Annotated in this window: 98 protein-coding genes, 1 tRNA gene and 1 pseudogene (2 of these 100 running past the window's edge); 56 read left to right on the top strand and 44 right to left on the bottom strand. The window is 56.5% G+C overall.

Going from position 1 to position 115,343, the window contains the following annotated elements; all coding sequences use genetic code 11:
- A protein-coding gene (gene glpA, locus BWI76_RS19965; protein WP_049087157.1) for an anaerobic glycerol-3-phosphate dehydrogenase subunit A crosses the window boundary here: on the bottom strand, window positions 1-644 show its start. It extends 979 nt beyond the left edge of the window; only the first 644 of its 1,623 coding nucleotides appear in the window; it begins with the start codon at window positions 642-644; the stop codon falls past the left edge of the window.
- Between the two features lie 271 nt (window positions 645-915).
- Here glpA and glpT point away from each other — a divergent pair, with 271 nt between their 5' ends.
- Both glpT and glpQ read left to right on the top strand, forming a co-directional pair.
- Window positions 916-2,262: a glycerol-3-phosphate transporter gene (glpT, locus tag BWI76_RS19960; protein ID WP_004123062.1), complete on the top strand. Its 1,347-nt coding sequence runs from the start codon at window positions 916-918 to the stop codon at window positions 2,260-2,262.
- Window positions 2,263-2,271: 9 nt separating this feature from the next.
- Entirely contained in the window at window positions 2,272-3,342 is a 1,071-nt protein-coding gene (gene glpQ, locus BWI76_RS19955; protein ID WP_004134020.1) for a glycerophosphodiester phosphodiesterase, read from the top strand.
- Between the two features lie 71 nt (window positions 3,343-3,413).
- Here glpQ and yfaE read toward each other — a convergent pair whose 3' ends face one another.
- The 4 genes from yfaE to ubiG form a co-directional block, all read right to left on the bottom strand.
- Window positions 3,414-3,668 (bottom strand): class I ribonucleotide reductase maintenance protein YfaE, encoded by a 255-nt coding sequence (gene yfaE, locus BWI76_RS19950; protein ID WP_004104002.1) that lies wholly within the window; start codon window positions 3,666-3,668, stop codon window positions 3,414-3,416.
- Window positions 3,668-4,798 carry a class Ia ribonucleoside-diphosphate reductase subunit beta gene (gene nrdB, locus BWI76_RS19945; protein WP_004123058.1) on the bottom strand — a complete coding sequence of 377 codons (1,131 nt, stop codon included), beginning with the start codon at window positions 4,796-4,798 and terminating at the stop codon, window positions 3,668-3,670. The genes yfaE and nrdB overlap by 1 nt, the downstream gene beginning before the upstream one ends.
- Before the next feature lie 103 nt (window positions 4,799-4,901).
- Entirely contained in the window at window positions 4,902-7,187 is a 2,286-nt protein-coding gene (gene nrdA / locus BWI76_RS19940; RefSeq protein ID WP_004123055.1) for a class 1a ribonucleoside-diphosphate reductase subunit alpha, read from the bottom strand.
- A gap of 344 nt (window positions 7,188-7,531) precedes the next feature.
- Window positions 7,532-8,260, bottom strand: coding sequence for a bifunctional 2-polyprenyl-6-hydroxyphenol methylase/3-demethylubiquinol 3-O-methyltransferase UbiG (gene ubiG / locus BWI76_RS19930; RefSeq protein ID WP_004134034.1), 729 nt, complete (start codon window positions 8,258-8,260; stop codon window positions 7,532-7,534).
- A gap of 185 nt (window positions 8,261-8,445) precedes the next feature.
- Here ubiG and gyrA point away from each other — a divergent pair, with 185 nt between their 5' ends.
- Together gyrA and rcsC are read left to right on the top strand one after the other, a co-directional pair.
- On the top strand, window positions 8,446-11,079 hold the full coding sequence (gyrA, locus tag BWI76_RS19925) for a DNA topoisomerase (ATP-hydrolyzing) subunit A (protein ID WP_004123050.1): 2,634 nt from the start codon (window positions 8,446-8,448) through the stop codon (window positions 11,077-11,079).
- Between the two features lie 131 nt (window positions 11,080-11,210).
- On the top strand, window positions 11,211-14,057 hold the full coding sequence (rcsC, locus tag BWI76_RS19920) for a two-component system sensor histidine kinase RcsC (protein ID WP_049087162.1): 2,847 nt from the start codon (window positions 11,211-11,213) through the stop codon (window positions 14,055-14,057).
- A 43-nt stretch (window positions 14,058-14,100) separates the two neighbouring features.
- Here the strand turns inward: rcsC and rcsB are convergent, their stop codons facing one another.
- On the bottom strand, window positions 14,101-14,751 hold the full coding sequence (rcsB, locus tag BWI76_RS19915) for a response regulator transcription factor RcsB (RefSeq protein WP_004103995.1): 651 nt from the start codon (window positions 14,749-14,751) through the stop codon (window positions 14,101-14,103).
- Window positions 14,752-14,767: 16 nt separating this feature from the next.
- Window positions 14,768-17,428, bottom strand: a complete 2,661-nt coding sequence (gene rcsD, locus BWI76_RS19910; RefSeq protein WP_064371602.1) for a phosphotransferase RcsD — start codon at window positions 17,426-17,428, stop codon at window positions 14,768-14,770.
- A 771-nt stretch (window positions 17,429-18,199) separates the two neighbouring features.
- On the opposite strand from rcsD, the gene BWI76_RS19905 reads away from it, so the two are divergent.
- The 6 genes from BWI76_RS19905 (at window position 18,200) to mgtE (ending at window position 25,585) form a co-directional block, all read left to right on the top strand.
- Window positions 18,200-19,318, top strand: a complete 1,119-nt coding sequence (locus tag BWI76_RS19905; protein WP_049088476.1) for an OmpK36 porin — start codon at window positions 18,200-18,202, stop codon at window positions 19,316-19,318.
- A 102-nt stretch (window positions 19,319-19,420) separates the two neighbouring features.
- Window positions 19,421-20,473 carry an FAD:protein FMN transferase ApbE gene (apbE, locus tag BWI76_RS19900; RefSeq protein ID WP_004133884.1) on the top strand — a complete coding sequence of 351 codons (1,053 nt, stop codon included), beginning with the start codon at window positions 19,421-19,423 and terminating at the stop codon, window positions 20,471-20,473.
- Window positions 20,474-20,545: 72 nt separating this feature from the next.
- On the top strand, window positions 20,546-21,610 hold the full coding sequence (gene ada, locus BWI76_RS19895) for a bifunctional DNA-binding transcriptional regulator/O6-methylguanine-DNA methyltransferase Ada (RefSeq protein WP_049086662.1): 1,065 nt from the start codon (window positions 20,546-20,548) through the stop codon (window positions 21,608-21,610).
- A complete protein-coding gene (gene alkB / locus BWI76_RS19890; protein ID WP_049086661.1) occupies window positions 21,610-22,260 on the top strand; it encodes a DNA oxidative demethylase AlkB in 651 nt (216 codons plus the stop codon). The genes ada and alkB overlap by 1 nt, the downstream gene beginning before the upstream one ends.
- A 76-nt stretch (window positions 22,261-22,336) precedes the next feature.
- Window positions 22,337-23,980 (top strand): multidrug ABC transporter permease/ATP-binding protein, encoded by a 1,644-nt coding sequence (locus BWI76_RS19885; RefSeq protein WP_004133888.1) that lies wholly within the window; start codon window positions 22,337-22,339, stop codon window positions 23,978-23,980.
- A gap of 168 nt (window positions 23,981-24,148) precedes the next feature.
- On the top strand, window positions 24,149-25,585 hold the full coding sequence (gene mgtE, locus BWI76_RS19880) for a magnesium transporter (RefSeq protein ID WP_024359227.1): 1,437 nt from the start codon (window positions 24,149-24,151) through the stop codon (window positions 25,583-25,585).
- Here mgtE and BWI76_RS19875 read toward each other — a convergent pair.
- A complete protein-coding gene (locus tag BWI76_RS19875; protein ID WP_004133889.1) occupies window positions 25,548-26,795 on the bottom strand; it encodes a SulP family inorganic anion transporter in 1,248 nt (415 codons plus the stop codon). The genes mgtE and BWI76_RS19875 overlap by 38 nt on opposite strands.
- Before the next feature lie 279 nt (window positions 26,796-27,074).
- Here BWI76_RS19875 and mqo point away from each other — a divergent pair, with 279 nt between their 5' ends.
- Window positions 27,075-28,709, top strand: a complete 1,635-nt coding sequence (gene mqo / locus BWI76_RS19870) for a malate dehydrogenase (quinone) (RefSeq protein WP_004133890.1) — start codon at window positions 27,075-27,077, stop codon at window positions 28,707-28,709.
- Between the two features lie 42 nt (window positions 28,710-28,751).
- On the opposite strand, the gene eco is transcribed toward mqo, so the two are convergent.
- A complete protein-coding gene (eco, locus tag BWI76_RS19865) occupies window positions 28,752-29,243 on the bottom strand; it encodes a serine protease inhibitor ecotin (protein ID WP_024359224.1) in 492 nt (163 codons plus the stop codon).
- Between the two features lie 338 nt (window positions 29,244-29,581).
- Here eco and BWI76_RS19860 point away from each other — a divergent pair, with 338 nt between their 5' ends.
- Complete coding sequence (locus BWI76_RS19860) at window positions 29,582-30,004, top strand: hypothetical protein (RefSeq protein WP_004133893.1); 423 nt, start codon at window positions 29,582-29,584, stop codon at window positions 30,002-30,004.
- A gap of 59 nt (window positions 30,005-30,063) precedes the next feature.
- Here BWI76_RS19860 and BWI76_RS19855 read toward each other — a convergent pair whose 3' ends face one another.
- The 4 genes from BWI76_RS19855 to BWI76_RS19840 form a co-directional block, all read right to left on the bottom strand.
- Window positions 30,064-31,170 (bottom strand): AI-2E family transporter, encoded by a 1,107-nt coding sequence (locus BWI76_RS19855; RefSeq protein WP_004133895.1) that lies wholly within the window; start codon window positions 31,168-31,170, stop codon window positions 30,064-30,066.
- A gap of 178 nt (window positions 31,171-31,348) precedes the next feature.
- Window positions 31,349-31,425: transfer RNA gene (locus BWI76_RS19850), tRNA-Pro, on the bottom strand.
- 77 nt (window positions 31,426-31,502) lie between these two features.
- A complete protein-coding gene (gene yejM / locus BWI76_RS19845) occupies window positions 31,503-33,263 on the bottom strand; it encodes an LPS biosynthesis-modulating metalloenzyme YejM (protein WP_004133897.1) in 1,761 nt (586 codons plus the stop codon).
- Between the two features lie 19 nt (window positions 33,264-33,282).
- Window positions 33,283-33,510 (bottom strand): YejL family protein, encoded by a 228-nt coding sequence (locus BWI76_RS19840; RefSeq protein ID WP_004133900.1) that lies wholly within the window; start codon window positions 33,508-33,510, stop codon window positions 33,283-33,285.
- A gap of 179 nt (window positions 33,511-33,689) precedes the next feature.
- Here BWI76_RS19840 and yejK point away from each other — a divergent pair, with 179 nt between their 5' ends.
- Window positions 33,690-34,697: a nucleoid-associated protein YejK gene (yejK, locus tag BWI76_RS19835; protein ID WP_004122954.1), complete on the top strand. Its 1,008-nt coding sequence runs from the start codon at window positions 33,690-33,692 to the stop codon at window positions 34,695-34,697.
- Between the two features lie 50 nt (window positions 34,698-34,747).
- Here yejK and BWI76_RS19830 read toward each other — a convergent pair whose 3' ends face one another.
- The gene (locus BWI76_RS19830) at window positions 34,748-35,506 is read right to left on the bottom strand and encodes a DeoR/GlpR family DNA-binding transcription regulator (protein WP_004133903.1); all 759 of its coding nucleotides are present in this window, start codon (window positions 35,504-35,506) and stop codon (window positions 34,748-34,750) included.
- An 80-nt stretch (window positions 35,507-35,586) separates the two neighbouring features.
- On the opposite strand from BWI76_RS19830, the gene BWI76_RS19825 reads away from it, so the two are divergent.
- On the top strand, window positions 35,587-36,180 hold the full coding sequence (locus BWI76_RS19825) for an NUDIX domain-containing protein (RefSeq protein WP_004133905.1): 594 nt from the start codon (window positions 35,587-35,589) through the stop codon (window positions 36,178-36,180).
- Window positions 36,181-36,241: 61 nt separating this feature from the next.
- Here the strand turns inward: BWI76_RS19825 and rplY are convergent, their stop codons facing one another.
- The gene (rplY, locus tag BWI76_RS19820; RefSeq protein WP_004122948.1) at window positions 36,242-36,526 is read right to left on the bottom strand and encodes a 50S ribosomal protein L25; all 285 of its coding nucleotides are present in this window, start codon (window positions 36,524-36,526) and stop codon (window positions 36,242-36,244) included.
- Window positions 36,527-36,663: 137 nt separating this feature from the next.
- Complete coding sequence (locus BWI76_RS19815) at window positions 36,664-38,421, bottom strand: DEAD/DEAH box helicase (RefSeq protein ID WP_004133912.1); 1,758 nt, start codon at window positions 38,419-38,421, stop codon at window positions 36,664-36,666.
- Window positions 38,422-38,568: 147 nt separating this feature from the next.
- On the opposite strand from BWI76_RS19815, the gene rsuA reads away from it, so the two are divergent.
- The 3 genes from rsuA to BWI76_RS19800 all read left to right on the top strand — a co-directional run bounded on the left by rsuA (window position 38,569) and on the right by BWI76_RS19800 (window position 41,156).
- Window positions 38,569-39,288, top strand: a complete 720-nt coding sequence (gene rsuA, locus BWI76_RS19810; RefSeq protein ID WP_024359222.1) for a 16S rRNA pseudouridine(516) synthase RsuA — start codon at window positions 38,569-38,571, stop codon at window positions 39,286-39,288.
- Window positions 39,285-40,481 (top strand): Bcr/CflA family multidrug efflux MFS transporter, encoded by a 1,197-nt coding sequence (locus BWI76_RS19805; protein WP_004122939.1) that lies wholly within the window; start codon window positions 39,285-39,287, stop codon window positions 40,479-40,481. The genes rsuA and BWI76_RS19805 overlap by 4 nt, the downstream gene beginning before the upstream one ends.
- A gap of 330 nt (window positions 40,482-40,811) precedes the next feature.
- Entirely contained in the window at window positions 40,812-41,156 is a 345-nt protein-coding gene (locus BWI76_RS19800) for a YejG family protein (protein ID WP_004133916.1), read from the top strand.
- Window positions 41,157-41,159: 3 nt separating this feature from the next.
- Here the strand turns inward: BWI76_RS19800 and yejF are convergent, their stop codons facing one another.
- The 10 genes from yejF to yeiP all read right to left on the bottom strand — a co-directional run bounded on the left by yejF (window position 41,160) and on the right by yeiP (window position 53,706).
- Complete coding sequence (gene yejF / locus BWI76_RS19795; RefSeq protein ID WP_049086090.1) at window positions 41,160-42,749, bottom strand: microcin C ABC transporter ATP-binding protein YejF; 1,590 nt, start codon at window positions 42,747-42,749, stop codon at window positions 41,160-41,162.
- Window position 42,750: 1 nt separating this feature from the next.
- Window positions 42,751-43,776: an ABC transporter permease gene (locus BWI76_RS19790; RefSeq protein WP_004132447.1), complete on the bottom strand. Its 1,026-nt coding sequence runs from the start codon at window positions 43,774-43,776 to the stop codon at window positions 42,751-42,753.
- Window positions 43,776-44,870, bottom strand: a complete 1,095-nt coding sequence (locus BWI76_RS19785) for a microcin C ABC transporter permease YejB (protein WP_004132450.1) — start codon at window positions 44,868-44,870, stop codon at window positions 43,776-43,778. The genes BWI76_RS19790 and BWI76_RS19785 overlap by 1 nt, the downstream gene beginning before the upstream one ends.
- A 9-nt stretch (window positions 44,871-44,879) precedes the next feature.
- Complete coding sequence (locus BWI76_RS19780) at window positions 44,880-46,685, bottom strand: extracellular solute-binding protein (RefSeq protein ID WP_064371653.1); 1,806 nt, start codon at window positions 46,683-46,685, stop codon at window positions 44,880-44,882.
- Window positions 46,686-46,755: 70 nt separating this feature from the next.
- Window positions 46,756-48,318, bottom strand: coding sequence for a cyclic di-GMP phosphodiesterase (locus BWI76_RS19775; protein ID WP_049099723.1), 1,563 nt, complete (start codon window positions 48,316-48,318; stop codon window positions 46,756-46,758).
- A gap of 190 nt (window positions 48,319-48,508) precedes the next feature.
- The gene (mepS, locus tag BWI76_RS19770; protein ID WP_004122922.1) at window positions 48,509-49,078 is read right to left on the bottom strand and encodes a bifunctional murein DD-endopeptidase/murein LD-carboxypeptidase; all 570 of its coding nucleotides are present in this window, start codon (window positions 49,076-49,078) and stop codon (window positions 48,509-48,511) included.
- A 426-nt stretch (window positions 49,079-49,504) separates the two neighbouring features.
- A complete protein-coding gene (locus BWI76_RS19765) occupies window positions 49,505-50,218 on the bottom strand; it encodes a phosphatase PAP2 family protein (protein ID WP_024359217.1) in 714 nt (237 codons plus the stop codon).
- A gap of 35 nt (window positions 50,219-50,253) precedes the next feature.
- Entirely contained in the window at window positions 50,254-51,231 is a 978-nt protein-coding gene (locus BWI76_RS19760; RefSeq protein WP_024359216.1) for a CobW family GTP-binding protein, read from the bottom strand.
- A gap of 119 nt (window positions 51,232-51,350) precedes the next feature.
- Window positions 51,351-52,817 (bottom strand): mannitol dehydrogenase family protein, encoded by a 1,467-nt coding sequence (locus tag BWI76_RS19755; RefSeq protein WP_064371601.1) that lies wholly within the window; start codon window positions 52,815-52,817, stop codon window positions 51,351-51,353.
- A 316-nt stretch (window positions 52,818-53,133) separates the two neighbouring features.
- Window positions 53,134-53,706 (bottom strand): elongation factor P-like protein YeiP, encoded by a 573-nt coding sequence (yeiP, locus tag BWI76_RS19750; protein WP_004870361.1) that lies wholly within the window; start codon window positions 53,704-53,706, stop codon window positions 53,134-53,136.
- 148 nt (window positions 53,707-53,854) lie between these two features.
- On the opposite strand from yeiP, the gene BWI76_RS19745 reads away from it, so the two are divergent.
- Window positions 53,855-54,109 (top strand): YkgJ family cysteine cluster protein, encoded by a 255-nt coding sequence (locus tag BWI76_RS19745; RefSeq protein WP_004870363.1) that lies wholly within the window; start codon window positions 53,855-53,857, stop codon window positions 54,107-54,109.
- Between the two features lie 25 nt (window positions 54,110-54,134).
- Here BWI76_RS19745 and setB read toward each other — a convergent pair whose 3' ends face one another.
- Window positions 54,135-55,316 carry a sugar efflux transporter SetB gene (setB, locus tag BWI76_RS19740; RefSeq protein ID WP_004870366.1) on the bottom strand — a complete coding sequence of 394 codons (1,182 nt, stop codon included), beginning with the start codon at window positions 55,314-55,316 and terminating at the stop codon, window positions 54,135-54,137.
- Window positions 55,317-55,647: 331 nt separating this feature from the next.
- On the opposite strand from setB, the gene fruB reads away from it, so the two are divergent.
- From fruB to BWI76_RS19710, 6 genes are all read left to right on the top strand, one after another.
- The gene (fruB, locus tag BWI76_RS19735; protein ID WP_004870368.1) at window positions 55,648-56,778 is read left to right on the top strand and encodes a fused PTS fructose transporter subunit IIA/HPr protein; all 1,131 of its coding nucleotides are present in this window, start codon (window positions 55,648-55,650) and stop codon (window positions 56,776-56,778) included.
- On the top strand, window positions 56,779-57,717 hold the full coding sequence (gene fruK, locus BWI76_RS19730) for a 1-phosphofructokinase (protein ID WP_004103928.1): 939 nt from the start codon (window positions 56,779-56,781) through the stop codon (window positions 57,715-57,717).
- 16 nt (window positions 57,718-57,733) lie between these two features.
- Complete coding sequence (fruA, locus tag BWI76_RS19725; protein ID WP_004870369.1) at window positions 57,734-59,410, top strand: PTS fructose transporter subunit IIBC; 1,677 nt, start codon at window positions 57,734-57,736, stop codon at window positions 59,408-59,410.
- Between the two features lie 326 nt (window positions 59,411-59,736).
- Window positions 59,737-60,672: a pseudouridine kinase gene (locus BWI76_RS19720; RefSeq protein WP_024359213.1), complete on the top strand. Its 936-nt coding sequence runs from the start codon at window positions 59,737-59,739 to the stop codon at window positions 60,670-60,672.
- On the top strand, window positions 60,665-61,600 hold the full coding sequence (locus BWI76_RS19715) for a pseudouridine-5'-phosphate glycosidase (RefSeq protein ID WP_004870373.1): 936 nt from the start codon (window positions 60,665-60,667) through the stop codon (window positions 61,598-61,600). The genes BWI76_RS19720 and BWI76_RS19715 overlap by 8 nt, the downstream gene beginning before the upstream one ends.
- 95 nt (window positions 61,601-61,695) lie before the next feature.
- On the top strand, window positions 61,696-62,946 hold the full coding sequence (locus BWI76_RS19710) for a NupC/NupG family nucleoside CNT transporter (RefSeq protein ID WP_004870375.1): 1,251 nt from the start codon (window positions 61,696-61,698) through the stop codon (window positions 62,944-62,946).
- Window positions 62,947-62,978: 32 nt separating this feature from the next.
- Here the strand turns inward: BWI76_RS19710 and BWI76_RS19705 are convergent, their stop codons facing one another.
- The 3 genes from BWI76_RS19705 to BWI76_RS19695 form a co-directional block, all read right to left on the bottom strand.
- Window positions 62,979-64,067 (bottom strand): sugar kinase, encoded by a 1,089-nt coding sequence (locus BWI76_RS19705; RefSeq protein WP_004870378.1) that lies wholly within the window; start codon window positions 64,065-64,067, stop codon window positions 62,979-62,981.
- A 1-nt stretch (window position 64,068) separates the two neighbouring features.
- Entirely contained in the window at window positions 64,069-64,926 is an 858-nt protein-coding gene (gene nfo / locus BWI76_RS19700; protein WP_004870380.1) for a deoxyribonuclease IV, read from the bottom strand.
- Window positions 64,927-65,021: 95 nt separating this feature from the next.
- On the bottom strand, window positions 65,022-66,071 hold the full coding sequence (locus tag BWI76_RS19695; RefSeq protein WP_049088492.1) for a YeiH family protein: 1,050 nt from the start codon (window positions 66,069-66,071) through the stop codon (window positions 65,022-65,024).
- A gap of 173 nt (window positions 66,072-66,244) precedes the next feature.
- Between BWI76_RS19695 and yieE the strand changes: the two genes are divergently transcribed.
- The 3 genes from yieE to cirA all read left to right on the top strand — a co-directional run bounded on the left by yieE (window position 66,245) and on the right by cirA (window position 71,016).
- A complete protein-coding gene (gene yieE, locus BWI76_RS19690; RefSeq protein WP_004122885.1) occupies window positions 66,245-67,111 on the top strand; it encodes a DNA-binding transcriptional regulator YeiE in 867 nt (288 codons plus the stop codon).
- Between the two features lie 158 nt (window positions 67,112-67,269).
- Complete coding sequence (locus BWI76_RS19685) at window positions 67,270-68,739, top strand: amino acid permease (protein WP_004870384.1); 1,470 nt, start codon at window positions 67,270-67,272, stop codon at window positions 68,737-68,739.
- A gap of 303 nt (window positions 68,740-69,042) precedes the next feature.
- Window positions 69,043-71,016, top strand: coding sequence for a catecholate siderophore receptor CirA (gene cirA / locus BWI76_RS19680; RefSeq protein ID WP_004870389.1), 1,974 nt, complete (start codon window positions 69,043-69,045; stop codon window positions 71,014-71,016).
- Between the two features lie 237 nt (window positions 71,017-71,253).
- Here cirA and fghA read toward each other — a convergent pair whose 3' ends face one another.
- The gene (fghA, locus tag BWI76_RS19670) at window positions 71,254-72,090 is read right to left on the bottom strand and encodes an S-formylglutathione hydrolase (protein ID WP_004870391.1); all 837 of its coding nucleotides are present in this window, start codon (window positions 72,088-72,090) and stop codon (window positions 71,254-71,256) included.
- A gap of 367 nt (window positions 72,091-72,457) precedes the next feature.
- On the opposite strand from fghA, the gene folE reads away from it, so the two are divergent.
- The 9 genes from folE (at window position 72,458) to BWI76_RS19620 (ending at window position 81,403) form a co-directional block, all read left to right on the top strand.
- Window positions 72,458-73,126 carry a GTP cyclohydrolase I FolE gene (gene folE / locus BWI76_RS19660; protein WP_004103895.1) on the top strand — a complete coding sequence of 223 codons (669 nt, stop codon included), beginning with the start codon at window positions 72,458-72,460 and terminating at the stop codon, window positions 73,124-73,126.
- A gap of 15 nt (window positions 73,127-73,141) precedes the next feature.
- Window positions 73,142-74,299 (top strand): DUF418 domain-containing protein YeiB, encoded by a 1,158-nt coding sequence (gene yeiB, locus BWI76_RS19655; RefSeq protein ID WP_064371599.1) that lies wholly within the window; start codon window positions 73,142-73,144, stop codon window positions 74,297-74,299.
- A 155-nt stretch (window positions 74,300-74,454) separates the two neighbouring features.
- Window positions 74,455-75,477, top strand: coding sequence for an HTH-type transcriptional regulator GalS (gene galS, locus BWI76_RS19650; protein ID WP_004870397.1), 1,023 nt, complete (start codon window positions 74,455-74,457; stop codon window positions 75,475-75,477).
- Window positions 75,478-75,765: 288 nt separating this feature from the next.
- The gene (mglB, locus tag BWI76_RS19645) at window positions 75,766-76,764 is read left to right on the top strand and encodes a galactose/glucose ABC transporter substrate-binding protein MglB (protein ID WP_004852665.1); all 999 of its coding nucleotides are present in this window, start codon (window positions 75,766-75,768) and stop codon (window positions 76,762-76,764) included.
- A gap of 118 nt (window positions 76,765-76,882) precedes the next feature.
- Window positions 76,883-78,403, top strand: coding sequence for a galactose/methyl galactoside ABC transporter ATP-binding protein MglA (gene mglA, locus BWI76_RS19640; RefSeq protein ID WP_004870402.1), 1,521 nt, complete (start codon window positions 76,883-76,885; stop codon window positions 78,401-78,403).
- Window positions 78,404-78,418: 15 nt separating this feature from the next.
- Window positions 78,419-79,429, top strand: coding sequence for a galactose/methyl galactoside ABC transporter permease MglC (gene mglC, locus BWI76_RS19635; protein WP_004122861.1), 1,011 nt, complete (start codon window positions 78,419-78,421; stop codon window positions 79,427-79,429).
- Window positions 79,430-79,646: 217 nt separating this feature from the next.
- A complete protein-coding gene (locus BWI76_RS19630) occupies window positions 79,647-80,318 on the top strand; it encodes a CsgG/HfaB family protein (RefSeq protein ID WP_004870404.1) in 672 nt (223 codons plus the stop codon).
- A 72-nt stretch (window positions 80,319-80,390) separates the two neighbouring features.
- Window positions 80,391-80,747 carry a DUF4810 domain-containing protein gene (locus BWI76_RS19625; protein ID WP_004870406.1) on the top strand — a complete coding sequence of 119 codons (357 nt, stop codon included), beginning with the start codon at window positions 80,391-80,393 and terminating at the stop codon, window positions 80,745-80,747.
- A complete protein-coding gene (locus tag BWI76_RS19620) occupies window positions 80,744-81,403 on the top strand; it encodes a DUF799 domain-containing protein (protein WP_024359207.1) in 660 nt (219 codons plus the stop codon). The genes BWI76_RS19625 and BWI76_RS19620 overlap by 4 nt, the downstream gene beginning before the upstream one ends.
- A gap of 82 nt (window positions 81,404-81,485) precedes the next feature.
- On the opposite strand, the gene sanA is transcribed toward BWI76_RS19620, so the two are convergent.
- The 5 genes from sanA to BWI76_RS19595 all read right to left on the bottom strand — a co-directional run bounded on the left by sanA (window position 81,486) and on the right by BWI76_RS19595 (window position 85,468).
- Window positions 81,486-82,202 carry an outer membrane permeability protein SanA gene (sanA, locus tag BWI76_RS19615; protein WP_004122854.1) on the bottom strand — a complete coding sequence of 239 codons (717 nt, stop codon included), beginning with the start codon at window positions 82,200-82,202 and terminating at the stop codon, window positions 81,486-81,488.
- Window positions 82,203-82,326: 124 nt separating this feature from the next.
- On the bottom strand, window positions 82,327-83,211 hold the full coding sequence (cdd, locus tag BWI76_RS19610; protein ID WP_004870408.1) for a cytidine deaminase: 885 nt from the start codon (window positions 83,209-83,211) through the stop codon (window positions 82,327-82,329).
- 127 nt (window positions 83,212-83,338) lie between these two features.
- A complete protein-coding gene (locus tag BWI76_RS19605; protein WP_024359205.1) occupies window positions 83,339-84,034 on the bottom strand; it encodes a CidB/LrgB family autolysis modulator in 696 nt (231 codons plus the stop codon).
- Window positions 84,031-84,429 (bottom strand): CidA/LrgA family protein, encoded by a 399-nt coding sequence (locus BWI76_RS19600; RefSeq protein WP_004122849.1) that lies wholly within the window; start codon window positions 84,427-84,429, stop codon window positions 84,031-84,033. Before BWI76_RS19600 ends, BWI76_RS19605 begins: the two co-directional genes overlap by 4 nt.
- A gap of 121 nt (window positions 84,430-84,550) precedes the next feature.
- Complete coding sequence (locus tag BWI76_RS19595; protein ID WP_004870410.1) at window positions 84,551-85,468, bottom strand: LysR family transcriptional regulator; 918 nt, start codon at window positions 85,466-85,468, stop codon at window positions 84,551-84,553.
- A gap of 126 nt (window positions 85,469-85,594) precedes the next feature.
- Here BWI76_RS19595 and BWI76_RS19590 point away from each other — a divergent pair, with 126 nt between their 5' ends.
- From BWI76_RS19590 to BWI76_RS19550, 9 genes and pseudogenes are all read left to right on the top strand, one after another.
- Window positions 85,595-86,953, top strand: coding sequence for an MFS transporter (locus BWI76_RS19590; RefSeq protein ID WP_004870412.1), 1,359 nt, complete (start codon window positions 85,595-85,597; stop codon window positions 86,951-86,953).
- Window positions 86,954-86,964: 11 nt separating this feature from the next.
- Entirely contained in the window at window positions 86,965-88,002 is a 1,038-nt protein-coding gene (gene gtdA, locus BWI76_RS19585) for a gentisate 1,2-dioxygenase (protein ID WP_004870415.1), read from the top strand.
- Window positions 88,003-88,026: 24 nt separating this feature from the next.
- Window positions 88,027-88,725 carry a fumarylacetoacetate hydrolase family protein gene (locus BWI76_RS19580; protein ID WP_004870417.1) on the top strand — a complete coding sequence of 233 codons (699 nt, stop codon included), beginning with the start codon at window positions 88,027-88,029 and terminating at the stop codon, window positions 88,723-88,725.
- 8 nt (window positions 88,726-88,733) lie between these two features.
- On the top strand, window positions 88,734-89,378 hold the full coding sequence (gene maiA / locus BWI76_RS19575; RefSeq protein WP_004870419.1) for a maleylacetoacetate isomerase: 645 nt from the start codon (window positions 88,734-88,736) through the stop codon (window positions 89,376-89,378).
- 8 nt (window positions 89,379-89,386) lie between these two features.
- Window positions 89,387-90,580, top strand: a complete 1,194-nt coding sequence (locus tag BWI76_RS19570; RefSeq protein ID WP_024359203.1) for a 3-hydroxybenzoate 6-monooxygenase — start codon at window positions 89,387-89,389, stop codon at window positions 90,578-90,580.
- A 200-nt stretch (window positions 90,581-90,780) separates the two neighbouring features.
- Window positions 90,781-91,719 (top strand): tRNA dihydrouridine(16) synthase DusC, encoded by a 939-nt coding sequence (dusC, locus tag BWI76_RS19565; protein WP_004138551.1) that lies wholly within the window; start codon window positions 90,781-90,783, stop codon window positions 91,717-91,719.
- A gap of 152 nt (window positions 91,720-91,871) precedes the next feature.
- Window positions 91,872-92,705: a transcriptional antiterminator BglG gene (bglG, locus tag BWI76_RS19560; RefSeq protein WP_004122830.1), complete on the top strand. Its 834-nt coding sequence runs from the start codon at window positions 91,872-91,874 to the stop codon at window positions 92,703-92,705.
- 53 nt (window positions 92,706-92,758) lie between these two features.
- Window positions 92,759-94,730 (top strand): annotated as a pseudogene (bglF, locus tag BWI76_RS19555) (PTS beta-glucoside transporter subunit IIABC).
- A 17-nt stretch (window positions 94,731-94,747) separates the two neighbouring features.
- Window positions 94,748-96,142: a glycoside hydrolase family 1 protein gene (locus BWI76_RS19550; protein ID WP_004138567.1), complete on the top strand. Its 1,395-nt coding sequence runs from the start codon at window positions 94,748-94,750 to the stop codon at window positions 96,140-96,142.
- A gap of 96 nt (window positions 96,143-96,238) precedes the next feature.
- Here the strand turns inward: BWI76_RS19550 and BWI76_RS19545 are convergent, their stop codons facing one another.
- A complete protein-coding gene (locus BWI76_RS19545; protein ID WP_004138568.1) occupies window positions 96,239-96,973 on the bottom strand; it encodes a class I SAM-dependent methyltransferase in 735 nt (244 codons plus the stop codon).
- Window positions 96,974-97,092: 119 nt separating this feature from the next.
- Between BWI76_RS19545 and mdtQ the strand changes: the two genes are divergently transcribed.
- Window positions 97,093-98,535, top strand: a complete 1,443-nt coding sequence (gene mdtQ / locus BWI76_RS19540; RefSeq protein ID WP_084402804.1) for a multidrug resistance outer membrane protein MdtQ — start codon at window positions 97,093-97,095, stop codon at window positions 98,533-98,535.
- A gap of 105 nt (window positions 98,536-98,640) precedes the next feature.
- Here mdtQ and BWI76_RS19535 read toward each other — a convergent pair whose 3' ends face one another.
- Window positions 98,641-99,210, bottom strand: a complete 570-nt coding sequence (locus BWI76_RS19535; protein WP_004138572.1) for a DedA family protein — start codon at window positions 99,208-99,210, stop codon at window positions 98,641-98,643.
- A gap of 155 nt (window positions 99,211-99,365) precedes the next feature.
- Here BWI76_RS19535 and BWI76_RS19530 point away from each other — a divergent pair, with 155 nt between their 5' ends.
- Together BWI76_RS19530 and pbpG are read left to right on the top strand one after the other, a co-directional pair.
- Window positions 99,366-99,953 (top strand): Yip1 family protein, encoded by a 588-nt coding sequence (locus tag BWI76_RS19530; protein ID WP_004122818.1) that lies wholly within the window; start codon window positions 99,366-99,368, stop codon window positions 99,951-99,953.
- A 174-nt stretch (window positions 99,954-100,127) separates the two neighbouring features.
- Window positions 100,128-101,075: a D-alanyl-D-alanine endopeptidase gene (gene pbpG, locus BWI76_RS19525; protein WP_004138574.1), complete on the top strand. Its 948-nt coding sequence runs from the start codon at window positions 100,128-100,130 to the stop codon at window positions 101,073-101,075.
- Window positions 101,076-101,213: 138 nt separating this feature from the next.
- On the opposite strand, the gene BWI76_RS19520 is transcribed toward pbpG, so the two are convergent.
- Together BWI76_RS19520 and dld are read right to left on the bottom strand one after the other, a co-directional pair.
- Window positions 101,214-101,768, bottom strand: a complete 555-nt coding sequence (locus tag BWI76_RS19520) for a GNAT family N-acetyltransferase (protein ID WP_004138576.1) — start codon at window positions 101,766-101,768, stop codon at window positions 101,214-101,216.
- Window positions 101,769-101,865: 97 nt separating this feature from the next.
- Window positions 101,866-103,608 (bottom strand): D-lactate dehydrogenase, encoded by a 1,743-nt coding sequence (gene dld, locus BWI76_RS19515; RefSeq protein ID WP_004138578.1) that lies wholly within the window; start codon window positions 103,606-103,608, stop codon window positions 101,866-101,868.
- A gap of 194 nt (window positions 103,609-103,802) precedes the next feature.
- On the opposite strand from dld, the gene bglX reads away from it, so the two are divergent.
- The 5 genes from bglX to BWI76_RS19490 all read left to right on the top strand — a co-directional run bounded on the left by bglX (window position 103,803) and on the right by BWI76_RS19490 (window position 110,011).
- On the top strand, window positions 103,803-106,100 hold the full coding sequence (gene bglX / locus BWI76_RS19510; protein ID WP_004138580.1) for a beta-glucosidase BglX: 2,298 nt from the start codon (window positions 103,803-103,805) through the stop codon (window positions 106,098-106,100).
- Window positions 106,101-106,267: 167 nt separating this feature from the next.
- Window positions 106,268-107,185, top strand: a complete 918-nt coding sequence (locus BWI76_RS19505; RefSeq protein ID WP_024359196.1) for an ABC transporter substrate-binding protein — start codon at window positions 106,268-106,270, stop codon at window positions 107,183-107,185.
- A 7-nt stretch (window positions 107,186-107,192) separates the two neighbouring features.
- A complete protein-coding gene (locus BWI76_RS19500) occupies window positions 107,193-108,350 on the top strand; it encodes an ABC transporter permease (RefSeq protein WP_064371597.1) in 1,158 nt (385 codons plus the stop codon).
- Window positions 108,343-109,290, top strand: a complete 948-nt coding sequence (locus tag BWI76_RS19495) for an ABC transporter ATP-binding protein (protein ID WP_004138591.1) — start codon at window positions 108,343-108,345, stop codon at window positions 109,288-109,290. Before BWI76_RS19500 ends, BWI76_RS19495 begins: the two co-directional genes overlap by 8 nt.
- Window positions 109,274-110,011 carry an ABC transporter permease gene (locus BWI76_RS19490; protein ID WP_004138593.1) on the top strand — a complete coding sequence of 246 codons (738 nt, stop codon included), beginning with the start codon at window positions 109,274-109,276 and terminating at the stop codon, window positions 110,009-110,011. The genes BWI76_RS19495 and BWI76_RS19490 overlap by 17 nt, the downstream gene beginning before the upstream one ends.
- On the opposite strand, the gene BWI76_RS19485 is transcribed toward BWI76_RS19490, so the two are convergent.
- Together BWI76_RS19485 and BWI76_RS19480 are read right to left on the bottom strand one after the other, a co-directional pair.
- The gene (locus BWI76_RS19485) at window positions 109,986-110,099 is read right to left on the bottom strand and encodes a protein YohO (protein WP_004103838.1); all 114 of its coding nucleotides are present in this window, start codon (window positions 110,097-110,099) and stop codon (window positions 109,986-109,988) included. The two genes, BWI76_RS19490 and BWI76_RS19485, sit on opposite strands and share 26 nt — an antisense overlap.
- 159 nt (window positions 110,100-110,258) lie before the next feature.
- Window positions 110,259-111,017 (bottom strand): MerR family transcriptional regulator, encoded by a 759-nt coding sequence (locus BWI76_RS19480; protein ID WP_004138594.1) that lies wholly within the window; start codon window positions 111,015-111,017, stop codon window positions 110,259-110,261.
- 210 nt (window positions 111,018-111,227) lie between these two features.
- Here BWI76_RS19480 and BWI76_RS19475 point away from each other — a divergent pair, with 210 nt between their 5' ends.
- The 3 genes from BWI76_RS19475 to BWI76_RS19465 are packed head-to-tail and all read left to right on the top strand — an operon-like array spanning window position 111,228 to window position 114,150.
- A complete protein-coding gene (locus BWI76_RS19475) occupies window positions 111,228-112,916 on the top strand; it encodes a sensor histidine kinase (protein ID WP_004138597.1) in 1,689 nt (562 codons plus the stop codon).
- Window positions 112,910-113,629 (top strand): two-component system response regulator BtsR, encoded by a 720-nt coding sequence (gene btsR, locus BWI76_RS19470; protein WP_004138598.1) that lies wholly within the window; start codon window positions 112,910-112,912, stop codon window positions 113,627-113,629. The genes BWI76_RS19475 and btsR overlap by 7 nt, the downstream gene beginning before the upstream one ends.
- 53 nt (window positions 113,630-113,682) lie before the next feature.
- Window positions 113,683-114,150: a DUF1456 family protein gene (locus BWI76_RS19465; protein ID WP_004138601.1), complete on the top strand. Its 468-nt coding sequence runs from the start codon at window positions 113,683-113,685 to the stop codon at window positions 114,148-114,150.
- A gap of 110 nt (window positions 114,151-114,260) precedes the next feature.
- Here the strand turns inward: BWI76_RS19465 and BWI76_RS19460 are convergent, their stop codons facing one another.
- Together BWI76_RS19460 and BWI76_RS19455 are read right to left on the bottom strand one after the other, a co-directional pair.
- Window positions 114,261-114,722: a YehR family lipoprotein gene (locus BWI76_RS19460; protein ID WP_004138602.1), complete on the bottom strand. Its 462-nt coding sequence runs from the start codon at window positions 114,720-114,722 to the stop codon at window positions 114,261-114,263.
- A 12-nt stretch (window positions 114,723-114,734) separates the two neighbouring features.
- On the bottom strand, window positions 114,735-115,343 hold the 3' end of the coding sequence (locus BWI76_RS19455) for an SWIM zinc finger family protein (RefSeq protein WP_004138604.1). The gene runs 1,398 nt beyond the window's last position; 609 of the gene's 2,007 nt are visible here — the last part of the coding sequence; its start codon lies beyond the right edge, outside the window; its stop codon occupies window positions 114,735-114,737.

Raw genomic sequence — 115,343 nt, 5'->3', positions numbered from 1 at the left:
GCGATACGCTGCCCCCAGATCCCGGCGGCGTTGACCACCACCTGCGCGCGCAGGCTGAGCGGTTCACGGCGCTGACGATCGTAGAGCGCTACCCCCTGGACGCGATCGCCCTCGCGCAGCAGGCCGGTGACTTCGCAGCCGGTGAGGATCGTGGCGCCATGTTCGCGGGCATCGAGCATATTCGCGGCGGTGAGGCGGAACGGATCGACGGTGCCGTCCGGTACCTGCACGGCGCCAAGCAGCGCGGGATTCACGGCAGGCTCCAGGCGCAGCGTTTCGGCGGGCGTCAGAGGCTGGGCTTCAATACCCGCCTGCTGGCAGGCGGTGATAAAGGTGTGCTGATACGCCGGGTCATCTTCCGGCAGGGTAATAAAGAGTCCGCTGGTGGGCTCAATGCAGTGGCGGGCGATACGGCGTAAGATGCGGTTTTCGCTGATGCACTCGCGCGCCGATTCGCTATCGGTTACCGCATAGCGCGCGCCGCTGTGCAGCAGGCCGTGGTTACGCCCGGTCGCGCCGGTGGCGATATCGTAGCGCTCAACCAGCGCAGCCTTCAGCCCGCGCAGCGCGCAGTCGCGCGCGATCCCGGCGCCGGTTGCGCCGCCGCCAATAATAATGACGTCATATTCACGACTATCGGCCATCTCCCTGTCCTCTGTGTTCGTTTTACATCATTTAGCCATATCGATAGCGTTTAATGTTTGATTTCGAGCATATTTGCGCGTAATTCGAGCATTTGTTGTGACTTTGCGCGCATATTGGAAAGCATTGTCATATTTCTGTAACAAAGTGTGCGACATTTCACAGTATTAGATTTACGCTTTGCCTACTATCGCGACCAAATTAGAAGTCAGTGAATAAATTACGTTTTTTTGCGTCGACGTCAGAAAAACAGCAATGGCCACGGAGGCTGATATGTTAAGTATATTTAAACCCGCAGCGCATAAGGCGCGTTTGCCAACGGCGGAAATCGATCCGTTATATCGTCGATTACGTTGGCAGATCTTTATTGGTATCTTCTTCGGATATGCCGCTTACTATCTGGTTCGTAAGAACTTTGCTTTGGCTATGCCTTATCTTATCGAACAGGGATTCTCCCGCGGCGATCTCGGCTTTGCGCTTTCCGGTATCTCCATCGCCTACGGATTTTCGAAATTCATCATGGGCTCGGTCTCAGATCGTTCGAATCCGCGCATTTTTTTACCGGCAGGGCTGATCCTGGCCGCGCTGGTGATGCTGGTCATGGGCTTCGTCCCCTGGGCGACCTCCAGCATTATGGTGATGTTCGTGCTGCTGTTCCTGTGCGGCTGGTTCCAGGGGATGGGCTGGCCGCCGTGCGGGCGCACGATGGTGCACTGGTGGTCGCAAAAAGAGCGCGGCGGTATTGTGTCGGTATGGAACTGCGCGCATAACGTCGGCGGCGGGATCCCGCCGCTGCTGTTTCTGCTGGGGATGGCGTGGTTTAACGACTGGCACGCGGCGCTGTATATGCCAGCTTTCGGTGCGATCCTGCTGGCGATTTTCGCCTTCGCGATGATGCGCGATACCCCGCAGTCCTGCGGCCTGCCGCCGATCGAAGAGTACAAAAACGATTATCCTGACGACTATAGCGAGAAGCACGAAGAAGAGCTGACCGCAAAGCAGATCTTTATGCAGTACATCCTGCCGAACAAGCTGCTGTGGTACATCGCCGTCGCCAACGTATTTGTCTATCTGCTGCGCTACGGCATCCTCGACTGGTCGCCGACCTATCTGAAGGAGGTTAAGCACTTCGCGCTGGATAAATCATCCTGGGCCTACTTCCTTTATGAATACGCGGGGATCCCGGGCACCCTGCTGTGCGGCTGGATGTCGGATAAAGTGTTTAAAGGCAACCGCGGCGCGACCGGCGTCTTCTTTATGACCCTGGTCACCATCGCCACCGTCGTTTACTGGCTGAACCCGCCGGGTAATCCGGGCGTGGATATGGCCTGCATGATCATCATCGGCTTCCTGATTTATGGTCCGGTGATGCTGATTGGCCTCCATGCGCTGGAGCTGGCGCCGAAAAAAGCCGCCGGCACCGCCGCGGGCTTCACCGGCCTGTTCGGCTATCTCGGCGGCTCGGTAGCCGCAAGCGCTATCGTTGGCTACACCGTCGATTTCTTCGGCTGGGACGGCGGCTTTATGGTGATGATCGGCGGCAGCGTGCTGGCTGTCCTGCTGTTGATTATCGTGATGCTGGGTGAACGACGTCATCACCAGCAGATGAAACAAGGCTAAGGAGCGGCGATGAAAAGTCAATTAACCGCTCTGATGAGCGGCATGATGCTGGCCGCTACCGCGCTCTCTTTCAGCGCCGTCGCGGGGGAGAAAATCGTTATCGCCCACCGCGGCGCCAGCGGCTATCTGCCGGAACATACCCTCCCGGCGAAAGCGATGGCGTATGCTCAGGGGGCCGATTACCTTGAGCAAGATCTGGTGATGACTAAAGACGACCGGCTGGTGGTGCTGCATGACCACTATCTGGACCGGGTGACCGACGTGGCGCAGCGTTTCCCGCAGCGGGCACGTAAGGATGGCCGCTTCTACGCCATCGACTTTACGCTCGCCGAGATAAAGTCGCTGAAGTTTACCGAAGGGTTTGAGCCGAAAGATGGCAAGAACGTGCAAACTTATCCGGGCCGTTTCCCGATGGGGAAGTCTGATTTCCGTATTCATACCTTTGAAGAGGAGATTGAGTTTGTGCAGGGGTTGAATCACTCAACCGGCAAAAACATCGGTATCTACCCGGAAATCAAAGCGCCGTGGTTCCATCATCAGGAAGGTAAGGATATTGCCGCCAGTACGCTGAAAGTGCTGAAAGAGTATGGTTATACCCGCAAGCAGGATAAGGTCTATCTGCAGTGCTTTGACGCGGACGAGCTCAAACGTATTAAACACGAGCTGGAGCCGAAGATGGGGATGGATCTCAATCTGGTGCAGCTTATCGCCTATACCGACTGGAATGAAACCCAGCAACGGCAGGCCGACGGCAAATGGGTGAACTACAGCTATGACTGGATGTTCAAACCGGGGGCGATGGCGCAGATCGCGCAGTACGCTGACGGCATTGGCCCGGACTACCATATGCTGGTGGCCGAAGGCTCGAAGTCGGGTGATGTGAAGCTGACGGCTATGGTGAAAGAAGCTCACGCCAGCCATATGCAGGTCCATCCGTATACGGTCCGTGCCGATCAATTGCCGGAGTACGCAACCGATGTCAATCAGCTCTACAACGTGCTGTATCGCCAGGCGGACGTCGACGGCCTGTTTACCGATTTCCCGGATAAAGCGGTGCAGTTCCTGAACGCGAAGCAGTAAAAAGCCGGGCTTACCCGGCCTGTGAACGGCAGTTTTGTCGGTCGGGTAAGCGTTACGCCGGCCGACAAAACTTACATCTCGATTTCGATATCGCCTTTCGCCCGGCAGCAGCAGGGCAAAATCTCTCCCGGCTGGACAAACGCCAGCGGCTCGGTGAGCCAGTCAACCTGGCCCGAAACCAGCCGTAGACGGCAGGAGCCGCAGTAGCCTTCGCGGCACTGATACTCCACGTCGATATTGTGCGATTCCAGAGCCGCCAGCAGGGAGGGATGTTCATCCTGACACTCAAGGCGAGTGTCAGAAATCTTCAAAAAAATGCGTTTCATCAGAGCTGGAAGTTGCTCAGATCGTCGGCGTCGACTTCGGAATCGATCTGTCCGACGAGGTAAGAACTGACTTCCACTTCCTGCGGCGCGACCTGCACGTTATCGGACACCAGCCAGGTGTTGATCCACGGGATCGGGTTGGAGCGGGTCTGGAACGGCAGATCGAGACCCACCGCCTGCATGCGGATGTTGGTAATGTACTCAACGTACTGGCAGAGAATATCTTTGTTCAGGCCGATCATCGAGCCGTCGCGGAACAGATAATCCGCCCACTCTTTTTCCTGCTGCGCCGCCTGCACGAACAGGTCGTAGCACGCCTGTTTGCACTCTTCGGCGATTGAAGCCATCTCCGGATCGTCGACGCCGGAACGCAGCAGGTTCAGCATGTGCTGAGTACCGGTCAGGTGCAGTGCTTCATCGCGGGCGATCAGACGGATAATCTTGGCGTTACCTTCCATCAGCTTGCGCTCGGCAAAGGCGAAGGAGCAGGCGAAGCTGACGTAAAAACGGATGGCTTCCAGCGCGTTCACGCTCATCAGGCACAGGTAGAGTTTCTTTTTCAGCTCGCGCAGGTTCACGGTGATGGTTTTACCGTTCACGCTGTGGGTGCCTTCGCCCAGCAGATGCCAGTAGCTGGTCAGCTCAATCAATTCATCGTAATAGCTGGAAATCCCTTCCGCGCGTTTCTGAATCTGCTCGTTGGTGACGATATCGTCAAACACCATCGCCGGATCGTTAACGATATTGCGGATGATATGGGTGTAGGAGCGCGAGTGAATGGTCTCTGAGAACGCCCAGGTTTCAACCCAGGTTTCCAGCTCCGGAATTGAAATCAGCGGCAGCAGGGCGACGTTCGGGCTGCGTCCCTGGATCGAGTCGAGCAGCGTCTGATATTTCAGGTTGCTGATAAAAATGTGTTTTTCGTGTTCCGGCAGCGCCTGGTAGTCGATGCGGTCGCGGGAAACGTCAACTTCTTCCGGACGCCAGAAGAAGGAGAGCTGTTTTTCAATCAGCTTTTCGAAGATGTCATATTTTTGCTGATCGTAGCGGGCGACGTTCACCGGCTGACCAAAAAACATCGGCTCAAGCAGCTGATCGTTTTTGGTCTGAGAAAAAGTGGTATATGCCATGAGTGGGGATCCTGTCCTGGAATTACAAGCCGGGTGGCGCTTCGCTAACCCGGCCTACAATATACCGTAGGCCCGGCAAGCGACGCGCCGCCGGGCAATATTATCAAATCTTACATGCGCCGCTTTCGCAGCCGTCGTCCTGGATGGACGGCGCCAGATCGTCCTGGGCATCTTCCGCGCCATCGCGAGTGTTGTGATAGTACAGCGTTTTGACGCCGAACTTATAGGCGTTGAGCAAGTCTTTCAGCAATTGCTGCATCGGCACTTTACCTGACGGGAAGCGGGTCGGGTCGTAGTTGGTGTTGGCGGAAATCGACTGGTCGATAAACTTCTGCATAATACCGACCAGCTGCAAGTAACCGTCGTTGTTCGGCATTTCCCACAGCAGCTCGTAGCCGTTCTGCAGTTTTTCGTAATCCGGCACCACCTGGCGCAGGATCCCGTCTTTCGACGCTTTGATGCTGACGTGGCCGCGCGGCGGCTCAATGCCGTTGGTGGCGTTGGAGATCTGCGAAGAGGTCTCGGACGGCATCAGCGCGGAGAGCGTGGAGTTACGCAGGCCGTGCGTTTTGATCGATTCGCGCAACGCTTCCCAGTCGTAATGCAGGGATTCATTGACGATCGCATCCAGGTCTTTTTTATAGGTATCGATCGGCAGAATGCCTTTGGCATAGGTGGTTTCGTTAAACCACGGGCACGCGCCCTGCTCGATAGCCAGTTCGTTAGAGGCTTTCAGCAGGTAGTACTGAATCGCTTCGAACGTTTTATGCGTCAGGTTGTTGGCGCTGCCGTCGGAGTAGCGTTTACCGTGCTTCGCCAGATAGTAGGCAAAGTTGATTACGCCAATGCCCAGCGTACGACGGCCCATGGCGCCGCGTTTGGCTGCCGGGATCGGGTAGTCCTGATAATCCAGCAGGGCATCCAGCGCGCGAACCGCCAGCACCGCCAGTTCTTCCAGCTCATCAAGGCTATCGATAACGCCGAGGTTGAAAGCGGAGAGGGTGCACAGCGCAATTTCACCGTTTTCGTCGTTCACATCTTCCAGCGGCTTGGTCGGCAGGGCGATTTCCAGGCACAGGTTGGACTGGCGCACCGGCGCGACCACCGGGTCAAACGGGCTGTGGGTGTTGCAGTGGTCGACGTTCTGGATGTAGATACGGCCGGTGGAGGCGCGCTCCTGCATCATCAGCGAGAACAGCTCTACCGCTTTAATGCGCTGCTTGCGAATGCTGTCGTCCTGCTCGTATTTGGTGTACAGGCGCTCAAACTCGTCCTGATCGGCGAAGAACGCATCGTACAGGCCCGGGACGTCTGACGGGCTGAACAGGGTGATATCGCCGCCTTTCAGCAGACGGGTGTACATCAGCTTGTTGATCTGTACGCCGTAGTCCATGTGACGAACGCGGTTGGCATCGGTGCCACGGTTATTTTTCAGCACCAGCAGGCTTTCGACTTCCAGATGCCACATCGGGTAGAAGAGGGTCGCCGCACCGCCGCGCACGCCGCCCTGCGAGCAGGATTTCACTGCGGTCTGGAAGTGCTTATAGAACGGAATACAGCCGGTGTGGAACGCTTCACCGCCGCGAATCGGGCTACCCAGCGCGCGGATGCGACCGGCGTTGATGCCGATACCGGCGCGCTGAGAGACGTATTTAACAATGGCGCTGGAGGTGGCGTTAATCGAATCCAGGCTGTCGCCGCACTCGATCAGCACGCAGGAGCTGAACTGGCGGGTCGGGGTGCGCACGCCGGACATAATCGGCGTCGGCAGGGAGATTTTAAACGTCGACACCGCGTCATAGAAACGCTTGATGTAGTCGAGACGCGTCTCGCGCGGGTAGTTGGAGAACAGGCACGCGGCGACCAGAATGTACAGGAACTGGGCGCTTTCGTAGATCTCGCCGGTGACGCGGTTCTGCACCAGATATTTGCCTTCGAGCTGCTTAACCGCCGCGTAGGAGAAGGTCATATCGCGATCGTGCTCGATGAACGAATCCATCTGCTTGAACTCTTCTTCCGTGTAGTCTTCCAGCAGATGAGTATCGTATTTGCCGTTTTTCACCATTTTCGACACGTGGTCGAACAGCGCTGGCGGCTCAAACTGGCCGTAGGCTTTTTTACGCAGGTGGAAAATCGCCAGGCGGGCGGCAAGATACTGGTAATCCGGGGCGTCGCGGGAAATAAGGTCCGCGGCGGCTTTGATAATGGTTTCGTGAATGTCGGCGGTTTTGATGCCGTCATAGAACTGAATGTGGGAACGCAGTTCTACCTGGGAGATGGAAACGTTATTCAGTCCTTCTGCCGCCCAATCCAGCACGCGGTGGATTTTATCGAGATTGATGCGCTCGGTGCTACCGTCGCGCTTTGTCACCAGCAGACTCTGATTCATGTGGATTATACCTGTCCGTGAAAGAAAATATCCCCCACTTATCCACAGATCGCCGTTGTGACTAACTCTGTGGATAAATACTATATGTAGGGGGTTGTCGATAAAAGAAACGCTATATGGTGAGTATTCTAGTAAGGATTCTTTTGAGTACAAGAGTTGATTTTGAGGTTAAATTGAGGTTGCGGAAGGGTAATAATCGCCAAGTCCACGCCACATAAGGCCTGGAGAAGATGTCAATAAATCAGAAAAAAAAATGAAAATTTGATCGAGTGCTGATTTCTTCATCGGAAGAAAAAATCACGCGGCTTGATGCCGCGCAATCATCATAGGAAATACAGCTGACGTTATGCTTTTTTCGCCGTTGTATGCAACATATAGTTAACATCAACGCCTGGCGCCAGCTTGAAGGTATTGGTCAACGGATTGTAGTGGAGACCGGTAATATGCTGCTCTTTCAGAATAGTCTCATCAACCCAGCCGATCAGCTCCGCCGGTTTAATGAATTTCTTCGCGTCATGGGTACCTTTTGGCACCATCTTCATAACGTATTCGGCGCCCACGACCGCCATCAGCCACGCTTTACCGTTACGGTTAATAGTTGAGAAGAAGACCTGGCCGCCGGGTTTGACCAGCCGCGCGCAGGCGTGGACCACCGACTGCGGGTCCGGGACGTGCTCCAGCATCTCCATGCAGGTGACGACGTCATACTGCTGAGCATGCTTCGCCGCGTGCTCTTCAACGGTTTCCTGGACGTATTCGACCTGAATACCGCTCTCCAGGGCATGCAGCCTGGCCACCTGTAGCGGTTCGAAACCCATATCCAGACCGGTCACCGTTGCGCCTTCTCGAGCCATGCTTTCAGCCAGAATGCCGCCGCCGCAGCCGACATCGAGCACCTTTTTGCCAAACAGGCCGCCGGAGCGCTCCGCGATATAGCCAAGACGTAGAGGGTTGATGCGATGTAACGGCTTGAATTCGCCTTCTAAATCCCACCAGCGCGAGGCGACGGCTTCAAATTTAGCGATTTCATTATGATCAACATTGTGGGCCACCGACGGTTTTTCGGCATTCATGGGCGCTTTTACTCCTGTTCAGTTCAGACCCGCGAGTATATCAGGCCTCAGGGATGAATAAACCGTCTATCCCTGTCGCCTTCCGCCGCGCGAAAATCATTGGGTATAGGTTTACCCGTATCACTACGGGTGTGTTATAATTTGCGACCTTTGAATCCGGGATACAGTAGAGGGATAGCGGTTAGATGAGCGACCTTGCGAGAGAAATTACACCGGTCAACATTGAGGAAGAGCTGAAGAGCTCGTATCTGGATTACGCGATGTCGGTCATTGTTGGCCGTGCGCTGCCGGATGTCCGAGATGGCCTGAAGCCGGTACACCGTCGCGTACTATACGCCATGAACGTATTGGGCAATGACTGGAACAAAGCCTATAAAAAATCTGCCCGTGTCGTTGGTGACGTAATCGGTAAATACCACCCTCATGGTGATACTGCCGTGTATGACACCATTGTACGTATGGCGCAGCCATTCTCCCTGCGTTACATGCTGGTAGATGGCCAGGGTAACTTCGGTTCTGTCGACGGCGACTCCGCCGCAGCGATGCGTTATACGGAAATCCGTATGTCGAAGATCGCCCATGAACTGATGGCCGACCTGGAAAAAGAGACGGTGGATTTCGTCGATAACTATGACGGCACGGAAAAGATCCCTGACGTTATGCCGACCAAAATCCCGAACCTGTTAGTCAACGGTTCGTCCGGTATCGCGGTAGGTATGGCGACCAACATTCCGCCGCACAACCTGACCGAAGTGATCAACGGCTGTCTGGCCTACGTTGAAAACGAAGACATCAGCATTGAAGGGCTGATGGAACATATTCCGGGCCCGGACTTCCCGACCGCCGCGATCATCAACGGTCGCCGCGGCATTGAAGAGGCCTATCGTACCGGTCGCGGTAAAGTGTACATTCGCGCCCGCGCGGAAGTGGAAGCTGACGCGAAAACCGGTCGCGAAACCATCATCGTGCATGAAATTCCGTATCAGGTGAACAAAGCGCGCCTGATTGAGAAAATCGCTGAGCTGGTCAAAGACAAACGCGTCGAAGGCATCAGCGCGCTGCGCGACGAGTCTGATAAAGACGGCATGCGTATCGTGATTGAAGTGAAGCGCGATGCGGTGGGTGAGGTGGTGCTTAACAACCTCTATTCGCAGACTCAGCTGCAGGTCTCCTTCGGTATCAACATGGTTGCCCTGCACCATGGTCAGCCGAAGATCATGAATCTGAAAGAAATTATTGCCGCGTTCGTGCGCCACCGCCGCGAAGTGGTGACCCGCCGTACGATTTTCGAACTGCGTAAAGCCCGCGATCGCGCGCACATCCTTGAAGCGCTGGCGATTGCCCTGGCCAACATCGATCCGATTATTGAGCTGATTCGCCGCGCGCCGACGCCGGCGGAAGCGAAAGCTGGCTTAATCGCCCGTTCATGGGATCTGGGCAACGTTTCCGCGATGCTGGAACGCGCGGGCGATGACGCCGCGCGTCCGGAATGGCTGGAACCTGAATTCGGCGTGCGCGACGGCCAGTACTACCTGACCGAACAGCAGGCACAGGCGATTCTGGATCTGCGTTTGCAGAAACTGACCGGCCTTGAGCATGAAAAACTGCTCGACGAATACAAAGAGCTGCTGGAACAGATTGCGGAACTGCTGCATATTCTGGGCAGCGCCGATCGCCTGATGGAAGTTATCCGCGAAGAGCTGGAGCTGGTCCGTGAACAGTTCGGCGACGCGCGCCGTACCGAGATCACCGCTAACAGCGCCGATATCAACATCGAAGACCTGATCAACCAGGAAGATGTTGTCGTGACCCTTTCGCATCAGGGCTACGTGAAGTATCAGCCGTTAACCGACTACGAAGCGCAGCGTCGCGGCGGTAAAGGCAAATCTGCGGCGCGTATCAAAGAAGAAGACTTTATCGACCGTCTGCTGGTGGCCAACACCCACGACACGATCCTCTGCTTCTCCAGCCGCGGTCGTCTCTACTGGATGAAAGTGTATCAGCTGCCGGAAGCCAGCCGCGGCGCGCGCGGTCGTCCGATCGTCAACCTGCTGCCGCTGGAAGCCAACGAGCGCATCACCGCGATCCTGCCGGTCCGCGAATACGAAGAGGGCGTGAACGTCTTTATGGCCACCGCCAGCGGTACCGTGAAGAAAACGGCGCTGACCGAATTCAGCCGTCCGCGTTCCGCCGGTATTATCGCGGTTAACCTTAACGAAGGCGACGAACTAATAGGCGTCGATCTGACCTCCGGTCAGGACGAAGTCATGCTGTTCTCCGCCGCCGGTAAAGTGGTGCGCTTTAAAGAGGACGCCGTCCGCGCGATGGGCCGTACCGCCACCGGCGTGCGCGGCATCAAGCTGGCCGGCGAGGACAAGGTGGTCTCGCTGATCGTTCCGCGCGGCGAAGGCGCCATCCTGACCGTCACGCAGAACGGCTACGGTAAACGTACCGCGGCGGAAGAGTATCCCACCAAGTCGCGTGCGACCCAGGGCGTTATCTCTATCAAAGTCACCGAACGCAACGGTTCCGTTGTGGGCGCGGTGCAGGTAGATGACTGCGACCAGATTATGATGATCACCGATGCGGGCACGCTGGTACGAACCCGCGTTTCTGAAGTGAGCATTGTCGGTCGTAACACTCAGGGCGTGATTCTGATCCGCACCGCGGAAGATGAAAATGTGGTTGGCCTGCAGCGCGTTGCTGAGCCGGTTGATGACGAAGAGCTGGATGCCATCGACGGCAGCGCGGCGGAAGGCGATGAGGATATCGCGCCGGAAGCGGATACCGACGATGATATTGCCGAAGACGAAGAGTAATTCTCTGCGGTAATTGTTCTGAAAGGGTCGGGGCTATCCCCGACCCTTTTTGTTTTCCCGTTGCGGGACCGTTGTTTTATCGTTACCTTAACGCCATTCTGTTGAGCCCCTGACGGCCGAGCATCGCCACATTGAAATATCTAGCTTCTTTCCATAACACGTTAAAGGTTTCACGCTATCTGTTCAGAGCGCTGGCGGTACTGCTGTGGGTGCTGGTCGCTTTTGTGTCGGTGTTTTACATCGTCAACGCTTTGCACGATCGTGAATCGGAAATTCGCCAGGAATTTAACCTCAATGCCGATCAGGCGCAGCGCTATATCCAACGTACGGCCGACGTGATCAAAGAGCTGAAGTACGTTGCGGGCAACCGGCCGATGGACGGCGGCGAAGGCGGCGATACGCCGGTTCAGCGCGGCGATATCGCGATACCTAATTTTGAACCGCTCTACCCGGATTCCGACTGCGCGCTGATGAGTACGACCTGGCGTAATTCGCTACAGTCACTGGCGTGGTTTATGCGCTACTGGCGCGACAATTTCTCAACGGCCTACGACCTCAATCGTATTTTTTTGATTGGCAGCGACAATCTGTGTATGGCCAACTTCGGCCTGCGTGATATTCCGCTGGAGCGGGACCATGCGTTAAAAGTACTGCATCAGCGGATTGAGCAGTATCGCGACGCTCCGCAAAATGAGCGCGGTAACAATCTGTTCTGGATAAGCCAGGGCGTGCGTCCGGGCGTGGGCTATTTCTATGCGCTGACCCCAATCTATGTGGCGAATCGCCTGCAGGCGATGCTCGGCGTTGAGCAAACCATCCGTATGGAAAGCTTCTTTACCCCCGGCAGTCTGCCGATGAACGTCACTATCCTCGACGATAACGGTCAGTCGCTGATTTCGCTTGCCGGGTCGGACAGCAATATTAAACCGGATGCGAAGTGGATGCAGGAGCGTCTGTGGTTCGGCTATACCGCCGGTTTTCGCGAGCTGGCGATGAAAAAAAACCTGCCGCCATCATCCCTGAGCATTGTCTATTCGGTGCCGGTGGATCAGGTGCTGGAACGCATCCGGATGCTGATACTGAACGCCGTGGTGCTCAATCTGCTGACCGGCGTCCTCCTTTTTGTCCTCGCCCGCATGTATGAACGGCGGATTTTTATTCCGGCAGAAAATGACGCCCAGCGGCTGGAAGAGCATGAGCAGTTCAATCGAAAAATTGTTGCCTCCGCGCCGGTGGGGATCTGTATTTTACGTACGCTCGACGGCACCAACATCCTGAGTAACGAGCTGGCGCATAACTATCTCAACATGCTAACCCACGAGGACAGGCAGCGGCTGACGCAAATTATCTGCGGCCAGCAGGTGAACTTTGTCGATGTGCTGACCAGCAATAACACCAACCTGCAAATCAGCTTTGTCCACTCGCGCTACCGTAATGAGAATGTGGCGATTTGCGTGCTGGTGGATGTCTCGGCGCGCGTCAAAATGGAGGAGTCGCTGCAGGAGATGGCCCAGGCCGCAGAGCAGGCCAGCCAGTCGAAATCAATGTTCCTCGCCACCGTTAGTCACGAACTGCGCACGCCGCTGTACGGAATTATCGGTAACCTTGATTTATTGCAGACCAAAGAGCTGCCGAAGGGCGTCGATCGCCTGGTGACGGCGATGAACAACTCTTCCAGCCTGCTGCTGAAAATTATTAGCGATATCCTCGACTTCTCAAAAATTGAGTCCGAGCAGCTCAAAATTGAGCCGCGGGAGTTTTCGCCGCGCGAGGTCATGAACCATATTTCCGCCAACTATCTGCCGCTGGTGGTGCGTAAGCAGCTGGGGCTGTACTGCTTTATTGAGCCTGACGTACCGCAGCTGATGTCCGGCGATCCCATGCGCCTGCAGCAGGTTATTTCCAACCTGCTAAGTAATGCGATTAAGTTTACCGATACCGGCTGCATTATTCTGCACGTGGAACGGGCGGGCGACTATCTGCAAATCAGCGTCAGAGACACTGGGGAGGGGATCCCGGCGAAAGAGGTGGTACGCCTGTTCGATCCGTTCTTCCAGGTCGGCACCGGCGTGCAGCGCAACTTCCAGGGGACGGGACTCGGTCTGGCGATCTGTGAAAAGCTTATCAGCATGATGGATGGCGATATTGCCGTTGAAACCGAGCCCGGGATGGGCAGCCGGTTTACCATTCGTATCCCACTGTATGGCGTACAAAATACGCCGCCGCTGCTGATTGACGGCCTGGCTGAAAAATGCTGCTGGCTGGCGATTGATAATAGCTCGCTGGCGCTGTTCGTCGAGCAGCTGCTGAATTACCATGGTATCCCGGTCCGCCGCTATGCGGGGCAAGCGCCGGGAGCGGAAGATATTTTATTGACCGATAGCGAAGCGCGTGAAGCCTGGCCCGGCGGCGCGATGGTGATCTTCTGTCGACGCCATATCGGTATTCCGCAGGAGCGGGCGCCCGGCGAATGGCTGCATAGCGTGGCTACGCCGCATGAACTGCTGCCGCTGCTGGGACGCATCTTCCATATCGCCGTGGCCAGCGCGGAAAACGGGCCCGCGCTATCCGCGGCGGATGCGCAAACCACCAGCAATGATGACATGATGATCCTGGTGGTGGACGATCATCCCATTAACCGACGTCTGCTGGCCGATCAGCTGGGATCGCTGGGCTATCAGTGCGTAACGGCAAATGATGGGGTCGATGCGCTGAATGTTCTGAGCAAGCAGCATATTGATATCGTGCTTAGCGACGTCAACATGCCGAATATGGATGGCTATCGCCTGACCCAGCGCATACGCCAGCTGGGACTCACGCTGCCGGTGATCGGGGTCACCGCCAACGCCCTGGCGGAAGAGAAGCAGCGCTGCCTGGAGTCGGGGATGGACAGCTGCCTTTCTAAGCCGGTGACTCTGGATATTATCAAGCAAACCCTGACGGTCTACGCCGCACGGGTACGTAAGGGAAGGGAGTAAGGCAGTTTCCCGGATAGCGCAGCGCTATCCGGGAAGGAAGACGTTAGTCTTTGTCCGTGGAGCTCAGGGAAACGGAAGAGAGGTAGTTCAGCAGGGCAATGTCGTTTTCCACGCCGAGCTTCATCATTGCCGATTTTTTCTGGCTACTGATGGTTTTGATACTGCGGTTGAGCTTTTTGGCAATCTCGGTGACCAGGAAGCCTTCGGCGAACAGACGCAGTACTTCACTCTCTTTAGGCGACAAACGTTTGTCGCCGTAACCGCCGGCGCTGATTTTTTCCAGCAGGCGCGAAACGCTTTCCGGGGTGAATTTTTTGCCTTTTTGCAGCGCGGCCAGCGCTTTAGGCAGATCGGTTGGCGCACCCTGTTTCAGGACGATCCCTTCGATGTCCAGATCCAGTACCGCGCTCAGGATCGCCGGGTTGTTATTCATTGTCAGGACAATGATGGACAGATCCGGGAAATGACGCTTGATGTATTTGATAAGCGTAATGCCATCGCCGTATTTATCACCGGGCATGGATAAATCGGTAATCAGGACGTGTGCGTCCAGCTTTGGCAGATTGTTGATTAAGGCCGTGGAGTCTTCAAACTCGCCAACAACGTTCACCCACTCAATTTGTTCAAGTGACTTACGAATACCGAACAGTACGATCGGATGGTCATCGGCAATAATTACGTTCATATTGTTCATGTATTAGGCTACCTTGCTACAGCAAGCTCTTGACGTAAACGTCAATGTCGCTGATATATTTTTCTATGCCTTGCGCATCTTTTTCACGAATCAGATGCTCAAGCGTTTCACATAACTGCTTGCCGGGTACCAGATTTAGCATAGCAAACGCCCCTTTGAGGCGGTGAGCGGTCTGCGCCAGCGCGGCGAAATCGCCTGTTGCCCGTTCATTATACAGCCTCTTAACATCATCTGGTACCGTGTCAGCAAACAGCGTGTAATAGCCGCTGGCATGCAGTTCGGCGTTACTTTCGCTACCGGCAGAGGAAGGGTGCTCCTCTTCCTCTGCAAGCTGCTGCTCAATCAGCTGGAGGATAGCTTCCTGCATCGCAGCGCTGATATTAAAATTCACGCGGAGCTGACCAGGACCAATCTTATGAACCCGGACCTCATCATCGCTTAAAAGCAAGCCCGAAGCAGTAAGATTAGACGGATTATCCGTTAAAAAGAGATCATATTGTTGACTTGTGATTCTGTCATCCGGCGTGATGCAGGTGGCCCCCCAGCTTTCAAGCTGGCGGGTGACGATACGGCGGACTTCATTGGCCGTCACATCAAGCAGTATCACGACCTCATCGAGCAGATGTTCCCCTGAATCACTCTCCTCTGCGCTGGCGGCCATTTTTAGATGCAGGGAGTAGCGGGTGCCCAGCGACTCGCGCGCTTTGATATTGAGCTGCCCGCCTAGCTTGCGGGTCAGGCGATCGCAGAGCCAGAAGGTGAGGGCGTTGGCTTTACCGTAAAGGTCTGCCTGCGTCTCGTTGAGGAACGGGAAGTGCATATTGTCGATTTCGTTCGCCGAAACGCCGTTGCCGGTATCCAGAATACGGAAGGTCAGGCGGTCATCCGCTGATTCATCTTTACTCACTTCCAGGGTGATTTTGCCAATAGGCGTGGTGGTAACCGAGTATTGGATGAGCAGTAAAAGGGTGCGGCGCAGGGCGTCGCGATCGCCGTAGCGTTGCTCATTGGCCGGCAGCGCGTTGTTAATCAGCAGTTGAAGACCTTTACGTTTGATGATGGGCAGGACTTCAGGCACCACTTCATCTATCAATTCCTGAATGGAGAACAGACCCTGTGCGCTCTTCCAGCTATCGCTCTCCAGCAGGTTTGCCAGCTGTATTTCATCGACCAGCTGGACCAGTTCATCCGCATGCTGGGCCAGCTTGCGGCTTTCGGCTATGCCGAGCGCCGCGGCTTCTTCCGCCAGCGTTTGCGCCGGCTGCTTCAGCGCCGTACCGATATGCTGCATAAAAGCAGTGCGGCCCAGCTGGTTTTTCTCATACAGGCGCTGGGCCTGCTTGAGCTTCTTATTCACCAGCACTTCACGGTCCTGATCGCGAATAATAAAGATTTGCGTACGCGGCGAAACCTGACTGCGGAACTGACGGATTTCATACAGTTCATTGTTCACCGTCGCCTGAATCACGCCCTGATGCTGATCGGCCATGTTAATGATGTTTTGCAGGTTCAGATGCGGCAGCAGATGATCGGCAATCGGATTGCTTATCACCGTACGGTTAGCGTCCTGATCGTGCACCAGCAGCCCTAGCGGCAGCAGGGAAACAATCTCTTCGTGAATGGCGCGCTGGGCGCGCAGCTCATTATTGGCTACCGAAGAGACCGCCGTTCCCACGATGCTTTTGCGGCCGCTGTAGTGACGGAAGGTGGTAAATCCGAACAGCGCCAGCGCCAGCAGACCAATGTTCAGCAACAGCGGCAGTAAGATACTCTGCAAGGACTCCAGAATCAGCTCGCTAAAAGGGACCATCCAGACCAGACGCATACCGGTGGTATTAATGGTGGTGAGAATTTCAATCTGCGGGCCGTTAAAGTTAATGCTGACGATGTCGGCGGTTTCTTTATCCGGATTGCTGTTGACGCTTTGCGACGGATCGGGTTCCAGCCGGAAGCTCTCCAGCGACATACTGGGAGGAATGAGATCGTTAATGGGCAGATCGAAGGCGACAACGGTCGCCAGGTGACCGGGCTGGTTGAATGTCGTGCGTAAAGTAAAGTAGTAGCCGTTTTGCCAGGCAAGGTGGCGCAGCGACGAAAAGGTCTCGCGTTCATCTAAGGTGTTGGCCTGAAGCAGCATTTCTGCCCGTCGTGATTCGACGACGCTGCTGATGGTCGACTCTTTGAAGCTGGAAGAGAGATCTTTTAAGGGCAGCGTTGAAACCAGAATCAGGCTGTTATCAAGCCCATTCAGGTAATACATCGACCAGGGAATCGTCTCGGCACCCCACAGGATATCGAGATAGTTGGAGATTTTTTGCGTCATTTCCAGCGTTGAGCCGTCATGCGAGCCAAAAATCAGCGCTTCCGTTTTGCGCCGGGGTTTCTCGAGGTAATAAACATCCTGTTTTAATCGCGTTTCCTGGAGCCCTGTCTCTGAGGCTGAACTGGATGAGGTCGCGGCGATATTGTCATAAATCTGCCAGGTGGCGTAGCGCCAGGTATCGATGCGTTTATGTAAGTCGTAGCTGACATCGACCACCTGGTAGCTTTTGTCTTTTAGCCAGGTGTTAACGGCGCTTTGGATCATGACCCCCATCGTCGCCAGCAGGACGATGACCATGAGAATAAAGAAGCGAGTAATGTTGCCGGGTATCAGGGAAAATTTTTTCGGGGTCATCGTGTGAGAGTACGACTCATCAGTGTGTGTAAACGGACTGTTGCACCAAGTTAACCGGGGGCAGCGCAGATGCTACGAACAGTATAAAGGTTAACGTGCAAAATCCATACATCTGAATACCCTACAATGACTTTATTGCCTTGAGATTTATCTCAAACCAATAAGGCGTACAAAGATGTACGCCCCGGTGGTTTTTGTACAATTATTTACGGATTCGAGAATGTAAATAGCACTAAATAACAAGAAATTATATAAATGACCCTGGGTTTAGCCGTAAGTTGTTTGATTAATAACCGTTATTTTTTTCGCGGCTAGCAGTGAATAATTAAAGATGTGTAAAGAAGGGTAAAAAAAACCGGATGCGAGGCATCCGGTTGAAATAGGGGTAAACAGACATTCAGAACTGAATGACGGTAATAAATAAAGTTAATGATGATAGCGGGATTAATTTTAGTCCCAGATGAGAATTTTGTTTTACCATTCAGTGCTATAGGTGTGTAACTGTGTAACTCGTTGACGTTTATTGATAATTTTTATTTTTTGATTATTAGTGCTTATTTTTATGAGCTTTTTGTGCGGAAAAAAAGTTCCCTTGTATTTACAAATTGAAACATCTTGTGGGTATTTTGAAACATCTTAGAAGTTTTAGTATCATATTCTTGTTGGATTATTCTGCATTTTGCAGCACAATGAAATAGCCGACTGATTAGAAGGGTAATCAGTAAGCAGTGGCAATAATAAAAGGCATATAACAAACAGAGGGTTAATAACATGAAAGTTAAAGTACTGTCCCTCCTGGTACCGGCACTGCTGGTAGCGGGCGCAGCGAATGCGGCTGAAGTCTATAACAAAGATGGCAACAAATTAGACCTGTACGGTAAAATCGACGGTCTGCACTATTTCTCTGACGACAAAGGCCAAGATGGCGACCAGACCTACATGCGTCTGGGCATCAAAGGCGAAACCCAGATCAATGACCAGCTGACCGGTTACGGCCAGTGGGAATACAACGTCCAGGCTAACAACACCGAGAGCTCCAGCGATCAGGCGTGGACTCGTCTGGCGTTTGCGGGTCTGAAATTCGGCGACGCGGGTTCTTTCGACTACGGTCGTAACTACGGCGTTGTTTACGACGTAACTTCCTGGACTGACGTTCTGCCGGAATTCGGCGGCGACACCTACGGTTCTGACAACTTCCTGCAGTCTCGCGCTAACGGCGTGGCAACCTACCGTAACTCTGACTTCTTCGGTCTGGTTGACGGCCTGAACTTTGCTCTGCAGTATCAGGGTAAAAACGGCAGCGTAAGCGGTGAAGGTACTTCCCCGACCAACAACGGTCGTGGCGCTCTGAAACAGAACGGTGACGGCTACGGCACCTCTCTGACCTATGATATCTACGACGGTATCAGCGCTGGTTTCGCGTACGCCAACTCTAAACGTAATGGCGATCAGAACAGCCAGCTGGCTCTGGGTCAGGGCGACAACGCTGAAACCTACACCGGTGGTCTGAAATATGACGCCAACAACATCTACCTGGCGTCTCAGTACACCCAGACCTACAACGCAACTCGCGTAGGTTCCCTGGGCTTTGCTAACAAAGCGCAGAACTTTGAAGTAGTCGCTCAGTACCAGTTCGACTTCGGTCTGCGTCCGTCCGTAGCTTACCTGCAGTCTAAAGGTAAGGACCTGTACATCAACGGAACTAACCGTAGCTACGGCGATCAGGATATCCTGAAATATGTTGATGTAGGCGCGACCTACTACTTCAACAAAAACATGTCCACCTACGTTGACTACAAAATCAACCTGCTGGACGAAAACAACTTCACCCGTGCTGCCGGTATCTCTACCGACGACATCGTTGCTCTGGGCCTGGTTTACCAGTTCTAAGCACGCTGAAGTTTGAAAAAAGGCGCCGATGGCGCCTTTTTTTATGCCCGGTTTAACCTTGCTGGTGTACTCTTTGCGCCTTAGCCAGAGGAAGCCAATTTTATGGATATCACTTTTTTTCGCGCCGCCCTGTTCGGCGCCTGCGTATTACTTTCAGGCTGTGATTCAGCCACCGCTCCCCAGACGCCAAAATCCGCCGCCACCGTGCTGGAGGGTAAAACCATGGGCACATTCTGGCGGCTCAGCGTCATCAACCTTGATGAGGCGAAGGGCGAGGCGCTGCGCCAGAAAGTGCAGGCTCAGCTCGATGCCGACGATCGTCTGCTTTCCACCTGGAAGAACGATTCAGCGTTGATGCGCTTTAACCATTCGCCGGGTACATCGCCGTGGCCGGTCAACGAGGCGATGGCGGATATCGTGACGATGTCGCTGCGAATTGGCGCAAAAACCCATGGCGCAATGGATATCACCGTCGGGCCGCTGGTCAATTTATGGGGCTTTGGCCCGGATAAACAGCCGGTCAAAACGCCGGATCCGCAGCAGATCGCCGCGGCAAAAGCGCGCAGTGGACTACAGCATCTGACGGTGATCAACCAGGCCGGCCAACAGTATCTGCAAAAAGACATTCCGGATCTGTTCGTCGATCTCTCTACCGTAGGTGAAGGCTACGCCGCCGATCATCTGGCGCGCCTGATGGAGCAGGAAGGGATCTCGCGCTATCTGGTCTCGGTGGGCGGCGCGCTGGTGAGCCGGGGGATGAATGCGGAAGGGCAGCCGTGGCGGGTGGCTATCCAGAAGCCGACCGATCGTGAAAACGCGGTGCAGGCGATCGTTGATATCAACGGACATGGCATCAGTACCTCCGGTAGCTACCGCAACTACTATGAGCTTGACGGTAAGCGCATCTCGCACGTTATCGATCCGCAGACCGGGCGACCTATCGATCATAAACTGGTTTCAGTGACCGTTATCGCTCCGACGGCGCTGGAGGCCGACGGCTGGGATACCGGGCTGATGGTGCTGGGGCCGGAAAAAGCGCAGGACGTGGTTCGCGAACAGGAGCTGGCGGTGTATATGATTGTCAAAGAGGGGGACGGGTTTAAAACCTGGATGTCGCCGCAGTTCCGCGCGTTCCTCGTCGGCGAGAAAAATTAAAGCGCAAGATTTCGGGTTTTTGTTAACGGACTTCGGCCCAGACTGCAGATACACTTACCGCAGGAGTCCGTGATGAAACCGATAATGATTGATACCGATGAGCGCCGCTGGCAGGCGGTATGCGAACGTGATGCCCGCGCCGATGGTCAGTTTGTTTTTGCCGTGCTGACCACTGGCGTTTGCTGCCGTCCGACCTGCCGTTCGCGTCGCGCGCTGCGGGAAAATGTTCGCTTTTACCCTGACGTTGCAACCGCGCAGGCGGAAGGTTTTCGCCCGTGCAAACGCTGCCAGCCGGAAAAAAGCGACCCGCAGCAGCAGAAGGTAGAGAAAGTGGCCGCCGCGTGCCGTCTGCTGGAGCAGGAAACGCCGATGACGCTGGAGGCACTGGCGCGCCAGGCCGCGCTCAGTCCCTTTCATTTTCACCGCCTCTTTAAATCCGTCACCGGAATGACCCCTAAAGCCTGGCAACAGGCGTGGCGCGCTCGCCGTTTACGCGAAGCGCTGGGGCAGGGGGCGAAAATTACCGATGCGGCGCTGTCGGCCGGCTTCCCGGACAATAGCAGCTACTATCAGCAGGCAGATGCCGCGCTGGGGATGACCGCCCGCCAGTTTCGCCGCGGCGGCGAGGATCTCGATATTACCTGGGTATGCGGCGATGGTCCGCTGGGACGCTGTCTGGTGGCTGAGAGTGAACGGGGCGTGTGCGCCGTGCTACCGGGAGAGAGCGATGCCTTGCTCTGTGCTGAATTAGCCAGCCTGTTTCCCAATGCGCGGCTGCATCCGGGCGACGAGGCTTTTCGTCAGCGGGTGGCGCAGGTATTTTCCCATCTTGATGACCACCGGCAGCCGTTTTCCCTGCCGTTGGATTTGCGCGGCACGGCTTTTCAGCTTCAGGTCTGGCAGGCGCTGCGTCAGATCCCGGCGGGGGAGACCCGCAGCTATCGCCAGGTCGCGCAAAGTATTGGCCGCCCCCGCGCGGTGAGAGCGGTGGCAAGCGCCTGCGCCGCTAATAAGCTGGCGCTGGTTATTCCCTGCCACCGGGTCGTTCGCGAAGATGGGGCGCTATCCGGCTATCGTTGGGGGACGGCGCGCAAGGCGCTGCTGTTGGCACGAGAAGCGTCATCCGAGGAGAAATAATGTTCGATCTTTTTGCCGATACGCCGCCCTGGCAGGAGCCGTTGGCTCCGGGGGCGATAATTTTGCGCCGCTACGCCCGAGAACGCGCCCCGGCGCTGTTGCAGGCAATCGCCGGGATTGCCGGTCGTTCGCCTTTTCGCCAGATGGTCACCCCCGGTGGTTACACGATGTCGGTAGCGATGACCAACTGCGGCGAGCTGGGCTGGACCACGAACCAGCACGGCTATCTTTATGCTGCCGACGATCCGCTGACCGGCAAGCGCTGGCCGCAGATGCCGCCGCTTTTTCGCGAGCTGGCCGCAGAGGCCGCGGCGGCGGCCGGCTATGCGCGCTTTACCCCGGATGCTTGTCTTATCAACCGCTACCAGCCCGGCGCGAAGCTGTCGCTGCATCAGGATAAAGACGAGCATAACCTGCGGGCGCCGATTGTCTCCGTCTCGCTGGGGCTGCCGGCAATATTTCAGTTCGGCGGGCTGCGGCGTAACGATCCGCTACAGCGGGTGCTGCTGGAGCACGGCGACGTGGTGGTCTGGGGCGGCGAATCGCGGCTTTTTTACCATGGTATTCAGCCGCTCAAAGAGGGCATCCATCCGGAGACCGGCGCCTGTCGTTACAATCTCACTTTCCGCCTGGCGGGTAATAAAGAATAAAAATAAGAATTATTCTTGCTGTCATCGTCGAGCAGTTTAAACTGCTGGCTGTTTTTGCTTGCCCGGATTATGCGTTATGGAACTTCTTCTTCTTGTCTGGCGTCAGTATCGCTGGCCGTTTATCTCCGTCATTGCCCTGAGCCTGCTGAGCGCGGCGCTGGGTATTGGGCTTATCGCCTTTATTAATCTGCGTCTGATTACCCTTGTCGACACTTCCCTGACGGTCCTGCCGGAGTTCCTCGGGCTGCTACTGCTATTGATGGCGGTCACGCTCGGTTCGCAGCTGGCGCTGACCACGCTTGGCCACCATTTCGTCTACCGCCTGCGCGGCGAATTTATTAAGCGCATTCTCGACACGCAAATCGAGAAGATCGAGAAAATCGGCAGCGCGTCGCTGCTGGCCGGGTTAACCAGCGATATCCGTAATATCACCATTGCCTTCGTGCGTCTGCCGGAGCTGGTGCAGGGGATTATTCTCACCTTCGGTTCCGCCGCCTATCTGGCCTGGCTGTCGGGAAAAATGATGCTGGTTACCGCGCTGTGGCTGGCGTTGACCATCTGGGGCGGTTTTATACTGGTATCGCGGGTGTATAAACACATGGCCTCGCTGCGCGAAAGCGAAGATAAGCTGTATCACGATTACCAGACGGTTCTCGAGGGGCGCAAAGAGCTGACCCTCAACCGCGAGCGAGCTGAGTATGTGTTTAACCAGCTCTATCTCCCCGATGCGCAAGAATATCGGCACCATATTGTTCGCGCCGATACTTTCCATCTGAGCGCGGTCAACTGGTCGAATATTATGATGCTGGGCGCGATTGGCCTGGTCTTCTGGATGGCCAACAGCCTGGGCTGGGCCAATACGGCGGTAGCGGCGACCTACTCGTTGACCCTATTATTCCTGCGCACGCCGCTGCTTTCCGCGGTTGGCGCGCTGCCCACTCTGCTCAGCGCGCAGGTGGCGTTCAACAAGCTGAATAAATTTTCGCTCGCGCCGTATCGCGCTGAATTTCCGCAGCCGCAGGCGCATCCCCACTGGCAGACCCTCGAGCTGCGCGATATCACCTTTCATTATCCTGACAACACCTTTGCGGTCGGGCCGATTAATATGACCCTCAAGCGCGGTGAGCTGGTCTTTCTGATTGGCGGCAACGGTAGCGGGAAATCGACGCTGGCTATGCTGCTGACCGGCTTGTATCAGCCAGTATCCGGACAGATCCTGCTCGATGGACAGCCGATAGCGGCGGATAAACCGGAAGATTATCGTAAGCTGTTCTCGGCGGTGTTTACCGACGTCTGGCTGTTCGACAGGCTGCTGGGGCCGGAAGGGAAGGCGGCTGACCCGGCGTTGGTGGAGAAGTGGCTGGGTTATCTGCAGATGAACCATAAGTTACGGCTGGATGACGGCAAAATCCTCGACCTGAAGCTGTCAAAAGGGCAGAAAAAGCGCGTGGCGCTGCTGCTGGCGTTAGCAGAAGACAGAGATATCATCATGCTGGATGAATGGGCGGCGGATCAGGACCCCCATTTCCGCCGTGAGTTCTATCAGGTGCTGCTGCCGCTGATGAAGGAGATGGGTAAAACCCTCTTTGCTATTAGCCATGACGATCACTACTTTCAGCACGCCGACAGGCTGCTGGAAATGCGCGGCGGCCAGCTATCGGAGCTGAGCGGAAAAGAGCGCGAGCTGGCGACGCGCGACGCGGTCGCCCGTACCGCCTGATAGCGCAGGCTCATCCCGGAGGCGCCAGCCGACCTCCGGGCTTCCCGCAGGCTGCTGTTTTTTCCGTCGACTGAATTCATAGCGGTTATTATTTCCGCCTCCTCGCGCTATGCTTAAGGCTTCCGGCCTGCTGGTCTGACAGATATTTTTACAAGGATTGCCTGACCGATGTCCGTTTTGCATAAAAAAAGCGCCAGATTGCGTGACGAAGAGCGCGCCCGCCTCATTTGGCTCCTGAGCACCGATAAAGCCGTCACATCTTCGCTGCTGGGAAAATTAACCCTCGCTGAACGTTACGATGACAACACGCTTGCCGACGATCTGGCGGAAGTGGAGATGCTGGTTTCACACCTGCCGCCACCGGACCTTGCCGATGCGCTTGAGGCGCTGCCTTATGATGCGCGCAACGCGCTCTGGCGGCTGGTCGCTGACGATAAGCGCGGTGAAGTGCTGCTGGAGGCATCGGAAAGCGTCTGGGGCGACCTCATCGAGGAGATGAGCGATCACGACCTGCTGTTCGCGCTGCAAAATCTCGATATTGATGAACAGGTCTACCTGTTGCAGCACCTGCCGCGCGATCTGACCGGACGTTTGCTGGCAACCCTGCCTGCGGATAAGCGCGCGCGTATTCGCCAGATGATGCGCTACGCCGACAATACCGTCGGTGCGATCATGGAGTTTGAGGTCATTACCGTTCGTCCGGAAGCCACTCTCGCGGCGGTACAGCGCTATCTGCGGCGATTAGGGAAAATGCCGGAGAACACCGACAAACTGTTTGTGACCACCCGCAATAAGCTGCTACTCGGCGAACTCGAGCTACAAACCATTCTGCTTAACGATGCGCAGAAGCGGGTGGGGGAAGTGATGGAAGGCGATCCGGTGACCTTCCAGCCGCACGAGGACGCGGAAAAAGTGGCGCGTACTTTTGAACGTGATGACTTACTTAGCGCCGCGGTGATTGATGCCGACGGCAAGCTGATGGGGCGTTTAACCATCGACGAGATCGTCGACGTGGTCTATGAAGAGACGGACAACGATTTACGCCGGATGGGCGGCCTGAGCAACGATGACGACGTTTTTGCCCCGGTCAGCAAGGCGGTGAAGACTCGCTGGGCCTGGCTGGCGGTGAATCTGTGCACCGCGTTTATCGCCTCCCGCGTTATCGACGGTTTCGAACACACTATCTCCCAGCTGGTGGCGCTGGCGTCGCTGATGCCGATTGTTGCCGGGATCGGCGGCAACACCGGCAATCAGACGATCACCATGATCGTGCGGGCGATGGCGTTACAGCATATTCAGCCGGGAAGCTTTTCGTTCCTGATCCTGCGCGAGATGGGCGTCGCGCTGATCAATGGGATCGTCTGGGGCGGGATTATGGGGGCGATTACCTGGTGGCTGTATGACGATCCGCAGCTTGGCGGCGTAATGACCCTGGCGATGATGCTCAACCTGCTGATGGCGGCGATGATGGGCGTGATTATCCCGATGGTGATGGTTAAGCTGGGACGCGATCCGGCGGTCGGCTCCAGCGTGATGATTACCGCGATTACCGACACCGGCGGATTCTTTATTTTTCTTGGGCTGGCGACGATTTTTCTGATGTAGCCCGCGCTTGATTACGCAGGCGGCGAGGGATCAGCGCCATTGAAACTAGGCCTGCCAGGACGCCAATGGCCAGATTGCTGGTGCTGACGGTCGCGCCGACGGTAACCAGCATCACCAGCGTTTCCGGCCACGGGTTGCGCGCCAGCTCCGCCGGACGAACGCTGTGCCAGCTAAAGGTTTTTACCGCCACAATCACCATCACGCCGGCGAGAACGGCCATCGGGATTTTCGCCATCACTTCGCTGAGCGCGGTCACCAGCAGGAGCAGCACCAGGCCTGCGACAATGGTCGAGACGCGGCTACGTGCTTTGCCCATTTCAACGTTAACGATAGTCTGACCGATCATTGCGCATCCGGCGATGCCGCCATAAAACCCGGCTAGGATATTGGCGATGCCCAGACCGGCGCTCTCGCGCGCTTTACTGGAAGGGGTATGGGTCAAATCATCGACCAGCTTCGCCGTGAGAAGCGACTCCATCAGGCCGACAAAAGCGATGCTCAGCGCGCAGGGCCAGATAATGCTCAGCGTGGTTAAGTCCAGAGGCACCATCAGGCTGGTGAATCCCGGCAGTCCGCCGCTCATGGAGCCTTCGTCGCCGACGGTCGGCAGCAGCTGGCCGCTGAAAACGGTAAACAGGGTCAACAGAACGATAGCGATCAGCGGAGAAGGGATCGCCTTAATAAAGCGCGGCGCCCACAGCACAATCAGCAGCGTTAACACGAACAGGCCGATAATCAGCGGCTGCTTGCTCCAGAAATGCGGTACCTGAGCAAAAAAGATGAGAATACCCAGCGCGTTAACAAAACCGGTCATCACCGCCTGCGGGATAAAGCGCATCAGGCGCGCCATGCCACAAACGCCAAACAAAATTTGAATAACCCCCGCCAGAACGACCGCCGGCAGAATGTAGCCGACGCCGTATTGATGCACCATTGGACCGATAACCAGCGCCACCGACCCGGCGGCCGCGGTGACCATCGCAGGCCGTCCGCCCAAGAGCGACATCGCCAGGCACAGCACCACGGAGGCAATCAGGCTAACTTTCGGATCGACCCCAGCGATGACGGAGAAGGAGATGACTTCGGGGATCAGGGCCAGTGCGGTGAGTACGCCAGCCAACGTTTCACGCGTCAGCAGCGCGGGCGAACGCAGTATCTGGCCTAATGCGCCAGCGTTACCGGAGGTAGCGGAATCAGAAACTGGAGGCATAAAAAAAGTTCGCAGATTTTAAAAATTTGGCGGCAGGATCGATCGCTGCTTACGTGCGGTCGGTCACAAAACCGAGGATAATAGCGCGTAAGCGCCGCTGACACCAGTACAAAATGTGATTTGTGATACACATTTATTAAACATTTTTATAACAGATCTCAAAACTCAACTTAAAATTTAAACAATATTTAAATTTTTTTTCTTCAGTGTTACCTTTGAAGCCGAGAATCGTTTCACCTGCGCTAAATAAAAAAGCGAGTAAAGTAAGGCTCAAATCCGATGAAGAAAAAGATGGCCGTACCCAGCTCACAGGCGGTTGGTTCCAATAACACTCGGACCAACACCCGCCATGAGCAAGAGACGGATGTATTGTTGATTGGCGGCGGCATCATGAGCGCCACGTTGGGAACCTGGCTGCAGGAACTGGAGCCGGACTGGTCTATTACCATGGTCGAGCAGATGTCCAGCGTCGCGGAAGAGAGCTCGAACGGATGGAACAACGCGGGCACCGGCCACGCGGCGCTGATGGAGCTGAACTATACGCCGCAAACCGCTAACGGTATCAATATCGATAAAGCGGTCGATATCAACGAATCTTTCCAGATTTCTCGTCAATTTTGGGCCCACCAGGTGACCCGGGGCATTCTGAAAAAGCCGAAATCCTTTATTAACAGCGTGCCGCACATGAGCTTCGTGTGGGGCGAAGACAACGTTAACTTCCTGCGCGCCCGCTATGCGGCTTTACAACAAAGCGAGCTGTTCCGCGGTATCCGCTACTCCGAAGATCATCAACAAATTAAAGAGTGGGCTCCGCTGGTGATGGAAGGACGCGATCCGCAGCAGAAGGTGGCCGCAACCCGCTCGGAAGTCGGCACCGACGTAAACTACGGTGAAATCACCCGTCAGCTGATCGCCGGGCTGCAAACCCATGACAATTTCTCGCTTCAGCTGGGTACCGTGGTACGCCGCTTTAAGCGCAATGCCGATAAGAGCTGGAGCGTCACGCTGGCGGATGCGAACAATCGCCACCAGAAACGGGTTATCAAGGCTAAGTTTATCTTTATCGGCGCCGGCGGCGCCGCGCTGACCCTGCTGCAGGAAACCGGTATTCCGCAGGCGAAGGAGTACGCGGGCTTCCCGGTCGGCGGGCAGTTCCTGGTCTGTGAAAACCCGGAAGTGGTTAACCACCATCTGGCTAAAGTCTATGGCCAGGCGGAAGTGGGTGCGCCGCCGATGTCGGTTCCGCACATCGATACCCGTATTATCGATGGCAAACGCGTGGTGCTGTTTGGGCCGTTCGCGACCTTCTCAACCCGCTTCCTGAAAAATGGTTCGCTTTGGGATCTGCTGGCTTCCACCAACACATCAAACATCATGCCGATGCTCAACGTTGGGCTGGATAACTTCGATCTGGTAAAATACCTGATTAGCCAGGTGCTGCAAAAGGACAAAGATCGTCACGCAGCGCTGTGCGAGTACTACCCGGAAGCGCGCAAAGAAGACTGGCGCTTATGGCAGGCCGGCCAGCGCGTGCAGATTATCAAGCGTGATGAGAAGAAGGGCGGCGTTCTGCGTCTGGGTACCGAAGTCGTCAGCGATGATGAAGGTACCGTTGCCGCGCTGCTGGGCGCCTCGCCGGGGGCTTCCACCGCCGCGCCAATCATGCTGCAGCTGATGGAGAAAGTGTTCAAAGAGAAGATCAACTCCGCGGACTGGCAGGCGAAACTGAAAGCGATTATACCGAGCTACGGTACGCGTCTGGATGGCAACGCGGCGGAAATTGAAAGGGCGCTGGCGTGGACCAGCGAAGTGCTGGAACTGCACTATGAGCCGCTTACCGCTGCTGATGATGTGCCGCAGGCGACGCTGAAGCCGCTGCCTGAAGGCAAATCTATCGCGGATATCGCGCTGTAAATGCTTTCCGGCGGCTCAGGCCGCCGGAATCTGTCTTAGCCATTAACGCTCAACGGCAGCGCCGATGGTTTCGTCCGCTCGCCAGATACGATATTTCACGTCGATGTTCGCCGGGGTATAAACCACGATAGGTAACCTGCTGTTGTAACGCAGCATGCCCGCATCGCCCAGGCCAGCCATCACAAACTGCTTCTCTTTTTTACCGTCCGGGCAGGCCATCATGGTTGAGACGGGTGACGTCACTTTATCAAACACGTAGTAGTCGTAGCCCCAGCCTTCCAGGGTTCTGCTTTCCAGCTGGCCGCCAAGGCGGTGGCGATTGCAGTCGACTTCCAGCGTCTGGCCAATTAACAGCTCTACTTTTAATGCGGACTCATCCTGCTGCTGCGGCAGCTGAATCACCTGACGCTTCATCCCTTGTTCCGCCTTAGGATACGGAGCGATTTTTTCCAGCGGCTGCTCAGCTGCAACGGCGCTCGCGGAAACGCAGGCAATGGCCAGCAGGGAGGCGGCAAACGTAGTGATTTTTTTCACGTGAGTAATCCTTTGTTATCAATCATAAACAGCACAATGTTAGCATTAGTTTGCGTTATGAGTAGTGGTGTTTACCAAAGTTTTCATAGTTTCTAGTTATAAGTTCTGCTATTGCGGTAGGAGGCAGTTATTCATCACCTGCGGCAGCCCGCGTTTTTCCGCTGCCGCCTATTATTGAATAGGTGAATTTTTAAAATGATTATGATCAATAAAAGAATTAATTTACATATGAGATTATTTCATTCGTTATATTTATCTTCCGTCATTTAGAATGATTCATAAGGGAAATTAATTGAAAGGGAATTGTTCATTTAAATAATTGATATGAGTGATGGTAGATGAAAGTGAAAAAGGTTTTACTGGTTGCGTCGCTGGCGGTTTCTTCGCTATTGGCAGGTTGTACTTCCGAGTCACAGCGTTTGGCGAACTGCGAGGCCAGAGGGATTTCCCGCGATACCTGCTACTTAGCGGAGCAAAATCGTCAGGCCTCGATGAATGCAGCTTATGAGAAGCAGGCGTTAGAAAACGCCGCCGCTGCCGTTCAGCATAGTCAGAGCGCGAAGGTGAAAACCCGGCACTTTAACGGCATGGAGATTAAAGGCACCAGTACCGGCTTAAGTATTGATGGTAAAGCGGCGGCGGTGATTGAGAAAAATAAAGACGCGACCGTTTACCAGCAGGGGCTTTACAACTTTATCGTTTACGCCAACGGCAAAATAGCCGTCACTCAGGACGGCGTGTTTAAAGGCTACGCCAAATAAAAGCGCCGATCGGGGGGATAGGCTCCCCCTGTATACCTGCGCGGTCCAAAAGGAACGCGTTACTCCTCGTGATTTTTACCCTCTTCTAAGAAATCCTCATCAAGCTCGTCGATATTTCCGGCGTGATCGCGTCCGGACAGCAGGTTCCAGCAGGCGATAAACAGGGCGGCGATCAGCGGGCCGATAACAAAGCCGTTGATGCCGTAGATTTCCATACCGCCGATGGTGGTGATCAGGATCAGGTAGTCCGGCATTTTGGTATCTTTGCCAACCAGTAGAGGGCGAAGAATATTATCGACCAGGCCGACGATGATCACAAAAAAGCCAACGATAAACGCCCCCTGCCATAGCTGACCGGTCGCGAAGAGATAGACTGCCGCAGGAACCCAGATGATCGCCGAGCCCACCGCCGGAATCAGCGACAGAAACGCCATCAGCGCGCCCCACAGGATGCTGCCATCAAGACCCACGATCCAGAACGCCAGTCCGCCAAGCGCGCCCTGCGCGAGGGCGACCGCCACGGTACCTTTGACGGTTGCCCTGGCGACGGCGGCAAATTTGGCGAAAAGATGCTGCTTCACGTGATTCGATAGCGGCAGGGATTCAAGGATCAGCCTGACCAGGTACGGACCATCTTTGAGCAGGAAAAACAGCAGATAAAGCATGATGCCGAAGCTAATGGTAAAACCGAAGGTGCCTTTACCAATCAGGAATGCGCTACCGGCCAGGTACTGGCCTCCTTTAAGCGCAACGTCCGAAAGCTGGCGCTGAATTTGTTCCGCGCTATCAAGGTCATGCTCTGAGAGGAAGCTCCTGGCCCATTCCGGCAGGTGCGCAAACAGGCTGGCTACCACGGTCGGGAACTGGGTATCGTTATGCTGCAGTTTGGTGTAAACCACGTTTAACTCGAAGGCCAGCGACGAGAGAATGATCGCCAGCGGGGTAAACACGATCAGACAGATAATCACTATCGTCAGAAACGCCGCCAGGCCGTTGCGCTCGCCGATCCGATCGCGCAGTTTGTTCTTCACCGGGTGGAAGATGACCGCCAGAATTGCTGCCCATAAAATGGCTGAATAATAGGGGGAGAGAACGTCGAAAAAAGCCAGGGTGACGATCAGCACGATCAGGATGAAAAATCCCTTCGTAAGTCCATTAACTCTCATGTGAATCCTTCAGAAAAATGACGTGTACCATCAAATAATAGAAGCTTTTCCATGATTTACAATCAAAGTGACTGGTTCGTTTTGCTGAGAACAGGGAGGAAATATGACATTAAAAAACCCGCAGTCTCTGTAAGAGTGCGGGTTCTTAAGGGGTTACCGATTTAATCGGTGAATAATTTGGTCGGCACGAGAGGATTTGAACCTCCGACCCCCGACACCCCATGACGGTGCGCTACCAGGCTGCGCTACGTGCCGATTCGTGGGGAACAATATTACCCGTTCCCCAAGCGAATGCAAGCCGGGAAATGCCTGATTGATTTATAAATAATCAATCAGTTAGCGATAAAGCGTTTTTCATCGGTCAGCACCTGCAGCAGCAAGCTGAGCTGCGGTTTTTGATCGTTAATTTTCTCGCCGTCGCTGTTCCATGTTCGGTAAGTGCCGTTGTGATTAAGCACGACGGTGACTTTCGGCGTGGTAATGGCCAGCGTATCGCTATTCGCTGCGGTGACCCAGGCTCGGCGACGGGCGGCGCTAAACAGGTCTTCACCTTGCGAATACTCGTTTGCTGGGGTGGAGACGTGGAGCAAACGCTGCATCAGCGTCGTCATCACGTCTTTGTTATCCGTCAGCGTCGCGATCTCCTGCGCCGGCGTGCCTGGCCAATGGATCACCAGGGGAACCTGCAGCTGCTCGCGCGACCAGCCAAACTGCTCATGCTGCGGGTTTAGCGGCATTCCGCGGCCCGCCGTCACGATCACCACCGTGTTGTCCAGCTTGCCCGCTTCGCGCAGCGCGTTCAGCACACGACCAATTTGCGTATCGACCGCACCGGCAGCGCTGCTGTAGCGACGGACAAAGTTTTGCTGCTGCCCGTCGTCAAGGGTGGTGCCGTTGAGCGAAACCCATGAGAACCAGCGGTTTTCATCCTGGGCGTAGCGGTCCAGCCAGTTAATCCACTGGTTGGCCGTCTGCTCATCGCTTTGCGCTTTCGCGGCTGGTAGTGAAAAATCGGACAGCAGCGCCTGGCGGTAAAGTGGGCTGCTAAAGCCGTCGGACGAGAACAGGCCCAGCTGATAGCCCTGTTGGTTCAGCGAAGTAATCAGCGCCGCGGGAATACGCGCGGAGAGGACGCCGTCCATATAGCTCGGCGAAATACCGTAGAACAGGCCAAACATGCCGCTGTCAGCGGTATTGCCGGAGCTCATATGCTGGGTAAAGTTAACGTTCTCTTTCGCGAACCCGGCCAGCGCCGGCATGTTTTTCTCAAAGCGCGAATAATTGAGATTATCAACGGTAATCAGCAGCACGTTATAGCCGGTACCGAGATCGCGATAACGCAGATCGCTCAGCGGGTATTGCACCGACACGGCTTCCGGCGCGCCTTGCTCCACCAGGCGGCGCTGGTAGTCCTGCGCGTCGAGCAGGCCGTGTTTTTCCAGAAAACGGCGCGCCGTCATCGGATAGGAAAGCGGCAGGTTGGCCCGCTGCATGGTTATCGGGCGATAGAAATTGGCGTCCGCCCAGATATAGACCAGGTGGCTACTGATAAAAGAAATAAAGAAGAACCAGGCAACGGGACGCGCATAGTGGCGGCGACGCGTCAGGCTGCGCAGCTTCTGCCAGCTCCAGGTCGCAAACAGCATCTCCAGCAGAAAAATGATCGGCACGCTGATAAACATCAGCTGCCAGTCGCGCGCCATCTCGTTCTGATCGGGGTTAATCACCAGTTCCCAGACAAAGGGATTAAGGTGCAGGTGGAAACGGGTGAAAACTTCGCTGTCGATCAGCAGCAGCGTCATGCCCACGGTCGCCAGAACCACCGAGATAAAGCGCATTAAGCGCTGGGATATGACGACAAACGTCAGCGGAAAGAGGATCAGCACATAGCTGGTAAAGACCAGAAAGCTGAAGTGACCAACGAGGCTGACGTACGAAAAAAGACGTCCGGCAAGCGTCGTTGGCCAGTCGGCGACAAACAGATAGCGACTGCCGAGCACCATAGCCAACAACATGTTGAAAAGGGCGAACCAGTGTCCCCAGCTGACCATCTGGGAGACTTTTTCTCGGTAGGGCTGACGAAGAGTCACCATATACTGTTGTTCGTTATCCTTAGTGCGCCGGATCGTCGTTGATAGACGACTGCAGCGCCTGGGCAAAAGAACGGGCGATGGCCTGACGCTGCGCCGGCGCGACGCTACTATTGATCAGGTTAGTCACCATATTGCCCAGTACCATCAGTGACAGGTCAACGGGCGCTTTATGTGTTTCCAGAACGCTCGTCAGCTCGCTGAGCAGCTGTTCGACGTGTTCATCGCTATAGCGGGATAATTGCGGCATAAACTCAAAATCTGTTTGTTCGTGAAAGGGCAACATATTACCGTAGCAGCAGCTTTTTTTCCGCATTTTTTTCGCCGCGACGCAAAAGCGCGCGGCTTCGCTCGCAAAGAGTCACGCGGCGGTTGCGTCGTCGCCCCGCCGGTGGTTGAATACCGCCCGGTCTAAAAGGAGAGTTTAACATGAGTCTGGATATCGACCAGATTGCCCTGCATCAGTTAATCAAACGTGATGAACAAAATCTGGAGCTGGTGCTGCGCGAGTCACTGTTGGAGCCGACGGCGACGGTGGTGGAGATGATGGCCGAACTGCATCGTGTCTACAGCGCGAAAAATAAAGCCTACGGCCTGTTTAATGAAGAGAGCGAGCTGGCGCAGGCGCTGCGCGGGCAGCGTAAGGGCGAAGAAGCGTTCCTGCCGTTCAGCCGCGCCGCTACCGGTCGCCTGCGCGACGAACTGGCAAAATATCCCTTTGCTGAAGGCGGAATCGTGCTGTTTTGCCAGTATCGCTATCTGGCGGTGGAATATCTGATGGTGGCGGTGCTGAACAATTTAAGCAGCATGCGCGTCAACGAAGAGCTGGATATCAGCTCCACCCATTATCTGGATATCAATCACGCGGATATCGTCGCCCGTATTGATTTAACCGAATGGGAAACCAACCCGGAGTCAACGCGCTATCTGACCTTCCTGAAAGGCCGGGTAGGGCGCAAGGTGGCGGATTTCTTTATGGATTTCCTCGGCGCCAGCGAAGGGCTGAACGCGAAAGCGCAGAACCGCGGCCTGCTGCAGGCGCTGGATGATTTCGCCGCCGATGCGCAGCTGGATAAATCTGAGCGTCAAAACGTGCGCCAGCAGGTATACAGCTACTGCAATGAACAGCTGCAGGCCGGTGAGGAAATCGAGCTGGAGTCGCTGTCAAAAGAGCTGGCGGGCGTCAGCGAGAAGACGTTTCAGGAATTTACCGCCGAACAGGGCTACGAGCTGGAAGAGAGCTTCCCGGCGGATCGCAGCACTTTGCGTCAGTTAACCAAGTTTGCCGGCAGCGGCGGCGGGTTAACCATTAACTTTGACGCGATGCTGCTGGGCGAGAGGGTATTCTGGGATCCGGCCACGGATACCTTAACCATTAAAGGCACGCCGCCTAACCTGCGCGATCAGCTGCAGCGCCGCACCTCGGGCGGGAATTAAAACGCAAAATCCCGACGCCGGGTCGGGATTTTTTTAGCCTTGGGCCTGAGCTATCCGGCGCAGACGATCTCTACGCCATCGATGGCTAACTGCTGGCGCAGCGTCTCGTCTAACGTCGTATCCACGATCAGCGTACTGACCAGACCCAGCCCGCCGATAGCAAAAGCCGACGCGGAGTTCAGCTTCTCTTGTGACGCCATCACCACCGTTTCGGCAGCCCGCGTCGCCAGCGCGCGCTTGATCCCCGCTTCTTCATAATCGCCGGTGGTGAATCCCGCCCGTGGGTGAACGCCGGTGACGCCCATAAAAAACAGATCGGCATTGATGCGGGAAATACTTTCCAGGGCTGCGGACCCGACGCTGACCACCGAATGTTTAAACAACCGGCCGCCAATCAAAATCACCTCGATCAACGGTTTATCCACCAGCGCGACGGCGATCCCCGGACTGTGGGTGACCACCGTACACGCGAGGGTAGCCGGCAGCAGGCGCACCATCTCTCCGGTGGTGGTGCCGCCGTCGATAATCACCACCTGGCCGGGTTGAATGAGCTCTACCGCGCGCTGGGCAATGGTCTGCTTTGAGGCCATTTGCACGCTCTTTCTTGTTTCAATGGGCGCGATGGCTTCGGAAACCGGCAGCGCGCCGCCGTGGACGCGCTGCAGTTTGCCTTCCGCGGCCAGCTCCCGCAGATCCCGGCGAATGGAGTCTTCTGAGACGCTAAAGCGCTGGCTGAGATCCCCTGACATCACCTGTTTTTCCTCGGCGAGGATCTGCAAAATTTGCTGTTTTCTCTGGCTGGCGAGCATCAAAACACCTTCATGATTGATCTTGTTTGTGCACGATTATGCATGTTATGTTGCTCTCTGTCACCTAAAAGGGGAAAAACATGCACGCTGACGCACCGCGCGTTCGCCATATCCGCGAAACGCTGTTATCGGACAACTGGTATACGCTCAAGAAATATACTTTCGAACTATTGCGCCGGGACGGACGCTGGCAGGAGCAGAGTCGGGAAGCTTACGACCGCGGCAACGGCGCGGTGATTTTACTCTACAACCGCGAAAAGCAAACGGTAGTGCTGGTTCGCCAGTTTCGCTTTCCGGTGTGGATTAACGGTCATGATGGATTTTTGATCGAAGCCGCCGCCGGACTGCTGGATAACGCTTCGCCGGAGGCGCGCATCGTTGCCGAAGCCGAAGAGGAGACCGGTTTTCGCGTCACGCGGATTGAGCCGGTATTCACCGCTTACATGAGCCCCGGTTCGGTGACGGAGAAGCTTTACTTTTTCATCGCCGAATACTCTGCCGACGATCGGCGCGGCGACGGTGGCGGCCTGGCGACGGAAGGGGAAGATATCGAGGTGCTGGAGTGGCCGCTGGAAAAAGCGCTGCGGGCTATTGGCGAAGGGGAAATCGTCGATGCGAAAACGATTATGCTGCTGCAGCATCTGGCGCTGAATGCGGCAACGCTGTTAGCCTGATAAACAAAACGCCCCGAACCTTGCGGAGCGGGGCGTTTGCCATACAACTTTCAGTCGGCGATTAAGCGCGAACGAAGTCGATGTGAGTCAGCTTCGGCTTGAACGGGTGGCGCTGAACAGCCTGAGCTTTAACTTTCTCTTCTTTGCCATCAACAACGAGGGTCAGAACTTCGTTGTAGAACTCAGCGTTGTTCTGCATGTTCCACACTTTGTCGTGATCCAGTTCGATTGCTACTGGCGCAGCTTCGCCGCCATAGATGATGGCCGGGAATTTGTTAGCTGCACGCAGGCGGCGGCTCGCACCCTTACCCTGCTCTTTACGTAATTCTGCATTGATAGTAAACATTGATGTCTCTCTATATATAAATCCTGCTACAGGCGACCCAGCAGCAGGCAGATTATCTGCTTTGCGAATGCAAAAGCGGGCGGCATTATAGCTGCCATACGTTTTTGCGGCAACCAAAACCTCAGGCGCGCGGAGGATTAGCGCAATTCATTGGCCCGGCGAAATCGGCCCTGATAATCAAATACTTTCTCCCGCACCTGCCAGTATTGCCCCTTCATGCGCGCCACGACAAAGTCCGGATGGCGCAGCAGCGCCTGCTGGGCGATGATATCGGCGGGCGTTATCCAGCGCAGCGGCACGCCCGGCGTTCGGGTGTGCGGGCGGATAAAGAGCTGCTCAAAGGCGGTGCGCTGGGCGGGGGTATGCAGGCGGAAGCGCTCGCTGACGTCCGCGCCATCTTCATCGTAATAGGTGATTTTCAGCCAGCTGCCTTTATCATCCGCGCCGTGCTGCAGATCCATTCCGCTACAGCGCAGCACCAGCGCGTCTTTTAGCTTCAGCGCGGCTTTCAGCATGTCATCGGGGTCGACCAGAATGGTATCGCACTCGCGGCAGCGGCGGGCGGCGATATCGTTTTCCGCGTTGCACTGCGGGCAGTTTTTGAAGCGAAAGCGAAAATCACACTGCTCGCGATGGCCTTCGTCATCTTCAAACCAGCCCTGGCAGCGGCGGCCAAAGTGTTCAATCAGCGTGCCGTCGGCGGTGGTTTTCCCCCAGAACGTATTGGCGAAACCGCATGCCGGGCAAAACACCTGGACCGGCACGTTGTCGCTTTTTCCTTTCGGCGTCCCCACTTCCGGAGCATAGAGATCGTGCGGATTCCCGGCGTAATCAAGGATCAGGCAGTCGGTTTTACCCGGCGCCAGGCGCAGGCCGCGGCCGACGATCTGTTGGTAAAGACTCACCGACTCGGTCGGGCGCAGGATGGCGATCAGATCGACATGCGGCGCATCAAATCCGGTGGTCAGTACCGCGACGTTGACCAGATAGCGATACTGCTGGGCTTTAAACGCTTCAATGATGCGATCGCGCTCCGGCCCCGGCGTTTCACCGGTAATTAAAGCCGCTTCGCCCTGCGGAAGTAACCCGGTCACTTCACGGGCATGTTCAACGGTGGCGGCGAAAATCATCACCCCTTTACGCGTTTGAGCGAACTCGACGATTTGGCTAACGATATGCGGCGTGACGCGCTGCTGTTTTTTCAGCTCATGGTTCAGGTCGGCCTCGCTGAACAGGCCATTGCTTTGCGCCTGGAGACGGCTGAAGTCATACTGAACCACCGGCATATCCAGCCGCTCCGGCGGCGTCAGGTAGCCGTTCTTAATCATATAGCGCAGCGGCAGCTCGTAGATGCAGTCGCGAAACAGCGCGTTTTCATCGCCGCGCACCATACCGTGGTAGTGGAACTGGTAAATCCATCCCTTACCGAGGCGAAAAGGCGTGGCGGTCAGCCCCAGCAGGCGCAGATGCGGATTGACCTGCTGAAGGTGGCTGATGATCTGCTGGTACTGGCTGTCATCATCGTCGCTGATGCGGTGGCACTCGTCGACAATCAGCAGCGAAAACTCCCCCTGAAACTGGTCAAGGTTGCGGGCGACCGACTGCACGCTGCCAAAGACCACTTTACCGTGGCTCTCTTTGCGCTTAAGGCCCGCGGCGAAAATATCCGCCTCCAGGCCGAGCGCGCAATACTTGGCGTGGTTCTGCGCCACCAGCTCTTTAACGTGCGCCAGCACCAGTACCCGACCGCGCGCCAGGCGCGCCAGTTCGGCGATGACCAGGCTTTTACCTGCGCCGGTCGGCAGGACAATCGCAGCGGGTTCATGGTGGCGGCGAAACCAGGCGAGCGTGGCGTCGACCGCTTCTTTTTGGTAGGGACGTAGTGTAAAGGTCATGAATTTATAGCGGTTAATTAACTCGCGAATAGTATGCCACGAATCTTTTCCCTTGAGTGGTGTTAATAGCTCGTTATACTACCTATGAAATTCTTCTTTTTCGGGCGCGTTGCCCGCTCCAGCACTCTTACAGGCTAAAAAAATCTCATGCGACTTGATAAGTTTATCGCTCAGCAACTTGGCGTTAGCCGGGCTATTGCCGGGCGTGAAATCCGCGGCAGCCGCGTTACCGTGGACGGCGACATTGTAAAAGACACTTCCTTCAAGCTTCTGCCGGAGCACGACGTCGAGTACGACGGCAATACGCTGGTTCAGCAGAACGGCCCGCGCTACTTTATGCTTAACAAGCCGCAGGGTTACGTGTGTTCCACCGACGATCCGGATCATCCGACGGTGCTTTATTTCCTCGACGTGCCGGTGGCGCACAAGCTGCATGCCGCGGGTCGCCTGGATATCGACACGACCGGGCTGGTGCTGATGACCGACGACGGTCAGTGGTCTCACCGCATTACTTCTCCTCGCCATCATTGTGAAAAAACCTATCTGGTGACGCTGGAAAACCCGGTTGACGAGACGACCGCCGAGCAGTTTGCCAAAGGCGTTCAGCTGCATAATGAGAAAGAGCTGACCAAACCGGCGGTGCTGGAAGTCGTGACCCCGACCGAGGTCCGCCTGACCATTAGCGAAGGGCGCTATCATCAGGTTAAGCGAATGTTTGCCGCGGTGGGTAACCATGTAGTGGGCCTGCATCGCGAACGTATTGGCGACATTGCGCTTGATGCGGCGCTGGCGCCCGGTGAGTATCGTCCGCTGACGGAAGCTGAAATTGCCAGCGTCGGCGGCCAACATGCGCGGAGTAAAACGTGACGGCAAAGCAGAATTCTTCATTAGGGATTGTGTTTATTCTTGGCCTGCTGGCGATGTTAATGCCGCTGTCGATTGATATGTATCTTCCGGCGCTGCCGGTGATCGCGGCGCAGTTTAACGTGCCGGACGGCAGCGCGCAGATGACGCTGAGCACCTATATTCTGGGCTTTGCCCTCGGCCAGCTGTTGTATGGCCCGATGGCGGACAGCTTAGGGCGTAAGCCAGTTATTCTTGGCGGTACGCTGGTTTTTGCCGCGGCGGCGGTGGCCTGCGCGCTGTCGCAGACTATCGATATGCTGATTACCATGCGCTTTTTCCACGGTCTGGCGGCCGCGGCGGCGAGCGTGGTGATTAACGCCCTGATGCGCGATATCTATCCCAAAGAAGAGTTCTCGCGGATGATGTCGTTCGTCATGCTGGTGACGACCGTCGCGCCGCTGGTGGCGCCGATGGTCGGCGGCGCTGTACTGGTGTGGTTTAGCTGGCATGCGATCTTCTGGATCCTCGCGCTGGCTGCTCTTTTAGCCTCGGCGATGATCGCGTTCTTTATTAGCGAGACCCTGCCGCCGGAACGCCGGCAGAAGTTTCACATTCGTACTACGCTAGGCAACTTCGCGACCCTGTTTCGCCATAAGCGGGTGCTCAGCTATATGCTGGCAAGCGGCTTTAGCTTCGCCGGGATGTTCTCGTTTCTGAGCGCCGGCCCGTTTGTGTATATCAATATTAACCACGTTTCGCCGCAGCACTTTGGCTACTATTTTGCGCTGAACGTCGTCTTCCTGTTTGTCATGACCATGATCAACAGCCGGTTTGTGCGGCGGGTTGGGGCGCTGAATATGTTCCGCGCCGGGCTGTGGATCCAGTTTGCCATGGCGGTATGGATGGTGGTGTGCGCGCTGTTTGACGTGGGTTTTTGGGCGCTGGTGTTTGGCGTAGCGGCGTTCATCGGCTGCGTTTCGATGGTCTCTTCCAACGCGATGGCGGTGATTCTTGATGAGTTTCCGCATATGGCGGGGACCGCGTCCTCGCTGGCAGGCACTTTCCGTTTCGGCATTGGCGCCATTGTCGGCGCGCTGCTATCGATGGCAACGTTTACCACCGCCTGGCCAATGCTGATTTCCATCGCCTTCTGCGCCAGCAGCTCCATCCTCTTTTATCTCTACGCCAGCCGACGGCGCAAAGCCGCGCGCTAAGCGACTTTCAGGGGGCGATATCGCCCCTTTTTTTGATGCATATCAACCGAAGCCGGCTTCTCAGTTCAGTAATTTGTTTATTTTATGTAAAATCAAATCGCTCTAAAAGTCGCATGATTGCGATAAAAAAGTTGTTTTAGATCACAGAAACGGGTACATATAGCCCGAAGATGTTCCACCTGCACAATTATAAACTTTTACATTACAAACCAATAACACGGCTATGCCACTGGTGTAAGCGTTTTCTGTGCAGGATCAGGACTAGTTGTCAATAATGTGTTAGTATTGATGTAAAATTATTGTGAAGTATTTTGCTTCCGGGGTAAACACGTGAATACACTGCAACTCTCTATCGTACACCGTCTGCCGCAGAGCTATCGCTGGCTGGCCGGTTTTGCAGGTTCAAGAGTTGAACCGATTCCGCAAAACGGCTCGCAGAGTGAAAACAGCCTCGTGGCGTTGAAACTACTCAGCCCCGATGGCGAAAGCGCGTGGCCGGTCATGCATAAACTCAGCCAGGCCCTTAGCGACATTGAGGTCGACAGTTCTGTCGTGGAATGCGAAGGGGAACCGTGCCTGTTTGTTAACCGTCAGGACGAATTTGCCGCGACCTGTCGCCTGAAAAATTTCGGCGTGGCGATTGCTGAACCCTTCTCCGGCAACAACCCCTTCTGACCGTCAGCTCAACGCCAGCAGCTGACGGGTATACTCCTGCTGCGGAGCGGTAAATACGCGCTCGCACTCACCCTGCTCGACGACTTCTCCCTGCCGCAGCACCATCACCTGATGACACAGCGCCCGCACGACGCGTAAATCATGGCTGATAAAAATATAGGCCAGCTGATGCTTTTGCTGTAACGTCTTCAGCAGCGCGAGGATTTGCGCCTGCACGGTTTTATCCAGCGATGAGGTGGGCTCATCCAGCACAATAAGCTGCGGTTTGACGACCAGCGCCCTGGCGATAGCGATGCGCTGACGCTGGCCGCCGGAGAAGGCGGCAGGGTAGCGATGCCGGGATTGCGGATCGAGACCTACCTCCTGCATCGCCTGAATCACCGCCTGTTCCCGTTCGGCGGGCGTGAGCGTCGGCTGATGAACGCGCAGTCCCTCTTCAATAATTTGCAGCACGTTGAGCCGCGGGTTTAACGATGAGTTAGGGTCCTGAAACACCACCTGCATGCGGCGACGCAGCGGCAGCATTTGCTGACGGTTGCGTCCCTGAAGCGCCTCACCGTCAAAGGCGATCGCGCCAGCGGAATGAATCAGACGCAGAAGCGCCAGCCCGGTGGTGCTTTTGCCCGATCCTGACTCGCCGACCAGCCCCAGCGTTTCTCCCGCGCGCAAATGAAAGCTGACGGCATTAACGACGCGGTTATGATCGACAACCCGTCGCAGCAGACCTTTACGTATCGGAAAGGCGATACTCAAGTTTTCCGCCCGCAGTAATACCGGGGCATCGGGCGCGAGCGGGACGGGATCGCCCGACGGCTCGCTGTCCAGCAGGCGGCGGGTATAAGGGTGTTCGGGGGCGAAAAACAGCGCCTGGCAGCCGTTTTGTTCGACGCAGCGGCCGTTCTGCATCACCGCGACGCGATCGGCGAGCTGACGAACGATGCTCAGGTTATGGGTGATAAACAGCAGCCCCATATTTAACTCTTGCTTCAGCTCGCGCAGTAGCGTGAGGATTTGCGCCTGCACCGAGACGTCCAGCGCGGTAGTGGGTTCGTCGGCGATAAGCAGCTCCGGGCGGGTCAATAGCGCCATGGCGATCATCACCCGCTGGCGCTCGCCGCCGGACAGCTGATGCGGATAGTCAGCCAGCCGCCGGGGCGCATTGCGGATCCCGACGCGCTCCAGGCAGTCGAGGATTTCTCCGCGCGCCGCTTCTTTACGCATCCCGCGATGCAAGGAGAGCACTTCGTACAGCTGTTTTTCCAGGGTATGCAGCGGATTAAGCGAAACCATCGGCTCCTGGAAGATCATCGCGATGCGGTTACCGCGCACGCCGCGCAGGGTGCGCTCATCCGCGTGCAGCAGCGACTGACCGTGAAAGCGGATATCGCCGGTGGGATAGCTGACCGGCGGCGACGGGAGCAGCCGCAGCACCGATAGCGCGGTTACGCTCTTACCGGAGCCGGACTCGCCGACCAGCGCCAGGGTCTCGCCGACGGCAATCTGCAGCGACAGTTCGCTGACGACGGAGGTGGTTTCTCCCTGCTGGCGAAAGGCGATGGAGAGGTTATCGATATCTAACAGAGGTTGCGTCATGCTACACCGCCTTGCTTGGGTCAAAGGCATCGCGAACCGCCTCACCAATAAAAATCAATAACGTCAGCAGCACCGCCACCGACAGAAAGGCGGCGATGCCCAGCCAGGGCGCCTGAAGGTTGTTTTTACCCTGCAACAGCAGTTCACCCAGCGAAGGAGAGCCCAGCGGCAGGCCAAAGCCGAGAAAATCGAGCGAGGTCAGGGTGGTTATCGAACTGCACAGAATGAACGGCAGGAAGGTCAGGGTGGCGACCATGGCGTTAGGCAGCATATGGCGCAGAATAATCGCGCGATCGCTGACGCCAAGCGCCTGCGCGGCGCGGATATAATCATAGTTACGGGTGCGCAGGAACTCGGCGCGGACGACGCCGACCAGCGTCATCCAGCCGAACAGCACGGTAATGGCCAGCAGCCACCAGAAGTTGGCCTGCACAACGCTTGAGAGCAGGATAATCAGAAACAGCGTCGGCATTCCCGACCATACCTCGATAAACCGCTGTCCCCAGAGGTCAATCTTTCCACCGTAATAGCCCTGAACGGCGCCGGCCATCACGCCCAGCACGCTGGAGAAGAAGGTCAGCAGCAGACCAAAGAGAATGGAAATGCGCGTACCGTACAGAATTCGCGCCAGCACGTCCCCGCCGTTGGCATCGGTGCCAAGCCAGTTCTGGGCTGACGGCGGCGAAGGGAAGGGCGCATCGGTGGCGAAATTTATGGTCGTCGCGCCGAACCGAACCGGCGCCCACAGGGCCCAGCCGTTATCGTCCAGCCGCTTTTGCAGCCACGGGTCCTGATAGTCGGCGGCGGTGGCAAAGCTGCCGCCGAAGGTGGTCTCGCTGTAGTTTTTCAGGAGCGGGACGTAGAGGCTGCCGCGGTACTGGACGAGTAGCGGCTTATCGTTAGCAATCAGCTCGGCGCACAGGCTACAGGCGAAAAGCGCTAAAAAGATCCATAGCGACCAGTAGCCGCGGCGGTTGTGGCGAAAACGCGCCCAGCGAGCCTGATTGACGGGACTAAAAAATGACATTAGCGGCCCTCAAAATCGATACGCGGATCGACCAGCGTATAGCTGATATCGCTGATGATATTCAGCAGCAGGCCAATCAGGGTAAAAATATACAGCGTGCCGAACATGACCGGGTAATCGCGAGATACGGTGGCTTCATAGCCCAGCAGCCCCAGTCCGTTAAGCGAGAACATCACTTCAATCAGCAGCGAGCCGGTAAAAAACATGCTGATAAAGGTAGCCGGGAAACCGGCGATCACCAGCAGCATCGCGTTGCGAAACACGTGTCCCCAGAGGATCTGCTTTTCGCTTACCCCCTTGGCGCGGGCGGTAACCACGTACTGCTTGCGGATCTCATCAAGAAAGCTGTTTTTGGTCAGCATCGTGAGGGCGGCAAAACCGCCGATCACCGTTGCCAGCACCGGTAGGGTGATATGCCAGAGATAGTCGAGGATTTTTTGGTACCACGGCAGGCTGTCGAAGTTGGCGGACACCAGCCCGCGTAGCGGAAAGAGATCGAAATAGCTGCCGCCGGCAAAGATAACGATCAGCAAAATGGCGAACAGGAACGCTGGGATCGCATAGCCGATAATAATCAGCGTACTGCTCCAGACGTCAAAATGGCTGCCGTTGCTGACCGCTTTACGGATCCCCAGCGGAATCGACACCAGATAGATAATGAGCGTACTCCATAAGCCCAGGGTGATAGAGACCGGCAGGCTGTCTTTAATCAGCTGCAGCACCGATGAGCTACGAAACAGGCTATCGCCAAAATCAAAGCGCAGGTAATCTCCGAGCATTTTAAAATAGCGCTCGTACAGAGGCTTATCAAAGCCGTAGCGGTGGGTTATCTCGGCAATCACTTCCGGGTCCAGCCCGCGCCCGCCGCGATAGTGCCCATCGCTGATGTTGCTGACGCCGGTACGCGCATGGCTGGCGGCCATCCCGCCGTCACCGGCGCCGGGCAAGCCGCCGCGATCGCCGAACTCAATCGCCGCAATCGCCTGATCGACCGGGCCGCCGGGCGCAATCTGCACAATAAAAAAGTTAATGGTGATAATCGCCCACAGGGTGGGGATGATGAGCAGTAGTCGGCGGAGCAGATATGCACCCATCTTAATTCCTTAGCGTCTGTCCGCGGGGAGTCTGGCCGCTTTGCTTGCGTCGTACCACCCGTTTTCGAAACCGGAGGAGTAGATCGCGCGGGTCTGCGGGAAGGAGAATTTGTCCCAGTATGCGGTTCGGTCCTGGGCCATATACCACATCGGCAGCATGTAATAGTTCCACGTCAGCACGCGGTCGAGAGCCCGGCCCAGCGGCAGCAGCTTTTCTTTATTACCCTGCCAGCGAATAATCTGCGCGATGAGCTGGTCGACGGCCGGGCTTTGGACCCCAGAGGCGTTGTAGCTGGAGTTAATATATTGGGAGTCCCAGGAGACTTGCAGGCCGGTGTCGGGCCAGGGCGTGGCGCGCCAGACGTTTGGCATCATGTCGTAATCCCGACTGCGCTTGCGGTTGCTGTACTGGGAGTTGTCGACCTGGCGGATATCCATAACGATGCCGAGCCGCTGAAGATTGTGCTGAAAGGGCAGGACCCAGCGATCGCTGCTGCCGGAGGGAAGCAGCAGCTCAAAGCGTAACGGTTTGCCGCTCTTCGCATTCACCCGGCGCTGGTTTTTCACTATCCACCCCGCCTGGTTAAGGATGGCATCCGCTTTCAGCAGGTTTGCGCGAGCGAAACCATCGCCGCTGGAAATTGGCGGCCGGTATATCTGCGTGAAGACTTCGGCCGGGATCTCTTTTTTCAGCGGCGTCAGCAGCGCCAGCTCGTCGGCATCCGGATAATCGCGCGCCGCGTATTCGGTATTCTGAAAGAAGCTGTTGGCGCGGCTGTAGGAGCCATAGAACAGCGCCTTATTCATCCATTCAAAATCAAAGGCGAGGGTGATGGCTTCGCGCACCCGGCGATCGGAAAATACCGGGCGCTGAATATTAAACGCCAGCCACTGCGTGTTCTGCGCCGAGGTGTTGGTGTATTCGTCTTTGACGATATAGCCGTGGGTAAAGTTTCGTCCAACGTAGCGGGTCGCCCAGTTTTTGGCAACGTTCTCTTCGCGGCGGTCGACGGCGCCGGCCTTAAAGGCTTCGAAAGCAACGTTGTCATCCAGGTAATAGTCGTAGCGCAGCGAGTCGAAATTCCAGCGCCCGCGGTTGACCGGCAAATCGGCAGCCCAGTAGTCCTTTACCCGCGAGTAGGTAATGTACTGGCCCATGCGCCAGGCGGTGATGCGATACGGGCCGCTGGCCAGCGGCGGCGCAGAGAGCGGGTCGCTGAGCTTATGATTCTTCCAGTATTTTTCCGGCATAACGGGCAGCGTCATCAGGCTAAGCATGTTCTCTTTGCCCGGGGCGGCTAAATCAATGCGCACGGTGAGCGGAGCGATGGCTTTTACGCGGGTGCCTTTATAATAGAGGCGAAACTGCGGTACCCCTTCGGTCATAAACTTCTGGAAGGTAAACGCGACATCGCTGGCGGTGATGGGGCTGCCGTCGTGGTAGCGGGCGCGCGGATTGAGCGTAATCTCCATCCACGAAAAATCATCGGCGTAGCGCGCATGCTCGGCAATCAGCGGATAGTAGCTGCCGGGCTCATCGTCAGAGGTGGTGAAGAGCGTATCGTATAAGCTTTCGGTACGAATACCCGGGTTGCCGCGCATGGCGTAGCGGTTGAAATTATCAAAGGTACCGATGGCGGCGAGGGTAATTGCGCCGCCCTTAGGCGCGGCGGGATTGGCATAATCGTAATGGGTAAAGCCTGCGGCGTATTTCGGCTCGCCGATAATCGCGAACCTGTCGCTCTCTTTAATGGTTTGCGCCTGGCTCTGCAGGCTAAATAAGGTCAGCAGTATCAGGCTGATGCGCGCAAAAATAACCAGGATCTCGTCCTCCCATGCCGGGCCTGAAACGGCCCGGCCTCTGATAGCAAATAATAAAGGACACTTAGCGGGTTGGGAAATATTTCGCCGGTTCATCATGGGCGGCGATCAGCGCTTCCAGCGTCAGCGGCCGGCTTAGCCAGTATCCCTGCAAATAATTTACCCCATGATCGCGCAGCCATTCCGCCTGCTCCTGCGTTTCCACGCCTTCGGCGACGGTGGTGAGCTTCAGCCGGCGGCTTAGGGTGATAACCGCGTCCAGCACCGGCGAGGTCACGGTCTCCGTGCCGATAGCCTGTACGAAGCCGCGGTCTATCTTCAGGTAATCAAAGTTATAGCGTTCCAGATAAATTAGCGCGCTATGGCCGGTACCGAAATCATCAATCGCAATTTCAAAACCCTGCTCGTGCAGCCAGTCGAAGTTTTCTAAGGAACGATTTTTATCGATCATCGCGCGCTCGGTGATTTCCAGCACCACGCTAAAATGGTCGGTCGGCATAGCGGCGGTAAATCGCTGCAGATCCTGCTGAAAGCTCCCGGCGTGTAGGTGAATGGGGGAAATATTGATCCCCAGCTTGCTTCCGGCGGGCAGGAGCGTTTGCAGAACAGGCGCATCCTGCGCAATCAACGTTAAGAGATGGCGGGTAAGCGGAACGATGATCTGCTGGGTTTCTGCAAGGTTGATAAAGACATCGGGAGGGATCTCGCCGGCCACCGGATGCCGCCAGCGCATCAGCACCTCAACGCCGCTGATTTGTAGCGTCTCTGACCTCACCACCGGTTGATAGACCACGTAAAACTGATCGTTTTTGATGGCCAGCAGAAGCTCTTTACGCGGGTCCGACTTAATGGTGAGAACGTAGTAGCTTAAAAGTCCGGCCAGCAGTCCGCACACGACGCCCAGCAGCAGAGCGAACTGCGTATTCTCCGCCAGCCAGCTGTTGGCGTAGAGATAGACTTTCAGCGGCAGGCCGTCAATTTGCGTCTGGCGAATAGGCGGCGAGAGCAGGGTCTGCGGGTCGATGAGCTGGTTACTGAAGGTGGAAATGGCGACGTCCTTAATGGCCAGCGCCAGGCCGCTGAAATCATTCTGTCGCGCTGAATAGAGGATATAGGGCGTCAGGTTGGCATTAATCGAGACAAAAATACCGTCTTTCCCGCCGTGGGGGCTACGAACCCACAACGCCAGCGCGGCGCTTTTGGGCATCATTGGCGTCCCGGGCAGAATCGCCATATCGACCGCTTGAGTAACATCAAGCTGCGGTATGAGCTGGGTTAAGGGCGTACTCATCGCGCCTGTAGCGGAGGAACAAAACGCGAGGCCATTTTTGACCAGCAGGACGGCGCGTACGTTTGGGCTGAAGGCCGCATGGGCGGTTAAGCCTGAGGCAACGTTCTCACATGGCTCATCGACCAGCGGCTGCAGGCCGTGGATAGTCTGATTTAAATCGTGAAAATAGTCCTGCAGATAGGTATGGACGTTGTTAATAATGGCGTCGAAACGCTCCGCCCGGTTGTGATAAATCACCATAAACTGGATGCTACCGGCCAGCAGGGCGACGGCTATTCCAATACATATACTGGTCAGCCAGTTTTTTCGCCGGGGAGCGAGGTGACGGGTAGGCATAGGCTATATAGTCAGTCCGTATTGTTGATGTGCGCCAAAGGGCTGATAGAAAAACGCTTTTTCTATCCCTGCTTAAAGACATAGCTTATTTTACGAAGTTTATTGGCTGGCGAGCAAAAAAAAACACCGCCTCGGCAGTGTTTTTTTGTTTCTTCCGTTGGCCAAGGGATTAACCAACGGCAGAAGACGATTACGAACGGCTCAGAACGCGTCGCGCTTCGTTATAGCGCTTTTTCCAGTATGGCTCATCCATGCTTGAAATGGTCACACCGCTGCTGGTGGATGCATGAACAAACTGATTGTTGCCGATATAGATACCAACGTGGCGGCCCGTGGAGCCGGCGCGGAACAGAACTAAATCACCGGTACGCAGCTGGGCGCGGCTGATCGATTTTCCGGAATCCTGCTGCTCTGAAGTGGAGCGCGGCAGTTCCAGGCCAAACTGTTCACGGAAAGTCCGTTGCACAAAGGCGGAACAATCGATGCCTTTACGGGTGCTGCCGCCGAGGCGGTAACGCACGCCCTTCCAGCTGGCATACTGATCCATCAAGCGGGACTTCACGTCCAGGTTGCGGACCATCGTTTCAAATTCATCCTGAGAGGCTTGCAGTGATGATAAATCGCCACTACCCACAGCAAGCGTCTCAGAATGCATATTTCTGGCGGTACTATTTGAACTACACGCGGAAAGCAGAACCGCAACTGCAATCGCGGGGGCGACCCGCAAGATATATCTCAAAATCGGCTGAGATTTGACCATGCTGTGTGTTATCCCTTGTTGTCCTTAACGACAATGTCGTTATAAAAAATGCCAAACGTGTTAGAGCCTAATTACCTGGTCGCAATGAGACAATTCCGTAAGCATAAAACTGTGGAGTCACGCACAAATTTATTCATTCTATGAATTGATGTTGCTGACGAGGCAAAACGAGATTGAGGTTACCCGATCAACCGGGGGATGGCGAGCGGTTTTACGCATTTTCTTATAAGTATTTTTGCGACAAAAAGTGAATCATCGGCAAAGGACAAAATAGCGGCAGTGGTGGGTAAAAAATACGCAATTTACTCATTTTTAAGATGATTAATATGACAGGAAGATGATACGTGATGAGAAAACAGGCGCGGGCAAAAAAAGGGACCCAGAACGATCCCTTATGAATGATATTAATTAATTGTAAAGATAGATTTAATTTTTTGCTTTTCTACCCGGAAGGTGGCGCTCAAATAAGGCAATAACCTTATCGCTCAATGAGGTCATCAATACCCAGGGGGCGCCAATGAGCACCGCCGTTAATGAGCCGACTGCAATATCGGTAAACCAGTGGGCGCCAATCATCACGCGTGGGAAAGCGAACACCACGAATATCACCAGCGCGATAGCAAACGCCCGGCGACCAAAATAACGCCACATAAATGACGCAAATATCAGCAGCATCATCCCGTGATCGCCCGGGAAGCTATCTTTTGAAGCGTCTTTGGTGGGGAATGAGATCACATCGCTCACTTTGGTGATGTCGGTAAAAGAGAGCGAAGGGCTGGCGCGCTTAACCGGCATCAGGTGCTGGGCCAGCTGATTGATAATGACGGCAGCCAGCAGCATCACCAGGCCGATGATAATCACCCGGCGGCGTCCGGCGCTCTGCTCTTTGAACCAGAAGCTCAGCATCAGGCTGCCCATCGCCAGTAGCGAGCAGGCGTCAAAGGCGCGGTTATTGATAATCGCCAGCAGCCAGGTATAGGCGGTGCTCACGCCAACCAGGTGATTAAAGAAATAGAAGATCGCTGAGTCCAGCGGATTCCAGAAACCATGGTTAACGGGAAGGTACCATGAACAAAAAAGCGCTATACCCGCCGCGTTCAGCAGCAGGATAAGGGGAATTCGATTTTTAATCATAACTATCATGTATTGGGTAAACGACGGCAACCATAGCCGTCTTAACTTAAACGAATCCTCAACAAGGAGGCCTGCAGTGCGTTCCAGTCCGTCTCAGTATCGGCAATCAGCTCGATGCGGCTGTCGGGTGGGGAGACGTTCTGCGTCTCAATATGCAGATCAAGCTGTTGACGATTGATCCGTACCAGCCCCTCCGCAATGCGCATAACGCCTTTGACGCGCCCGACCGGCGCCAGGCGCGCCCATTCGAGCAGGGCAACGGTGTCGAAAACGGTTTCAGCGTCAAAAATCCAGCCGCAGGCGTGATAGCCCTGACCGCTATTGAGGCTGCGGCGCCAGCGCTGATGGGCGGGGAGGCTCAGTGCCGCAAGGCCTTGTTTCTGCTCGTGGCCGTGGGCGTGTTCGGCGCTGGCGGGGAGCGGCGCAAGGTTGCGGCGCGGTAAATCAAGCAGCGCCGGGTCGATATTACCCCGCGTGGCGCTGACGAATCGGCGATCGCCTGCGTAGGCTTGCCACCATGCGGCAAAGGCGCGTTGACTCTCCTCCGTCGAGCGGTCGGCTTTATTGCTGATAATAACGTCAGCGGCCGCCAGCTGGTCACGAAAGTTGTCGTTGGTCACCGCTTTTTCGTCCAGCAGCTGGCGCGGGTCCAGCACGCACAGGGTAGCGCGCAGGTCGATCCACGGCTCGTATACCGCGGCGGTCAGCATATCGAGGATCTGTTTAGGATGGCCCAGCCCGGTGGGTTCTATCAGCAGGCGATCGGGTTTGCCCTGGCGTAGCAGGGTATTGAGCCCGACCTGCATCGGCAGGCCGTTTACGCAGCACATACAGCCGCCGGGGATCTCTTTGAGCAGCGCGCCGCTTTCCGCCAGCAGCGCGCCGTCAATACCCACTTCACCAAACTCGTTGACCAGCACGGCCCATTTTTCATCCGCGGGCTTATTGGCCAGCAGATGCAGAATCGTCGTGGTTTTGCCGCTGCCGAGAAACCCCGTGATCAAGTTGGTTTTGGTCACTTTTTCTCCAGGATAAATGTAATGTTGTAACAGTTACGCCTATCCTGACGAAAAAAAGGGAGAAAGAGAAGACTTAGCGCGGACAGAAGGGGATTCTGTCCGCTAAAAGGCAGTTATTGTTAAGCGTTCAGCGTGCCGGCAATCGCCTGACGCGCGCCAAAGGCGGCAAGCTGATGCCATGCGGCGGTGATGTAAGCGACAAACTGCGGATCCTGCGGCAGGTCGCGGCCGAAGATCTCCTCAAGCGTAAGCAGGGCCGCCACGCGCTGGTGTTCATCGCTGGCGGAGACCAGTTTCTGTATCTTATCGGCCAGCGGATCGCGAATATCAATCGCATTTCCGCCATCGTCAATACCGCTGACGTAGCGCATCCAGCCCGCGACGCCGAGCGCCAGCAGCGGCCAGTGGCTGCCTTGCGCAAGGTGGACGCGAATACCGTCAAGCATACGTTGCGGCAGCTTCTGGCTGCCGTCCATGGCGATTTGCCAGGTGCGATGCTTCAGCGCCGGATTGCTGAAGCGTTCGATCAGGCTGTCAGCATACGCCGTCAGATCCACGCCCTGGATAGATAAGGTCGGCGCCTGTTCGTCAAGCATCAGGCGGTAGGCGGCGCTGCGGAAAATCGGATCCTGCATGCAGTCGCTAATATGCGCATGACCCGCCAGATAGCCAAGCCAGGCGAGGAACGAGTGGCTGCCGTTGAGCATCCGCAGCTTCATCTGTTCCCACGGCAGTACGTCATCGGTCATCTGAACGCCCGCGGTTTCCCACGCCGGGCGTCCGGCAACGAAGTTATCTTCGATAACCCACTGAATAAAGGGTTCGCAGCTGATAGCGCAGGGGTCTTCTACGCCCAACGCGGCGCTAATTTCCGCCAGCGATTCATCGGTGGCGGCTGGCACAATGCGGTCAACCATGGTGCCGGGAAAGCTGACGCGCTCGGCGATCCACTGCGCCAGCTCCGGGCTCCGTTTTTCGGCCATTCCCAGCACGGCGTTTTTCACCACATGCCCGTTGTTGGGGATGTTATCGCAGGAGAGGACGGTAAACGGCGGTAGTTCACGCTGACGGCGGCGCGATAAGGCTTCGACCAGAATGCCGGGAACCGATTGCGGCAGCGTCGGGTTTTGCAGATCGTGGATAATGCGCGGCTGCGTCATGTCCAGCAGGCCGCTGGCCGGATCGATGCAGTAGCCTTTTTCGGTGATGGTCAGAGAGACGATGGCGACCTGCGGTTCGCAAAATTTCTCAATAATCGCGGCCAGCGAATCCAGTTTTGCGTTCAGGCATTCATGGACGGCGCCGACCACGATTGGCTGATTGCCCTCGGCGCCTTTTTCCAGCACGGTAAACAGGTGGTCCTGCTGGCGAAGCTGGCTCATCAGCCGATCGCCGCTGAACAGGCTGATCTCACAAATTCCCCAGTCCCCGCCGCCGGCGTTAAGCACCCGATCGGTGAGGAGCGCCTGGTGCGCGCGATGAAACGCGCCGAAACCAAAATGCACAATACGCGAACGCAGCTGGCTGCGGTCATATTGAGGGAGCTGTACGCCTTCCGGCAGCGTAGCCGTAGCTATGGTAGTCATTCTTAACACACCTGATTAACGGATAATTAACATTCCCAGTGTAAAGTTATATGACAACAAATTAAATTGGTGAGCCTTGTTTATCCGCTTAATGTGAGCTCGGTCATCATTTTTTGGCTGGCTACCCGGCTGGCTTGAAAAGCGGGCGCGCTTAATGGCGGAAAGGAGCGACAGTTTAATTATTTTTGGTATAACAACTTTGCGGCGTGTGAAGGGAGAGCAACGTTGCCAGCAGAGAGAGGGCCAGGCGCTGCGGATAAGGTGCGAAAAAAAGGACAGCCGCTGGCTGCCCTTTATGATGTTGCAAACGCAGAGTTTAGTCCGCGCGGCCCATGTAGCGGCTCTCTTCGATATGGATACGAATGCGCTCGCCCGCGCTCAGGTATTCAGGCACCTGAACGACCAGGCCGGTGCTCAGCGTCGCCGGTTTGTTACGGGCGCTTGCGGATGCGCCTTTGATACCCGGCGCCGTCTCTACGATTTCCAGATCCACGGTCTGCGGCAGCTCCAGCGCCAGCAGCTGGCCGTCCCAGGTCAGAACCTGCATATCCGGCATGCCGCCTTCCGGCATAAACAGCAGCTCTTCTTCGATCTGCTCTTTGGTGAAGATATACGGGGTGTAATCTTCTTTATCCATAAAGACGTATTCGTAGCCATCGATATAGGAGAAGTCAACGAAGCGGCGGGTCAGGGTGACGGTATCGACGATGTCGTCGCCTTTAAAGCGTTCTTCCACTTTCAGGCCGGTGCGCACATCGGAGAAACGCATTTTGTACAGCGTCGCTGCGCCGCGGGCGCTCGGTGACTGAATATCAATATTTTTAACAATCAGCAGTTTGCCGTTGTAATTCAGCACCATACCTTTTTTAATTTCATTCGCTCTTGGCATTGCAGTCATCCTGTCACTTAAAGGGTCGAAAATATCGCGTAAAACTACTCGCGCCGGGCCTTTCAGGCAAGTGGAATTCGCCTGTTTTGCTATCTTCAGGCAAAACGTTTAGGCTGGGCTGCTAAACGCGTTATCGGAAGAGTCGATTATGGAATGCCGCCCTGAATGCGGAGCTTGCTGTATCGCTCCTTCTATCTCCAGCCCTATCCCGGGCATGCCGCAGGGCAAGCCGGCAAACACCCGCTGCGTACAGCTATCGGAAAATAACCTGTGTCATATTTTTGGCTCGCCGTTAAGGCCGAAAGTATGCGCCAGCCTGAAGCCGGAAGCGGAAATGTGTGCCACCAATCGCGATGACGCCATGATCTGGCTGCTTCATCTTGAACTGAGCACTTCATCGTGACGACGCAAGCCGGCGCGAACATCCTTTAAACGTCTTTAATACGCCACAGGCAGGCCTGAGTGGCGATGCCCATCACCAGCGCAATCCAGAAGACGGCGTGATAGCTCCAGATTTCCGCGACGACGCCCGCCAGCGAACCGGCGATAATCCAGCCAACGCGCGTGGTATTGGTATAAAGCGTAGTGGCCGCACCCGCCTGTCCGGGCATCAGATCCTGAAAATAGAGCATGCCGATACCGGCGAGAATGCCGATGAAAATGGCGTTCAGCGCCTGCAGGGCCAGCAGCAGTCCGGGGGTATGCACGGTTAGCATGCCAACGTAAAACAGCACGCCGGCCACCGCCGAAATGCGCATCAGGAAGCGTTTGCCGAAGCGTTTGGCATAGTAGCCCGCAATCAGCATGGTCGGGATCTCCAGCCCGGCGGCGGTGCCCATCATGACTCCCGCCAGCTTTTCCGATAAATGCAGCTCATTGATGATAAACAGCGGCATATTAATGATGTACAGGCTGTTGATTCCCCACATCAGCGTACAGATGATAAACAGCAGCAGCGCGTCGCGGCGGTTGGTGCGCGGCGCTTCGAGATGGCCCGTAGCGATCTTCGGCTCTTTACGCATGCTGGGAAGAAAAAACCAGACCATCGCGCCGCAGACCACAAAGGCGACCGCCGCGCTGAGATACATCACGGTAAAGCCGAAACCCATCGCCAGCGCGTAGGCCAGCGGCGGCCCAATAACCCATGCCAGCGACACCTGAGCGCGCAGAATCGAGCTAAACATGACCGCCTCGCGGCCCGTTTTGTCCGCATGCTCGCGGGCGAGGGCAAACATCTGTGGGTTCGCGGTGGAGCCGAAGCTGCTGAGAAATACGCCGACGAACAGCAAAATAAAGTAGTTACGGTTCCAGGCGAAGAGCACGCAGGCTAGCACGCCCATCAGGCAGCAGAAGACGATCAGCCGCTTGCGGTCGCCTTTGCGATCCGAACGCCCGGCGAGGAACTGGCTTACCAGAATGCCGATCACCGCGCTGCCGGTAAAAAAGAAGCCGACCATCGCCGGTCGGACGTGAACCTCGTTAGTCAGAAACAGGCTCAACGTCGGCGTCTGGAGTGCCCCGGCGATACCCGTCAGGAAGGCGACGATCAGAAAGGCGGAAGAGGTGAGATCAAACCCGCGTCGTGGCAGGGCGGCGCTACTGTTTTGCATGTCGGCGTTCATCGGTTTTCAGGAGTCGCGGAGTTTACGCCGTCACTCAGAAAATGAACAGTACCAGGGCACGAATAAATCAAAAAGACGTTTCAAAATCAAACTTCAGCAGAAAGCTGAAGTTTTGCCGGTCTCGGCGCTCCCGCTTCAGCAAAAGTGTGCTGTATCTCTAACTTCTGTTATCAGGATTCCAACTTTCCTTGCCTGATGGCTAATAAAGGTACAGACTTCTTGAAACGTTTCAGCGTCATCGGGAGATTCTCCGGCAGGTAGATGACGCATTTTTTCTCAAAGTAGCTGAAACGATTCAATTCAGCAGGAGAGGAGAACCATGTTCCAGTTATCTGTACAGGATATTCATCCCGGTCAGCAGGCCGGTAATAAAGAAGAGGCTATTCGTCAGGTTGCCTCCGCGCTGGTCAGCGCGGGCAACGTGGCAGACGGCTACGTCAACGGGATGCTGGCTCGCGAGCAGCAAACCTCCACTTTTCTGGGGAACGGTATTGCGATTCCGCACGGTACCACCGACACCCGCGACCAGGTGCTGAAAACCGGCGTTCAGGTTTACCAGTTCCCTCAGGGCGTGACCTGGGGCGAAGGGCAAACCGCCTACGTCGCCATCGGTATCGCCGCCAGCTCGGATGAACACCTTGGGCTGCTGCGTCAGCTGACCCACGTGCTGAGCGACGACTCCGTGGCTGAACAGCTTAAGTCCGCGACGACCGCCGAAGAGCTGCGCGCCCTGCTGATGGGCGAAAAGCAGAGCGAAGCGCTGAAGCTGGATAACGAGACGCTGACCCTGGACGTTGCGGCCAGCGATTTGCTGACCCTGCAGGCGCTGAACGCCGCGCGGCTGAAAGAAGCCGGCGCCGTCGATGCTTCCTTTGTTAGCCGTACGATTAATGATAAACCGCTGAACCTTGGTCAGGGCATCTGGCTGAACGACAGCACCGAAGGCAACCTGCGCAGCGCCGTTGCCGTCAGCCGCGCGGCCAACGCCTTCACCAGCGATGAGCAGCCGGTTTCTCTGCTGATCACCGTCGCGATGGCCGATGACCAGCCGACGGCGGTGCTTAATCGCCTGAGCAATCTGCTCCTGGATAAAAAAGCTGACCGCTTGCTGAAGGCTGATGGCGCCACGCTGCTGGCTCTCCTGACCAGCGACGATGCGATTGCCGAAGATGTTCTCAGCGCGGAATACGTTATCCGCAATGAGCACGGGCTGCACGCGCGTCCCGGCACGATGCTGGTTAATACCATTAAACAATTCTCCAGCGACATTACCGTCACCAACCTTGATGGTTCGGGCAAACCGGCAAACGGCCGCAGCCTGATGAAAGTCGTGGCGCTGGGCGTGAAGAAAGGTCACCGCTTGCGCTTTACCGCGCAGGGTGAAGATGCGCAGCAGGCGCTGGATGCGATTGGCGAAGCGATCGCCGCAGGCCTTGGGGAGGGCGCATAAATGAGCAGACGTGTCGCAACGATTACTTTAAACCCGGCCTATGACCTGGTGGGTTTTACCCCGGAAATTGAACGCGGCGAGGTTAACCTCGTTCGCACCACCGGTTTGCACGCCGCAGGGAAGGGGATCAACGTTGCAAAAGTGCTGAAAGATCTCGGTATCGACGTCACCGTTGGCGGTTTCCTCGGTAAAGACAATCAGGATGGTTTTCAGCAGCTGTTCAGTGAATTGGGCATCGCAAACCGTTTTCAGGTCGTTCAGGGCCGTACCCGTATCAACGTCAAGCTGACTGAGAAAGATGGCGAAGTCACCGACTTTAACTTCTCCGGCTTTGAAGTGACGCCGGGCGACTGGGAGCGTTTTGTTAACGATTCTCTGAGCTGGCTGGGCCAGTTCGATATGGTCTGCGTAAGCGGCAGCCTGCCGTCCGGCGTGAGCCCGGAAGCGTTCACCGACTGGATGACCCGTCTGCGTAGCCAGTGCCCGTGCATCATTTTTGATAGCAGCCGAGAAGCGCTGGTTGCGGGGCTGAAAGCGGCGCCGTGGTTGGTGAAACCTAACCGTCGCGAGCTGGAAATCTGGGCTGGCCGCAAGCTGCCTGAGATGAAAGATGTCATTGAAGCCGCTCATGCGCTGCGTGAGCAGGGGATCGCCCACGTGGTTATCTCTCTTGGCGAAGAAGGCGCCCTGTGGGTCAACGCATCCGGAGAATGGATTGCCAAACCGCCTTCCGTTGAAGTGGTTAGCACCGTTGGCGCCGGCGACTCTATGGTTGGCGGCCTGATTTATGGCCTGCTGATGCGTGAGTCCAGCGAACATACGCTGCGCCTGGCAACGGCAGTCGCCGCGCTGGCGGTGAGTCAGAGCAATGTCGGTATTACCGATCGTACCCAGTTGGCCGCAATGATGGCGCGCGTCGACTTACAACCCTTTAATTAACAGCAGGAGAGGCATAATGAAAACGCTGCTGATTATTGATGCCGGGCTTGGACAGGCCCGCGCCTATATGGCGAAGACCCTGTTAAGCACCGCGGCGCAAAAAGCGCAACTCGAACTGATTGATAACCCAAACGACGCTGAGCTGGCGATTGTGCTGGGCACGGCGCTGCCGGCCGACAGCGCGCTGAACGGCAAAAAGGTGTATCTCGGCGATATCAACCGCGCCGTGGCTCACCCGGAGCTGTTCCTCGGGGAAGCCAAAAGCCACGCGACGCCTTACGCCGCTCCGACCGCTGCTGCGTTGCCGACTGCGGCTAACGGCCCAAAACGCATTGTGGCGGTCACCGCTTGCCCGACCGGCGTCGCGCACACCTTTATGGCGGCGGAAGCGATTGAAACTGAAGCTAAAAAACGCGGCTGGTGGGTGAAGGTTGAAACGCGCGGCTCCGTAGGCGCGGGCAATGCAATCACCCCGGAAGAGGTTGAACAGGCGGATCTGGTAGTCGTCGCTGCCGATATCGAAGTGGATCTGGCGAAATTCGCCGGTAAGCCGATGTATCGCACCACCACCGGTCTGGCGCTGAAGAAAACCGCGCAGGAGCTGGATAAAGCCGTGGTTGAAGCGAAACCGTATCAGCCTGCGGGTAAATCCCAGGCCGCGGCGGAAGGCAAAAAAGAGTCTGCGGGCGCCTATCGCCACCTGCTGACCGGCGTGTCGTACATGCTGCCGATGGTGGTGGCGGGCGGTCTGTGTATCGCGCTCTCCTTCGCTTTTGGTATTAAAGCCTTTGAGGTGAAAGACACCCTGGCCGCGGCGCTGATGCAAATCGGCGGTGGCTCAGCCTTCGCGCTGATGGTACCGGTTCTGGCGGGCTTTATTGCCTTCTCTATCGCTGACCGTCCTGGCCTGACGCCGGGTCTTATCGGCGGTATGCTGGCGGTGAGCACCGGTTCTGGCTTTATCGGCGGTATTATCGCCGGTTTCCTTGCCGGTTATGTGGCGAAAGCGATCAGTACGAAGCTGAAGCTGCCGCAAAGTATGGAAGCGCTGAAACCGATCCTGATCATTCCGCTGGTTTCCAGCCTGATCGTCGGTCTGGCGATGATTTACCTGATTGGTAAACCCGTTGCCGGGATCCTCGAAGGTCTGACCCACTGGCTGCAAACTATGGGCACGGCGAACGCGGTTCTGCTCGGTGCGATCCTCGGCGGTATGATGTGTACCGATATGGGCGGTCCGGTGAACAAAGCGGCCTACGCGTTTGGTGTTGGCCTGCTGAGTACCCAGACTTATGCGCCGATGGCGGCCATCATGGCGGCGGGTATGGTTCCACCGCTGGCCCTGGGCCTGGCGACGCTGATTGCGCGTAAAAAGTTCGACAAAGCGCAGCAGGAAGGCGGAAAGGCCGCGCTGGTTCTCGGTCTGTGCTTTATCACCGAAGGGGCGATTCCATTCGCCGCCCGTGACCCGATGCGCGTCCTGCCTTGCTGTATCGTTGGCGGCGCGGTGACCGGCGCGATGTCCATGTGGGTTGGCGCGAAGCTGATGGCGCCGCACGGCGGTCTGTTCGTCCTGCTGATCCCTGGTGCGATTACGCCGGTGCTTGGCTACCTGATGGCGATTGTGGTCGGTACGCTGGTCGCAGGTCTCTCCTACGCGGTGCTGAAACGTCCTGAAGTTCAAGCCGCCTGATCGACGTAGCAAACGCTTCTCAAGGGCAGAGTCTTCTCTGCCCTTTTTTTATGCCGTATCCCTCCTCCGCCTATCCCGCCGTATGTGCTCTCCTTCGCATTTTTAAACTGTTTAAAAACCATACTGGCCAAATTTTGTGATTGTGTTCATGTTCATATGAAAATCCTATTTTGCCTCTCTTTACTTTAAAATTATTCCGCTTACCATAAACACATGTTCACATTCAAACATGTGTTTAAATGAGGGGCTGTGAATCGTGAGGTGTTTATTTCCTGATATTAAATAATTCTACTGCCATAGCGTTTTTTATGCTGGAGGGTATTTTTATGCCTGAAAATGATTACGTTGTGATTATTGGATCGGCAAACATGGATGTGGCTGGCTATTCCAATGTGTCGCTAAACTACGCTGATTCTAATCCTGGGAAAATAAAATATACTCCCGGCGGCGTGGGGCGCAACATTGCGCAAAATATTGCCTTGTTGAATAAAACGGCGTGGCTATTATCCGTTGTTGGTGACGATTTTTATGGTCATTCATTATTAAAACAAACGGCCCAGTCCGGGGTTCACGTCGATAAATGTCAGATAATCCCGGGTGAAGGCACATCAAGCTATTTGTCGCTGCTTGATAATACCGGTGAAATGCTGGTGGCGATTAATGATATGAGCATCACTGAGCATATTACGCCGGCCTTTTTAAGGCAGCATCAAGATTTTATCTGCGGTGCCGCGGTGATTGTCGTTGACTGTAATATTAGCGAGTCGGCGCTGGCCTGGTTGATGGAAAATAGCGGCTCAACGCCCATTTTTGTTGACCCGGTTTCAGCCTGGAAATGCGTGAAAATCAGCCAGCACCTGGGGCGTATTCACACCCTGAAACCGAACCGGATTGAGGCAGAAACGCTGAGCGGCATCGCGCTGTCCGGCACTGACGATGTGGCTCGCGTAGCCGACTGGTTTCACCATCATGGCCTGAAACGCCTGGTGCTGAGCATGGGCGGCGATGGCGTTTACTACAGCGAGAGAGATGGGGAACGCGGCTGGTCCGCGCCGCTGAAAACCCAGGTTGTCAATGTCACCGGCGCCGGTGACGCGATGATGGCCGGTCTTGCCTGCTGCTGGCTCGACGGCTGCTCATTTTCGCAAGCGGTGAAGTTTGCTCAGGGATGCTCTTCTTTGGCGCTTTCATCGGAATTCACCAATAACCCTGAATTATCTTACGCCAACGTAAAAAAGGTAGTGGAGAAAGAATATGTCTGAATTAAATATTTCCTCTGAATTATTACAGGTCTCTGCGGAAGTTCAGCAGGCATTAAAAAACAATCAGCCGATAGTGGCGTTGGAATCGACCATTATTTCTCACGGCATGCCGTTTCCGGAAAATGCGCAAACGGCGCTGGAAGTAGAAGAAACTATTCGTCGCCAGGGAGCGGTGCCGGCAACCATTGCGATTATTCATGGCGTAATGAAAGTGGGCTTAAGCCGCGAAGAAATTGAACTTTTGGGCCGCGAAGGACATAACGTCGCCAAAGTCAGTCGTCGTGATTTACCCTTTGTTGTCGCCGCAGGATTAAATGGCGCGACTACCGTGGCGTCTACCATGATTATTGCGGCGATGGCCGGAATTAAAGTCTTTGCGACCGGCGGTATCGGCGGCGTACATCGTGGCGCCGAGCACACGTTTGATATTTCCGCCGATTTACAGGAGCTCGCTAATACCAACGTTACCGTGGTCTGTGCCGGTGCGAAATCTATTCTCGATCTCGGTTTAACCACCGAGTATTTAGAAACGTTTGGCGTTCCGCTTATTGGTTATCAAACTTCGGCGCTGCCGGCATTCTTCTGCCGAACCAGCCCGTTTGACGTCAGCATTCGCCTCAATAGCGCCAAAGACATCGCCAAAGCGATGGCGGTGAAATGGCAGTCGGGTCTGAATGGCGGCATGGTGGTAGCAAATCCTATTCCTGAAGCGTTCGCGATGCCGGAAGAGAAAATCAATGCCGCCATCAATCAGGCGGTGAAGGAGGCGGAAGAGCAGGGCGTAGTGGGTAAAGCGAGCACGCCGTTCCTGCTGGCGCGCGTTGCGGAGCTGACCGGCGGCGATAGCCTGAAATCCAACATTCAGCTGGTCTTCAACAACGCCATTCTGGCCTGCGAGATTGCCAAAGAGTATCAGCAGATCGCCTGACGACAGTCGCGGGCCGTTTGCGGTTGCCCGCCCCGATATCAACGATACCGAAAGCCTGGCCTGCGCCGGGTTTTCCACCAGGTAAGGATATCATTATGGACATCATGAGAAGTCTTCTGGGGATGGTGGTGTTGCTGGCCATTGCCTTTGCGCTGTCAGTTAATAAAAAACGCATCAGCATCAGAACGGTAGGGGCAGCGCTGCTGCTGCAAATCGTGATTGGCGGGGTGATGCTCTATTTTCCGCCGGGCAAGTGGCTGGTCGAGCAGGCCGCGCTTGGGGTACACAAAGTCATGTCCTATAGCGACGCCGGAAGCGCGTTTATTTTTGGTTCACTGGTCGGTCCGAAGATGGATGTGCTGTTTGACGGCGCCGGCTTTATCTTCGCCTTCCGCGTTTTGCCCGCCATCATTTTTGTTACCGCGTTGATCAGTCTGCTTTACTACCTCGGCGTGATGGGGCTGCTGATCCGTATCCTCGGCGGGATCTTCCAGAAAGCGCTGAATATCAGCAAGATTGAGTCTTTCGTCGCCGTGACCACCATTTTCCTTGGGCAAAACGAGATCCCGGCGATCGTCAAACCGTTTATCAACAAGCTCAACCGCAATGAGCTGTTTACCGCGATTTGCAGCGGGATGGCGTCGATCGCCGGGTCGATGATGATCGGCTATGCCGGTATGGGCGTGCCGATTGATTATCTGCTGGCCGCTTCGCTTATGGCTATTCCTGGCGGGATTCTGTTTGCCCGTATGCTGAGCCCGGCAACTGAAGCATCCCAGGTTACTTTCGACAATCTCTCTTTCAGCGAGACGCCGCCGAAAAGCGTGATCGAGGCGGCGGCGTCAGGGGCGATGACCGGCCTGAAAATTGCCGCCGGGGTGGCAACCGTGGTGATGGCGTTTGTGGCGATTATCGCGCTGCTGAACGGTATTATCGGCGGCATTGGCGGCTGGTTTGGCTTCGGTCACGCCACGCTGGAGGGGATTTTCGGCTTTCTGCTCGCGCCGCTGGCGTGGATCATGGGCGTTGACTGGAGCGATGCGACGCTGGCGGGCAGCCTGATTGGACAAAAGCTGGCGATCAACGAATTCGTTGCCTATCTCAACTTCTCGCCCTACCTGCAAAGCGGCGGGAACCTGGACGTGAAAACCGTTGCGATTATCTCGTTTGCGCTGTGCGGTTTCGCCAACTTTGGCTCGATCGGCGTGGTTGTCGGGGCGTTTTCGGCTATTTCACCGCAGCGCGCGCCGGAAATTGCCCAGCTTGGGCTGCGTGCCCTGGCGGCGGCCACGCTCTCTAACCTGATGAGCGCTACCATCGCCGGGTTCTTTATTGGGCTGGCATAACGTGATGCGCGCGCCGCGTCAGCGGTGCGCTGCTATCCGTTGGCAAGTAAATTGAGCGCGTTATCAACGGACAACGAGGGGTTGTTGATGCTGTGGCTGGCGCGGGTGATGGCGGTACAGGCCATGGCGAAAGCGGCGCTCTCTTTAAAGTCGCTGCCGTCGAGATAGCTATAAAGCAGCCCGGCCATCAGCGCATCGTCGGCACCAAAGCTGTCTATCGTCGTATGGCCCGGCAGGCTCATCCGGAAGCGTTCACCACCGGCTTCGCTACAGAAAATCGTGTCATCTTCCAGGTAAATCACCACCCGCTGGGTGCCTCTTTCGTGCAGCCATGCTAACGCCCGATCGCGATCGGCCTCGTTTTCAATGGGCTCGCCCCAGAGGATCTGCAGTTCGCGCAGCGTGGGTTTCAGCGTGTGGATCTTTCCCAGCCACGGGCGAATGCGGTGCGCTTTAAACTCGGACACGGTATCAACAAACACCGGAATGGCGTTGGTCAGGGTAAACACCCACTCCAGCGACTGTTCCGTTAAATTACAATCGACCAGAACGACGCCTGCATGCGTCAGCAGATCCCGATACTGATTCAGCAGCTGCGGCGTGAGCGACTGTAAAATATGCGTATCGTTAATCGCCAGTACCGTCTCTTCCTGCGGATTGGCGATGGAGAGGTAGGTGGCGGTATTATGGCCGTGCAGGCGGATACAGCTCTGTACGTTTACGCCGGCCTGGCGGGTTTGCTCCAGCAGCGTTTCGCCGTAAAAATCGCTGCCGACGGCGGAAATCAAATGCACATCGCGGCCCAGCAGCGCCAGGTTATGCGCGATATTTCGCGCCACGCCGCCCGCGGAGCACTGGATATTACCCGGGTTTGACACCGGTTGAGGATAATGGATATCGGCAATTCCGCGGATATCCATATTCACCGCGCCCAGCGAGACGCAATACTCCTGCTCGGTAAGGATGTAGCCTTTGCCCTTGATGGCCCCCTTACGCGTGAGGTCCATAATATGCGCGGCTACGCGGGAGCGGCTAATCTGCAGAATATCGGCAATCTCATGCTGCTGAATCAGCGGGTTGCGCCGCAAAATTTTGAGGATCTGCTTTTCCCTGTCGTTCATATCAGACCCTAGCCTCTTCCGTTTGCTGAGCCCGCAGCCAGGCGATCTCTTCCGCCCAGATATCAGGATTGATCGTTTCCAGAATCAGCGGGATACCGTCAAAGCGGCTGTCCTGCATAATCCAGCGGAAAGCGTCATGGCCGATATTGCCTTCACCCAGGCTGTGGTGACGGTCAACGCGGCTGGCGAACGCGCTTTTCGCATCGTTCAGGTGCATACCGCGCAGATACTGAAAACCGACAATCCGTTCGAAATCAGCGAAGGTTTTTTCACACTCTTCGGCGCTGCGCAGATCGTAGCCTGCGGCGAAGGCATGGCAGGTATCAATGCATACGCCGACGCGTGATTTATCTTCTACGCCGTCGATGATGGCCGCCAGATGCTCAAACTTAAAGCCCAGGTTACTGCCCTGGCCGGCAGTGTTTTCAATCACCGCCGTAACGCCTTCGGTTTTTGCCAGCGCGATATTGATCGATTCGGCGATACGCGCCAGACATTCGTCTTCCGGGATTTGCTGCAGATGGCTACCCGGATGGAAATTCAGCAGCGTCAGGCCGAGCTGCTGGCAGCGGGAAAGTTCATCAATAAACGCATCGCGGGATTTTTCCAGCGCGTCCTCAACCGGATGGCCGAGGTTTATCAGATAGCTGTCGTGCGGCAGAATTTGCCCCGGACCGAAATGGTGCTTTTCGCAGGCGGCTTTAAATTCAGCAATGGTTTCGTCGCTCAGAGGCGCGGCGCGCCACTGGCGCTGGTTTTTGGTAAAGAGGGCAAATGCGGTCGCGCCGATTTCGGCTGCGCGAATGGCGGCATTGGCTACACCGCCGGAGGCGCTGACGTGCGCTCCAATATATTTCATAAAAAAACTCCAGATAAGCCGCTGGGGGAGGGTAATGATAGCGGCTTAGCCGGAGAGTTACATCATCCTTAATACAACCTGAGTCGCGAGGGGCTTCAGGCCATCAGGCTATGAATGGCCAGGTTAATCGCGCCGCCGCCGACAATCAGCCAGACGAAGAGCATCAGCGCCATCAGCAGCGGTTTGGCGCCGGCTTTTTTCAGCGCGCTGACGTGGGTGGTCAGGCCGAGGGCGGCCATCGCCATCGCCAGCAGTACGGTATCCAGCGTGACCAGCATTTCGACAACCGCTTTCGGCAGCAGGTGGAAGGAGTTAAACACCGCCACCAGAATAAACAGGATCGCAAACCATGGAATGGTGATTTTACTTTTTTCCCCGCCGTTGGCCGGGGATAATTGCTTCACGCGCGCGGCGAGGAACAGCAGGAACGGCGCCAGCATCATCACGCGCAGCATTTTTGCAATCACCGCCGCGTTTTCCGCGTCCGGACCCACCGCGTGGCCTGCCGCGACAACCTGAGCAACCTCATGCATCGTCGACCCCATATAAATGCCGTAGGCTTCCGGCGTAAACCAGTGCGCCAGGAAGGGGTAAATCGCCGGGTACAGGAAGATGGCAATGGTGCCGAAAATGACCACCGTGGCGACGGCGACCGTCACTTTGCTGGCTTCCGCTTTGACGACCGGTTCGGTCGCCAGTACCGCTGCCGCGCCGCAGATGCTGCTGCCGGCGCCAATCAGCCAGCTGGTATGTTTATCCAGGCCGAAAACCTTTTGCCCAAGAAAGCAGGCGATAAAAAAGGTGCTGGAAAGCGTCAGCACGTCAATGACGATACCGCCTACGCCGACGTCGGCAATCTGGGCGAACGTCAGGCGAAAGCCGTATAAAATGATGCCGAGACGCAGCAGGTGCTGCTTGGCAAAAATCACGCCGCCGTCGCAGGGCTGCCAGATTTTCGGGTAAACCGTGTTCCCGATAACCATGCCGAATAAAATGGCCAGCGTGAGGGCGCTGAAGCCCGCGCCGGCGATAGCCGGAAAACTACCGGCCCATAGCGCTGCGCCGGTGAGCACGGCGGTCAGCGCCAGTCCAGGTGCAAAGTGCCGCAATGGGCGATGTTTAGTCGGTAAAGTGAGTGCTGTCATAACCTTCTCCTTTGTCTGGGAAAAGCATACGACCCGCTGGCTTAAATATAAAATTGATTATATATTTATAATTAATCGAAATAAGTGGTAAATACGCGGTTTCGCGGTTTGACAACGACGGGCATCAGTCTTATGCCGCGGATCGCGAGTCGTCTATATAGGCAGGAAAAATCATGCATATCACGCTACGGCAGCTGGAAGTGTTTGCTGAAGTATTAAAAAGCGGTTCGACGACGCAGGCATCGCAAATGCTGGCGCTTTCCCAATCGGCGGTTAGCGCGGCGCTGACCGATCTCGAAGGGCAGCTGGGCGTGCAGCTATTTGACCGCGTAGGGAAAAGGCTGGTGGTCAACGAGCACGGCAGACTGCTTTATCCGCGGGCGCTGGCGCTGCTGGAGCGGGCGCTGGAGATAGAACAGCTGTTTCGCGGCGACAACGGCGCGATCCGCGTCTACGCCAGCAGCACCATCGGTAACTATATTCTGCCGGAAATCATTGCGCGCTATCGACGCGATCTGCCGGATTTACCGCTGGAGCTGAGCGTAGGCAATAGCCAGGACGTGATCAATGCGGTGGCCGATCTGCGCGTGGATATCGGGCTGATTGAAGGCCCCTGTCACGCCGCGGATATTATCGCCGAACCCTGGCTGGAAGATGAACTGGTTGTCTTTGCCGCGCCGGATTCGCCGCTCCTTGAAGGGGAGGTGACGCTGCAACGGCTGGCGGAAGCGCCGTGGATTTTACGCGAGCACGGCTCCGGGACCCGGGAAATCGTCGACTATTTATTACTCTCACATTTACCGGCGTTTCATCTGGGGATGGAGCTGGGCAACTCGGAAGCCATCAAGCACGCGGTGCGCCATGGTTTAGGCATTAGCTGCCTGTCGCGACGCGTGGTGGCGGAGCAGCTTGAAGTGGGGTCGCTGGTAGAGCTGACGATTCCGCTGCCGCGTTTAACCCGCACCTTGTGGCGCATTCATCACCGGCAGAAGCATATTTCCAAGGCATTACAGCGATTTCTGCATTATTGCGACGTGTAAAAGCGACGCAATGCGCGCTGGCGTTTCCGGGATTTCATGCTTTACTAATAATCCATGCTCGATCATGAAGCTCTCTTATAACTTTGCAATTGTATCGGATGGATCACAGACACTCTGGTACAATCTCGCCTCGTTTTTTGGATGGATAGCATTTTCACATGGTTTCGGATACTAAAACCACAGAAGCACCCGGTTTACGTCGTGAACTGAAGGCGCGCCACTTGACCATGATCGCGATTGGCGGTTCCATAGGTACAGGTCTTTTTGTTGCCTCTGGCGCAACAATTTCTCAGGCGGGCCCTGGCGGGGCCCTGCTCTCTTATATTCTCATCGGCCTGATGGTTTATTTCCTGATGACCAGCCTCGGCGAGCTGGCGGCGTTTATGCCGGTATCCGGCTCTTTTGCAACCTATGGGCAAAATTACGTTGAGGAAGGCTTTGGTTTCGCGCTGGGCTGGAACTACTGGTACAACTGGGCGGTAACCATCGCCGTTGACCTCGTTGCCGCTCAGCTGGTGATGACCTACTGGTTCCCCGATGCGCCCGGTTGGGTCTGGAGCGCGCTGTTCCTCGGCATCATGTTCCTGCTGAACTGGATCTCGGTAAAAGGCTTTGGCGAAGCGGAGTACTGGTTCTCGCTGATCAAAGTTGCCACCGTCATCATCTTTATTATTGTCGGCGTGATGATGATCTTCGGTATCTTTAAAGGCGCGCAGCCTGCGGGCTGGAGCAACTGGGTTATCGACGATGCGCCGTTTGCCGGCGGTTTTGCGGCAATGATTGGCGTAGCGATGATTGTCGGCTTCTCGTTCCAGGGAACCGAGCTTATCGGCATCGCGGCCGGCGAGTCGGAAAACCCGGAAAAGAATATTCCGCGCGCCGTACGGCAGGTGTTCTGGCGTATCCTGCTGTTCTATGTGTTCGCGATTCTGATTATCAGCCTGATCATTCCGTATACCGATCCGAGCCTGCTGCGTAACGACGTAAAAGATATTTCCGTTAGCCCGTTCACGCTGGTCTTCCAGCACGCGGGGCTGCTGTCGGCGGCGGCGATTATGAACGCGGTTATCCTGACCGCGGTGCTGTCGGCGGGTAACTCCGGGATGTACGCGTCCACCCGCATGCTCTACACCCTGGCCTGCGATGGCAAAGCGCCGCGTATTTTCTCTAAGCTGTCCAAAGGCGGCGTGCCGCGGAATGCGCTGTATGCCACCACGGTGATTGCAGGGCTGTGCTTCCTGAGCTCGATGTTCGGTAATCAGACCGTTTACCTGTGGCTGCTGAACACCTCCGGCATGACCGGCTTTATCGCCTGGCTGGGGATTGCCATCAGCCACTATCGCTTCCGTCGCGGCTACGTGCTGCAAGGGAACGATCTCAACGACCTGCCGTATCGTTCAGGCTTCTTCCCGCTGGGGCCGATCTTCGCTTTCGTGCTGTGCCTGATCATTACCCTGGGCCAGAACTACGAAGCGTTCCTCAAAGATACCATCGACTGGGGCGGCGTGGCGGCAACCTATATCGGTATTCCGCTATTCCTGGTTATCTGGTTTGGTTACAAGCTGGCGAAAGGGACGCGTTTTGTACGCTACAGCGAAATGAAGTTCCCGGAGCGCTTTAAAGGCTAAACCGCGCTGGCGCAGTCAGATAAAACCCTCTCACGCAGAGGGTTTTTTTATGCCCCCAGCCCTTACAAATTGACACATTTCTCCACAATTTTATTGATAATTGTAATCATTATCTTTATCATTTCCATCAAATTCAGGATGAAGCCAATCCCCATATCTTGCAGAGGGTCAGACTGACAAGGGGTGACCAGCCACATCTACTGTAAAAAATTGCGTGCATACGCCGTTAGAGCGCTATGCCGACAGTACCTGTGAGCAGGACCTTTTTTGTTTGTTTTGTTGTACACCTCATGGAGATATGGAATGTTCAGGCTAAACCCTTTTGTCCGGGCCGGATTATGCGCGTCCGTCGTATCCCTGGCGTTTCCGGCGCTCGCCGACGTTAACGAAGAAACGCTGGTCGTCACCGCGGCGGCAACTGAACAGAGCGTCAAAGATGCGCCCGCCAGTATTAGCGTTATCACCCAGCAGGATCTGCAGCGTAGACCGGTACAAAACCTGAAGGATGTCCTGCGGGAAGTGCCGGGCGTGCAGCTCACCAACGAAGGGGATAACCGCAAAGGGGTGAGCATTCGCGGCCTCAGCAGCGGCTATACGCTGATCCTCGTTGACGGTAAACGCGTTAACTCGCGCAACGCCGTTTTTCGCCACAACGATTTTGACCTTAACTGGATCCCGGTTGATGCCATTGAGCGTATCGAAGTCGTGCGCGGGCCGATGTCCTCACTCTATGGTTCCGACGCCCTCGGCGGCGTGGTGAATATCATCACCAAAAAAGTCGGCCAGCAGTGGACCGGCACCCTCAGCGCGGACACCACCATTCAGGAACATCGCGATCGCGGCGATACGTACAACGGTCAGTTCTTTACCAGCGGCCCGCTGATTGACGGCGTGCTGGGGATGAAGGCCTACGGTAGCCTGGCAAAGCGCGCCAAGGACGATCAGCAGGCTTCCAGCAACGCAGCGGGCGAAACGCCGCGTATTGAAGGTTTCACCAGCCGCGACGGCAACGTCGAATTCGCCTGGACGCCAACCGATAATCAGGACATGACCGCAGGCTACGGGTTTGATCGCCAGGATCGGGATTCCGACTCGCTTGATCGCAACCGCCTCGAGCGCCAGAACTACTCCCTGAGCCACAACGGCCGCTGGGATGTCGGCAATAGCGAGCTGAAATTCTACGGCGAGAAAGTGGATAATAAAAATCCGGGTCAGGCCGGGACCATCACTTCTGAGAGTAACTCGGTGGACGGCAAATACGTTCTGCCGTTGGGAATGATTAACCAGCTGCTGACCTTCGGCGGCGAATGGCGTCACGATAAGCTGAAAGACCCGGTCAATCTGAGCAGCGGCAGTCAATCCACCTCCGCCAGCCAGTACGCGCTGTTCCTTGAAGATGAATGGCGGATCATCGAACCTCTGGCCTTGACCACCGGCATTCGCATGGACGATCACCAGACCTATGGCGATCACTGGAGCCCGCGCGCTTATCTGGTGTATAACGCCACCGATACCGTGACCGTGAAGGGCGGCTGGGCGACGGCATTTAAAGCGCCATCCCTGCTGCAGCTGAACCCGGACTGGACCACCAACTCCTGCCGCGGCTCGTGCAGCATTATCGGTAACCCGGATCTGAAACCGGAAACCAGCGAAAGCTTCGAGCTGGGCCTTTACTACCGCGGCGAAGAAGGCTGGCTTGAAGGCGTGGAAGGAAGCGTCACCACCTTCCAGAACAACGTTGACGATATGATTGATATCCTGCGTACCTCCAGCGCCAGCGAAGCGCCGGGCTACCCGAACTTTGTCGGCTGGAAAACGGTGAACGGGAAACGCGTGCCGATCTTCCGCTACTTCAACGTCAATAAAGCGCGTATCAAAGGGGTAGAAACGGAATTGAAGGTGCCGTTCGGCGACGAATGGAAGCTGACGGTTAATTACACCTATAACGATGGCCGTGACCTGAGCAACGGCGGCGATAAACCGCTGCAAACGCTGCCGTTCCATACCGCTAACGGTACCCTCGACTGGAAACCGCTGGACGACTGGTCCTTCTACGTCACCGCCAACTATACCGGCGAACAGCGATCGGTCAGCGCGACGGGCAAAACGCCCGGCGGCTACACCATGTTTGATATCGGCGCGGCCTGGAACGTTACCAAAAATGTCAAGCTGCGCTCCGGGGTGCTTAACGTCGGCGATAAGGATCTGAGCCGCGACGACTATAGCTATACAGAAGAAGGTCGCCGCTACTTTATGGCCGTCGATTACCGCTTCTAACCGGGCAATAAAAGAGGGCTGGCGGGGAAACCTGCCAGCCCTCTTCTTTCTGCCTCAGCACAACGGTAAAACTCAATCCTGCCTTGAGACGAAAGCCTCAAGCGCCGCCAAAAATCATACCCCCGATGACGGAAAATACACTATCTCGCTGTATGTATTAGTTTTTATGACTATTTGTTGGTGAGGTATTTTGCGTATCAATGCGCCGGGAAGGGGCTTCACGACGCATTGAGATGATCAGGCGAGGAGGTACCGGGCGTGGAAGCGCAGGTGGTCCTCAATAAATGAGGCGATAAAGTAGTAGCTGTGATCGTAACCGGGCTGAATGCGCAGGGTTAACGGCCAGCTTTTCTGACGCGCGGTTTCCGCCAGTACCGCCGGCTGCAGCTGCTCGGCAAGAAATGCATCGCTGTCACCCTGATCAATCAGGGTTGGAATCGCGTCAGATTCGCTGCTGGCCTGCATTAACGCGCAGCTGTCCCAGGCCTGCCAGGCCGCTTCATCCGCTCCCAGATAGGCGGTAAACGCTTTTTGACCCCAGGGAACCTGGGTCGGGTTAACGATAGGCGCGAACGCGGAAACGCTGACGAAGCGGCCCGGATTCTTCAGCGCCATCACCAGCGCGCCGTGGCCGCCCATGGAGTGTCCGCTGATGGCGCAGCGACCGCTGAGAGTAAACTCGCGGGCAATCAGCTGCGGCAGCTCGTCGCGAAGGTAATCGTACATGCGGAAATGCGCGGACCACGGCGCCTGGGTGGCATTGAGGTAAAAGCCCGCGCCTTTACCCAGATCGTAAGCGCTATCGTCGGCAACATTATCACCGCGCGGGCTGGTGTCCGGCATCACCAGCGCAATGCCCAGTTCGGCGGCGACGCGCTGAGCGCCCGCTTTGGTAGTGAAGTTTTCATCATTGCAGGTCAGGCCGGAGAGCCAGTAGAGAACCGGCGGCGGCGCGTCCGCGTTGGCGGGCGGTAAAAAGATGCTGAAGGTCATTGCGCAGTTCAGCGTTGCGGAGTCGTGCCGCCAGCGTTGCTGCCGACCTTCAAAACAGCGGTGCTCTTCGAGCAGTTCCATGCAGGGCTCCTTAAATGTCTCAGACGTAATTTTCCATAATACAGATATTTCATGGCCTCGTGAGTAACTTTCACTTCCTCCTTTTCGGAACGTATTGCATCATTAATGCAACTTTTAACCAACATGCTGACGTTGTCGTAGCGCTGGAATCGCGCTATCGGCCGGCGATTGGGTTGGTTGCGGCAAGGTGAGCAGGGCGTTGCGTGACGCATCGTAGTGCGCTGGTCTGGCGGCGTGGAACGAGAGGTGACGCCAATTTCAACAATTATCGATGCGGCTACTGGATTCTGTGCGTCACCTCACGCACAATGAATACAAACTTTGCCCTCAGAAGAGCAAAGAGCGCCACACCTGCAGGAGAACAAAAATGTCATCACTGAGTAAAGAAGCCATACTCGTTCATGAAGCGCTGGTCGCTCGTGGGCTGGAGACGCCGCTGCGTCCGCCAGTACAAGAAATTGATAATGAAACTCGCAAGCGTCTGATCGCCGGACACATGACCGAGATTATGCAGCTGTTAAACCTTGATCTAAGTGATGACAGCCTGATGGAGACTCCGCATCGCATCGCCAAAATGTACGTCGATGAGATTTTCTCCGGCCTGGACTACGCCCGGTTCCCTAAAATCACCGTCATCGAAAATAAGATGCAGGTTGATGAAATGGTGACCGTGCGCGATATCACCCTGACCAGCACCTGCGAACACCATTTCGTCACGATCGACGGCAAAGCGACGGTGGCCTATATCCCGAAAGATTCGGTGATTGGCCTGTCGAAAATTAACCGCATCGTGCAGTTCTTCTCCCAGCGCCCTCAGGTGCAGGAGCGACTGACGCAGCAGATCCTAACCGCGCTGCAAACGCTGCTGGGAACCAGCAACGTCGCGGTTTCCATCGATGCGGTACACTACTGCGTGAAAGCGCGCGGCATTCGCGATGCGACCAGCGCCACCACCACCACGTCGTTGGGCGGCCTGTTTAAATCCAGCCAGAATACCCGCCAGGAGTTCCTGCGCGCCGTACGTCACCACAACTAAAACGGAGCAGGGTACATGGAGAGAAATGTCACGCTGGACTTTGTCCGCGGCGTCGCCATCCTCGGTATCCTGCTACTGAATATCAGCGCCTTCGGTTTACCGAAGGCTGCTTACCTCAACCCCGCGTGGTCCGGGAACATTTCCGCCAGCGACGCCTGGACCTGGGCGATTCTCGATCTGCTGGCGCAGGTCAAATTCCTGACCCTCTTCGCCCTGCTGTTTGGCGCCGGACTTCAGCTGCTGCTGCCGCGCGGCAAGCGCTGGATCCAGTCGCGCCTGACGCTGCTGGCGCTGCTTGGCTTTGTTCACGGTCTGTTTTTCTGGGACGGCGATATTCTGCTGGCCTATGCGCTGGTAGGGCTGGTGGGCTGGCGAATGGTGCGCGACGCCCACGATGTCAAATCGCTGTTTAATACCGGCGTGGTGCTATACATCATCGGCGTGGCGGTCCTGCTATTGCTGGGATTGATTTCCGGCAATGCGCCCAATCGTTCGTGGCTGCCGGACGCGGCAAATTTGCAGTACGAGCAGTACTGGAAGCTAAAAGGCGGCTTTGAGGCGGTAAGCAATTGCGCAGATATGTTGTCGGATAATCTGCTGGCGCTGGGCGCGCAGTACGGCTGGCAGCTGGCCGGTATGATGCTGATGGGCGCCGCGCTGATGCGCAGCGGCTGGCTCAAAGGGCAGTTCAGCCTTCGCCACTACCGGCGTACCGGCGGGCTGTTGATTGCCGCCGGAATGGCGGTCAATTTGCCCTCTATCGTCGCCCAGTGGCATCTCGGCTGGGACTATCGCTGGTGCGCATTTTTGCTACAGGCGCCGCGCGAGCTGAGCGCGCCGCTGCAAACCATCGGCTACGCGGCGCTGGCCTGGGGCTTCTGGCCGCAGCTGTGTAAGTTTCGTCTGGTAGGGGCGATTGCCTGCGTCGGGCGTATGGCGCTGACCAACTATCTGCTGCAGACTCTGATTTGCACCACCCTGTTTTACCGCTTCGGCCTGTTTATGAAATATGACCGCTTACAGCTGTTAGCCTTCGTGCCGCCCGTATGGGCGGTCAATCTCCTCTTCTCGTGGTTTTGGCTACGTCATTTCCGTCAAGGCCCCGTTGAGTGGCTATGGCGTCAATTAACCCTGCGTGCATCGGGGACATCATTAAAAGATACATCCAGATAACGATCTGGATCACAATCATTAACAAAATGGATGTAACCGTTTCCATCCCTGTGACCTCACTCACGTAGCGTGCGGCACGTCGCTGCCAGAATAGCCTCCTTGCTGAACACAGGAGGTGAGTGTGACGTACTGCAATGCTCTACAGGTCGGTGAGTATGATCACCATTCGTGATGTCGCCCGCCAGGCGGGTGTTTCCGTCGCGACGGTTTCGCGCGTGCTGAATAACAGCGCGCTGGTGAGCCCGGATACGCGAGAAGCGGTAATGAAGGCGGTGTCGCTGCTGGGCTATCGGCCGAACGCCAACGCGCAGGCGCTGGCGACGCAGGTCAGCGATACCATCGGCGTGGTGGTGATGGACGTGTCGGACGCCTTTTTTGGCGCGCTGGTGAAAGCGGTTGATACCGTCGCCCAGCAGCATCATAAATATGTGCTTATCGGCAATAGCTATCATGAAGCGGAAAAAGAGCGCAACGCCATCGAGGTGCTTATTCGCCAGCGCTGTTCGGCGCTGATCGTCCACTCTAAAGCGCTGAGCGACGCGGAGCTGGGGGATTTTATGGAGCATATGCCGGGAATGGTGCTGATTAACCGCATCGTGCCGGGGTACGCCCACCGCTGCGTTGGGCTGGATAACGTCAGCGGCGCGCTGATGGCGACCCGCATGCTGCTCAATCATGGCCACCAGCGCATCGGCTATCTCTCTTCCAATCACGGTATCGAAGATGATGATTTACGGCGGGAAGGGTGGTTCAGAGCGTTACATGAGCACGGCATTGTCGCTCCCGAAAGCTGGGTGGGTTCCGGGTCGCCTGATATGCAGGGCGGCGAGGCGGCGATGGTCGAGCTGCTGGGGCGCAACCTCGGTCTGACCGCGGTCTTCGCCTATAACGACAGCATGGCGGCCGGCGCGCTCACGACGCTTAAAGATAACGGCATTGCCGTACCGCAGCATCTTTCGCTGATCGGTTTTGATGATATCCCCATTTCCCGTTACACCGATCCGCAGCTGACGACGGTGCGCTACCCGATTATGTCGATGGCGAAACTGGCGACCGAGCTGGCGCTACAGGGGGCGGCGGGGAAGCTGGATCGTGAGGCCAGCCACTGTTTTATGCCGACGCTGGTGCGCCGACATTCGGTGGCGCAGAGGCAAATTGTGGGGCCGATCACTAACTAATTATCTGCCTGATGTAACCGCTTTCAATATGTGAGTGATTTCACAGTTTGTTAACATTAAGCTGACTATGATTGCTGCGTTTACAAGTCTGAACATACTATGTCACGGTGATTAATCACTTTTACAGCAGTAATCGGCGTTAAACGATGAATAAAGCCGTTTTTCAGGAGCGTTACCCTACACGGAAGACAGAATTACAGTCGTGAATGTCGCTGTGCAGTAACATTAATGTAACGCTCGCCAGCCATTTTCACACCAAAGACCCTGCATAATAAAACCGGAGATTCCATGAATAAGAAGGTGTTAACCCTGTCTGCTGTAATGGCCAGCATGTTATTCGGCGCCGCGGCGCACGCAGCAGATACGCGTATCGGCGTGACGATTTATAAATACGACGACAACTTTATGTCGGTGGTGCGCAAGGCAATTGAGAAAGACGGCAAATCGGCGCCGGATGTTCAGCTGCTCATGAATGACTCGCAAAACGACCAGTCCAAGCAGAACGATCAGATTGACGTCCTGTTGGCAAAAGGCGTGAAGGCGCTGGCGATTAACCTGGTTGACCCGGCGGCGGCGGGGACGGTCATCGATAAAGCCCGTGGCCAGAACGTACCGGTGGTGTTCTTTAACAAAGAGCCATCCCGTAAGGCGCTGGATAGCTACGATAAAGCGTACTATGTCGGTACCGATTCAAAAGAGTCCGGCGTGATTCAGGGTGACCTGATTGCCAAACACTGGAAAGCGAACCCGAACTGGGATCTGAATAAAGACGGCCAGATTCAGTTTGTCCTGCTGAAAGGCGAACCGGGTCATCCGGATGCGGAAGCGCGTACCACCTACGTGATTAAAGAGCTGAACGACAAGGGCTTCAAAACCCAGCAGCTGGCCTTAGACACTGCCATGTGGGACACCGCACAGGCGAAAGATAAGATGGATGCCTGGCTGTCTGGCCCGAACGCCAACAAAATTGAAGTCGTGATCGCCAACAACGATGCAATGGCCATGGGCGCGGTAGAAGCGCTGAAGGCCCACAATAAGAGCAGCATCCCGGTGTTCGGCGTCGATGCGTTGCCGGAAGCGTTAGCGTTGGTTAAATCCGGCGCTATGGCGGGTACCGTGCTGAACGATGCCAACAACCAGGCGAAAGCCACCTTCGATCTGGCGAAAAATCTCGCCGATGGGAAAGAACCGGCTGCCGGCACTAACTGGAAAATTGAAAATAAGATTGTCCGCGTACCGTACGTGGGCGTTGATAAAGACAATCTGAGCGAATTTATCGGTAAGTAATAGCTTAATAAGCTGCGGGCGTGCGCGCTGTACGCCCGATTATTCCTGATACAGAACCCGTCCCTGTTCGTCGTTAATTCGTCGGCAGGGGTATGCACGCACGCAGCCAGGTATAACTATGGTCAGCAATAATAGCGAACGGTCAGGCGAATATTTGTTGGAAATGACCAACATCAACAAATCGTTTCCTGGCGTCAAGGCTCTCGATAATGTGAACCTCAAGGTTCGTCCCCACTCTATTCATGCCTTAATGGGGGAGAACGGCGCGGGCAAATCAACATTATTAAAATGCCTATTTGGGATCTATCAAAAAGATTCCGGCAGTATTCTTTTTCAGGGACAAGAGATCGATTTCCATTCGGCTAAAGAAGCCCTGGAAAACGGTATTTCAATGGTTCATCAGGAATTAAACCTGGTCTTACAGCGTTCGGTGATGGATAACATGTGGCTGGGACGTTATCCCACCAAAGGCGTGTTTGTCGATCAGGACAAAATGTATCGTGATACCAAAGCGATTTTCGATGAGCTGGATATTGATATCGACCCGCGCGCTCGCGTCGGTACGCTATCGGTATCGCAAATGCAGATGATTGAAATTGCGAAGGCATTTTCCTATAACGCCAAAATTGTCATTATGGATGAGCCGACCTCTTCGTTAACTGAAAAAGAGGTCAATCATCTGTTTAAAATTATCCGCAAGCTGAAAGAGCGCGGCTGCGGCATTGTCTATATTTCCCACAAAATGGAAGAGATCTTCCAGCTGTGCGATGAAATTACTATCCTGCGCGACGGCCAGTGGATCGCCACCCAGCCGCTGGAAGGGCTGGATATGGATAAGATCATCGCGATGATGGTAGGCCGCTCCCTCAATCAGCGCTTCCCGAACAAGGAAAATAAGCCGGGCGAGGTGATTCTTGAGGTGCGCAATTTAACCTCGCTGCGCCAGCCGTCGATTCGCGATATCTCTTTCGATCTGCACAAAGGCGAAATTCTGGGGATTGCCGGGCTGGTCGGAGCGAAACGTACCGATATCGTCGAGACGTTATTCGGCATTCGCGAGAAGGCCGGCGGGACGATCAGGCTGCACGGTAAGAAGATTAACAACCATAGCGCCAATGAAGCCATCAACCACGGCTTTGCGCTGGTGACCGAAGAGCGCCGCTCGACGGGAATTTATGCCTACCTGGATATCGGTTTTAACTCGCTGATCTCCAATATTAAAAAATACAAGAATAAGGTCGGATTGCTGGATAATTCACGCATGAAAAGCGATACCCAATGGGTGATTGATTCGATGCGCGTGAAAACCCCGGGGCAGCACACGCAAATTGGTTCGTTGTCCGGTGGCAACCAGCAGAAAGTTATTATCGGTCGCTGGCTATTAACCCAGCCGGAAATACTGATGCTCGATGAACCCACGCGTGGGATTGACGTTGGGGCGAAGTTCGAAATTTACCAGCTGATCGCCGAGCTGGCAAAAAAAGACAAAGGGATCATTATTATTTCCTCCGAGATGCCGGAGCTACTGGGTATTACTGACCGTATTCTGGTAATGAGCAATGGTCTCGTTGCCGGAATTGTTGAGACTAAAACCACCACGCAAAACGAAATTCTCCGTCTTGCGTCGTTGCACCTTTAAGATCAGGGGCTCCTCATGAGTGCGTTAAATAAAAAGAGTTTTCTCACCTATTTGAAAGAAGGTGGGATTTACGTGGTTCTTTTAGTATTACTGGCTATTATTATTTTCCAGGATCCGACTTTCTTAAGCTTGCTGAACTTAAGTAATATTCTGACCCAGTCTTCGGTGCGTATTATTATCGCGCTCGGCGTGGCCGGGCTGATTGTCACTCAGGGTACCGACCTTTCAGCCGGACGTCAGGTCGGCCTCGCGGCGGTTATCGCCGCCACCATGCTGCAGGCGGTGGACAACGCCAATAAGGTCTTCCCGGAAATGGCCACGATGCCGATTCCGCTGGTTATCCTGCTGGTGTGCGCGATCGGCGCGGTGATTGGCCTTATCAACGGCATTATCATTGCTTACCTGAACGTGACGCCGTTTATCACCACCCTCGGCACGATGATCATCGTTTACGGTATCAACTCCCTGTATTACGACTTTGTGGGCGCGTCGCCGATCTCCGGCTTCGATAGCCACTTCTCGCAGTTTGCCCAGGGGTTTGTGGCGCTGGGTTCATTCCGCCTGTCGTATATCACCTTCTATGCACTGATTGCCGTGTTCTTCGTATGGATCCTGTGGAACAAGACCCGCTTTGGCAAAAACATTTTTGCTATCGGCGGCAACCCGGAAGCGGCGAAGGTTTCCGGCGTCAACGTCGCTCTGAACCTGCTGATGATTTATGCGCTCTCCGGCGTGTTCTACGCCTTCGGCGGCCTGCTGGAAGCCGGACGCATCGGTTCGGCGACCAACAACCTTGGCTTTATGTATGAACTGGATGCGATTGCCGCCTGCGTGGTCGGCGGCGTATCGTTCAGCGGCGGGGTCGGCACCGTGTTCGGCGTGGTGACCGGGGTGATTATCTTCACCGTCATCAACTACGGTCTGACCTATATCGGCGTGAACCCGTACTGGCAGTACATTATCAAAGGGGCGATTATTATCTTCGCTGTAGCATTGGATTCGCTGAAGTACGCGCGGAAGAAGTAAGTTTCTCTCTCGGAAAAAGCTGCCTGCGGGCAGCTTTTTTTATTTGCGCGGGACGGGATCACGAAAATTAATATTGCGGTGCCAATAGCCGTTGGTTTTTTCATATCTGGAATACGTTACTATTTTTGGCAAAATGTAAACATGTGTTTATGTATTTTTCCGCAAACTAAGGATATTATGCTCATTTGCTGTTTTGATAATGGAAAGGAACCCTCGAATGTTAAAGAAAATGATAGCTGTGATAGGCTTCGGAAGCCTCGTATTATTAAGCGGTTGTGCAAAAGAATCATCCCGCTCACTCGAAGTCGCTAAGGTGACGACCTGGAATACGCCTTACCACGGCGCTCGCAGCCCAATTTCAGTGGGTAAGTTTGATAACCGCTCCAGCTATATGAATGGCGTATTCTCTGATGGCGTCGATCGTTTGGGTAATCAGTCAAAAACAATTCTCATAACACATTTGCAACAAACCGGGCGATTCAATGTTCTCGATCGGAGTAATATGGCCGAGTTGCAGAATGAAGCCAGTATAAAAGGGACCCGCCAGACGCTGAAGGGCGCTGACTACGTGGTGACGGGGGACGTGACCGAATTTGGGCGCAAGGAAGTCGGCGACCATCAATTATTTGGCATCCTGGGAAGAGGGAAGAGCCAAATTGCCTATGCCAAAGTGAATCTTAATATCGTGAATGTCCAGACATCCGAAGTCGTTTTTTCGTCGCAGGGTGCCGGGGAATTTGAGCTTTCTAACCGCGAAGTGATCGGATTCGGCGGTACCGCCAGCTATGACTCCACGCTAAACGGAAAAGTGTTGGATCTCGCTATCCGCGAAGCCGTAAATAATCTGGTTGCAGGTATCGAAAGCGGTGCGTGGACACCGGCTAAATAATCGTTCTGATTTCGACATTTCCCGTGTACGTACGGTGAAATGTCGCTTTAAATCATAATATGGATGTTAAAAATGAATATTATCCGTTCTGTTTTAATTCTGCTCGCCGTGGCGGTGATAAGCGGTTGTGCGACAAGCCCTAAACCCCTCTATAGCTGGAATGAATATCAGCCTGTGGTTTATGAGTATTACGCGCTGGATATGGGGCCACAAGAGCAAATCGAAACATTAAAAAAAGATATTGAAAAAGCGCGGGCGCAGGCGCTTCCTGTTCCTCCGGGACTGCATGCGCATCTTGGGATGTTATATATCGATACCGGTCATCCGGAGCTGGCAAAAACAGAATTTGAACAGGAGAAACGGCTGTTTCCTGAATCCAGCCAGTTTATGGATTTTCTGTTGAAGAAAATGCAGGGAGGCAAAGCATGAAAAAGTTATATGTAATATGCGCGGGTTTATTACTGACCCTACTGTTGAGCGGTTGCGCGCCGAAAAAATCCTATGACTACACGGCATTCAGGCAGAGTAAACCGAAGAGTATTCTGGTCCTGCTGCCGAAAAACGAATCACCGGACGTTAAAGCGGGCTATGGGGTCCTTTCGCAGGTCACGCTGCCGCTTGCCGAGGCGGGATATTATGTTTTCCCTGTTGCCGTCGTTGATAACACCTTTAAACAAAATGGCGTCGTGAATGGTGAAGAAATGCACGGTGTCAGCCATCAAAAGCTAAGAGAAATTTTTGGCGCTGACGCTGTGCTCTATCTTAAGGTCACGGAATATGGGACATCGTATCAGGTTATCAACAGCGATACCCGCGTCGCCGTTTCCGGTGAGCTGGTGGATATTCGTAACGGAAAACTATTATGGAAAGGCAGCGCGGTGGCTTCCAGCAGCGAAAGTGACGGTAGCGGCGGTTCGCTTTTAGGCATGCTTATCCAGGCGGCCGTTGACCAGATAGTCAACACCATGACCGACAGAAGCTATAAGGTCGCGGGTATTGCCGATGCGCGACTGCTCACGCCTGCCGCGCCAGCAGGGATGCTGTACGGCCCTCGCTCTCCTAAATACGGTAAAGATTTGCAATAGCGTCCTCAATAGATGGCCGATGCGCGCCTTTGCATCGGCCATTTATTGCTTATCATGAACCCCTCTTTGCCAGATAACGAGGCTACTTCTCTTTTTTCTGCAGCTCCAGCAGCTGCTGGGGCGTGACCGCCGGATAGGACTGCGCGCCGTCGGGAACTTCCTGCTGCGCGGGGATGGGGATCAGCGGGCCTAAAAAGCGCGGCTCGCGTTTAAAAATATAGAGATCCGCCAGCGCGCCGAAGCGGGCGCCGAACTCGCGCAGGCGAACGCTCCACATATCCTTTGGCGATGGTACCGCGTAGCACTGCGCCTGAATCCCCATATGCAGGGCAATAAACAGCGCCCGCTCGCAGTGGAAGCGTTGGGTAATGATAATAAAATCGTTCGTATCGAAGACCTTACGGGTGCGAACAATCGAATCGAGCGTACGAAAACCCGCATAGTCCAGCACGATATCCGCCGGATCGACGCCGGCTTTAATCAAATCGCGGCGCATGGTCATCGGCTCGTTATAGCTTTGCAGCGCGTTATCGCCGCTGAGCAGCAGATAGTTCACCTTGCCGCTGTTGTAGGCGTTCAGCGCGCCCTGAATCCGGTAACGATAATATTGGTTGATAACCCCGGTACGGTAGTACTTAGCGGTACCGAGCACGACGCCGACCTGGCGATAGGGCAGGTCCTGCAGCTCGTCGTAAATATAGGGAGAGGTTTTCCAGCTCATCCAGCGGTCAAGACCCAGCACGGTTAACAGCAGCAAGCCGAACAGGACTAACAGGCTGTATAACACACGCTTTAACATGAACCTGGCTCAATAGTGGATGAGGGAAGCTTCAGGCTACTTTACCCGTCGGGCAAGCGCAAGAAACCGTCGTTTAATTGCGGGGATTTTCAACAGTGCGGGCCGTTTGGCCCGCAGAATGTGACTAACCTAACAGTACGCGATCGATATTATGGCAGCCCAGCGCCTTCAGCGTCGCCGCGGTGGCGTCCCACTGGATAAGCGCTGCATCGGCCTTTTCGGCCAGAATTGCGCGCTGGATATCCGGGTAATCGTATCCGTTGAGGCTCAGCAGATTCAGCGCGCCCTGCAGCGGAGGCAGCGTCGGGTTAAAGGCGGCGTTCTCGGCATAGCTGCCGGTGAAAAGGGTGCCGTCTTTCAGCTCCAGCGCTACGCCGGAGGGCGAATTGCTGTAAGGCGTATGGCAACGGTTGGCCGCCTGAATCGCCGCCTGAGCCAGCGCGTCGCCGCTGAGCGGGAAGCCGTGGTCCTGCTCGTCCATCAGCAGGGTTTTAATGTCCAGATCTTTCGGGCCGAAAGCGTCCGGCAAATAGTGCTGCAGCGAATGCGCCTCGCGACCGGGGAGGTGGATGCGCAGCGCCAGGCCGCTGTTCAGCTCGTTCATAAACTGTCGGCAGTGGCCGCAGGGAGTATAGTTAACGGTAATCGCCCGCAGGGATTTTTCGCCGCGCAGCCAGGCATGGCTGATGGCGCTTTGTTCGGCGTGCACGGTTTGCTGCATAGTGGCGCCGAGAAATTCCATATTGCCGCCGAAGTACCAGGTACCGCTGATGCCGCGGGCAATCGCGCCGACGTTAAAATGGGAAAGATCGGCCCGCGCGCAGGCCGCCGCCAGCGGCAGCAAAGCAAAGGCCAGCGCGTCTTCATCCAGTCCCGTTGCGCTTTGCAGCGCCGCAACCTGGTCTGCATTCAGCAGGGCCGGGAAATGCCGATCGGTCAGCATCGGGGCGATGGCCGCTTGCAGGTCCGCCGCCAGTTGGGGAAGAGCAGCTTGAAAACGTGGGTGCATGGCGTTGCCTCATAACAATGTAATGGAAATCTAGTGTACGGGGGGTGACAGCCTGTATATGTGATAAACATCTCATTGTCACTGCAACTAATTCGTGTTGCATTTAAAAATGTGATTAAAATCACATTTATCCAACCACCGCTAAAATAAGCGGAAATAAGAACGGCGCGACCAGCGAGGTAATTATCCCGCAAAGCACCAGCGCCAGCGAGCTGAACGCCCCTTCCTGATAGTCGAGCTCAGCGCAACGGGCGGTCCCCAGGGCGTGGGATGCGGTCCCCATCGACAGGCCGCGCGAGGCCTTGGTGCGGATGCGCATCACATTCAGCAGGGTGTGACCAAAGACCGCGCCGAGAATGCCGACGAAAATCACGCACACCGCGCTGATCGCCGGAATCCCGCCAATGCTGCTGCTCACCGCCATGGCAATCGGCGTCGTCACCGATTTCGGCAAAATAGAGGCGGCAATCTGCGGGGTTGCGCCCATCAACAGGGCAACGGTGGTACCGGTGACCATCGCCACCACGCTGCCGATAAAGCAGATGGTGATGATTGACTTCCAGCGGGCGCGGATTTGGTGCAACTGCTCATACAAAGGAAAGGCCAACGCCACCACCGCCGGCTGCAGCAGATCGTTAAGAATTTTGCTGCCGAGGAAATAGCGCTCGTAGGAGATGCCGGTTATCAGCAGAAAAGGAATGAGCACCACCATCGCCACCAGCAGCGGGTTAAGCAGCGGAAATTTAAACCGCGCCGCCAGCCTGCGGGCAAGGAAAAAGACGACAAGAGTGAGCGGCAGCGACCACCAGATTTCATGGATCATTCTTCACTTCCTTTTTGTCCAACCACTTTGCGCTCACCGTGAACCAGGTGTGAACTCCAGCTGACCACTAAAAAGACCACCAGCGTGCTTATCGCGCAGGACACCACCACCGGGCCAAACTGCGCGCGCAGTAAATCCCAGTACTGCATGACGCCGACGCCGATAGGCACAAACAGCAGCGCCATATAGCGAATCAGGATGTTGCAGCCGGGGTTAACCCACTGTGGCGGCATGATCTGCAGCGCCAGCAGAAAAAACAGAATCAGCATGCCAATAATGCTGCCGGGAATGGCGATCGGCAGGAGCGAAGAGAGAAAAATGCCCGCATACAAGCAGGCGTAGATGAGCACGAAAGCGCGCAGATACTGCCAGACAATAATCAGTGATTTACTCATGGTAATAACCCTTGATGAACCGCATTCATCATACAATTAAAGCCAAAAATGTGCTACCGATCACATCATGAATTCTACGCATACCTGCAATAGAGAGGGGGAACAGCAAAACGGACGGCTATCAGAGCGTAGATTGCAGCGACAGGCAGTGCAGAAACCGGCTCAGCGCCAGCGAGGGCGTTTCACTTTTTCGCCAGAACACCCCAACGCTACCTTTTTGTTCAATGCGCGGCAAATTAAGAATCGCCAGCTGGTGCTGGGCGGCGTAGCGCTGCGCCAGACGCAAGGAGAGAATTGAGACCATATCGCTGCTCTGCAGCAGGTTGCTGGTGACGTTCATCGAGGCGGACTCAATGGTGTTTTCCGGCAGCATCACGCCGTTATCCACCAGCGCGTTGTCGATGCTCAGGCGAATTGGCGTGCCGGTGGGCCAGACGATCCAGCGCCAGGGGGAGAGATCGGCCCAGCTTAACCGCGATTTTTGGGCCAGCGGGTGATCGGGACGGGCGACAAAGCAGACCGGTTCGGTGTAGAGCACCCGGTAGCTCAGCGGCAGCTCCAGCGCCCGTCCGCCGACGCGTCCGACAACCACATCCACCACGCCGGCGAGCAGATCGTTAAGCAGCGGCGTCATGACCTTCTCTTCGATATTCAGGTGCAGGGTCGGCATCTCTTTGAGCAGTTCGAGGATCGCCTGCGAGACGCAGTCGGTCGCCACCGGCGAACAGCCAATCATCAGGCTGCCCACCTGTCCGCCCTGCTTAAAACGCTCGATCTCATACTGCGAACGCGACATATCGTTAATCAGCCGCTGGGCGTGCTGAAGCAGCAGCTTCCCGCCTTCGGTCGGGCGCAGGCCTTTGCTATGGCGTTCGAACAAAACCATGCCGACTTCGTCTTCAAACTGGCTGAGCCATTTGGAGAGCGCGGGCTGAGTAATGTTCATCATTTTCGCCACCTGCGTGAGATTGCCTTGCTCCCCCAGCGCCACCAGCATCTGTAAATGGTGCAGCTTCACTTTCTGCGTCCAGTCCGCCATTAGCGATAACCTCCAGGTTATGTCTATGCCCGAAATACCATTGTACATTTCATTGCCTGAGTTACAAACTCGCAACATAAAAGAAATAAATACAACACCTACCCCTACCTGCACTGAGGCATAACGATGACTCAACGACTTGAATTACAGAAGCTGCTCAACGCCGCGCCGGTCGGCGCCCGACAGTGGCGCGTGATTATCTGCTGTTTCCTGGTGGTGATGCTCGATGGCTTTGATACCGCCGCGATTGGTTTTATCGCGCCGGATATCCGCAGCCACTGGCAGCTCACCGCCGGCGACCTCGCGCCGTTATTTGGCGCGGGATTGCTGGGCCTGACCGCCGGGGCGCTGCTCTGCGGCCCGCTCTCCGACCGCTTTGGCCGCAAACGGGTGATTGAGTTTTGCGTCGCCCTGTTCGGCCTGTTCAGCCTGCTTTCCGCGTTTGCCCCCGATCTGCAAATGCTGGTGTTCCTGCGTTTTCTGACCGGCCTCGGCCTCGGCGGCGCAATGCCTAATACCATCACCATGACCTCGGAATATTTGCCTGCCCGGCGGCGCGGGGCGCTGGTAACCCTGATGTTTTGCGGGTTCACCCTCGGTTCCGCCTTCGGCGGCGTGGTCAGCGCACAGCTGGTGCCGCTGATCGGCTGGCACGGCATTCTGGTGCTCGGCGGCGTTTTACCGTTGATACTGGCGGTGGCGCTGGTGCCTCTGCTTCCCGAGTCTCCGCGCTGGCAGATCCGTCGCCAGCTGCCGCAGGCGACGATCGCCAGAACCGTCGGCGCCATTACCGGCGAGCGCTATAACGACACGCATTTCTGGCTTGATGAACCTGCCGCAGGGGCGAAGGGCAGTATCAGCCAGCTGTTCGCCGGGCGTCAGTTGGCCATCACCTTAATGCTATGGGTGGTGTTCTTTATGAGCCTGCTGATTATCTATCTGCTCTCCAGCTGGATGCCGACGTTGCTAAACCATCGGGGCATTGATTTACAGCACGCTTCGTGGGTCACCGCCGCCTTCCAGATTGGCGGCACCTTTGGCGCGCTGCTGCTCGGCGTGCTGATGGATCGCTTCAATCCCTATCGGGTGCTGGCGCTGAGCTACGGCCTCGGGGCGGTGTGTATCGTCATGATTGGCCTGAGCGAGAACGGCCTGTGGCTGATGGCGCTGGCGATTTTCGGCACCGGCATCGGCATCAGCGGCTCGCAGGTGGGGCTGAATGCGCTAACCGCAACGCTGTATCCCACGCAAAGCCGCGCGACTGGCGTGAGCTGGTCAAACGCGGTTGGCCGCTGCGGGGCCATCGTTGGCTCCCTTTCCGGCGGTGTGATGATGGCGATGAATTTCTCATTCGATACCCTGTTTTTTGTTATCGCCGTCCCGGCCGTTGTGAGCGCCGTGATGCTTATCCTGCTGACGCTTGCCGTCCGCAACCCGACTTCTGTACCCGCCGCGCTGCCTTCCGCAGGCATTGTGAATAAATAAGGAGAACGCTTATGTCCCAGTCCACCACGGAAGCAAATAACGGCCGTCAGCAGTTTTACCAGCATATTTCCGGGCAAAACCTGACGCCGCTTTGGGAATCGCTGCACCATCTGGTGCCGAAAACGCCGAACGCCACCTGCGCGCCGGCTTACTGGAATTATCAGGAGATTCGCCCGCTGCTGCTGGAAAGCGGCAAGCTGATTGGCGCGAAAGAGGCGATACGCCGCGTGCTGGTGCTGGAAAACCCGGCGCTGCGCGGGCAGTCGTCGATTACCTCCTCGCTGTACGCGGGTTTGCAGCTGATTATGCCCGGCGAAGTGGCGCCGAGCCATCGGCACAACCAGTCGGCGCTGCGCTTTGTCGTGGAAGGCGAAGGGGCGTTTACCGCCGTTGACGGCGAACGGACCGCCATGCGCGCCGGCGACTTTATTCTGACGCCGCAGTGGCGCTGGCACGATCACGGCAACCCCGGCAACGAACCGGTTATCTGGCTCGACGGCCTCGATCTGCCGCTGGTGAACTATCTGGGCTGCGGCTTCGCGGAGGACTATCCGCAAGATCAGCAGCCGGTGACCCGCAAAGAGGGGGATTATCTGCCGCGCTACGCCGCCAACATGCTGCCGCTGCGCCATCAGTCCGGTAACTCTTCGCCCATCTTTAACTATCGCTACGACCGCAGCCGCGAAGCGCTGCACGATCTGACGCGGATGGGCGATGCCGACGAGTGGGATGGCTATAAGATGCGCTACGTCAACCCGGTCACCGGCGGCTACCCGATGCCGTCGATGGGCGCCTTCCTGCAGCTGTTACCGAAAGGGTTTACCTCGCGAGCGGCGAAAACCACCGACAGTACCGTCTATCACGTGGTGGAAGGCAGCGGCCAGGTCACCATTGGCGAACAGACCTTCGCTTTTCAGGCAAAAGATATCTTCGTGGTGCCGACCTGGCACGCCGTCTCTTTTATCTCCGCCGAAGATAGCGTGTTATTCAGCTTTTCGGACCGTCCCGTGCAGGAAGCGCTCGGCCTGTTCCGCGAAGCGCGTTATTAAAAATTAAGAATAAGGAATCGAATCATGACTCAATACGTTTTTGCACCCCAGGCTCCGATTAGCGTTCCGGTTGTCGGCAGCGATGAGCAGTTCCCGGTGCGCCGCGTTTACTGCGTGGGCCGCAACTACGCCGCTCACGCGCGTGAAATGGGCTTTGACCCGGATCGCGAACCGCCGTTCTTCTTCTGCAAGCCTGCCGATGCGGTGGTGCCCGTCGCCGCGGGAGAAACGCTGAACCTGCCGTATCCGACGCAAACCGATAACTATCACTACGAAATTGAGCTGGTGGTGGCGATTGGCAAGCGGGGAAGCGATATCCCGCTGGAGCAGGCCCATGAGTATATCTGGGGCTATGCCACGGGGCTGGATATGACCCGCCGCGATCGCCAGATGGAGATGCGCCAGATGGGCCGTCCGTGGGAGATTGGTAAAGCTTTTGACCTTTCCGCGCCGATTGCGCCGCTGCATAAAGCGGATACGGCGGACGTGAGCCAGGCCGGAATCTGGCTGCAGGTAAACGGGGAAGATCATCAGCGCAGCGATATTCGCCACCTGATCTGGTCGGTTAACGAAACCATCAGCTATCTTTCCGGTTTCTTTGAGCTGCAGCCCGGCGATCTGATTTTCACCGGCACGCCGGAAGGCGTCGGCGCGGTGGTGAAAGGCGATGTCATCACCGGCAACGTCGATGGACTGACGCCAATCGCCGTGCGCGTGGTGTGAGGTGAATGATGAAGCTGTACAGTTTTTTTAATAGCTCAGCGTCCTACCGCGTGCGGATTGCGCTGGCGCTGAAAGGCATCGACTACCAGAGCGTCGGCGTTAACATCCGCATCGGCCAGCAGAACGCGCTGGAGTACCGGCGGCTGAACCCGGTCGGTCTGGTGCCGACGCTCATTACCGACAAAGGCGAATCTCTCGGCCAGTCGCTGGCGATTGCCGACTGGCTGGACCGGCACTATCCGCAGCCGCTGCTGCTGCCCCAGGCGGACAGCGCGCGGATGCGGGTACTGGAGATCGTTTACGCCATCGCCTGCGATATTCATCCCATTAATAACATGCGCGTTTTACGCTACCTTGGCGACGAGCTAAAGGTAAGCGAAGAGGAGAAAAAACGCTGGTATGCGCACTGGATCCAGCAGGGATTCAGCGCCGTCGAGCAGCTATTGCGCCACGCGAAATCCGGCGATTTTTGCGTGGGCGATGCGCCTACCCTGGCGGACTGCTGCCTGGTGCCGCAGTGGGCCAACGCCCTGAGGATGGGCTGCGATCTCAGCCACTATCCGCGCTGCCAGGCGGTTTATGACGCCTGTACCCGGCTGCCGGCATTTATCGCCGCCGCGCCGGAAAACCAACAAGATAAGATCCCGGCTTAGGAGGCAACATGGCAAAAGTGATGCGAGCAATTATTGTCGGCGGCGGTATTGGCGGAGCGGCCACGGCGCTCTCTCTGGCGCGCCAGGGCATCAAAGTGATGCTGCTGGAAAAGGCGCATGAAATCGGCGAAATCGGCGCCGGGATCCAGTTGGGTCCAAACGCATTCTCGGCGCTCGACAGCCTCGGCGTCGGCGAAGTCGCCCGCCAGCGCGCGGTGTTTACCGACCATATCACCATGATGGATGCGGTCAACGGCGAAGAGGTGGTGCATATTGAGACCGGACAGGCCTTCCGCGACCATTTTGGCGGACCCTATGCGGTGATCCATCGGGTGGATATCCACGCCACCGTCTGGGAGGCGGCGCTGACCCATCCGGCCGTCGAGTACCGTACTTCGACGCAGGTAGTGGATATCCGCCAGACCGCCGATGACGTGACGGTGTTTGATGATAAAGGCAACAGCTGGACGGCGGATATTCTGATCGGCTGCGACGGCGGTAAGTCGGTGGTGCGCCAAAGTCTGCTGGGCGATTCGCCGCGGGTAACCGGCCATGTCGTTTATCGCGCGGTGGTTGACGCCGCCGATATGCCGGACGATTTACGCATCAACGCGCCGGTGCTGTGGGCCGGTCCGCACTGCCACCTGGTGCATTATCCGCTGCGCGGCGGCAAGCAGTACAACCTGGTGGTGACCTTCCATAGTCGGCAGCAGGAAGAGTGGGGCGTGCGCGACGGCAGTAAAGAAGAGGTGCTCTCCTACTTTAAAGGCATCCACCCGCGTCCCCGGCAGATGCTGGACAAACCGACCTCCTGGCGTCGCTGGTCCACCGCCGACCGCGAGCCGGTAGAGAAGTGGGGCAACGACCGCATCACGCTGGTTGGCGATGCCGCGCATCCGGTGGCGCAGTATATGGCCCAGGGCGCCTGTATGGCGCTGGAAGATGCGGTGACGCTGGGTAAAGCGCTGGCGCAATGCGACGGCGACGCCGCCCGCGCTTTCGCGCTGTATGAATCGGTACGTATTCCGCGTACCGCGCGCATCGTCTGGTCGACGCGGGAAATGGGGCGGGTCTATCACGCCGCCGGCGTTGAGCGTCAGGTGCGCAATCTGCTGTGGAAAGGCAAAACCCAGAGCGAGTTTTATCGCGGCATCGAGTGGCTGTACGGCTGGAAAGAGGATAACTGCCTGGAAGCGCGTTAAGCGGCTGCGCACTTCCCGGGGCGCGGCTGGCGCCTTACCCGGGCTACCGGCCCGCAGATAGCGGTGGTCGCGTAGCCTGGCTAAACGCAGCGCCAGCCGGGAAGCAGCGCCGCCGCCGGGAAAACCGATATTGGCCCCTTTCAACCCGCATCCAGAGGCGCTAACATAGCGCCTCTTTTTTCCGGGCAATGATAAACAATATGCGTGTATTACTGGCGCCGATGGAAGGCGTGCTCGATTCGCTGGTGCGCGAGCTGCTGACCGAAGTGAATGATTACGATCTCTGCATCACCGAATTCTTGCGCGTGGTGGATCAGCTCCTGCCGGTAAAATCGTTCTACAGGCTGTGTCCGGAACTGCATAACAACAGCCTGACGCCGTCCGGCACCCGCGTGCGCGTGCAGCTGCTCGGGCAGTATCCGCAGTGGCTGGCGGAAAACGCCGCTCGCGCGGTCGAGCTCGGTTCCTGGGGCGTTGACCTCAACTGCGGCTGCCCGTCAAAGCTGGTGAACGGCAGCGGCGGCGGGGCGACGCTGCTGAAAGACCCTGAGCTTATCTATCGCGGCGCGAAAGCGATGCGCGAGGCGGTTCCCACCCATCTGCCGGTCACGGTAAAAGTACGGCTTGGCTGGGACAGCGGCGAGCGGCGATTTGAAATTGCCGATGCGGTCCAGCAGGCGGGCGCCAGCGAGCTGGTGGTGCACGGCCGCACCAAAGAGGACGGCTATAAAGCGGAGCGCATCGACTGGCAGGCCATCGGCGAAATCCGTCAGCGCCTGACTATTCCGGTGGTGGCCAACGGTGAAATCTGGGACTGGCAAAGCGCCCAGGATTGCCTGGCCGCGACCGGCTGCGACTCGGTGATGATTGGCCGCGGCGCCCTGAACGTTCCAAACCTGAGCCGGGTGATAAAATATAACGAACCACGTATGCCCTGGCCGCAGGTGGTCGAACTGCTGCAAAAATATACCCGCCTGGAAAAGCAGGGCGACACCGGTCTTTATCACGTCGCGCGTATCAAACAGTGGCTGAGCTATTTGCGTAAAGAATACCTTGAGGCTGCTGAGCTGTTCAGCGCGGTGCGCACCCTACAGGATTCAACCAGCATTGCGCGCACGATTAACGACTGGCGTAGCTAAACTATCTGACCTACATCACAATTTTTGGCTTGTCCCATTGAGATTACCCGGCGGACAGTGAAATACTCACTACCGATTGTTACTGCTCCGGCAGGCAAAACCTGATTTCCTGGCATCCGTCGGGGTCAGGTTTTTTTGTTTTTGGGGTTCATATGCAAATCGCCAAAGTCCTTAATAATAATGTAGTGGTGGTTGTTGATGAGCAGCAGCGTGAACAGGTAGTCATGGGCCGAGGACTTGCCTTTCAAAAACGCGTTGGTGACTCTCTTGATGAAAGTAAAATTGAAAAGGTCTTCGCGCTGCAGAGCGATGAACTGGTTGGCCGTTTAGGTGAATTACTCAGTCAGATACCGTTAGAAGTGATGACCACCTGCGATCGGATCATCGATCTGGCGCGCGGTCGTCTCGGTAAGTTACAGGATAGTTTGTACATTACCCTGACCGACCACTGCCACTTTGCGATTGAGCGGCAGAAGAAGGGCATCGCCATTCGGAATGTGCTGCTGTGGGAAATAAAGCGGCTGTATCCGAAGGAGTTTGAGTTAGGGCAGGAGGCGCGGGCGATCGTCAGCAAAAGGCTCGGGGTTGAACTGGCCGAAGATGAAGCGGGTTTTATCGCCCTGCATCTGGTCACGGCGCAGCTCAACAGCGAAATGCCGGAAGTGATGCACGTGACCCGGGTCATGCAGGAGATCCTGCAACTGGTGAAGTATCAGCTGACGCTGAACTACGACGAAGAGTCGCTGAGCTACCAGCGCTTTGTCACCCACCTCAAGTTTTTCGCCCAGCGCATGCTGACGCGAACGGTGGTCGAAGATGATGATGTGACGCTGCACAGCGCGGTAAAGGATAACTACCCTAAAGCGTGGAAGTGTGCGGAAACCGTCGCCCGGCACCTGCAAAAGAGCTACCAGCGGCCACTGACGACGGAAGAGATTATGTTTCTCGCCATTCATATTGAGCGGGTGAGAAAAGAGGGACGCTAAGCGCCGATAGGGCCTGGCGCATAGCTCCCGCGCTACAACTGGATTGTTACTGCATTACGCAGGCAAAACCTGAGCGCAACGCCTACACGGCGTTGTTCTCGGGTTTTTTTATTTTTAATACTCAGTTAACGATGCCTGCGGGCAGCGGAAGTAAGGAAAAACAGCATGGAATATAAAGCACTCGCGCAGGATATTCTCACTCGGGTAGGCGGCAGAGAGAATATTGTGAGTCTGGTTCACTGCGCTACACGGCTGCGTTTTAAGCTCAAAGATAGCAAGAAGGCGGATGCCGAAGGACTGAAGGCGAACCCTGGCGTCATTATGGTCGTCGAAAGCGGCGGCCAGTTTCAGGTGGTTATCGGTAATCACGTGCACGATGTCTGGCTGGCGGTGCGCAGCGAAGCCGGCCTGACGGATGACAGTGAGCCGGTGGCGGTAAAAGGCGAAAAAGTGTCGCTTATCGGCCAGCTTATCGACATTGTTTCCGGTATTTTCACCCCGTTTATCGGCGTCCTGGCGGCCTCGGGGATCCTCAAAGGCTTGCTGGCGCTGGCGGTGGTTTGCGGCTGGTTAACGACGCAGCAGGCGACCTATAAAATCTGGTTTGCCGCCAGCGATGCGCTGTTCTTCTTTTTCCCGCTGTTTCTCGGCTATACCGCAGGCAAGAAATTTGGCGGCAACCCCTTTATTACCATGGTGATCGGCGGCGCGTTAACTCATCCGCTGATGATTCAAGCGTTTGACGCCAGCATGGCTCCCGGCGCCGCGACGGAGTATTTCCTCGGTATTCCGGTGACCTTTATCAATTACAGCTCCTCGGTCATTCCGATTATCCTCGCCTCGTGGGTCAGCTGCTGGATTGAAAAACGCAGCAACGCGATACTGCCTTCCTCGATGAAGAACTTCTTCACGCCGGCGATTTGCCTGGCCGTCGTCGTACCGCTCACGTTTCTGATTATCGGCCCCGTAGCCACCTGGCTGAGCCAGCTGCTGGCCAATGGTTATCAGCTTATCTATCAGGTTGCGCCCTGGCTTGCCGGAGCGGCGATGGGAGCGCTGTGGCAGGTATGCGTTATCTTCGGGCTGCACTGGGGCCTGATACCGTTAATGATTAACAACCTCGCCGTGCTGGGCCATGATTCGATGATGCCGATGCTGCTGCCTGCGGTGATGGGCCAGGTGGGCGCCGCGCTGGGGATTTTCCTGCGCACTCGCGATGCGCGGCAAAAAGTGCTGGCGGGTTCTGCGGTTTCCGCCGGGATCTTTGGCGTGACCGAGCCGGCGATTTATGGTCTGAACCTGCCTTTACGCCGTCCCTTTATCTTCGGCTGCGTTGCTGGCGCCATCGGCGGCGCGATGGTTGGTTTTAGCGACAGCCACGTCTACTCTTTTGGTTTCGGTAACATTTTCACCCTGGCGCAAATGATCCCGCCGGAGGGCATTGACGCTACGGTGTGGGGCGGCGCGGCGGGGATGTTTGCCTCGTTAATCATCGCCTGCGTGCTTACCCTCGTCGCCGGGCTGCCGCGCAGCAGCGCTGAGCAGGCTGCGGTTGTCGTGGCGCCGGCCTCGGAAAACGACATCCTGGCGCCGATGACCGGCAGCGTGCTGGCGCTGGATCAGGTGCCTGACAGTACCTTCGCCAGCGGCCTGTTGGGCCAGGGCGTGGCGATTATTCCCTCAGTGGGCAAGGTTATCGCGCCGTTCTCGGGCGAAGTCGCCTCCATTTTTCAAACCAAACACGCCATCGGTCTGCTGAGCGACAGCGGCATTGAGCTGCTCATCCACGTTGGCATCGACACCGTTAAGCTCGATGGCGCGCCGTTCACCGCCCATGTAAAAGAGGGTGACAAAATCAAAGCGGGCGACCTGCTGCTGGAGTTTGACCGCCAGGCGATTCTGGACGCCGGCTATGATCTGGCGACGCCCATTATTATCAGCAACAGCGACGATTTTCGTACTCTCGACATGGTCTCCGCCAGCGCGGTGGATGCCGGTCAGCCGCTGTTGTCCGTAAGCCGTTAATCACAGGAGAGAGATGAATGAAGACATTCCCACAGGCGTTTTTATGGGGCGGCGCGACCGCGGCAAACCAGGTTGAAGGCGCTTATCTGGAAGACGGGAAGGGATTAACCACTTCTGACGTCCAGCCGCGCGGCGTATTTGGCGATGTGGTAGAACGCGTGCCCGGCGATAGCGGCATTAAGGATATCGCCATCGATTTTTACCACCGTTATCCGGAAGATATCAGCCTCTTTGCCGAGATGGGCTTTAACTGCCTGCGCGTATCGATTGCCTGGGCGCGTATTTTCCCCCACGGCGATGAGGCGCAGCCAAACGAAGCCGGGCTGGCCTTCTACGATAAGCTGTTTGATGAAATGGCGAAGCACAATATTACTCCGCTGGTAACCCTGTCCCACTATGAGATGCCGTGGGCGCTGGTGAAAAACTACGGCGGCTGGGGCAATCGCAAAGTGATTGGCTTCTTCGAGCGCTACGCCCGTACGGTGTTCGAGCGCTACCAGGCGAAGGTCAAACTGTGGCTGACCTTCAATGAAATCAATATGTCCCTGCACGCGCCGATGACCGGCGTCGGTCTGCCGGCTGACAGCAGCAAAGCGGAAGTCTACCAGGCTATTCACCATCAGCTGGTGGCGAGCGCGCTGGCGGCTAAGGCCTGCCATGACATCGTGCCTGAGGGCAAAATCGGCAATATGCTGCTCGGCGGCCTGATGTATCCGCTCAGCTGCAAACCGGACGATATTTTTGAAACCCTGCAGCAGAACCGTAGCTGGCAGTTCTTTGGCGATGTCCAGTGCCGCGGCGCTTACCCGGGCTATATGCTGCGCTATTTCCGCGACAACGGCATTAACCTCGACATCACCGATGCCGACCGCGCCGCCCTGAAAGAGACCGTCGACTTTATCTCCTTCAGCTACTATATGACCGGCTGCGTGACCGCCGACGAAGAGCTGAACAAAAAAGCGCGCGGCAATATTCTCAGCATGGTGCCGAACCCGCACCTGGCAAGCTCGGAATGGGGCTGGCAGATTGACCCGCTCGGTCTGCGCACGCTGCTGAACGTGCTGTGGGATCGCTATCAGAAGCCGCTGTTTATCGTGGAAAACGGCCTGGGCGCCAAGGATAAGGTGGAAGCCGACGGCAGCATCAACGACGATTACCGGATCAGCTATCTTAACGACCATCTGGTGCAGGTTCGTGAGGCAATCGAGGACGGCGTTGAGCTGATGGGCTACACCAGCTGGGGGCCTATTGACCTGGTGAGCGCGTCGAAGGCGGAGATGTCCAAACGCTATGGCTTTATCTATGTCGATCGCGACGATGACGGCAACGGCACCCTGGCGCGCAGTCGCAAGAAGAGCTTCTGGTGGTATAAAGAGGTCATTGCCACTAACGGCGGCAGCTTAAAAGAGTAATCGTCTGGAGGTTGCGTCGGCTAACCGCCACCCGGCAGAAATGCGCGACAGTAGCTAAAACCCTCGGCCCGGATAACCTCCGGGCCATTTTGCGTATTACGCCGGCTTACGCGCGCGCAGCAGAAAAATCATCGGCCGCTCTTTTTCTTCATCCAGCGCCGGCTGAGCGGCAATCTGCTCCGCCGTCGGTCCCCACTCATCCAGATGCTCAATGATAAAACCGGCGGCCACCAGCAGGTTTATCCAGCTGGACAGCTTGCGGTGCTGTTTTTTCACTCCGTCGGCAAACCAGTTGCTGATGCGCTCGCCCTCCTGCTGGTAGTGGCTCACCGGCCAACTTTTCTGCCCGTTCTCATCCACCTGCCAGCCCTGCTGAGGCGGGGCGGTGTAGATGGGATGTTCGGCGGAGAACAGCAGCGTGCCGCCAGGCGTCAGCGCCCGGTAAACGGTGGCGAACAGGGGCGCGACGTCGGGCAGATAGTGCAGCGCCAGCGAGCTATAGACCAGCTCGCAGCTATCGGCGGGCAGGGTAAGCGTCTGGAGATCTTCGCAGCGATAGCGAATACCTTCGCCCTCCGTCATTTCGCGGGCGCGCTCCAGCATTCGGCTGGAGAGATCCAGCCCGTCCACCTGCGCGGCGCCCTGATCCCGGGCCCAGCGGCAAAACCAGCCGTAGCCGCAGCCAAGATCGACGACGCGTAAACCGGATAACGGTGGAAGCATTTGCTGAAGGGTTGGCCACTCCGGCGCACCCTCCAGCCCTTTTACCGAACGATCGAGGGTGGCGTATCCGGCAAAAAAAGCGGGATCGTCATAGATGTTCTGACTCATTATCACTCCATGAGAAGTTTATTTTTAGCCTGCTAATAGTTACGGCACACGCTTTACTAAACGGCAATGATGCAAGTAGCTTAATATACCCGACCTTATTTAATCACCTGACCGATTTCATGAACCTGACTTTGAGCAAACGCGCGTTGGCTGGCCTGCCACTGGTTATCGCGCTGGCGGGCTGCGCGCCATCGCACGATACTGGCAAGCCGCTCCAGCAGCAGACCCCGGCATCCCACGTCGCAATGGAATTGCCCGCCGCCGTAAAAAACGGCTGGCCGCAGAGCAACTGGTGGCAGGATTACCATGACCCGCAGCTCAATAGCCTGATTCAGCGTGCCTTAGCCAATGCGCCGGACATGCAGATTGCCGAACAACGCATCAGGCTGGCGGAAGCGCAGGCGCGGATGTCGCAATCCAGCCTGGGGCCGAACCTGGATTTTTCCGCCGATATCGAACGACAGAAAATGTCCTCCGAGGGGCTGATGGGGCCGTTTGCCACCGATACCGACGGCAACACCGGGCCGTGGTACACCAACGGCACCTTCGGACTGACCGCCGGATGGGATCTGGACCTGTGGGGTAAAAACCGCGCGCTGCTGAAAGCGCGCATCGGTGAAGTCAAAGCCCAGGTCGCCGAAGAAGCCCAGACCCGCGAACTGCTGGCCGGCAGCGTCGCTCGCCTTTACTGGCAGTGGCAGACCGAAGCGGCCATTAAAAACGTGCTGACGCAGGTGAAGCGCGAACAGAATAATGTCGTTACCGTGGATACTGCGCTGTACCAGCGCGGGATCACCAACTCGGCCGAAGGGGCAGAGAACGATATTAACGTCAGTAAAACCGATCAGCAGCTCGCCGACGTAGCGGGCAATATGAAAGAGATCGAAGCGCGGCTGATGGCGCTGACCAACAGCCAGAGCCAGGCGCTGAATCTTCATCCGGCGGATTTACCCGCCGTCAGCGCGCAAATGCCCAACCAACTGGGCTATGAGCTGCTGGCGCGACGCCCGGACCTGCAGGTCGCGCACTGGTATATCGAAGCTTCATTAAGCGAAGTGGATGCCGCGAAAGCCGCGTTTTATCCGGATATCAACTTGATGGCCTTCTTGCAGCAGGATGCCCTGCATCTCAGCGATCTGTTCCGCCACTCTGCCCAGCAGATGGGCGTCACCGCCGGGCTGACCCTGCCGATCTTTGATAGCGGCCGCCTGAACGCGAATCTGGATATCGCCAGCGCGCAAAATGCCCTGTCGATAGCGAAGTACAACAAAGCGGTGGTCGATGCGGTGAATCAGGTGGCGAAAACCGCCAGCCAGATGGAAACGCTGATGGCGAAAAATCAGCAGCAGCAGCAGCAGGTTGAAAAAGATGCTCAGCGGATGGTCGCGCTGGCCCAGGCGCGGATGAATGCCGGGATTATTTCCGGCTCGCGCGTCAGCCTGGCGAAGCTGCCGGCGCTGCAGGAGCGCGTCACCGCGCTGCGCCTGCGCGGCCAGTGGCTTGATGCCAGCATTCAGCTGACCTCCGCGCTGGGCGGCGGGTATCATCAGGCGGCGAAGTAGTCCTGTTTCCCCGGCTCGCGCTGCGCTTAGCCGGGCTACAGATTACGTGGTCTGTGGAGTTTGTAGCCCGGATATGGCGTTTACGCCGCCATCCGGGAACTCTCGTCACTCTTTCTTCTTTGCCTCGCGGTGTTTTAGCCACCAGTGCGCCGCAACCACCAGCGCCACCGCCAGAATCAGCCAGATCCAGTGTTTCAGATGCGCGTCCAGATGATGCAGCCACGGGCCGATCGCTTCGCCGCCGAGATAGCCGAGCGTGGTAAAAATTAACGCCCAGATAATCGCGCCGACAATATTCAGCGGCAGAAACACCTTCGGCGGCAGGCGGCTGGCGCCAATTAACAGCGGGCCGATAACCCGAAAGCCGTACATAAAGCGGGTACCGATGACGAACAGATAAGGACGCCGTTGGATCATCCGCTGGGCCTTCTGGATCCGTTTTTTCTGGCGCGCAAACCGCCGCAGGATCCGTCCGCCAAAGCGCCTGCCGAGCAAATAAAGCAGCTGATCGCCAATCATGCCCCCGAGGGCGACCGAAATAACCACCAGCCAGAACTTCAATAATCCCTGATGTGCCGCCACGCCGCCGAGCAGCGTGATGGTTTCGCCTTCCGCCATGCTGCCAATGACCAGCGCCGCGTAGCCGTACTGGGAAATCAGGTTATTGATATCCATATAAAGATTAACTCCATAAAACGTCAGTCCCTTAATCATACACCCTGATGCTAAAAATGCGGGGGAAGCGCATTTTTATCGCTGTACACAAAATAATCTACAAGGTGAATTATACTTGGATCAGTGCTGTACCACGCCGTGACAAGGGGGACGCTATGAACCATGTCTGGGGGCTCTTCTCTCATCCTAATCAAGAGATGAGCGTTATTAAAAGCGAAAACGAAACCGTTTCGCATCACTATACGCACCATGTGCTGGTCATGGCGGCGGTTCCGGTTATCTGCGCCTTTATTGGCACCACGCAGCTGGGCTGGAATTTCGGCGACGGCACGGTGGTAAAACTGTCGCTGATGACCGGGCTGGCCCTGGCGGTGCTGTTTTATGCCGTGATGCTCGCCGGGGTGGCGGTGATGGGGCGGGTTATCTGGTGGATGGCACGAAGCTATCCGCAGCGGCCATCGCTTAAGCGCTGTATGGTTTTCGCCGGCTATGTCGCCACGCCGCTTTTCCTTAGCGGGCTCGTGGCGCTCTATCCGCTGGTGTGGCTGTGCGCGCTGGTGGGAACCGTTGCGCTGCTTTATACCGGCTATCTGCTGTATCTCGGTATTCCGACTTTCCTTGGCATCAATAAAGAAGAGGGGCTGAGCTTCGCCAGCTCGACCCTGGCGATCGGGGTGCTGGTGCTGGAAGTGCTGCTGGCTATCACCGTCATTCTCTGGGGATACGGCTACCGACTCTTCTGATTTAACTCATTGCCGGCATAAATAGATTTTTATGTCGGCAATGCAGCATTTGTTCACGATTCTTATTAGCCAGCTCGCGTTCTGACAGGGTATGATGATTTTTGCCAGCGGTGTTATCCCCAGCGCCGCGGCGTACGTTTATAACGTGCAAAAATACTTTTCAGAATGTTCACGATGACCAAATTTCGAGTTTCTTTGCTCAGCCTGACGTTGCTGCTGGCTGTGCCTTTTGCGCCCCAGGCGATGGCTAAAACTTCCACGGCGGTGACCGCCTCCCAGCCGGATATCGCTTCCGGCAGCGCGATGATCGTCGATCTTGCCAGCAAAAAAATCATCTATGCCAGCCAGCCGGATCTGGTTCGCCCGATGGCGTCGATCACTAAGGTGATGACCGCGATGGTGGTGCTTGACGCCCATCTGCCTCTTGATGAAATGCTGACCGTTGATATCAGCCAGACGCCTGAGATGAAAGGGATCTATTCGCGCGTGCGCCTGAACAGCCAAATCAGCCGCCGCAATATGCTGCTGCTGGCGCTGATGTCGTCGGAAAACCGCGCCGCCGCCAGCCTGGCGCACCATTATCCGGGCGGCTACGACGCGTTTATCCGCGCGATGAACGCCAAGGCGCAGGCGCTGGGGATGACCCGTACCCGTTACGTCGAGCCTACCGGCCTGTCGATTCATAACGTCTCTACCGCCCGCGATCTGACTAAGCTGCTGATCGCCAGCGAACAGTATCCGCTGATTGGCCAACTGAGCACCACCAAAGAGGATATGGCGACGTTCGCCCATCCGGCCTATACGCTGCCGTTCCGCAATACCAACCATCTGGTCTACCGCGACAACTGGAATATTCAGCTGACCAAGACCGGCTTTACTAACGCGGCGGGCCACTGCCTGATTATGCGGACGGTGATTAATCAGCGCCCGGTGGCGCTGGTGGTGATGGATGCGTTTGGCAAATATACCCACTTTGCCGACGCCAGCCGTCTGAGAACGTGGATTGAAACGGGAAAAGTGATGCCGGTTCCGGCTTCCGCGCTCAGCTATAAAAAGCAGCGTGAAGCGCAGATGGCCGATGCGATGCTGAAAGGCGGCGCGCAGACCGCGCAGAACGATTAACCCCCATTTCCCCGGATTGCGGCGCGCAGAACGCTGGATACCTGTAGCCCGGCTAAGCGCAGCGCGAGCCGGGGGATTTTCCCGGAGGCGGCGCCGGCGCGCCTGTCCGGGCTACCGCTTACCCACTACGCCGAGAGGCTACTCCGGCAGCGTCCAGTCGCCATCGCCGAGCGGGCGCTGCATAATCAGGGTATCCCGCCAGTCGCCCATCTTATAGCCGACGCTGCGCAGCTGTCCCGCCACGCTAAAACCGAACTTTTTATGAATCGCAATCGACCCGGCGTTGCTATGCCCGTCGCCGATAATCGCCAGCATCTGCCGCCACGGTCCCTGTTCGCATTTCTCAATTAGCCGCGAGAGCAGGGCGCTGCCAATACCGCGTCCGCCCATTCCCGCCTCAACGTAAATCGACTCTTCAAGCGTGTAGCGATAGGCCGGACGCGGGCGGTAAAAGGTGGCGTAGCAGTAGCCGACGATGGTGCCGCGCCACAGGGCAACCAGCCACGGCAGACCGCTATCGCGCACGGTTTTGATACGTTTACGCATCTCATCGACGGTTGGCGGGATCTCTTCAAACGAGGCGCGTCCATTGAGCACGTGCCAGACGTACAGCGCAGCGATGGCGTGGGCGTCATCGGGCAGCGCTTCGCGGATCTCTAAGTCAGCGTCATGTAGCTTATCCACTGCGGACATGATGGGTGGGTTCCTTAAACGGGTTTGCCGGAGAGGAGAATTCTCCGGCGTGCAGCGTAATACAGAAGCCCCGGGGCTGAACAGTCCCCCGTGCGGATTATTGCGGGTCGGCGGCGCTTGTCGTTTTATCCGGCGCTTCGCCCCAGTATTTTTGCTTACTGGTTTTACCGATCCCCGGATTCATGCTGTTGGTGGGATCGTTTTCGCGATAAAAGCGTTTTAAGCTTTCCGGCGCTTCATACAGATGGCCGACGTTATGCTCGGCCGGATACTGAGCGCCGCGCTCCTTCAGCAGCACCAGCATTTTCTCTTTCAGTTCGTGGGCATCGACGCCTTTTTTCACGATGTAATCCTGATGGAAAACGTGGCACATAAAGTGGCCGTAATAGAGCTTATGCACCAGCTGGCTATCGATATCGGCGGGAAGATGCTCAAACCAGTCGGTATCGTTACGGCGCAGGGCGATGTCCAGCGCCAGAATATCTTCCACTTCATCGGCGTGAACCGCCTGGTAGCGGATCGCCGCGCCCGCGGCGGCAAAGCGGTGCAGAAAGGCTTTGCTGCCTTCTTCCGCGGTGCAGACGAAGAAATCGCCTTCGGCGTTCTTAAAATACTCCCCGAGCCAGGCCTGGGCTTCTTCAATGCCGTCGCCCGCCATCTTCAGCAGCAGATGGTGTTCGTATTTATCGCGCCAGGTTTTCATTCGCTCCGGCAGATGCGCCGGGAAGACGTGACCCAGCTTTTGCATAAAGCGGTCGGTGAAGTGCGGCTTAAACAGCGACACTTTCTCCAGCATCGCGTCGGTGCGGCCCTTCATGGTAAAGAAGAACGGCATTTTATCGGTGCCGAGCTTGTCGATCATCAGGAAGGTATCTTTCCCGTACTGCTCGGCGATATCGTAAATATCGCGATGCATGTACTCGCCCGCCACCGGCAGATGGTTGAATTCGGCGAGAATATGGCGGCGAATTTCGGTCAGCACTTCCGGGCGGTTGGTGCCGATGTAGAAGACCTGCTGGCGTTTTGCCGCCGGGAAGGTATCGAGGCGCACGGCGAACACCGCCAGCTTGCCGGCGCAGCCCGAGGATTCAAACAGGCGGTCCGGGTCGGCGTTGTAGCGCGCTGGGGTATCGGCATTCACGTCGCGCACGCGGGTGACGTAATCATGATCGTGGGCGTGGCGACCGTCGTGGCGGACATCTTCATCTTTAACCCGCTCGTCGTCGAGGCGGCTAAGAATTTGCTCCGGCGTCGTGCCGAGGTCGATGCCGAGGTGGTTCACCAGGCTGAGCTTGCCGTTTTCATCGATTTGCGCATACAGCGACATTTCGGTGTACGCCGGGCCGCGCTGGACCAGCGAGCCGCCGGAGTTGTTGCAGATCCCGCCGACCACCGATGCCCCGATGCAGGATGAACCAATGACCGAGTGCGGCTCGCGGCCCAGCGGCTTCAGCGCTTTTTCCAGCGAATAGAGCGTCGTGCCGGGATAAGCCAGCACCTGCTCGCCTTTATCCAGCAGATGCAGTTTATCCAGGCGCAGAGTGCTGATAATCACGATATCGCGGTCATAATCGTTGCCGTTCGGCGTTGAGCCTTCGGTCAGGCCGGTGTTGGCCGCCTGCATCAGAATGATTTTGTCGGCGTTGACGCAGGCGTTCAGCACGCGCCACAGCTCCAGCAGCGTACCGGGAAAGACCACCGCCAGCGCGTCGCCCTGGCCGGAGCGAAAGCCTTTACGGTAGCGCTGGGTTTTAGCCGGGTCGGTGAGCAGATGGGACGAGCCGACCAGACGGGTGAGTTCAGCCAGAAAAGCGTTGTTATTGGTTGTTGCAGATGACATGTTCCACTCCTTGTGGTGGTACAAAATTATCAAAAATAAGAATAGCGCTTTGTATGACAATTTGATGCATCAATGTTTCGAAAAATCAGAGAACAACGCGCGCTTTATTCAGGCGTCTCGTTTATGTTTATGGCAGACTTCGACTTTTGCTATCTTTTCGCCGATCTGGTCGACTGGAACAATGAGGGATAAAAATGAAATGGCTTTGTACTGTAGGCGTCGCTGTGAGCCTGGCGCTGCAACCCGCGCTGGCGGATGAATTGTTCGGCAATCATCCTCTAACGCCGCAGGCGCGGGATGCGTTTGTGACGGAACTGCTGACGAAAATGACGGTGGATGAAAAAATCGGTCAGCTGCGCTTAATTAGCGTCGGCCCGGATAACCCGAAAGAGGCCATCCGCGAAATGATCAAAGAAGGTCAGGTGGGGGCGATTTTTAACACCGTGACCCGCCATGATATCCGCACTATGCAGGATCAGGTGATGGAACTCAGCCGCCTGAAAATTCCGCTGTTTTTCGCCTATGACGTGCTCCACGGTCAGCGCACCGTTTTCCCGATTAGCCTTGGTCTGGCCTCCTCTTTTAACCTCGACGCGGTGAATACCGTCGGGCGAGTATCGGCGTATGAAGCGGCCGATGATGGCCTGAACATGACCTGGGCGCCGATGGTCGACGTCTCCCGTGACCCGCGCTGGGGCCGCGCCTCGGAAGGATTCGGGGAAGATACCTACCTGACTACCGAGATGGGCAGGGCGATGGTGGAGTCGATGCAGGGGAAAAGCCCGGCCGATCGCTACTCGGTGATGACCAGCGTCAAGCACTTTGCGGCCTACGGCGCGGTCGAAGGCGGCAAAGAGTACAACACCGTTGATATGAGTCCGCAGCGCCTGTTCAACGACTATATGCCGCCGTACAAAGCGGGGCTGGATGCGGGCAGCGGCGCGGTCATGGTGGCCCTTAACTCGCTTAACGGCACCCCGGCGACCTCCGACGCCTGGCTGCTCAAGGACGTGCTGCGCGACCAGTGGGGCTTTAAAGGCATCACCGTCTCCGACCATGGGGCCATCAAGGAGCTGATTAAACACGGCGTGGCGTCGGACCCGGAAGACGCGGTACGCGTGGCGCTGAAGTCCGGCATCAACATGAGCATGAGCGACGAGTACTACAGCAAGTATCTGCCCGGGCTGGTGAAGTCCGGGAAGGTGACGATGGCGGAGCTGGATGACGCGACCCGCCACGTGCTGAACGTCAAATACGATATGGGCCTGTTTAACGACCCCTACAGCCACCTGGGGCCGAAAGATTCCGATCCGCAGGATACCAACGCCGAAAGCCGCCTGCATCGCAAAGAAGCGCGCGAAGTGGCGCGCGAAAGCCTGGTGCTGCTGAAAAACCGTCTCGATACGCTGCCGCTGAAAAAATCGGGCACTATCGCGGTGATCGGCGCCCTGGCCGACAGCAAGCGCGACATGATGGGCAGCTGGTCGGCGGCGGGCGTTGCCGGTCAGTCGGTGACCGTGCTGACCGGTATGCAGAACGCGCTGGGCGACAAAGGCAAGATTATCTTTGCCAAAGGCGCCAACGTGACCGACGATAAAGGCATCGTCGACTTCCTCAATCTGTATGAGAAAGCGGTGCAGGTTGACTCGCGCTCGCCGCAGGAGATGATTGACGAAGCGGTGGCGGCGGCGAAGCAGTCTGACGTGGTGGTTGCCGTGGTGGGCGAGGCGCAGGGCATGGCCCACGAAGCCTCCAGCCGCACCGACATCACCCTGCCGCCGAGCCAGCGCGCCCTGATTAGCGCGCTGAAGGCGACCGGCAAGCCGTTGGTGCTGGTGCTGATGAACGGCCGTCCGCTGGCGCTGGTGAAAGAAGATCAGCAGGCCGATGCGATCCTCGAAACCTGGTTTGCCGGTACCGAAGGCGGTAACGCGATTGCCGATGTGCTGTTCGGCGACTACAACCCGTCGGGCAAGCTGCCGATGTCCTTCCCGCGCTCGGTTGGGCAGATCCCCACCTACTACAGCCATCTCAACACCGGTCGTCCGTACAATGCGGATAAGCCGAACAAGTACACCTCGCGCTACTTTGACGAGGCCAACGGTCCGCTCTATCCGTTTGGCTACGGCCTCAGCTACACCACCTTTAGCGTTTCCGACGTGAAAATGTCGGCGCCGACCCTGCAACGTGACGGCAAAGTGACCGCCAGCGTGCAGGTGACCAATACCGGCAAGCGCGAAGGGGCGACGGTGATTCAGCTTTATCTGCAGGACGTTACCGCTTCCATGAGCCGTCCGGTGAAAATGCTGCGCGGCTTTAAAAAGGTGACCCTTAAGCCGGGCGAGACGCAAACCGTCAGCTTCCCGATTGACGTTGAGGCGCTGAAGTTCTGGAACCAGCAGATGAAGTACGACGCCGAGCCGGGTAAATTCAACGTCTTTATCGGCGTCGATTCCGCCCGCGTGAAGCAGAGCGAGTTTGAACTGCTGTAATGGCGATTTGTCGCCCGGGTAAGGCGCCAGTCGCAGCCCGGGAACACGCTTTCCGTTATCCTAAAGGCCGATTAATCGGCCTTTTCTTTTTCCGCTCCGCCCTAAATGAACTACGCTTTTCTCTTAAGCTCCTGTTAATGGAGCGCAAATTAAAGAGGGACGCGAGGATGATAAAGGCAAGTGTTTGGTCAGGCGCGCTGGCGCTGGCGGCCCTGATTAGCCTGCCGCTGCAGGCGGCCGAGCCGGTTAAGGTCGGCTCAAAAATTGACACCGAAGGGGCGCTGCTCGGCAATATTATTTTGCAGGTGCTGGAAAGTCATGGGGTGAAAACCGTCAATAAAATCCAGCTCGGCACCACCCCGGTGGTGCGCGGGGCGATAACCGCCGGTGAGCTGGATATTTACCCGGAATATACCGGCAACGGCGCGTTCTTCTTCAAAGAGGAGAACGACCCGGCGTGGAAAAACGCGCAGCAGGGATACGAAAAAGTCAAAAAGCTGGACGCGGAAAAGAATAAGCTCATCTGGCTCACCCCGGCTCCGGCCAACAATACCTGGACTATCGCCGTCCGTCAGGATCTGGCGGAGAAAAACCACCTCGCCTCATTAAGCGACCTCGCCGGCTATCTGCAAAAGGGCGGCGACTTTAAGCTGGCCGCCTCGGCGGAGTTTATTGAACGCCCGGACGCGCTGCCGGCGTTTGAAAAAGCCTACGGCTTTACGCTCAAGCAAGATCAACTGCTGTCGCTGGCGGGCGGCGATACGGCGGTCACCATCAAAGCGGCGGCGCAGCAAACCTCCGGCGTGAATGCGGCGATGGCCTACGGTACCGATGGCCCGGTCGCCGCGCTGGGTCTGCAAACCCTGAGCGACCCGAAGGGCGTGCAGCCGATTTATGCGCCCACCCCGGTAGTGCGTGAAGCGGTGTTAAAAGCCTATCCGCAGATAGCCGACTGGCTACAGCCGGTATTTGCCAGCCTGGATGAAAAGACGCTGCAAAAGCTGAACGCCAGCATTGCGGTAGAGGGGCTGGATGCGAAGAAAGTCGCCGCCGACTATCTGCAACAAAAAGGGCTGCTGAAGTAGCGCGCGCGTGACGATTCGTTGCGGTAACCGGGTTGCGCTGCTGCTGGCATGGCTATTACTGCTGGCGATGGCGCTGCCGTTTATCAATTATGCCCCTAACCGGCTGTTATCCGGCGAGGGGCGTTGGCTATGGCAGGTCTGGCCGTGGCTGGCGGGGGGGCAGGCGGCGGTCGCGCTGCTGATAGCGCTGCTGAGCTGGCGTTCAGGGCGCCTCCCGCTGCTGCTTATCTTCCTGCTAGCGGATCTGCTGCTGCCTTTATTGCTGTGGGGGGCCGGCAGGGCGGCGGTGCAGCTGGCCCAGAGCGGTTCTCCTTTAGCCCGCACCTCGCCGGGCAGCGGTCTGTGGCTGGCGCTGGCGCTTTGCCTGCTTATCGCCAGCGATGCGGTTCGTCGCCTGACCTCCCGCGCCCTGTGGCGCTGGCTGCTAAATGCGCAAATCTGGCTGCTGCCCGCGCTGCTGCTGGGACTCGGCGCGCTCAATGACCTCTCTTTGCTGAAAGAGTATTTCAATCGCCGCGATGTTTTTGACGATGCCCTGTCTCAGCATCTGCTCCTGCTGTTCGGCACCCTGCTGCCGGGGCTGCTGATTGGGCTACCCGTTGGCGTTTGGCTCTGGCGGTATCCCCGCTGGCAATCGCCGGTTTTTGCGGTTCTCAACGTGATTCAGACCGTTCCCTCCGTCGCGTTATTTGGCCTGCTTATCGCGCCGCTGGCCGGGCTGGCGCGGGAGTTTCCCTCGCTGGCGCAGATCGGCGTTTCCGGGACCGGCATGACGCCAGCGCTGATCGCGCTAGTGCTGTATGCGCTATTGCCGCTGGTGCGCGGGGTGACGACCGGCCTGCAGCAGGTGCCGCGTGAAGCGCTGGAGAGCGCGGCGGCGATGGGGATGAGCGGCGGGCAGCGCTTTCGCCAGATACAGCTACCGCTGGCCTTGCCCGTACTGTTGCGCAGCCTGCGGGTGGTTAGCGTGCAAACCGTCGGTATGGCGGTGGTGGCGGCTCTGATCGGCGCGGGCGGTTTCGGCGCGCTGGTTTTCCAGGGGCTGCTCAGCAGCGCGCTGGATCTGGTGCTGCTGGGGGTAATCCCGACCATCGCGCTGGCGGTGGTGGTGGATGCGTTATTCGCGCTGTGGGGCGCATTACTGAAAGGAGAGGCCGGTGATTGAGTTTGACGGCGTCAACAAAGCCTTTGCCGGACAGCCTGCGGTGAAAGACCTCAATCTGCATCTGCGCGAGGGGGCATTTTCGGTGCTGATCGGCACCTCCGGTTCGGGGAAGTCGACCACGCTGAAGATGATTAATCGTCTGGTGGAGCACGATAGCGGGACGATCCGTTTCGCCGGGCAGGATATCCGCCAGCAGCCGGTGCTCGAACTGCGCCGCAAAATGGGCTACGCCATCCAGTCCATCGGCCTGTTTCCCCACTGGACGGTGGCGCAGAACATTGCCACCGTCCCGCAGCTGCTGAAGTGGTCGCGACAGAAAACCCAGGCGCGAATCGATGAACTGATGGCCTTGCTGGGGCTGGAGCCCGGCCTGCGCGAACGCTACCCGCATCAGCTTTCCGGCGGGCAGCAGCAGCGCGTCGGCGTGGCGCGCGCGCTGGCGGCCAACCCGGAAGTGCTGCTGATGGATGAGCCCTTCGGCGCGCTCGATCCGGTGACGCGCGAAGCCTTGCAGCAGGAGATGATCCGCATTCATCGCCTGCTGGGTCGCACGATAGTGCTGGTAACCCACGATATCGATGAGGCGCTGCGGCTGGCGGACCATCTGGTGTTGATGAATGGCGGCGAAGTGGTACAGCAGGGGGAGCCGCTGCAGATGCTGCTTGAGCCGAAAAATGCGTTTGTGCAGACCTTCTTTGGCCGCAGCGAACTGGGCGTGCGCCTGCTATCGCTGCGCGGCGTCGGCGATTATCTGCGCCGCGACGAGCGCCTGGCGGGGGATGCGTTAAACGTGGCGATGACCCTGCGCGAGGCGCTGTCGCAGTTCGTTGCCCATCGCCGCGAGGTGCTGCCGGTGGTCGATGAGCAGGGAGAGGCCTGCGGGACGCTGCATTTTGCCGACCTGCTGCGCGAGGAGGCCCGGCGTGAAGGCGCTGCGTGATCCGCTGCTGTGGCTCAGCGCCATGTTTATCGCGCTGCTGCTGGCGTTGCCCTACAGCGCGCCGCTGTTCAGCGCACTGTTTCCCGAGCTGCCGCGTCCGGTTTATCAGCAGGAGAGTTTTGTCTCTCTCACCCTGGCGCACTTTTGGCTGGTGGCGCTCTCCAGCCTGGCGGCGACGATCGTGGGCGTCGGGGCCGGGATTTCGGTCACCCGTCCAGGAGGACATGAGTTTCGTCCGCTGGTAGAGACCATCGCCGCAATGGGGCAGACGTTTCCGCCGGTCGCGGTGCTGGCGATTGCGGTTCCGGTGATGGGATTTGGCTGGCAGCCCGCGCTGATCGCGCTGGCGCTGTATGGCATATTACCGGTTTTGCAGGGCACGCTGGCCGGAATTGGGGCGGTACCGTCCGGGGTATTAACCATCGCTCAGGGGATGGGGATGAGCGGCTGGCAGAGACTGATGAAGGTTGAGCTGCCGCTGGCGGCGCCGGTGATGCTCGCCGGAATTCGTACCTCGACTATCGTCAATATCGGTACGGCGACCATTGCTTCAACCGTTGGCGCGAATACGCTCGGTACGCCGATTGTTATCGGCCTCAGCGGATTTAATACCGCTTATGTCATTCAGGGGGCGCTTCTGGTGGCGCTGGCGGCGATTATCGTCGACCGCGGTTTTGAACGGCTGAACCGGCGGATCAGCCGACACCGCCGCGAACAATAAATGAATAACCGGCCAGCATCACGCCGCCGATGCCGCTGATGGCCATAAATAAGAACAGGGTAATCACCGCAATTTTTGCTGGCTTCATAATAGGCTCCTGATGTTAACGCAGGGATTATACGGTGAAGCGCAGGTGTTAATAAAACATTAATTGCTTTTTAGCGACGACAATATCCCCGGCTCGCGCTGCGCTTAGCCGGGCTACGGACCCACAGCAATCTGCGATCCGGTAGCCCGGACAGGCGCCTCAGGCGCCGCCTCCGGGAGACGCGGCGGTGGCGTGATTGAGCCAGATAATCTGCCCCTGCTGCTCCCAGAGACGCATTTGGTTGACCTGGGCGCTGCAGGGCGTCTCTCCGCACCAGACCATCAACGTACTCTCGGGGAAAAGTTCCGGCCGGAGCTGGTTTAGCGAATGGGCGAGAATATCCACCCGCCAGCCCTGCTCACTGGCTATCCATCCCTCCAGCCATAGCCGGGTAATATCGCTAACGTTCCAGCCCACAACCAGCGCATGGTTGCCGGGATATTTTGCCGTGGATGACAGACTGCGGGCGATATGATTAATCAGAATACCGTCAAGGATGCCACGCAGCGCCAGCAACGTCGGCTGCGGGCTAAGCAGGCGCTGGCGCAAAGGATTAATCAGGTGCTTGACCAGAATTTGCGCAGAGTCGCTGTGGTTGCGCTCCTTAAGCCACATGCGCAGGCGATGATAGCTACCGGTTTGCAAATAGCCGAGCAGGATCTCCTGCTGAGCGCGCCAGCCGTCGGCCACCTCCTGCTCGTTATCCATCAGCAGCGTTTTCACTTTCCCGACCTGCACGCCGGAGTCAATCCAGCGCTTAATTTCGCGAATGCGGTCTATTTCATATTCGTTGAACAGGCGATGACCGCCGTCGGTACGCTGGGGTTTCAGTAATCCGTAGCGCCGCTGCCAGGCGCGTAACGTCACGGGATTGATATCGCAAAGCTGGGCAACTTCGCCGATTGTATAAAGCGCCATTTTCTCCTCCCGCTGTGTTCTCCTCCATTAACTGTAGAAGCTGTTTGCCGAAGCGGGAATTTTTGTCTGTTTTTTGTACAAAAAAGGACCGTCGAGACGCGGAGAAGTGTGATCTTAACCATGAATTATCATTTTCATGTATTGCTTCAAAGAAAGTTATAAGCAAGCAGTGTATGTTACGCGCTTTCAAATGAAGTGTGGTCTGCGGGTATGTACGAGTTCGATCTGGTGTTGCTGCTGCTTCAGCAGATGTGCGTGTTTTTGGTCATCGCGTGGCTGATGAGCAAAACGCGGCTGTTCATCCCGTTAATGCAGGTCACCGTCCGATTACCGCACAAGCTGCTATGCTACGTGACCTTTTCCATTTTCTGCATCCTCGGCACCTACTTCGGCCTGCATATCGAAGACTCGATCGCCAATACGCGGGCCATCGGCGCGGTAATGGGCGGCCTGCTGGGCGGCCCGGTAGTCGGCGGTCTGGTGGGGCTGACCGGCGGCCTTCACCGCTACTCGCTGGGCGGCATGACGGCGCTGAGCTGCATGGTGTCCACCATCGTCGAGGGTCTACTCGGCGGCCTGGTGCACAGCATTCTGGTCAAACGCGGGCGGCCGGATAAAGTCTTTAGCCCGCTTACCGCCGGCGCGATCACCTTTTTCGCCGAAATGGTGCAGATGCTGATTATTCTACTTATCGCTCGCCCGTTCGAAGATGCGCTGCATCTGGTACAGAGCATAGCCGCGCCCATGATGGTTACCAACACCGTCGGGGCGGCGCTGTTTATGCGCATCCTGCTGGATAAGCGGGCGATGTTTGAAAAATATACCTCGGCTTTCTCAGCCACGGCGCTGAAGGTTGCCGCGTCGACGGAAGGGATCCTGCGTCAGGGATTTAACGAAGAGAACAGCATGAAGGTCGCGCAGGTGCTGATCCAGGAGCTGGATATCGGCGCGGTGGCGATAACCGATCGCGATAAGCTGCTGGCGTTTACCGGGATCGGCGACGATCACCACCTTCCCGGTAAACCCATCTCTTCGCTGTATACCCAAAAGGCGATAGATTCCGGCGAAGTCGTTTACGCCGACGGCAACGAAGTGCCTTACCGCTGCTCGATTCATCCCAACTGTAAGCTGGGATCGACGCTGGTTATCCCGCTGCGCGGCGAAAATCAGCGGGTGATCGGCACCATTAAGCTCTATGAAGCGAAGAACCGCCTGTTCAGCTCGATCAACCGTACGCTGGGAGAGGGGATTGCGCAGCTGCTGTCGGCGCAGATCCTGGCCGGTCAGTATGAACGGCAAAAAGCGCTGCTGACGCAATCGGAAATCAAACTGCTGCACGCCCAGGTGAACCCGCATTTCCTGTTCAACGCGCTGAATACGCTAAAAGCGGTGATTCGCCGCGATAGCGACCAGGCCGGACAGCTGGTGCAGTATCTGTCGACCTTTTTTCGCAAAAACCTGAAGCGGCCTGCGGAAATCGTCACCCTGGCGGATGAAATTGAGCATGTGAACGCCTATCTGCAGATTGAGAAAGCGCGTTTTCAGGCCAATTTACAGATTCAGATGCTGGTGCCCGAAGCGCTGGGACAGCATCAGCTTCCGGCGTTTACCCTGCAGCCAATCGTCGAAAACGCCATTAAACACGGGACTTCGCAGCACCTCGGGGTGGGCGAGATCACCATCCGCGCCAGTCAACACGAACGCTGGCTGCAGCTGGATATTGAAGATAATGCCGGGCTGTACCAGGACAAACCCAGCGCCAGCGGGCTGGGCATGAACCTGGTCGACCGCCGGCTGCGGGCGCGCTTCGGCGCCGACTGCGGGATCACCGTAACCTGCGAACCGGAATGTTTTACCCGCGTCACGCTGAGACTGCCTGTGGAGGACAACGCATGTTAAAAGTATTAATTGTCGACGACGAGCCGCTGGCGCGTGAAAACCTGCGTATTTTGCTGGAGACCCAGCCTGATATTGAGATCGTCGGCGAATGCGGGAATGCCGTCGAAGCGATTGGCGCGGTGCACAAGCTGCGCCCGGACGTGCTGTTTCTGGATATCCAGATGCCGCGCATCAGCGGCCTGGAGATGGTCGGCATGCTCGATCCCGAGCATCGCCCCTATATCGTCTTCCTCACCGCGTTTGACGAGTACGCGGTGAAGGCCTTTGAAGAGCACGCGTTTGATTATTTACTGAAGCCGATTGAATCCGCCCGGCTGGAAAAAACGCTGGTTCGTCTGCGCCAGGAGCGCAGCCTGCAGGATATGACCGTCCTCGACGATACTCAGCAGGCGCTGAAGTACATTCCCTGCACCGGACACAGCCGGATCTGGCTGCTGCAGATGGAAGACGTGGCCTTCGTCAGCAGCCGGATGAGCGGGATTTACGTCACCGACTGCGAAGGAAAGGAGGGCTTTACCGAGCTGACCCTGCGCACCCTGGAGAGCCGCACGCCGCTGCTGCGCTGCCATCGCCAGTACCTGGTCAACATGTCCCATCTCAAGGAGATCCGCTTTGAGGAGAACGGCCAGGCGGAGCTGCTGATGCGCGCCGGGCAAACGGTACCGGTCAGCCGCCGCTATCTGAAGAGCCTGAAAGAGGCGATTGGGCTGTAAAATGGCGGAATCGTGATAGACTGAGCGGCAGAATTTTTCATCATGAAGGCAATATGATCAGTAACGATATCTTACGTAGCCTGCGCTACACCCTGAAAACCAACAACAACGGCCTGGTAAGTATTTTTGCGCTGGCGGATGCGCCGGTGAGCGCGGAACAGCTGGTTCCCTGGCTGAAAAAAGAAGACGAAGAGGGGTTTGCGCGTTGCCCGGATATTGTGCTGTCCAATTTCCTTAACGGCCTGATTTACGCGAAGCGCGGTAAAGATGAATCCGCGCCGCCGCTCGCTGTCGAGCGCCGGGTCAACAACAACATCGTGCTGAAAAAGCTGCGAATCGCCTTCTCCCTGAAGACGGATGATATTCTCGCTATCCTCACCCAGCAGAAATTCCGCGTCTCCATGCCGGAAATCACCGCCATGATGCGCGCCCCGGAGCATAAAAACTTCCGCGAATGCGGCGATCAGTTCCTGCGCTACTTCCTGCGCGGGCTGACCGAGCGCGAACACGCGAAATCCTGATATGCCTCCCCCGGCTTGCGGCGTAAACGCCTGAACCGGGCTACCCGAAGGCACGGCCCCGTAACCCGGCTTGCGTAGCGCCAGCCGGGAATTCTCCAGACCAGGCAAGGCTATTTCACTTCTTTAAAACCCTGCGATTTCAGCAATTTCTCCGACTCGCTCAGCGAAATAAACTTTTGTGAACAGTCGGAAAAGCTGGCCCCCGGCAGGTGACATAGCTCGCTGATTTTAGCCTGATTAAAGTCGATGGAGAGGTGTTCCTGCGCGACGTTCTCTTTATAGTCGACGCTGTGGGTGACGCCTTTGATTTTGCTGTAGGCCGCGCCGATGGGGTCGATGACCTTGCGCGCCTGCTCTTCGTTGCTCACGCCGAGCGATTTATAGGGGATAGTGTTATCCGCGTCCTGGCGGGTAACGACATCGTCTTTGTAGTGATAGGTGTAGGTCAGGTCAACGCCGTTGATCGTGTTGTTGAACGTTTTGACCTCATCTTTGTTGTTATCGCAGCCGACAAGCGTGGCCATCAATAGCGTTGCGCCCAGAGCGACGGTGATCCTGCGGTTAAATTTCATTATCATTCCTTGTTAATCAATCATCATCTCTAATTGTATACAGAGTTGCGCGATGGCGCTGAGCGTATCCTCGGCGGTGGCCGTTTCGCTCTCGCCCAGTTGCTGAAGCAGACGCGCAAGATGGCTAAAACCCTGGTTCGTCAACTCGCCGCCCAGCGTGGCGGCCTCGCGAAACAGGCTCTTTTGCTGATAGCGCAGGCCGTTGTGCGCTATCTGGATCAGTAGCGTCCGGGCGCGCTGCAACAGGCTCAGGGCCGGCGAGCGCGGCGGCAGTACATCGCCAACAGGCAACGGCGCGACGGGAAGCGGCTCGGCGTTCAGCGCCCAGGCGCGGGTACGGGTCATCATGACCAGCGGCTCCAGGCTAAGCTGCCCGTGATGAAAGCTGACCAACCCGGAAACCATCACCACCGGATCGTCCTCTTGTCTGAGCAGCGCCGCCATCCGCTCAACGGCATACGGCGCGCTGGCGGAGGCGGGAAGGGACAAGTACAAAACGTTGTTTTCTCCCACGCCGCTGAGGACCTGCGCATCCAACGTTTGCCGGGCGGCGTCCCATCCGACGGCGAGGCAGGCCTCCACCGGCAGAATAAACAGGTTATCAACCTGATTGAGCGGGCG

This window comes from Klebsiella sp. M5al, from assembly GCF_002090195.1.
In the GTDB taxonomy this organism is placed as follows: domain Bacteria; phylum Pseudomonadota; class Gammaproteobacteria; order Enterobacterales; family Enterobacteriaceae; genus Klebsiella; species Klebsiella grimontii.
This window is presented reverse-complemented; position numbering and strand designations above follow the sequence as displayed.

Excerpts from the sequence above, each read along its gene's own strand:
- BWI76_RS19480 (WP_004138594.1), bottom strand. The coding sequence starts at position 111,017 with ATGGCGCTTTATACAATCGGCGAAGTTGCCCAGCTTTGCGATATCAAT.
- fruA (WP_004870369.1), top strand. The coding sequence starts at position 57,734 with ATGAAAACGCTGCTGATTATTGATGCCGGGCTTGGACAGGCCCGCGCC.
- BWI76_RS19460 (WP_004138602.1), bottom strand. The coding sequence starts at position 114,722 with ATGAAATTTAACCGCAGGATCACCGTCGCTCTGGGCGCAACGCTATTG.
- BWI76_RS19520 (WP_004138576.1), bottom strand. The coding sequence starts at position 101,768 with ATGTCCGCAGTGGATAAGCTACATGACGCTGACTTAGAGATCCGCGAA.
- BWI76_RS19815 (WP_004133912.1), bottom strand. The coding sequence starts at position 38,421 with ATGACCTTTACACTACGTCCCTACCAAAAAGAAGCGGTCGACGCCACG.
- apbE (WP_004133884.1), top strand. The coding sequence starts at position 19,421 with ATGGATATCACTTTTTTTCGCGCCGCCCTGTTCGGCGCCTGCGTATTA.
- bglX (WP_004138580.1), top strand. The coding sequence starts at position 103,803 with ATGAAATGGCTTTGTACTGTAGGCGTCGCTGTGAGCCTGGCGCTGCAA.
- mglB (WP_004852665.1), top strand. The coding sequence starts at position 75,766 with ATGAATAAGAAGGTGTTAACCCTGTCTGCTGTAATGGCCAGCATGTTA.
- yfaE (WP_004104002.1), bottom strand. The coding sequence starts at position 3,668 with ATGAAACGCATTTTTTTGAAGATTTCTGACACTCGCCTTGAGTGTCAG.
- BWI76_RS19905 (WP_049088476.1), top strand. The coding sequence starts at position 18,200 with ATGAAAGTTAAAGTACTGTCCCTCCTGGTACCGGCACTGCTGGTAGCG.
- dld (WP_004138578.1), bottom strand. The coding sequence starts at position 103,608 with ATGTCATCTGCAACAACCAATAACAACGCTTTTCTGGCTGAACTCACC.
- nfo (WP_004870380.1), bottom strand. The coding sequence starts at position 64,926 with ATGAAATATATTGGAGCGCACGTCAGCGCCTCCGGCGGTGTAGCCAAT.
- BWI76_RS19595 (WP_004870410.1), bottom strand. The coding sequence starts at position 85,468 with ATGGCGGACTGGACGCAGAAAGTGAAGCTGCACCATTTACAGATGCTG.
- fruB (WP_004870368.1), top strand. The coding sequence starts at position 55,648 with ATGTTCCAGTTATCTGTACAGGATATTCATCCCGGTCAGCAGGCCGGT.
- maiA (WP_004870419.1), top strand. The coding sequence starts at position 88,734 with ATGAAGCTGTACAGTTTTTTTAATAGCTCAGCGTCCTACCGCGTGCGG.
- BWI76_RS19505 (WP_024359196.1), top strand. The coding sequence starts at position 106,268 with ATGATAAAGGCAAGTGTTTGGTCAGGCGCGCTGGCGCTGGCGGCCCTG.
- BWI76_RS19715 (WP_004870373.1), top strand. The coding sequence starts at position 60,665 with ATGTCTGAATTAAATATTTCCTCTGAATTATTACAGGTCTCTGCGGAA.
- BWI76_RS19620 (WP_024359207.1), top strand. The coding sequence starts at position 80,744 with ATGAAAAAGTTATATGTAATATGCGCGGGTTTATTACTGACCCTACTG.
- cirA (WP_004870389.1), top strand. The coding sequence starts at position 69,043 with ATGTTCAGGCTAAACCCTTTTGTCCGGGCCGGATTATGCGCGTCCGTC.
- setB (WP_004870366.1), bottom strand. The coding sequence starts at position 55,316 with ATGCAAAACAGTAGCGCCGCCCTGCCACGACGCGGGTTTGATCTCACC.
- ada (WP_049086662.1), top strand. The coding sequence starts at position 20,546 with ATGAAACCGATAATGATTGATACCGATGAGCGCCGCTGGCAGGCGGTA.
- BWI76_RS19530 (WP_004122818.1), top strand. The coding sequence starts at position 99,366 with ATGAACCATGTCTGGGGGCTCTTCTCTCATCCTAATCAAGAGATGAGC.
- gyrA (WP_004123050.1), top strand. The coding sequence starts at position 8,446 with ATGAGCGACCTTGCGAGAGAAATTACACCGGTCAACATTGAGGAAGAG.
- BWI76_RS19840 (WP_004133900.1), bottom strand. The coding sequence starts at position 33,510 with ATGCCGCAATTATCCCGCTATAGCGATGAACACGTCGAACAGCTGCTC.
- BWI76_RS19580 (WP_004870417.1), top strand. The coding sequence starts at position 88,027 with ATGACTCAATACGTTTTTGCACCCCAGGCTCCGATTAGCGTTCCGGTT.
- BWI76_RS19885 (WP_004133888.1), top strand. The coding sequence starts at position 22,337 with ATGGAACTTCTTCTTCTTGTCTGGCGTCAGTATCGCTGGCCGTTTATC.
- BWI76_RS19545 (WP_004138568.1), bottom strand. The coding sequence starts at position 96,973 with ATGAGTCAGAACATCTATGACGATCCCGCTTTTTTTGCCGGATACGCC.
- BWI76_RS19625 (WP_004870406.1), top strand. The coding sequence starts at position 80,391 with ATGAATATTATCCGTTCTGTTTTAATTCTGCTCGCCGTGGCGGTGATA.
- BWI76_RS19875 (WP_004133889.1), bottom strand. The coding sequence starts at position 26,795 with ATGCCTCCAGTTTCTGATTCCGCTACCTCCGGTAACGCTGGCGCATTA.
- galS (WP_004870397.1), top strand. The coding sequence starts at position 74,455 with ATGATCACCATTCGTGATGTCGCCCGCCAGGCGGGTGTTTCCGTCGCG.
- rcsB (WP_004103995.1), bottom strand. The coding sequence starts at position 14,751 with ATGAACAATATGAACGTAATTATTGCCGATGACCATCCGATCGTACTG.
- BWI76_RS19755 (WP_064371601.1), bottom strand. The coding sequence starts at position 52,817 with ATGACTACCATAGCTACGGCTACGCTGCCGGAAGGCGTACAGCTCCCT.
- folE (WP_004103895.1), top strand. The coding sequence starts at position 72,458 with ATGTCATCACTGAGTAAAGAAGCCATACTCGTTCATGAAGCGCTGGTC.
- mglC (WP_004122861.1), top strand. The coding sequence starts at position 78,419 with ATGAGTGCGTTAAATAAAAAGAGTTTTCTCACCTATTTGAAAGAAGGT.
- sanA (WP_004122854.1), bottom strand. The coding sequence starts at position 82,202 with ATGTTAAAGCGTGTGTTATACAGCCTGTTAGTCCTGTTCGGCTTGCTG.
- cdd (WP_004870408.1), bottom strand. The coding sequence starts at position 83,211 with ATGCACCCACGTTTTCAAGCTGCTCTTCCCCAACTGGCGGCGGACCTG.
- BWI76_RS19710 (WP_004870375.1), top strand. The coding sequence starts at position 61,696 with ATGGACATCATGAGAAGTCTTCTGGGGATGGTGGTGTTGCTGGCCATT.
- yejM (WP_004133897.1), bottom strand. The coding sequence starts at position 33,263 with ATGGTGACTCTTCGTCAGCCCTACCGAGAAAAAGTCTCCCAGATGGTC.
- BWI76_RS19695 (WP_049088492.1), bottom strand. The coding sequence starts at position 66,071 with ATGACAGCACTCACTTTACCGACTAAACATCGCCCATTGCGGCACTTT.
- fruK (WP_004103928.1), top strand. The coding sequence starts at position 56,779 with ATGAGCAGACGTGTCGCAACGATTACTTTAAACCCGGCCTATGACCTG.
- mepS (WP_004122922.1), bottom strand. The coding sequence starts at position 49,078 with ATGGTCAAATCTCAGCCGATTTTGAGATATATCTTGCGGGTCGCCCCC.
- btsR (WP_004138598.1), top strand. The coding sequence starts at position 112,910 with ATGTTAAAAGTATTAATTGTCGACGACGAGCCGCTGGCGCGTGAAAAC.
- BWI76_RS19785 (WP_004132450.1), bottom strand. The coding sequence starts at position 44,870 with ATGGGTGCATATCTGCTCCGCCGACTACTGCTCATCATCCCCACCCTG.
- yeiB (WP_064371599.1), top strand. The coding sequence starts at position 73,142 with ATGGAGAGAAATGTCACGCTGGACTTTGTCCGCGGCGTCGCCATCCTC.
- bglG (WP_004122830.1), top strand. The coding sequence starts at position 91,872 with ATGCAAATCGCCAAAGTCCTTAATAATAATGTAGTGGTGGTTGTTGAT.
- BWI76_RS19830 (WP_004133903.1), bottom strand. The coding sequence starts at position 35,506 with ATGCTCGCCAGCCAGAGAAAACAGCAAATTTTGCAGATCCTCGCCGAG.
- ubiG (WP_004134034.1), bottom strand. The coding sequence starts at position 8,260 with ATGAATGCCGAAAAACCGTCGGTGGCCCACAATGTTGATCATAATGAA.
- yejF (WP_049086090.1), bottom strand. The coding sequence starts at position 42,749 with ATGACGCAACCTCTGTTAGATATCGATAACCTCTCCATCGCCTTTCGC.
- yieE (WP_004122885.1), top strand. The coding sequence starts at position 66,245 with ATGCATATCACGCTACGGCAGCTGGAAGTGTTTGCTGAAGTATTAAAA.
- BWI76_RS19600 (WP_004122849.1), bottom strand. The coding sequence starts at position 84,429 with ATGAGTAAATCACTGATTATTGTCTGGCAGTATCTGCGCGCTTTCGTG.
- yejK (WP_004122954.1), top strand. The coding sequence starts at position 33,690 with ATGAGTCTGGATATCGACCAGATTGCCCTGCATCAGTTAATCAAACGT.
- mgtE (WP_024359227.1), top strand. The coding sequence starts at position 24,149 with ATGTCCGTTTTGCATAAAAAAAGCGCCAGATTGCGTGACGAAGAGCGC.
- BWI76_RS19630 (WP_004870404.1), top strand. The coding sequence starts at position 79,647 with ATGTTAAAGAAAATGATAGCTGTGATAGGCTTCGGAAGCCTCGTATTA.
- mqo (WP_004133890.1), top strand. The coding sequence starts at position 27,075 with ATGAAGAAAAAGATGGCCGTACCCAGCTCACAGGCGGTTGGTTCCAAT.
- nrdB (WP_004123058.1), bottom strand. The coding sequence starts at position 4,798 with ATGGCATATACCACTTTTTCTCAGACCAAAAACGATCAGCTGCTTGAG.
- BWI76_RS19550 (WP_004138567.1), top strand. The coding sequence starts at position 94,748 with ATGAAGACATTCCCACAGGCGTTTTTATGGGGCGGCGCGACCGCGGCA.
- BWI76_RS19855 (WP_004133895.1), bottom strand. The coding sequence starts at position 31,170 with ATGAGAGTTAATGGACTTACGAAGGGATTTTTCATCCTGATCGTGCTG.
- rcsD (WP_064371602.1), bottom strand. The coding sequence starts at position 17,428 with ATGACCCCGAAAAAATTTTCCCTGATACCCGGCAACATTACTCGCTTC.
- pbpG (WP_004138574.1), top strand. The coding sequence starts at position 100,128 with ATGACCAAATTTCGAGTTTCTTTGCTCAGCCTGACGTTGCTGCTGGCT.
- BWI76_RS19485 (WP_004103838.1), bottom strand. The coding sequence starts at position 110,099 with ATGAAGCCAGCAAAAATTGCGGTGATTACCCTGTTCTTATTTATGGCC.
- BWI76_RS19605 (WP_024359205.1), bottom strand. The coding sequence starts at position 84,034 with ATGATCCATGAAATCTGGTGGTCGCTGCCGCTCACTCTTGTCGTCTTT.
- gtdA (WP_004870415.1), top strand. The coding sequence starts at position 86,965 with ATGTCCCAGTCCACCACGGAAGCAAATAACGGCCGTCAGCAGTTTTAC.
- BWI76_RS19775 (WP_049099723.1), bottom strand. The coding sequence starts at position 48,318 with ATGCCTACCCGTCACCTCGCTCCCCGGCGAAAAAACTGGCTGACCAGT.
- BWI76_RS19860 (WP_004133893.1), top strand. The coding sequence starts at position 29,582 with ATGAAAGTGAAAAAGGTTTTACTGGTTGCGTCGCTGGCGGTTTCTTCG.
- glpQ (WP_004134020.1), top strand. The coding sequence starts at position 2,272 with ATGAAAAGTCAATTAACCGCTCTGATGAGCGGCATGATGCTGGCCGCT.
- fghA (WP_004870391.1), bottom strand. The coding sequence starts at position 72,090 with ATGGAACTGCTCGAAGAGCACCGCTGTTTTGAAGGTCGGCAGCAACGC.
- BWI76_RS19535 (WP_004138572.1), bottom strand. The coding sequence starts at position 99,210 with ATGGATATCAATAACCTGATTTCCCAGTACGGCTACGCGGCGCTGGTC.
- rplY (WP_004122948.1), bottom strand. The coding sequence starts at position 36,526 with ATGTTTACTATCAATGCAGAATTACGTAAAGAGCAGGGTAAGGGTGCG.
- dusC (WP_004138551.1), top strand. The coding sequence starts at position 90,781 with ATGCGTGTATTACTGGCGCCGATGGAAGGCGTGCTCGATTCGCTGGTG.
- glpT (WP_004123062.1), top strand. The coding sequence starts at position 916 with ATGTTAAGTATATTTAAACCCGCAGCGCATAAGGCGCGTTTGCCAACG.
- BWI76_RS19685 (WP_004870384.1), top strand. The coding sequence starts at position 67,270 with ATGGTTTCGGATACTAAAACCACAGAAGCACCCGGTTTACGTCGTGAA.
- BWI76_RS19570 (WP_024359203.1), top strand. The coding sequence starts at position 89,387 with ATGGCAAAAGTGATGCGAGCAATTATTGTCGGCGGCGGTATTGGCGGA.
- nrdA (WP_004123055.1), bottom strand. The coding sequence starts at position 7,187 with ATGAATCAGAGTCTGCTGGTGACAAAGCGCGACGGTAGCACCGAGCGC.
- BWI76_RS19465 (WP_004138601.1), top strand. The coding sequence starts at position 113,683 with ATGATCAGTAACGATATCTTACGTAGCCTGCGCTACACCCTGAAAACC.
- rsuA (WP_024359222.1), top strand. The coding sequence starts at position 38,569 with ATGCGACTTGATAAGTTTATCGCTCAGCAACTTGGCGTTAGCCGGGCT.
- mdtQ (WP_084402804.1), top strand. The coding sequence starts at position 97,093 with ATGAACCTGACTTTGAGCAAACGCGCGTTGGCTGGCCTGCCACTGGTT.
- BWI76_RS19790 (WP_004132447.1), bottom strand. The coding sequence starts at position 43,776 with ATGTCATTTTTTAGTCCCGTCAATCAGGCTCGCTGGGCGCGTTTTCGC.
- yeiP (WP_004870361.1), bottom strand. The coding sequence starts at position 53,706 with ATGCCAAGAGCGAATGAAATTAAAAAAGGTATGGTGCTGAATTACAAC.
- alkB (WP_049086661.1), top strand. The coding sequence starts at position 21,610 with ATGTTCGATCTTTTTGCCGATACGCCGCCCTGGCAGGAGCCGTTGGCT.
- BWI76_RS19705 (WP_004870378.1), bottom strand. The coding sequence starts at position 64,067 with ATGAACGACAGGGAAAAGCAGATCCTCAAAATTTTGCGGCGCAACCCG.
- BWI76_RS19745 (WP_004870363.1), top strand. The coding sequence starts at position 53,855 with ATGGAATGCCGCCCTGAATGCGGAGCTTGCTGTATCGCTCCTTCTATC.
- BWI76_RS19475 (WP_004138597.1), top strand. The coding sequence starts at position 111,228 with ATGTACGAGTTCGATCTGGTGTTGCTGCTGCTTCAGCAGATGTGCGTG.
- BWI76_RS19720 (WP_024359213.1), top strand. The coding sequence starts at position 59,737 with ATGCCTGAAAATGATTACGTTGTGATTATTGGATCGGCAAACATGGAT.
- mglA (WP_004870402.1), top strand. The coding sequence starts at position 76,883 with ATGGTCAGCAATAATAGCGAACGGTCAGGCGAATATTTGTTGGAAATG.
- BWI76_RS19590 (WP_004870412.1), top strand. The coding sequence starts at position 85,595 with ATGACTCAACGACTTGAATTACAGAAGCTGCTCAACGCCGCGCCGGTC.
- BWI76_RS19825 (WP_004133905.1), top strand. The coding sequence starts at position 35,587 with ATGCACGCTGACGCACCGCGCGTTCGCCATATCCGCGAAACGCTGTTA.